This window comes from Nocardia sp. NPDC005745 (genome assembly GCF_040630775.1).
Taxonomy (GTDB): Bacteria; Actinomycetota; Actinomycetes; order Mycobacteriales; family Mycobacteriaceae; genus Nocardia.
In genome coordinates, this window is sequence record NZ_JBEXYF010000017.1 from 106,176 (window position 1) to 191,212 (window position 85,037).

General features: G+C 67.9%; 66 protein-coding genes and 2 pseudogenes. 24 read left to right on the plus strand and 44 right to left on the minus strand.

What is annotated here, in order from left to right; translation table 11 throughout:
* From ABZ420_RS19660 to dtd, 4 genes and pseudogenes are all read right to left on the minus strand, one after another.
* Positions 1–16,046: pseudogene (locus ABZ420_RS19660) on the minus strand (hypothetical protein); the annotation flags it as partial.
* A 37-nt stretch (positions 16,047–16,083) separates the two neighbouring features.
* Positions 16,084–16,584 (minus strand): YbaB/EbfC family nucleoid-associated protein, encoded by a 501-nt coding sequence (locus tag ABZ420_RS19665; RefSeq protein WP_357124479.1) that lies wholly within the window; start codon positions 16,582–16,584, stop codon positions 16,084–16,086.
* A 19-nt stretch (positions 16,585–16,603) separates the two neighbouring features.
* Positions 16,604–16,927 (minus strand): hypothetical protein, encoded by a 324-nt coding sequence (locus ABZ420_RS19670; protein WP_357124482.1) that lies wholly within the window; start codon positions 16,925–16,927, stop codon positions 16,604–16,606.
* 186 nt (positions 16,928–17,113) lie between these two features.
* Entirely contained in the window at positions 17,114–17,557 is a 444-nt protein-coding gene (gene dtd / locus ABZ420_RS19675; RefSeq protein WP_357124484.1) for a D-aminoacyl-tRNA deacylase, read from the minus strand.
* A 166-nt stretch (positions 17,558–17,723) separates the two neighbouring features.
* Here dtd and ABZ420_RS19680 point away from each other — a divergent pair, with 166 nt between their 5' ends.
* The 4 genes from ABZ420_RS19680 to ABZ420_RS19695 all read left to right on the plus strand — a co-directional run bounded on the left by ABZ420_RS19680 (position 17,724) and on the right by ABZ420_RS19695 (position 21,322).
* The gene (locus ABZ420_RS19680) at positions 17,724–19,247 is read left to right on the plus strand and encodes a hypothetical protein (protein WP_357124487.1); all 1,524 of its coding nucleotides are present in this window, start codon (positions 17,724–17,726) and stop codon (positions 19,245–19,247) included.
* 356 nt (positions 19,248–19,603) lie between these two features.
* Entirely contained in the window at positions 19,604–20,062 is a 459-nt protein-coding gene (locus ABZ420_RS19685; RefSeq protein WP_357124490.1) for a DNA-directed RNA polymerase subunit beta, read from the plus strand.
* A complete protein-coding gene (locus ABZ420_RS19690) occupies positions 20,059–20,487 on the plus strand; it encodes a DUF4254 domain-containing protein (protein ID WP_040864902.1) in 429 nt (142 codons plus the stop codon). Before ABZ420_RS19685 ends, ABZ420_RS19690 begins: the two co-directional genes overlap by 4 nt.
* 61 nt (positions 20,488–20,548) lie before the next feature.
* Positions 20,549–21,322 (plus strand): class I SAM-dependent methyltransferase, encoded by a 774-nt coding sequence (locus ABZ420_RS19695; protein WP_357124493.1) that lies wholly within the window; start codon positions 20,549–20,551, stop codon positions 21,320–21,322.
* Positions 21,323–21,763: 441 nt separating this feature from the next.
* Here ABZ420_RS19695 and map read toward each other — a convergent pair whose 3' ends face one another.
* The 9 genes from map to rpsH form a co-directional block, all read right to left on the minus strand.
* On the minus strand, positions 21,764–22,561 hold the full coding sequence (gene map / locus ABZ420_RS19700) for a type I methionyl aminopeptidase (protein WP_357044460.1): 798 nt from the start codon (positions 22,559–22,561) through the stop codon (positions 21,764–21,766).
* A 29-nt stretch (positions 22,562–22,590) separates the two neighbouring features.
* Complete coding sequence (locus tag ABZ420_RS19705; RefSeq protein ID WP_357124496.1) at positions 22,591–23,136, minus strand: adenylate kinase; 546 nt, start codon at positions 23,134–23,136, stop codon at positions 22,591–22,593.
* On the minus strand, positions 23,133–24,455 hold the full coding sequence (gene secY, locus ABZ420_RS19710) for a preprotein translocase subunit SecY (protein WP_357124499.1): 1,323 nt from the start codon (positions 24,453–24,455) through the stop codon (positions 23,133–23,135). The genes ABZ420_RS19705 and secY overlap by 4 nt, the downstream gene beginning before the upstream one ends.
* Positions 24,456–24,627: 172 nt before the next feature.
* On the minus strand, positions 24,628–25,071 hold the full coding sequence (gene rplO, locus ABZ420_RS19715; RefSeq protein WP_051168540.1) for a 50S ribosomal protein L15: 444 nt from the start codon (positions 25,069–25,071) through the stop codon (positions 24,628–24,630).
* Position 25,072: 1 nt separating this feature from the next.
* Entirely contained in the window at positions 25,073–25,252 is a 180-nt protein-coding gene (gene rpmD, locus ABZ420_RS19720; protein WP_040864898.1) for a 50S ribosomal protein L30, read from the minus strand.
* A complete protein-coding gene (gene rpsE, locus ABZ420_RS19725) occupies positions 25,252–25,911 on the minus strand; it encodes a 30S ribosomal protein S5 (RefSeq protein ID WP_039795557.1) in 660 nt (219 codons plus the stop codon). The genes rpmD and rpsE overlap by 1 nt, the downstream gene beginning before the upstream one ends.
* 31 nt (positions 25,912–25,942) lie before the next feature.
* Positions 25,943–26,350 carry a 50S ribosomal protein L18 gene (rplR, locus tag ABZ420_RS19730; RefSeq protein WP_051174870.1) on the minus strand — a complete coding sequence of 136 codons (408 nt, stop codon included), beginning with the start codon at positions 26,348–26,350 and terminating at the stop codon, positions 25,943–25,945.
* Between the two features lie 2 nt (positions 26,351–26,352).
* The gene (gene rplF, locus ABZ420_RS19735; protein ID WP_357124502.1) at positions 26,353–26,892 is read right to left on the minus strand and encodes a 50S ribosomal protein L6; all 540 of its coding nucleotides are present in this window, start codon (positions 26,890–26,892) and stop codon (positions 26,353–26,355) included.
* 13 nt (positions 26,893–26,905) lie between these two features.
* Positions 26,906–27,304 (minus strand): 30S ribosomal protein S8, encoded by a 399-nt coding sequence (gene rpsH, locus ABZ420_RS19740; protein WP_039795549.1) that lies wholly within the window; start codon positions 27,302–27,304, stop codon positions 26,906–26,908.
* Positions 27,305–27,587: 283 nt separating this feature from the next.
* On the opposite strand from rpsH, the gene ABZ420_RS19745 reads away from it, so the two are divergent.
* Positions 27,588–28,241, plus strand: a complete 654-nt coding sequence (locus ABZ420_RS19745; RefSeq protein WP_357124505.1) for a Uma2 family endonuclease — start codon at positions 27,588–27,590, stop codon at positions 28,239–28,241.
* A 187-nt stretch (positions 28,242–28,428) separates the two neighbouring features.
* On the opposite strand, the gene ABZ420_RS19750 is transcribed toward ABZ420_RS19745, so the two are convergent.
* Positions 28,429–28,962, minus strand: coding sequence for a hypothetical protein (locus ABZ420_RS19750; RefSeq protein WP_357124508.1), 534 nt, complete (start codon positions 28,960–28,962; stop codon positions 28,429–28,431).
* Between the two features lie 20 nt (positions 28,963–28,982).
* On the opposite strand from ABZ420_RS19750, the gene ABZ420_RS19755 reads away from it, so the two are divergent.
* Both ABZ420_RS19755 and ABZ420_RS19760 read left to right on the plus strand, forming a co-directional pair.
* Entirely contained in the window at positions 28,983–29,882 is a 900-nt protein-coding gene (locus ABZ420_RS19755) for a helix-turn-helix transcriptional regulator (RefSeq protein WP_357124511.1), read from the plus strand.
* A complete protein-coding gene (locus ABZ420_RS19760) occupies positions 29,872–30,078 on the plus strand; it encodes a DUF397 domain-containing protein (RefSeq protein ID WP_357124514.1) in 207 nt (68 codons plus the stop codon). The genes ABZ420_RS19755 and ABZ420_RS19760 overlap by 11 nt, the downstream gene beginning before the upstream one ends.
* Before the next feature lie 327 nt (positions 30,079–30,405).
* On the opposite strand, the gene ABZ420_RS19765 is transcribed toward ABZ420_RS19760, so the two are convergent.
* From ABZ420_RS19765 to ABZ420_RS19810, 10 genes and pseudogenes are all read right to left on the minus strand, one after another.
* Positions 30,406–30,660, minus strand: coding sequence for a hypothetical protein (locus tag ABZ420_RS19765; protein ID WP_357124517.1), 255 nt, complete (start codon positions 30,658–30,660; stop codon positions 30,406–30,408).
* 13 nt (positions 30,661–30,673) lie between these two features.
* Positions 30,674–30,901 carry a hypothetical protein gene (locus ABZ420_RS19770; protein ID WP_357124520.1) on the minus strand — a complete coding sequence of 76 codons (228 nt, stop codon included), beginning with the start codon at positions 30,899–30,901 and terminating at the stop codon, positions 30,674–30,676.
* A gap of 1 nt (position 30,902) precedes the next feature.
* Positions 30,903–31,310, minus strand: a complete 408-nt coding sequence (locus ABZ420_RS19775) for a HEAT repeat domain-containing protein (protein ID WP_357124523.1) — start codon at positions 31,308–31,310, stop codon at positions 30,903–30,905.
* Positions 31,311–31,320: 10 nt separating this feature from the next.
* Positions 31,321–31,623: a hypothetical protein gene (locus ABZ420_RS19780; protein WP_357124526.1), complete on the minus strand. Its 303-nt coding sequence runs from the start codon at positions 31,621–31,623 to the stop codon at positions 31,321–31,323.
* 187 nt (positions 31,624–31,810) lie between these two features.
* A complete protein-coding gene (locus ABZ420_RS19785) occupies positions 31,811–32,218 on the minus strand; it encodes a HEAT repeat domain-containing protein (RefSeq protein WP_357124529.1) in 408 nt (135 codons plus the stop codon).
* 120 nt (positions 32,219–32,338) lie between these two features.
* Entirely contained in the window at positions 32,339–32,731 is a 393-nt protein-coding gene (locus ABZ420_RS19790) for a hypothetical protein (RefSeq protein WP_357124532.1), read from the minus strand.
* The gene (locus ABZ420_RS19795) at positions 32,732–33,337 is read right to left on the minus strand and encodes a hypothetical protein (RefSeq protein ID WP_357124535.1); all 606 of its coding nucleotides are present in this window, start codon (positions 33,335–33,337) and stop codon (positions 32,732–32,734) included.
* A gap of 54 nt (positions 33,338–33,391) precedes the next feature.
* Positions 33,392–34,819 (minus strand): hypothetical protein, encoded by a 1,428-nt coding sequence (locus ABZ420_RS19800; protein WP_357124538.1) that lies wholly within the window; start codon positions 34,817–34,819, stop codon positions 33,392–33,394.
* Between the two features lie 3 nt (positions 34,820–34,822).
* Positions 34,823–35,143: a hypothetical protein gene (locus tag ABZ420_RS19805; RefSeq protein ID WP_357124541.1), complete on the minus strand. Its 321-nt coding sequence runs from the start codon at positions 35,141–35,143 to the stop codon at positions 34,823–34,825.
* Positions 35,144–35,230: 87 nt separating this feature from the next.
* Positions 35,231–35,387: pseudogene (locus ABZ420_RS19810) on the minus strand (hypothetical protein); the annotation flags it as partial.
* A 379-nt stretch (positions 35,388–35,766) separates the two neighbouring features.
* On the opposite strand from ABZ420_RS19810, the gene ABZ420_RS19815 reads away from it, so the two are divergent.
* On the plus strand, positions 35,767–36,435 hold the full coding sequence (locus ABZ420_RS19815) for a hypothetical protein (RefSeq protein WP_357124544.1): 669 nt from the start codon (positions 35,767–35,769) through the stop codon (positions 36,433–36,435).
* A gap of 150 nt (positions 36,436–36,585) precedes the next feature.
* On the opposite strand, the gene ABZ420_RS19820 is transcribed toward ABZ420_RS19815, so the two are convergent.
* The 3 genes from ABZ420_RS19820 to ABZ420_RS19830 all read right to left on the minus strand — a co-directional run bounded on the left by ABZ420_RS19820 (position 36,586) and on the right by ABZ420_RS19830 (position 39,413).
* Entirely contained in the window at positions 36,586–38,139 is a 1,554-nt protein-coding gene (locus ABZ420_RS19820) for an acyl-CoA carboxylase subunit beta (RefSeq protein WP_357124547.1), read from the minus strand.
* A 380-nt stretch (positions 38,140–38,519) separates the two neighbouring features.
* Positions 38,520–39,101, minus strand: coding sequence for a Uma2 family endonuclease (locus tag ABZ420_RS19825; protein ID WP_357124549.1), 582 nt, complete (start codon positions 39,099–39,101; stop codon positions 38,520–38,522).
* Positions 39,102–39,227: 126 nt separating this feature from the next.
* Positions 39,228–39,413 (minus strand): type Z 30S ribosomal protein S14, encoded by a 186-nt coding sequence (locus ABZ420_RS19830; protein WP_014981705.1) that lies wholly within the window; start codon positions 39,411–39,413, stop codon positions 39,228–39,230.
* A 319-nt stretch (positions 39,414–39,732) separates the two neighbouring features.
* Between ABZ420_RS19830 and ABZ420_RS19835 the strand changes: the two genes are divergently transcribed.
* Both ABZ420_RS19835 and ABZ420_RS19840 read left to right on the plus strand, forming a co-directional pair.
* Entirely contained in the window at positions 39,733–40,941 is a 1,209-nt protein-coding gene (locus tag ABZ420_RS19835) for a cytochrome P450 (protein WP_357124552.1), read from the plus strand.
* Positions 40,942–41,037: 96 nt separating this feature from the next.
* Positions 41,038–42,279 (plus strand): helix-turn-helix transcriptional regulator, encoded by a 1,242-nt coding sequence (locus ABZ420_RS19840; RefSeq protein ID WP_357124555.1) that lies wholly within the window; start codon positions 41,038–41,040, stop codon positions 42,277–42,279.
* A gap of 181 nt (positions 42,280–42,460) precedes the next feature.
* On the opposite strand, the gene ABZ420_RS19845 is transcribed toward ABZ420_RS19840, so the two are convergent.
* The 4 genes from ABZ420_RS19845 to rplN are packed head-to-tail and all read right to left on the minus strand — an operon-like array spanning position 42,461 to position 43,902.
* Positions 42,461–42,646, minus strand: coding sequence for a type Z 30S ribosomal protein S14 (locus ABZ420_RS19845; RefSeq protein ID WP_014981705.1), 186 nt, complete (start codon positions 42,644–42,646; stop codon positions 42,461–42,463).
* A gap of 3 nt (positions 42,647–42,649) precedes the next feature.
* Positions 42,650–43,213 carry a 50S ribosomal protein L5 gene (gene rplE, locus ABZ420_RS19850; protein WP_357124558.1) on the minus strand — a complete coding sequence of 188 codons (564 nt, stop codon included), beginning with the start codon at positions 43,211–43,213 and terminating at the stop codon, positions 42,650–42,652.
* 1 nt (position 43,214) lies between these two features.
* A complete protein-coding gene (gene rplX, locus ABZ420_RS19855; RefSeq protein WP_040864865.1) occupies positions 43,215–43,532 on the minus strand; it encodes a 50S ribosomal protein L24 in 318 nt (105 codons plus the stop codon).
* A 1-nt stretch (position 43,533) separates the two neighbouring features.
* Positions 43,534–43,902, minus strand: a complete 369-nt coding sequence (gene rplN / locus ABZ420_RS19860; protein WP_039795505.1) for a 50S ribosomal protein L14 — start codon at positions 43,900–43,902, stop codon at positions 43,534–43,536.
* Between the two features lie 337 nt (positions 43,903–44,239).
* On the opposite strand from rplN, the gene ABZ420_RS19865 reads away from it, so the two are divergent.
* Positions 44,240–46,288: a M13 family metallopeptidase gene (locus ABZ420_RS19865; protein ID WP_357124561.1), complete on the plus strand. Its 2,049-nt coding sequence runs from the start codon at positions 44,240–44,242 to the stop codon at positions 46,286–46,288.
* Between the two features lie 3 nt (positions 46,289–46,291).
* Here ABZ420_RS19865 and ABZ420_RS19870 read toward each other — a convergent pair whose 3' ends face one another.
* Positions 46,292–46,954 carry a TetR/AcrR family transcriptional regulator gene (locus ABZ420_RS19870; RefSeq protein ID WP_357124564.1) on the minus strand — a complete coding sequence of 221 codons (663 nt, stop codon included), beginning with the start codon at positions 46,952–46,954 and terminating at the stop codon, positions 46,292–46,294.
* Between the two features lie 69 nt (positions 46,955–47,023).
* On the opposite strand from ABZ420_RS19870, the gene ABZ420_RS19875 reads away from it, so the two are divergent.
* From ABZ420_RS19875 to ABZ420_RS19885, 3 genes are all read left to right on the plus strand, one after another.
* Positions 47,024–48,466: an MFS transporter gene (locus tag ABZ420_RS19875; RefSeq protein WP_357124567.1), complete on the plus strand. Its 1,443-nt coding sequence runs from the start codon at positions 47,024–47,026 to the stop codon at positions 48,464–48,466.
* 125 nt (positions 48,467–48,591) lie between these two features.
* Positions 48,592–48,981, plus strand: coding sequence for a cupin domain-containing protein (locus tag ABZ420_RS19880; RefSeq protein ID WP_357124570.1), 390 nt, complete (start codon positions 48,592–48,594; stop codon positions 48,979–48,981).
* Between the two features lie 111 nt (positions 48,982–49,092).
* Positions 49,093–49,533 (plus strand): nuclear transport factor 2 family protein, encoded by a 441-nt coding sequence (locus ABZ420_RS19885; RefSeq protein WP_083863229.1) that lies wholly within the window; start codon positions 49,093–49,095, stop codon positions 49,531–49,533.
* Here the strand turns inward: ABZ420_RS19885 and ABZ420_RS19890 are convergent.
* Both ABZ420_RS19890 and ABZ420_RS19895 read right to left on the minus strand, forming a co-directional pair.
* Entirely contained in the window at positions 49,482–50,600 is a 1,119-nt protein-coding gene (locus ABZ420_RS19890; RefSeq protein WP_357124573.1) for a DUF6545 domain-containing protein, read from the minus strand. The two genes, ABZ420_RS19885 and ABZ420_RS19890, sit on opposite strands and share 52 nt — an antisense overlap.
* A gap of 71 nt (positions 50,601–50,671) precedes the next feature.
* Positions 50,672–52,462, minus strand: coding sequence for an MFS transporter (locus ABZ420_RS19895; RefSeq protein ID WP_357124576.1), 1,791 nt, complete (start codon positions 52,460–52,462; stop codon positions 50,672–50,674).
* 127 nt (positions 52,463–52,589) lie between these two features.
* On the opposite strand from ABZ420_RS19895, the gene ABZ420_RS19900 reads away from it, so the two are divergent.
* A complete protein-coding gene (locus ABZ420_RS19900) occupies positions 52,590–53,570 on the plus strand; it encodes an ABC transporter substrate-binding protein (RefSeq protein WP_357124579.1) in 981 nt (326 codons plus the stop codon).
* A 47-nt stretch (positions 53,571–53,617) separates the two neighbouring features.
* Positions 53,618–54,256: a hypothetical protein gene (locus ABZ420_RS19905; protein ID WP_357124582.1), complete on the plus strand. Its 639-nt coding sequence runs from the start codon at positions 53,618–53,620 to the stop codon at positions 54,254–54,256.
* A 29-nt stretch (positions 54,257–54,285) separates the two neighbouring features.
* On the opposite strand, the gene ABZ420_RS19910 is transcribed toward ABZ420_RS19905, so the two are convergent.
* From ABZ420_RS19910 to ABZ420_RS19940, 7 genes are all read right to left on the minus strand, one after another.
* Complete coding sequence (locus ABZ420_RS19910) at positions 54,286–57,774, minus strand: amino acid adenylation domain-containing protein (RefSeq protein ID WP_357124641.1); 3,489 nt, start codon at positions 57,772–57,774, stop codon at positions 54,286–54,288.
* 112 nt (positions 57,775–57,886) lie between these two features.
* Positions 57,887–58,960 (minus strand): MAB_1171c family putative transporter, encoded by a 1,074-nt coding sequence (locus tag ABZ420_RS19915; protein WP_357124585.1) that lies wholly within the window; start codon positions 58,958–58,960, stop codon positions 57,887–57,889.
* An 84-nt stretch (positions 58,961–59,044) separates the two neighbouring features.
* On the minus strand, positions 59,045–64,081 hold the full coding sequence (locus ABZ420_RS19920) for an amino acid adenylation domain-containing protein (protein ID WP_357124587.1): 5,037 nt from the start codon (positions 64,079–64,081) through the stop codon (positions 59,045–59,047).
* Between the two features lie 53 nt (positions 64,082–64,134).
* On the minus strand, positions 64,135–68,682 hold the full coding sequence (locus tag ABZ420_RS19925) for an amino acid adenylation domain-containing protein (RefSeq protein WP_357124590.1): 4,548 nt from the start codon (positions 68,680–68,682) through the stop codon (positions 64,135–64,137).
* Between the two features lie 35 nt (positions 68,683–68,717).
* Positions 68,718–71,762, minus strand: a complete 3,045-nt coding sequence (gene nbtC / locus ABZ420_RS19930; protein WP_357124593.1) for a nocobactin polyketide synthase NbtC — start codon at positions 71,760–71,762, stop codon at positions 68,718–68,720.
* Complete coding sequence (locus ABZ420_RS19935) at positions 71,755–73,083, minus strand: polyketide synthase (protein WP_357124596.1); 1,329 nt, start codon at positions 73,081–73,083, stop codon at positions 71,755–71,757. The genes nbtC and ABZ420_RS19935 overlap by 8 nt, the downstream gene beginning before the upstream one ends.
* Positions 73,084–73,090: 7 nt before the next feature.
* Entirely contained in the window at positions 73,091–73,864 is a 774-nt protein-coding gene (locus ABZ420_RS19940; RefSeq protein WP_357124599.1) for an alpha/beta fold hydrolase, read from the minus strand.
* A 184-nt stretch (positions 73,865–74,048) separates the two neighbouring features.
* On the opposite strand from ABZ420_RS19940, the gene ABZ420_RS19945 reads away from it, so the two are divergent.
* On the plus strand, positions 74,049–74,711 hold the full coding sequence (locus tag ABZ420_RS19945) for a GNAT family N-acetyltransferase (RefSeq protein ID WP_357124602.1): 663 nt from the start codon (positions 74,049–74,051) through the stop codon (positions 74,709–74,711).
* A 32-nt stretch (positions 74,712–74,743) separates the two neighbouring features.
* Here ABZ420_RS19945 and ABZ420_RS19950 read toward each other — a convergent pair whose 3' ends face one another.
* Entirely contained in the window at positions 74,744–76,030 is a 1,287-nt protein-coding gene (locus ABZ420_RS19950; protein WP_357124605.1) for a SidA/IucD/PvdA family monooxygenase, read from the minus strand.
* Positions 76,031–76,202: 172 nt separating this feature from the next.
* Between ABZ420_RS19950 and ABZ420_RS19955 the strand changes: the two genes are divergently transcribed.
* Together ABZ420_RS19955 and ABZ420_RS19960 are read left to right on the plus strand one after the other, a co-directional pair.
* Positions 76,203–76,673, plus strand: coding sequence for a hypothetical protein (locus ABZ420_RS19955; protein WP_357124608.1), 471 nt, complete (start codon positions 76,203–76,205; stop codon positions 76,671–76,673).
* A 105-nt stretch (positions 76,674–76,778) separates the two neighbouring features.
* On the plus strand, positions 76,779–77,486 hold the full coding sequence (locus ABZ420_RS19960) for a siderophore-interacting protein (RefSeq protein ID WP_357124611.1): 708 nt from the start codon (positions 76,779–76,781) through the stop codon (positions 77,484–77,486).
* A gap of 67 nt (positions 77,487–77,553) precedes the next feature.
* Here ABZ420_RS19960 and ABZ420_RS19965 read toward each other — a convergent pair whose 3' ends face one another.
* Together ABZ420_RS19965 and ABZ420_RS19970 are read right to left on the minus strand one after the other, a co-directional pair.
* Entirely contained in the window at positions 77,554–79,290 is a 1,737-nt protein-coding gene (locus tag ABZ420_RS19965) for an ABC transporter ATP-binding protein (protein WP_357124614.1), read from the minus strand.
* The gene (locus ABZ420_RS19970; protein WP_357124616.1) at positions 79,287–81,140 is read right to left on the minus strand and encodes an ABC transporter ATP-binding protein; all 1,854 of its coding nucleotides are present in this window, start codon (positions 81,138–81,140) and stop codon (positions 79,287–79,289) included. The genes ABZ420_RS19965 and ABZ420_RS19970 overlap by 4 nt, the downstream gene beginning before the upstream one ends.
* 437 nt (positions 81,141–81,577) lie before the next feature.
* Here ABZ420_RS19970 and ABZ420_RS19975 point away from each other — a divergent pair, with 437 nt between their 5' ends.
* The 5 genes from ABZ420_RS19975 (at position 81,578) to ABZ420_RS19995 (ending at position 84,855) form a co-directional block, all read left to right on the plus strand.
* On the plus strand, positions 81,578–81,772 hold the full coding sequence (locus ABZ420_RS19975; RefSeq protein ID WP_357124619.1) for a hypothetical protein: 195 nt from the start codon (positions 81,578–81,580) through the stop codon (positions 81,770–81,772).
* 131 nt (positions 81,773–81,903) lie between these two features.
* On the plus strand, positions 81,904–82,356 hold the full coding sequence (locus ABZ420_RS19980; protein ID WP_357124622.1) for a TIGR03667 family PPOX class F420-dependent oxidoreductase: 453 nt from the start codon (positions 81,904–81,906) through the stop codon (positions 82,354–82,356).
* Positions 82,357–82,361: 5 nt separating this feature from the next.
* A complete protein-coding gene (locus tag ABZ420_RS19985; protein WP_357124624.1) occupies positions 82,362–82,943 on the plus strand; it encodes a putative glycolipid-binding domain-containing protein in 582 nt (193 codons plus the stop codon).
* A gap of 61 nt (positions 82,944–83,004) precedes the next feature.
* Positions 83,005–83,934, plus strand: a complete 930-nt coding sequence (locus ABZ420_RS19990; RefSeq protein WP_357124627.1) for an RluA family pseudouridine synthase — start codon at positions 83,005–83,007, stop codon at positions 83,932–83,934.
* 177 nt (positions 83,935–84,111) lie between these two features.
* Positions 84,112–84,855 (plus strand): CPBP family intramembrane glutamic endopeptidase, encoded by a 744-nt coding sequence (locus ABZ420_RS19995; protein ID WP_357124630.1) that lies wholly within the window; start codon positions 84,112–84,114, stop codon positions 84,853–84,855.
* Positions 84,856–85,037 lie beyond the last annotated feature (182 nt).

Consider the following 85,037-nt stretch of genomic DNA (forward strand, 5'->3'; position numbering starts at 1 on the left):
GGCGTAGGTGGCACCGTCGGCGGACCTGGCGGTACCGGTGGCGGACCTGGCGGTACCGGTGGATGCGGCGGTGTCGGTGGGACCGGCGGCACCGGTGGGACCGGAGGTTCGGGAGGCGTGGGCGAAGCCGGAGGCGTCGGCTGCTGCGGCGCAACAGGAGGCTGTGGCGGCGACGGGGGGTGGGGTGGGTTCGGCGGCTTCGGGGGTTCCGGCCGCGGCATCGGGACGGGCCATGGTTCCACCTCGTTCAGGAACGGGCCCGGCATCTCGAACTCGTAGTCCTTCGGCGGATGCGGAATGTGCGAGCGCAGCGCCCAGTTCGGCGGCATCCGCCGGGAACGTGCCCGATCCGGAGCCGACGGCCCTTCGGGCGGCTCCGAATCACCGTCGCGGTTCGAGCGTGCACCGCCCGACGACTCCTCGTCACCGTCGCGCTGCGCGCGTGCACCGCTGTTCGACGAATCCTCATCACGGCCCCGCGCCGGACGAGAAGCGTCCCCATTCGTCTCCCCGCCACCGCGAGTCGCCCGCGAACCGGACTCCTGCGGAGAACGATGCGCGGAACGTTCCCGATCAGCGTCCCGCACAGCGGCTTCGGCCCGGCCGAGCTCGTCCTCGGCATCGAACACACGCCGAGCCGCCCGCTCGAGACCCGCAACCCGCTCGTGCCACGGCCCTTGCTCATCCACGCGCATCGTCCGCGAACGCAGACCCTCGAGCGCGTCATCCAACGTATCCCTCGTCAGGTCCTCGTCATCGACCGGCAGACCACGCCGAGCCTCCGCGAGATCGGCCCGCGCATCCACCAGCGCTCGCGCCGCCACGTCCCGCTGCGCGGACAGACGCGCCACCTCGGCATGTGTCGGAACCTCAGCCGGACCATCTTCCGTGGGCGGAAGAGCTTCGCCGTCGCGATCGATCAGTGATGTCCTGGTCACGTGATCGGCCTGTTCGAGAGCGTCGCCCGACCGCACGACCTCATCCTCGGCGTCGAACACACGCCGGGCCGCACGCTCCAGCTCCGCGACCCGCCGCTGCCACGGACCCTGCTCATCCACCCGCATCGTGCGACCACGCAGACCGTCGAGCGCTTCATTCAACGCGTCCCGCGTCAGGTCCTCATCGTCGACCGGCAGACCACGGCGAGCCTGCGCAAGATCGGCCTGCGCGTCCGCCAACTCGCGCACCGCCGCATCCCGTTGGGCGGATAGGTGTTCCAGGTCGGCACGGGCGGCTCGCTGGACGAGGTCACCGAGGGCGGCGATGTCGTCGGCGCGCTGGACCACCTCGGCGCGCAGTTCGGCCTGCACCTCCGCGAGCTGGGCGGGAGTCAGCCGCTCGTTCTGGTCGAGTTTGCCGTCGCGGTAGACCTCGTAGACCTCGGCCCACCGCTCGGGACCCGCGTCGGTCAGGTCGACGCCGACCAGGCGCGCGAAGTCCCGGCTCGCGCCGCGGTCGGGGCCGGGCGGAAGGTCGGTGCTGCCGTCCAGCATGCCGAGGCGGCCGGGAGCCTCGGTGAGATGGGCGACGTCGCCGATGACGTCGAGCAGATGGCGGACGGCCTTGTCGTGCACCGGGAACTCGACATCCGACACGCGGGGATCGATCGCCTGATCGCCGTGGGCGCGCGGGTCGAACACATCCACGGCGGCGAGCGCGTCGGCGTAGTCGGTGATCGCGTCGACCAGGTGCGGGTGCAGATTCGGCCGCTGCGACAGATTGGCGATCACCTCGCCCAGCTGCGCGATGCCGGTGATCCGTATGGTTCCTGGCAAGGCGTCGAGGCGGCGGACCAGCCGATCGTTCGCGGCATCGATCGCGCCTCGGTCCATGCCGCGCAACAGCTTCGCGTACTTGACCAGCGCCTCGGCCCGCTGCTGACGCAAGGCGTTACGGATATCCGGGTCCGCGACTGTCTCGGCGAGGCGCTGCGGTGTCATCTCCCCGGCATCCAGGCCGAGCCGATGCGCCAGCAGATTCCGCGCGTCGCCGACCTGGTGGTAGGTGTCGATATCCCAGGCGGTGCGCGCGTAGTCGATGATCGCCTCGATCTGGCCGGCGCGAATCGCGTTCTCGTCGTGCAGCACCGCGAGCCGTTCGGCGAGCAGGCCGGGCGAAGCCAGCTCCGCTGCGGTGATGCCGAGGCGCTCGGCCAGTTCGTCGATGCCGGCGCGGATCTCTGCCCGCGACAACGGTTCCGGCGCCTCATCGATGGTGGGGCGCGCGTCGGGTTCCACCGGAGCGTCCGGCACGACGCGCCAACCGTCGCCGTCGTTCACCACGGTCACGTCCAGCCTGCGTCCCTCGACCTCGCCCGCGAAGTGACGCACCCGCGTCGCCCCGCCGTCGGCGATCACGATCCGTTCCTGCCCGGCCTGCACATCGGTGACCAGGTAGTGGACCTCGACGATGCCCTCGTTGACGGCTTCGGCGAGCCGTGGGTGCGCCGCGAGCGCGTCGGCGATCACCCGATCGTGGTCGAGTCTGCCGTCCATCACCACCAACCGCATCGGCCCACCGGGCTCGCCGGGCACCAAGCCGAGCCCGGTGCCGTCCTCGAGCAGCGCGCCGCCCCGCGCGAGCACCCACTCCCGCCCGGCCATATCACCGATCACGCCGGTGAGTTCGTCCGCCGCGGCGTCGGCCCGCAGGAACTCCTCGGCGTCGGCGAGGAAATCGGTCAGGCCGCGAGCGTGCTCGCGGATGCGGTCCATCTCCTCGGCGAGCGCGTTCGCCAGCTGATTCGCGTCGAGCGCGTGCAGATCGGTGCCCAGCAGCTGCGCCCACACGGAGCGCTCGTCGTTGATCTGGTCGCGGCGCAGCGCGTTCTCGAAGAACGTGCGCAGACCCTGGTCCTGGCCCGGCTGGTCGGTGTCGTAGAGGTCGCCCCACTCGCGGCTCGGCTCGCCGCCGTTGTTGACGCCCTCCCAGTCCAGCAGGGTGGGATCGCCGCCGAAGGCGCGCACGACCTCACCCAGGAACCGGTTCATCGGGTTGGCGTCGAAGAAGCCGACCTCGTCGCTGTAGGGGATCCGCCCGTCTTCGGCGTTGTAGCGGCGGGACGCCTCGGCGAGACCGGTGAGCGCGCCGATCCGGCGGATCTGCTGATACCGCAGCAGATCGATGGCTCGGCGGACGTTCTCGGCGGTCGGCGCACCGAGGTCGACGCCGAGGGAGTCGGCCGCGGCGGCGAGGGCGTCGGCCAGTTCCTGCCGCAGGACCGACGCCTCGGACAGCTCGCGCAGCCAGTCCGCGAGCTCACCGGCCCCGGCGGGCAGCTCCTCGCCGGACCGCTCGGACGGGTCCGGCATGGTGTCGGGCGCCTCGCCGTCGGTCGGCTCCGGCCTGGAATCCGGCGCGGCGATCGCGCGGGCGTCCTCGGCCTGCCGCTTCAGCTCGTCGAGTTCCACCCCCAGTTCCCGGCGCACCAGCTCCGGATCGGCCTCCTCCAGCCAGTACCGGTACTCCTCGCCGTCGCGGGTGATCGGTGTGCCGTACTCGCCTGCCCGGTTGTCGACACGGGAGGTCAGGCGCTTCAGCAGCGGAACGAGTTCACGCTTGCGCCACATGGTGACGGCTTCCTTCAGGATGCGGACCGGGCTGAACTTGGTCTGCATCACCTCGTATTCGTCACCCGGCGCGGGTGTCGGATCGTAGTGCTTGGTCAGCGGCAGCCCCGCTTCGTGCGCGAGCAGCGACTGGCCCGCGCTGTCGACACCGGAGCCGGACGGGTACTTGGGGCTCTGACCGCGGAAGCCGGTGTTCAGCGCCTCCCACAGGCGGCGAAGGCGTGACTTCGGTCGCGCCGGTTCCCGTGGTGCGGGCACGGTCGTGTCGGCAGGCGCCGGGGCGTCGAGACGTTCGGGTACCTCGACCCGCCACCCGTCGTTCTCGTCCGCCACCAGCCGCGCGGGCACCCGCTCGCCGTCGACTTCGAGGGTGTAGCGGCGGGTCGGGCCCGGTTCGGGACCGGTCTGCCCACGCGCCGCTTGGACGGCGTCGGCGAGGTCCGCGATGGCTTCCGCCTCGTGGCGCACCGCGGCCCGGGCGTCTGCCACCGTCGCCTCCGGATCGCGATCCAGATCCGCGGGATCGATGCGGAGCCGCCGCGCCCAGGTGTCGCGGGTCGCGGTCGCCTGCGCGCGCAGGTCGGGGTCGCGAACGGCGCGGGCCCGCTCGGTCGCCGCGGCCATCGCCTCGACCACACCGGCGCGCAACAGATTTCGGTACCGCAGATCGGCGATGGTCGCGCCGAGATTCTCCGGCGACAGATCGGTCTCGTCGAGTCCGAAGCGGCGCGCAAGCCGGTCGCGGGTCTGCTCGATCGGTTCGGCGCGCGGCGCTCGGGATTCGGGGCCGGTAGGTGCCTCGCCGTCGCGGATCGACCCCTCGGGCACACGCTCCGCCAGCTGTGCATCGCGTTCGGAGCCCGCGTCTTTCGATGGCTCCTCGGCTGCCTGCGCGAGTGCGTCATCCAGGCGGGCCACTTCCGCTTCGGCGTCGAATACGCGCCGGGCGGCGCGCTCGAGCCCGGTAAGCCGGTCCTGCCATGGCTGCTGCTCTTCGACCCACATCGTGCGCGAGCGCAGTCTCTCCAGCGCATCATCCAAGGCACCCTGTGTCAGGTCCTCGTCGTTCACCGGCAGACCACGCCGAGCCTCCGCGAGATCGGCCTGTGCGTCCGCCAACTCCCGGGCAGCCGTATCCCTCTGCGCGGTCGAGTGTTTCAGGTCGGTAGGAGCGGGTGGAAGGGAAACCGGGCTCGTGGGTGCGGCAGGCAGTTGGTGTTGTCGTGGTTCCTCGACCGGCAGGCCCGCGCGGCGCAGGTCGGCCCGCACCTCGCGCAGTCCGTCGTCGTGTGCCTCGGACAGCCAGAACTGTTCGTCGCCGTAGCGTTCGTCGCTGGTGAGCGGCTCGAAATCGTCCGGGAAGCGCATACGGGGGCCGTCGGCATCGTCGAGGAAGCCACGAGCTCCGGCGAGTTCGGCGAGTTCGGCCAGGGCCGCGAGCGGATCGCGCAGTCCGCTGAAGGTTTCGCCGAGGCCCAGGGCCTCGGCCAGCCGGCGGACGTGCTCGGCCTCGGCATCGGTGAGCGGGTCGGCATCGCGTTGGCTGGGCCAATCACGCTGTTCCCGGAAGAACTCGACCACATCGCGTACCGGGTTGCCCGTGCGGCGGGGGCCTTCCGCCCCACCGCCGGCAGGCGACTCCGCGTCGGCGGGCGGAGTCGGCGGCCCGGACGGCGGGGTGCCTTCGGCAGCTCGGGCGGGCTGCGCGAGGCCGTCTCCGAACGCAGGCTCTCGCGTGACATTCGATGGCAGTTCGACAGCTTCCCCGGCCTGTTCGAGCGCGTTGTCCACCCGGGAGAACTCGTCCTCGGCGGCGAATACACGCCGGGCAGCGTGCTCGAGCCCGGTGATCCGCTCCTGCCACGGCCCCTGCTCATCCACCCGCATCGTCCGGCTACGCAGGCCGTCGAGCGCGTCATCCAACGCATCCCGCGTCAGATCCTCGTCGTTCACCGGCAACCCACGCCGGGCCTCCGCCAGAACTACCTGCGCGTCCGCCAACTCACGTGCGGCCGCATCCCGTTGTGGGGATGGACTTGTCGGCTCGGCCTCGGTCTTGTCGTGCATCGGCCCCCTGCCCTCCCGAGCAACGCCAGGGTCCGTGCCGCGCACTGTTTCCGCGACGGGTTCCCCGGCTGCGTGCGAGGGTGCGGGGTGCGTGTCCGGATCGATCGGGGTAGTGGATCCGTCGAGTTCGTGTTCGAGTTCGGCGAGGCGGTCAATGGCGCGGCGGTGGATCTCGTCCAACTCGGCCAGCAGGCGCGTGTGCAACTCGTCCAGCGCCCGGCTCTCGGGAGAGAGGTGTGCCGTGTCGTCCTGTCCGGCGGCCAGCCGGTCGAGCCGGGTGACGGCGGCGTCGAAATGCCGATCGAGGTCCGCGGCGATCCCGTCGAGCTGGGCGAACGTGTCGCGGAGCAGTTCGTCGAACTGTTGGCCGGTGCGGCGGGCCGCGTCGTCGAATTCCGCTCGAATACGCTCGAGCGCCGCCTCGGCCGAATTCTCCGGCTCAGTGTGCGGGCCGAGCGCGGGTGGCGGCGCTTCGCCCGCGAGTGCGCCCTGGCCCGTACCCGGTCGTGCGGACAGGTCGTCGAACCGTCCGGCGATCTCGGCTTCGATCGCGGCCAGGCGGTCCAGGGCGCGCTGCTCCATCCGGTCCAGATCCGCACCGACCCGGCGCAGTAGGTCATCGAGTTGCTGGTCGATTCGGCGGTGCATCTCGTCGAGTTCGGCGAGCGCGCGGTGCGCGTCGTCCCGCGCGGCGGAGGACGGTCCGGGTTCGACCTGCTGATGGGACTGCGCAGCCGACGGCTCGGCTTCTCCCTGCTCGGTCTGCTCGTCCTCCCCTCGCGCGGAGGAGTGCGGGTCGTCCGGCGCACCCCGCACACCATCACCGGGCGCGCCGGTGTGTGCAGCGCTGGGCATCGCACCAGACTCGTCCTCGGAACCGGCGACTCGCGAATCCTCAGCCACAACCGGCTCTCCGACACCAGGTTCGCCAAGACGCGCAGCTCCCGACTCGCTCGCGGGAACGTCGACTCGCGACTCCGGCGCGCCGTCACCCGGCTCGTCGGGCTCGCCCTGACGCGCGACGGCGGGTGGATTCTGCGGCGGTTTCTGCCCACCGCCGTCTGCGCTCGGCTGCGGCGCCGGAGACTCGACCTCCCCCTGCGGACGCGGCTGCTCCCCGGTGGGTGGGCGGCGGTCGCCGGTCGGGCCGTGAGGTCGTGGCGGCGTCGCACCGGCAGCGCCCGAAGCGGGGGGCAGGTAGCCGGGGTTCGGCGGAAGCGGAGCCGGAGCATAGGGGATGCCCGCGCGCCATTCGGTCAGCGGCGGCCGGTCGGCGTCCCAGTGGAAGCCGAGGCCGATCGCGTGGGCGTTGGCCTGCTGCCAGCTCGCCCCGGGATCGGCGTCGAGGAATCGTGCCTCGGCCAGCATGTCGCGCAGCAGCACGAAGTCCTGCGGCAGCGGCGCCCCGTCGATCAGGCGGTTCCATGCCTCGGCGACATCGGCGAGGCGATCCATCCGCGTGTGCACGTACCGGCCGTGCGGGTCGCTGTGGTCGCGTACCCGATGCTCGTCGACCATCAGGTGGTTCTTGATCCGCGCCAGATCCTCCCGGGTGAGCGCGGGCACATCGTCGCGCATGTGCTCGCCGAGCGCGTCAGCGACCTGATCGGGATCCGCACCGCCCGCGAGCAGTTCGCGGAGGTCTTCGACCGTGTCGCGGATCGCCTCGGGGTCGTCGGCGGCGAACCGGTCCGCGAGTTCGCCCGCGACGCGGTCGATCTCGTCGTGGATGCGGCTCAGCTGGGCGTCGACGTCACCGAGCGGGTCGATGCCCGGCTGCCGCCGGACCAGCTCTCGCGTGACGAGGTCCACCACCTCGCGGGCGCGCGCTTGCTGCTCGGTGCGCCGATGCCGTTCGAGGCCTTCGGCGATCCGGTCGAGGTCGGTGTCGTCGGCGAGGAACCGCTGGTATTCCGCGTTCGCCCAGTCCTGGACCCGCTGCCAGGTCGCGATGTCGCGGTCCCATTCGCGTTGCAAGCCCTCCGGGATATCGACCCGGTCACCCGGCGGCACATGGTCGGCCGTATCCCACGGCCGGTGCATCGGCTGGATATTGCGCTGCGGCGGGGCGAACCATTCGTAGTTGCGGAACACGGTGCCGAACGGCGGCACATGCCGCAGCCACGGCCGCGCCCGCACCCACTCGCCGATCTCCGGATGACGCTGGATCCACGCCTTCACGGCCGGATGCTTCGGCACCTGAGCCGCCATCAGCAGCAAACGGACCACGTTGTAGGAATCCCCGCCCCAGTGCTGGGTGAAGATATCGTCCGGGTCGACGCCCGAGGTGTCGTACCGCGAAGGCGCCTGCGGCATGTGCACCGGGAGGCTGCTTTCCGGGATCATGCCCGGCGGAACGTCGTCGGCCGGCAGCATGATGTCGTTGACGACGTCCTCCATCGCCCACCCGCTGACACCGTCCGGCAGTTCCTTCGGCGAGTACTTCTTGGGCAGCTCGCCGCGGTCGCGCCCGAATTCCCAGTCCGGGCGGGTCGGGTCGACGCGGTGCCAGACGCCGTCCGCGTCGCGCCACGAGGTCATGTCCAGCCGGCGGCCGCCGATCCACCCGGTGCTCAACCGTTCGATCTCGGGCGGGTCCATGTCCCGCACCCGAACGTTGTCCTCGCGGTCGGCGAGCACCGTCCGGTAGTCGACCGCGGTTTCCGGGCGCACGATCGCCTGTGCCGCATCGGAACTGCGGCGCAGGGCATCGGCCAGAGCCGCGTCGTGGTCGGCGCGCGGCGCGGCCGGGTCGGGCCGGGGACCGAACACGATGATGCGCGGTCGCTCACCGTCGATGATGCCGACTCGATCGGTCAGCATCCGGCCGCCGATGCCCTCGACGAGGTCGCGGTAGACGCCCGCCACCCTCGCCATCTCGTCCTGGATGCGGCCGATCGTGTGGTGCGCCTCGTTCACTTCCCGCGCGACGGTGTCGAGTGCGTCGATGTCGCGGTGGACAGCGGCGGCCTCCTCGGCGGTGTGCGTTCCATCGGCGAGCCCGTCGCGGACCGCGGCGCGCAGGTCGGCCACGGTCCGCTCCAGCCGGTCCGGCTCGCAAGCCGCTTGCTCGACCCGCCCGTCGGAGTCCAGCAGACCGAGGCGGGCGGCGAGTTCGTCGCGCTCGTGCCGCAGCGGCTTGACCTCTCGCAGCGCGTCGGCCCGATGCTGGGCCAGTTCTTCCAGCGCGTCGATCACGTCTCGCGGGCGGGATCGTTCCGCTCCGACGCCGGCCCTGCGCAGCTCGTCGATTTGCCGGTCCACGTGCTGGATTCGCTCGTCGAGCTGGTCGACCTCCTCGGCGGCCGCCGCGAGCTTCTCGATCACCCGCCTGCGATGCTCGAGTTCCAGCGGCTCCGGCGCGACCCGGTCGGTGTGCGGCGCGTCGTCGAGGCCGCCGACGTCGTCGATCGTCCGGACGTTCGCCGCCTCGTACAACCGCAGGACGGTGGCTTCCAACTGATCCCCGCGCAACGCCGACTCGCCCAAGGGGACGTTGTCGCCCCAGAAGTCGCAGCGCGCGACCCGGTCGTCGCGCTTGGCCCGCCAGAACTCGCGTTCGCGGGTCAGCTTCTGACGCTGCTGGACGAGCCGGTCGTATTCGCCCAGCGGGGTGGTGGAGAGTTCGAGGTCCGCCAGTTCCGTCTCGAGACGCGCGGCCTCCGCGTCGGCGTCGGCGAAGTCCCGCGCGACCTGTTCCAACTCGCCGATCCTCGCAAGCCGTTCCGGCATCTCGGTGACCGGCATGGTCCGCCCGCGCAACTCCGCCAGCGTGCGGTCGAGGCCATCCGGTCCGGGTCGCAGGGCCGCCCAGTCGTCGGCGTCATCGATCGGGAACCGCCCCGCGAGATCGTCACGTCGCTGGCGCAGTTCGTCCCGCCGCTCCCGCGCCTGATCCAGTTCCGTTGCGAATCGGTCATATTCGGCGCGGGACTCGGGCGACATCCGGTCGCGTGGGTCTTCGGATCGCGTGCCATCGTCGGTCCCGCGCGGCGGGACGCTCGGATCGGGAAGCGACGCTATCTCGTCGTCTCCGGAGTCCAGGCGGTCGGTCTCCGGCGGGTTATCGGCGGACAGAGTCACCGGCTCGTGCGGCTCGGATTCGCCGAGGCGCCGGGAGTCCCCGGCGAGGAACCTGGTCGCGCGAGCGTCGGGCAGTGTGCCCTGGATGAGCACCTGGGAGAACTGGTCCGGCAGGTCGAAGATCGGTTTGAACTTCCAGGACGCGCCCTCCGGCGGCAGGCCCGTGCGCCATTCCAGGATCACTCCGTCGCCGTTGGCGAATTGCTCGGCCGCACTGCGCGTGCGCGACCAAGAGGTCGTGTCGCTCTCCGCGGCGCGCCGCTGACCGATGTGCTCTTCGGCGGACAGGTCCACGGTGCCCCGTGGCACCGCCCGGCCCGAAATCGCGTCGGTGAACGCAGGATTGACCGATCCGTCGGGCAACAGACGGGGAATGCCGCGGTACAGCGGGGTTCCGTCTTCCGGCAGATTGCCCTCGAACAGGACGTCCCCGTCGTGGCCGAGGGGGTCGTCGTGGTCGTCGGCGGTCCGCGGTGGTTGCGCCGCTTCGTCGTTCACCGCATCGTCGCGTCGCGACGCCGCGGCCTCCCGATCGCCCGGCTCCGGCCCAGCGCGCGACTCGTCGGGTGACGACGCGGCGCGCGGCGGACCGTTGGAGGACTTGTCCGCCCACGCACCCGCGTCCGGGCGATCGTCCGGAAGGTCCACGTGGTCCGGCTCGAGCGAGACGGGCGCGTCACCGGTCTCCGGCGGCTCGGCGGCCGAGCGGGTCAGCAGATCGTGCAGTGCACGGGCGGGGGCGCTCACCGAGTCGGCGTCGGCGTCGCCGCGCAGCACCCGGTCCGCGAACGCCTCTGGCAGCGCCTCCTCCGGCCGCAGGGTCCCTTCACGGTCGAAGCTGTGGCCGCTGAGCTGGTGTAGCCAGTCCCCGAACGCGAGATCCGGGTCGCGGGTCTCGTCGTCCAAGTAGCGCTCGTACAGATATTCCTCGGCGCGATGGCGCGCGCTCTGCTGACCGGCGTAGTCGAGCGCGTGCCCGTATTCATGCGCCACGACGGCGCGCACCGGACGGCGCAGCACTTCCGGGGAGAACCGCCCGTTGTCGACACCGAGCCGCATCCGATCGCGGAACGTCAGCGCGCTGCCCGCGTGGTCGTAGCTGAGGACGATCGATTCGGTGAACATGCGGCCGGAGGAGTCCAGCCGCGGCTGCGCCATGCCGATCACCTCGGGCGGCAGGCCGCCGATACCGATGCTGCGCAGGTCCACGGCCGGGAATCGATCGAACAGATCGACCATGGTCCTGGCGTATTCGCGCACGACCTCGGGGTTGAGACCGGACAGGTCGAACCCGAAGACCTCGAAGCCGGGGTTGTCCATCGCCTGACGCAGGTGCTCTTGCAACCGCTCGCCGACCTCCTCCGGACTCAGGTGCGACCATTCGTCCTCGCCCGATACACCGAGCAACTCCGCGTCGCGGGCGTCCGCCGCGTCGCTGTCGCCGTCCTGCGCAACGGCTGATTCGTCGGTGTCGGGTGGCGCTTCGGTGGTGTGGCGCGGCGGGTCGGCGGCAGCACGCGCCGGGTCGGCGGCATCATTTACCGGGGCGTCCGCCGCACGAACTGGGGTACCGGCCGTCGGCGCGTGGCCCGGTATCCGCACCAGCACAGGCGATGCGATGCCGCCGATGACATCGACCCGCACCAGCTCGCCGTCTCGGGTGAGATCGAATCGGCGTGCGGTGATGTCGCCGTTCTTGGTGGCGTGCACGAGGTGGTATTCGACCCCCAGCGTCCCGTCCCGATGAGCTCGGAGCAGTTGCTCACGCGCCCGCAGCAGCGCCCGCCCCTTCGCGCTGTCCGGATCGACACCGCGCGCTGCCATCTCCTCGGGCGTCTCGGTCAGGATCCGCCGCAGATTCTTGTCGATCGCCGCCGTGCGGCGCAGGTACTCCGGTGACCCCTGTTGGGCTTCGGCGACTTTGGAGCCGTTGAGCGTCGCACCGACGCCCTTGGCCTCGATCACCACCAGCTTCGGCGGCTCACCGTTCACGCCGGGGACCAGCACCGCGATGTCGACGGTATCGGCGCCATCGATGGCGCCGTCGAACGGGGTCAGCAGCACCGCGCCCGGCCACTTTTCCCTATCCAGCCCGAATGCACGGCCACCCAGTTCGCCGAGCGTCTTCGACGCCTTGTTCAGCAACGGACCCAGCCGGTTGAACTCCGCCGCGTTGCGCTGCATCTCGACGAGACGATCCAGCTTGGCTTGCTTCTCGTCGTCGGAGAGGTCGGACTCTAGGATCTCGGCCTCGAGATGTGCCACCCGTTTGGCAAGTTTCTCCTCGGCCAGGTCGCTGATCTTCTCGATCCTGAACTCCGCCATATGACGCTTGACCATGTCATTGGCCGCGTCGCGTTGCGTCTGCAATGTCGCACGCTCGGTGACCGTCTTCGCGATCTCGCGGGCGATCACGTCATCGACCACCGTGTACCGCTGAGCGGGGCCGGGATCGGCCATGAACCGGTAGGGCCGCTTCGTCAGATGATCCGGGAGGTATTCCTTGGTCGGCTCGTCGTGCAGCCGGAAAGTGTCGTCGCGGTAGGTGCCGGGATCGTCGTCCTCGTGATGCCACGTGCCGTCCGGGTCGCGGTAGGAGTCGAGGCGATCACCGAATTTGTGCAGCAGTCCATCGGCGTCGCGGTACATACCCGCCGGAACGTCCTCATCGGCGCCGTTTTCCAACCGGTGCTCGGCGTCGTCGGATTCGCCGAGGAAGTCGGGGGTCTCGTCGAGCGTCCGGTCGCGCGATGGCTGTGCCGCGTCGTCGCCCTCCGGACCGTCGCGGTCCAGCGGTGCCACCTTCCGATCGCCCGGCTCCGGCGCCTCGTCGTCCGCGTGGCGCGGCGGGGTCGCGGGCTCGGATGGCCGATTCGCCTCGTCCTGTGCGTCCCGATCGCGGTCGCCCGGTGGAATCCGCGCCGGGTCCGGCGGGTTCGTATCATCGCCCGGCGGAATTCGCGCCGGGTCGAGAATGCTCGAATCATCGTGGCTGCGCGCTGGATTCGGTTCCGAAGCGGAGTCGGACGGTGATCGCGGCGGTATCGGCGCATCGTCAGCGGGCCGCCCACCGGCGACCCGCCACCAGGTATCGGCGTTCTTGCGGTACTCGCGGGCATGCCATTCCGCCTGCGCCGCCCTGATCCGCAGCGACCGTTTCGACACTCCCTCCGGTAGATCCGCGTCATCGATGCGGTCCACCAGGTCGCGCAGCTGCCGCGCCTGCTCGGCTGCCCGCCGGGAGTGCATATCGGCCATCTCGGCCCGCATCCGCGCCCGGAACTGCTTCGGCGTCTCGTCGTCGCGCCGACCGGCGATCTCACCGTCGGGCCGGTAGATCGGGCGATCGTCGGTCGGACGCACACGCGGGTCGGATCCGTTAGGCGGCACCACCTTTCCCTGACCGTCGAACAGGACGGCCGAGACCGCGCGGAGATCCATCGGCACGTCCGGCGGGAATCCCCTGCGGCTGTCGGCTCCCGGATCGGACACGTCGATGTGGAATTCGCCGGTGTCCGGGTGCATGCGCACGGTCAGGGTGTAGGCATGGGCGCCGACCCCGTGCTCGTCGACCGGGCCGGTGTATTCGTCCACCACGAGGGCGCGCGGAACCCTGCCTTCGGCGATATCGCGCGGGTCCATTCCCCTGGCCATCCGCAGCAGTTCGTCGGCGATGGCCTGGTGACGGGGGTGGTCCGGTCCACTGTCCGGGTAATCCCACAGACGGCCGCCCGCGGCATCCTGTATGTCGCGCAGCGACATACCTCGCGGGCCGACCGGCTCCTCCGGCGGCCGGATGGTATCGCTCCCGGTGGCCTGCCGGATCTCCTCGAGCGAGAGCCGAGCGCACTCCCCGCGGTTCCCCGGCTCCTGTTGTGCGGCATCGGGCTCCGGATCGTTCCGTGACGTTTCGTCCGAATCCCTGCGCGCCGGGTCATCGGTGTCGGCACCCGGACGGCGCGCAGGCCTGGACTCGCCGGAGTCCCTGCGGGCCGGACGATCGGTGTCCGGCCCCGGGTGACGCGCAGGCCTGGTCTCGCCCGTGTCGCCCGCGAGCGGCAGCACGACCGGTTCGGCGGTGTCGCGGCGGTCGCCGTCGGACTCCGGCTTGTCGCGGGAGCGCGACGTCTCGCCCTCTGGTCGGTCCGCACTCGCTTGGCGCGTCTCGCCCGCGGGGCGCGCGACAGAATCCTGGCGCGCGGCACCGTCCTGGCGCGTCTCGCCGACCTGGCGGGTCGCACCGGCCTCGCGCCTGGATTCGGCTCGCGGCGCCTCGGAGTCGGTCTTGCCCGCTCGCACCGCGGGCTCGTCGCGGACGGGACCGGACGCGCGATCCGCGACACCGGCTCGTCCCCGGTCGGCGGCGGATCTGCTGTCCGGCGTGGCGTTCTGAGGACGCGGATCCGCGGACCGTGCATCACTCGATCCCGTCGAAGCAGGCGACGCGTGCGTAGTGCCGGGCGCCACACCGGTGGACGGTGGCGCACCCGCGGTCGACCCAGCCGGCGGAGTGACCGCCGGGCCGGTCAGCGGAGCGCCCGCGACCGGGGTGCCGCTCGTCTGCGGAGTATCCGACACCGGCCGCGTCTCGGGATTCTGTATGCCGTCGAGGCTGCCGCGCTGCGTACCAGCAGCATCGACCGCCGCCCTGTCCTGTTGACCCGCTGCGATATTCGGCTCCTCGGACCGGTCGGCACCGGCCCCGCGGTCTTGCCGTCCTTCATCGGCGAGACCAGCACCGGTCTCGGACGTCGACCGCTCGCTCGACGTGGACCGTTCACCCGAGGCGGACTGCTCACCCGGCGACTGCTCACCAGACGCGGGCCGCTCCCCCGACGTGGACCGTTCACCCGAGGAAGACTGCTCACCTGATGCGGACCGCTCCCCCGACGCGGATTGTTCACCCGACGACGCCCGCTCACCGGACGTCCCCTGCTCACCGGCCGACCGCTCCGGAGTGCTGGACTCCCCGTTCCGCCCGGCCTCGCTCCCGTCCTGCCGCGCCCCGTCTGAAGCAGCACTCGAAACCTGGTCTCCCCTGGCAGTACCGCTGTCACCGGCACCGGAGCGCGCAGTGTCCGAGCTTCCTGAGCCGGTGCTTCCGTTCGCGGCGGCGGGCATCCCAGCGCGTGGGGCGCCGGCACCGTTCGATGCCCCGGAAGTGTTCGACGCACCCGCCGGGTTCTGCGTCCCCGCGCCGGGCGCCAGGCCGCTGCCGTCGCCCGCACCGGGCGTCGCAGCCCCATCAGGCCGGTACCCCACCCGCGGCCCGCTCGCGTCGGCGAAGAGATTGTCCAGGCGCGTCCCCAGGTCGGGACGGCTCATCGTGGTCGGCATCAGGTTGTTCCACATGCGCGCCGACCCGACCTTGGCCACGCTGGTCATCGCGCCGTTGGAGGCGCCCGCGGTGAACATCCGCCAATCGACCGGCGTGTTCCCCAGGTTCTGCAGCGCCCGATCCCATCCGTCCGTCCACGCGTCGAAGCCGAACTGCGTCGCGGTCGCGCCCACGAAACCCGCTCCCGCGCCGACCAATCCCGCCGTCGTCCCGGTGATCGCGCCGTGCAGGAACGGATTGAAATCCGGGCCGAACCGCCGGGTCAGCGCATGGCCGAGTTTCTCGCCCAGCGGTCCCGCCGCGGCGCCACCCGCCGCCGAGCTGACGGCGGTCACGACGACCTGCTCGACGTTGATGTTCTTGCGGTGGCCCTGCTCCACCTGGTAGGCCTGCACCCCCAGTTCCTGCATGGTGCCGAGGATCGTGTCGATCGCGACGTGCCTGAGTATGAAACTCACGAACCGGTTCGCGACGATCCGACCGACCCGCTGGATCACCGCCTGCACCAACCGCTGGCCGATGATGCGGACCGCGATCCGGGTCGCCGCGATCGCCGCCGCGTCCACCGCGGGCTTGAACGGGCCGGAGAAGAACGACGCCGCCAGTTCGGCCGCCAGCAGCGCCAGCGACGACCAGTACATCAGCTTGCCGTACTCGATCTCCGTGCCGACGTCGTAGGCGGAGTCGCCGATCTCCTTGAAGTAATCGGCCAGCTTCGACAGCGTCTGGTCGTCCTGCGGGTTTCCACCGCCGAAGGTCAGGAAGCTGTCGAAGGCTTTGACCATCTCCGTGTAGCCGTCACCCGAGGGATAGGCGGTCATCGACGCGCTCTTGGCCGCCTCGATATCGGGGATGACCGAACGCAATTCGCTCGCGGCGGTGCGCCAGTCCCCGCCCAAGGCCCACATCTGGTCCTCGTTGCCCTCGGGCCACTCCATGCCGACGATCGGCTCGAGGTATTTCAGTACGGCGGGCAGCTCGATGGCCATCGGTGGCTACCTCGTTCCCCCGGCCCGAATACCGAGCTCACCAGCTGGAATCGGTGACCGATCCACCACGATCGCGTTCTACGGTCTCGGTATCGGTGAACCGCATGCCGCTGTCATCGGAGAACTCCCTGCGCTCTTTCGCGTTCGGCGGCGCCGTCGGGGCGGGGACGGGTTCCGGCGCACGCACCTCGGGCATGCCCTCGACCAGGTCGGACAGCTTCGGCATCCGCGCCCGATGGTTGTCCAGCGGCGCCATCAGATCCCGGGTCTTGCGGGCCACGTCGGCGCTGGCCTGCTGCGCGGCGTCGGTGATCGCCTTGGCGATCTCGGCATAGCCGAGGTCTTCGATGTTCGGCCCGAACTGGGTCTCGATGACCGTGTTGTCGGCGTTCACGACCACCGTCACCCGCTTGCCGCGCACCGTCGCGCGGCCGGTCAGCTCGGCGCGCTCCTGCTGCAACCGCGCGATGATCCGCATCTGCTCCTGGACGCCGTCGAGGATGTCGGCCAGATCCGCCTTGGCTTGCTCGTTCGTCATCGGTCGGTGAACCCCGGGCTCAGCGGATGCCGTCGCGGTTGCCGTGCTCCATGTCGCGCAGCAGGTCGGCGGTCTTCGTCTGTCCTTCGCTGAAGTTGTCGAACGTGCCCGCCACATTGCGCGCACCCTTGATCAGGTTGTCCCTGGTGGTGGTGTAACCGCCCTGACCATCGGGGCCGTTGGCGAAGTTGCGGCCTATCGTGTCGTCGCCCCAGCAGTTTCCGCGCGAAGCGATCGACGTGCTCAACTTGTCGATGATGCCGGTGATCCGGTCCTCGACATGCCCCGTTTTCCGGGCCGCCTTGCGGAACAGATGCTCATCGAATTCGACATTGTCCGCCATCGCGTCCGCTCCTCCACCCTCGAGTCCTTCCCACCGACGGTAACACCGGATGACTAATCACCAGTGACGCCAACGTGAACGGGATGTTCCTCGGCGTTTGCGGGCAGGCACCACCGCAGGTAGGGCGTGGCCGGATCACGAAATATCGCGGGGGACGCCAACTTTCGGGGGCAATACGACTCCGGTTCACAACTCCAGCATGACGGTGACCGGGCCGTCGTTCACCAAGTCGATGTGCATGTGCGCACCGAATCGCCCCGTAGCGACTGTTGCGCCGAGTTCGCGCAGCGCGTGCGCGAAGACGTCGACAAGAGGTTCGGCGATCGCGCCGGGGGCGGCCGCCGACCAGGACGGGCGCCTGCCCTTCTTCGTGTCCGCGTACAGCGTGAACTGGCTGACCACCAGGATCGGGGCGCGCAGATCCGCGGCCGAGCGCTCGCCGTCGAGGATCCGTAACCGCCACACCTTGTCGGCCAGGGCCCGCGCGGTCGCCTCGGTGTCGGAGTGCGTCACGCCGACCAGGGCGACCAGGCCGTGCGGGACACCGTCGGCCGCCGGGTCGATCCGGCCGACGACCTGCTCGTCGACGGTCACCCGCGCCGAACTCACGCGCTGCAATAGGGCTCGCACAACCCTCGATCATGCCCGCCGCTGCCACAGTAACCGCCGCACGGGTGGCGGTCCGCCGAACGACCCCGCCTGCCTGGCCGGATACAGGTGCGCGCGGGCGGCAAGCGTGACAAACTCGGTGCGCAGAAGGTTATGTTGCGCGGTTGCCGCGCGTTGGCGGAGGATCATGCTGGAAACGAGGAGCGCGATGGATCTGGACGCGATGGAGCGCCAGATCGCCGCGGATCGGTATGCGGCACTCGACCGTACGGTCGAATCCGAATTGCGCTTGGCCACTTCCCTCGGCGAACTCGCCAAGGGACTGATCGCCACCAAGACCAATGGTTCGATGCGCGATCGCACGCGGGAGGCGCTGGCGCCCGCCGAGGAAGCGGTGGCGATCCGCTTGCGCCTGCTGTCCAGGGGCCAAGTGCTGACCGCCCGCCTGGCGGGTGAGTTGAACGACGCCCTGCGCTCCTTCGAGCAGGCGGCACGGCACAGCGGCCGCAGGGAACTGGCCACCACGACGATCCGTCGTGCCTGTGACGTCTACCGTCAAGTGGCGCGAGAGCATCCCGAGGTCGCGGGCCCGTGCGCCGACGGTCTGTCCAAATGCGGCGTCTGGCTGGGCAGGCTGGACCAGGATGCCGCCGTGGGCGCGACGGAGGCGGCGGCCCGCATCCGCGCCGCCTTGGCTGCGGCGAACCCGGAACTGTCCGGCAAGTACCTGGCCAGTTTGAGCACGCTGCTGCGGACGCTCATGGTCGGCCGGTCGCGCAAGCAGGCCATCGCCATGTACCGGGAGCGGTACGCCGCGTTCACCTCGACCACCATGTCGATCCGGCTGCGCGCGTGCGGTATCCAGGACCTCGATCTCACCCCGAAATCGCACCGGGCGCTGGTGGAACTGGGCTGCCGCACACTGGAACAGGCGGGACGGCTCACCCAGCAGCAGGTCATGTTCAAATCCTCCGGCGACCTGTCGACCGTCGAGGAGATCAACTGGAAGCTGGCCCTGGTCGGCCTGCGCCCGCTCGCGCCCGGTACCGAACAGGATCAGCCGGCCACGCCCGTGCAGATCGGCTCCACCTTCGGCGCGCTGAGCGTGTACTTGCCTGCCCGGGACGCCATAGCCCAGGTGCGCGCCGCGATCATCGCGGCCTATGCCGTCGACGACGCCTACCCCCTCGACCGGGAGAGTTACCTCGGTACGCACGAGTCGAAGTGGAAGATCCGCGAGCCCGAGCTGAACACCTCCCCCACCCTCGGTGACGACATCGTGCTGATCGACCAGCCCTACGGCGGCTGGATCACGGTCATGAGCCTGAACTGGGAACTCACGCCGGTGGCGAAAAACCCGCTGGCGCTGCGCCTGTCCCAGGACTGGCCGGTCGCGGCGATCACGGTCACCGAGAACGTGGCCTACGAGCTGTGCTGGTACGAGCACGGCGCGGCCACCCAGTACGCCGCGCTCGGCCGTCCGGCCGGGCAGGCGCCCCTCGAGAAACCGCTCGCGCCACTGAACTTCGAGACGCTGGCTCTGTACAACCCCGACCGGGCGACCGAGAGCAAGCTGCGCGCGGCCTTCGGCAACACCAAGGTGTTCGCCAACCTCACCTATCTGCCGGACTGCGGCCTGCGCCAGATCAGTGTCGACACGCCGCTGTCCGAGCACGGCGACCGCGTGCTGTTCTTCCGTACGACACCCTGAGGCTCCGGATACGCCTGTCGCGGCGCGGATTTGCGGCAAGGTAGCACATGCGTCCGCAGCGGCGGTGAACAAAATACCCGGCGCTCCGACCCCCGCATCACCACAGGTCATTTGACCAGGTAATGCGTACGCCGAAGTGAACGGGGAGCTGTGCCGCACCCCCGGCCGGTCACCGCACCCGCCGGTAACCAGCACGCAAACGAATTTTTGGAGAACTAATTGAACGGAATGTTTGATCCGCTCCATGGAGTGCTCTACTGAAACAACGCTCGCACGGTGTACCGGATCGCAGCACCGATGCCGCAGTACTGTCCGAGCGGCTTGGAAAAAGTCACCCGAAGCTACCCGAGGGCCCCATGGACCAACTGGCGTTGGCGGACACCCCGACCGCCCGATGCGCCTTCTATCGACACACCTGCGACCTGCCCGCCGGAGTTCATCCGGAGATCGGCCGAATCGTCTTACGCGCCGGATTCGTCGGCGCGATCACGATGCCCGCCGCATTGGGGCAGCGAGTGCGCGACGATCTCACCCATCGACGAATCGCTCTGGGTCCGATCATCTCGCACGTCCGGTCCAAACGGTGGACCTTTCTGACCCGCCCCGATCTACCCGACGACGTCCGGCTGTTCGCCGAGCTGTTCCGCCTGAACGTCTCGATCGTGCCCAGCGGCGGTGAGATCGCCCTGCCCTCCCCCGCCGCTGCCGACTCCGACTACCGGCACTGGATCGTGGCTCCGCAGAACGGTTTCCGGCCTTCCGGCTCGTCCATCGTCGAAACCGTCCGTTTCTGCACGAGAACGGCTGCACGATGACGACCGGGGCACTGCCCGCCAAACATCAAGTGCTGCAAGCCTGCCGAGGCGAACTGCCGGAGAGCAATCCGCTGCTGCGCAGTGCGCACGAACTCACCACGTTGCACGAACGCAGGCTCGGCGCGGCACAAGACTCGCTCGACGAGATAGACGCGTTGCGCGCGAGCTTGATTCGTGACATAGATCGCTGGATCACGGTGCAGCTGCCGCCCGCCCACGGCGCGGCACACGTGCACACCGAGACCGTCGGCGCCGTGATCGACCGGCTGGCCCAGTTCACCGCGAACGCCTATGCGGCGCTGGCCAGTGCCTCGGAATGGGATCTGTGGGACGCCTGGCAGCGCCTGGCCGAGCTGGCCGTCGGATACGACGACCTGGCCGCCGAGGTCTGCGCCGGCGTGCGCAGACTCCCCGGCGCATCGTAGGTTCCGCCGCGGCTCCCCATCCGTAAGCTGGGACGGATGGGGAGTCCGGACGACCACGCCGATGAGGCGCGCCCTGCACAACAGGAGGGCGGGTTCCTTCGGCGCCCGTGCCGCGGCCTACGCGCAGCACCGGCCCGACTATCCGGCCGCGGCCATCCGCTGGGCTCTGGCTCACGTCGCCGATCGGAGACCACCGGTCGTCCTCGATCTCGGCGCGGGCACCGGCAAACTGACCCGCGGTCTTCTCGCCGTAGGTGCGTCGGTGATCGCGGTGAAACCCGACACGCACATGCTCGCCGAACTGATCCGCCGGTTCCCGGACGTCACCGCGCACACCGGTACAGCCGAAGCCATCCCGCTCCCGAATTATTCGGTGGACGCCATCATCGCCGGCCAGGCGTTCCACTGGTTCGACTTGGACCGCGCCTACCCGGAGTTCCTCCGGGTGCTGCGGCCGGGCGGCGTTCTCGCGGCCCTGTGGAATACCGCCGACGACTCGGTGAAGTGGGTCGCCGGGCTGCAAGAGGTCGACCGGTCGAGCGTGTCTGCGGCCCAGCCACCGAGCGGACAAATCGTTCTGCCCACGCACCCGCTGTTCGATGAGCACGAGTTCGAACGATCGACGTTCCCGCATCGGCATCGGCGCACAGCCGAGTCCCTGACGTCGACGATCGGCACGCAATCGCACACATTGGTGATCCCGCCCGAGGAACGGGCCGAATTGCTCGACCGGATCATGGACTACCTGCGGAGACAGCCGGAGACAGCAGAGGGCGAATTCGACCTGCCCATCGTCACTTCGGTACTGCGACCCACCCTGCGCGCCGCGGACTGAACGGCTACTTACGCAGACGAAACGCCCAGGCCACAACGCTTCCGTCTCCCATGCGGACGCGACGAACGGGCCCGACCGCATCGAACTGCGGCGCGCGCCAAGCCAATTCGAGTAGCGGCCTACTCACGTCCGCGCCACCCGCACGGCCATACGCTGACGGCATCGTTCAAAACAGTATCGAACCAAGGAGAAAGTAACCGTTCCACCTCGCACGGGCACCGCCCAGGGCCCACCGCTTCGGCTCAACGCGCAGGACGCGGGTGCAAGGAACGACGTCACCGATCCAGCGAAAGCTGGGTATCGCCCGGTGGGCGTGTCGGCGCAAGGTGCCGGCACGCGGCGACGCGGCGAGATCGACCAGGAAGCCTGGCGTCGGTGCGGCTCGTTTCCTCGCCGCGCAGTGTTACCGAACCGGGCCGCCCGACGGCCGCCCACCGTGCGCTACTCCGGACGCAGCGTCAGGATCCGGGGTCCGTCCTCCGTGACGGCGACAGTGTGCTCCCAATGTGCCGCACGACTACCGTCCACGGTGACCACGGTCCAGTCGTCGTCGAGCACCTTCGTCTGGGTGGTGCCGAGCGTGAGCATCGGCTCGATCGCGAGCACCGACCCCACGACGAGCTTCGGGCCCTTACCCGGCTCGCCTTCGTTGGCGAGGAACGGGTCGAGGTGCATCTCGCGGCCGATGGCGTGCCCACCGTAGCCGTCGACGATGCCGTAGGCGCGCCCGTGCTCCTTCTCGGCCGCCCGGGTGCCCAGCTCGATCGCGTGCGAAACGTCGGTCAGCCGGTTACCGGGCAGCATCGCCGCGATTCCCGCTTCCATCGACGACTTGGTCGCCTCGCTGAGCAGGCGGTCGGCCTCGATGATCGTGCCCACACCGAAGGTCCAGGCCGAATCACCGTGCCAGCCGTCGAGAATCGCCCCGCAGTCGATGGAGACCAGGTCGCCTTCGGTGAGGATCTCCTCCGCCGTCGGGATCCCGTGCACCACGCGATCGTTGACCGATGCGCAGATCGACGCGGGGAAGCCGTGGTAGCCCTTGAACGACGGCACCGCGCCCGCGTCCCGGATCACCTGCTCGGCGACCTCGTCCAGTTCCAGGGTGGAGACCCCGGGCTTGGCGGCCGCGCGCACGGCGACCAGGGCGCGGCCGACGATCGCGCCGGCCGCCGCCATGGCATCCAGTTCGCCTGCCGTCCGGAACGGCACGACCTTCTTCTTGCGGTTGAAGACCATCCCGCCTCAGCGCTCCATCGTGAGCCGACTCAGTGGCCCAGCGCGCGAAGTGCCCGCGCGTTGACGTCATCGACCTCGCCGACACCGTCCACCGAGACGACCAGGCCGTCGTAGTGCTCCAGCAGCGGTTCGGTCTCTTCGCGGTACACCCGCAGGCGGTTGCGGATCACACCTTCGTTGTCATCGGTGCGGCCACGGGCGAGCATCCGCTCGACCACGGTGTCCTCCGGCACGACGAAGCGCAGCACCGCGTCGAGCTGGGTGTTCATGTTCTCGAGGATCTTCTCCAGCGCATCGGCCTGATCCACCGTGCGCGGGTATCCGTCGAGTACGAACCCGTTGGCGGCATCGGGCTCGTTGACCCGCGCCTCCACCATGCGGTTGGTCACATCGCTGGGCACCAGGTCGCCCGCGTCCATGTACTTCTGCGCCTCGCGGCCCAACGGCGTCTGCTGGCTGATATTCGCGCGGAACAGGTCCCCGGTGGAGATGTGCGGAACGCCCAGCTTCTCCGACAGCAGGACAGCCTGGGTGCCTTTACCGGCGCCCGGCGGACCGAGCAGTACAACTCTCACTTGAGGAACCCTTCGTAATTTCGATTCATCAGCTGGCTCTCGATCTGCTTCACGGTGTCCAAACCGACGCTCACCATGATCAGCACCGCGGTACCGCCGAACGGAAGGTTCTGGGTACCACCGGAAGCGCCGATGTCGAGGAACAGGTTCGGCAGCACAGCGACCAGACCGAGATAGATCGAGCCGGGGAGGGTGATACGGCTCAGGACGAAGTTGAGATAGTCGGCGGTCGGCTTGCCGGGCCGGTAGCCCGGAATGAAGCCACCGAACTTCTTCATCTCGTCGGCGCGCTCCTCCGGGTTGAAGGTGATCGCGACGTAGAAGTAGGTGAAGAACACGATCAGACTGAAGTAGATCGCGATGTACACCGGGTTGCCCGGGTTCACCAGGTATTTCTGGATGATCTCCTGCCACCAGCTCGGGTTCTGGTTGTTCTGCGCCCCCGTCAGCTGCGCCACCAGGTTCGGCAGATACAGCAGCGACGAGGCGAAGATGACCGGGATGACGCCCGCCTGATTCACCTTCAGCGGCAGGTAGGTCGAGGAGCCGCCGTACATCTTGCGGCCGACCACACGCTTCGCGTACTGCACCGGAATCCGGCGCTGGCCCTGCTCGACGAAGATCACCGCTGAGACGATCGCCAGCGCGGCGACGCACACCAGGCCGAATACCAGACCGCCCCGGCTGTCCAGGATCGCCTTGCCCTCGCTCGGGATGCGGGCGGCGATACCGGCGAAGATCAGCAGGGACATACCGTTGCCGATGCCGCGCTCGGTGATCTGCTCGCCGAACCACATCACCAGCGAAGCGCCCGCGGTCATCACGAGCACGATGATGATCATGCCGAAGATGCTGGTGTCGGCCAGGATGTCCTTCTGGCAGCCCTGCAGCAGCTGACCGCGGGCCGCCAGTGCGACCAGACCGGTGGCCTGCAGGATCGCCAAGGCGACCGCCAGATATCGGGTGTACTGCGTCATCTTCGTCTGGCCTGCTTGGCCTTCCTTACGCAGTTCCTCGAACCGCGGGATGACGACGGTGAGCAGCTGGATGATGATGCTCGCGGTGATGTAGGGCATGATGCCGATCGCGAAGACCGACAGCTGCAGCAGCGCACCACCGGAGAACAGGTTGATCAGCTGGTAGATGCCGCCCGATTCACCACCGGAGACCAGGTCGATACACTCCTGGACAGCCTTGTAGTCGACGCCGGGGGACGGCAGCGAGGCACCCAGCCGGTACAACGCGATCAACCCCAGCGTGAAGAGAATCTTCCGCCGTAAGTCCGGAGTCCGGAAGGCCGATACGAAGGCGGAAAGCACTGATCCTCCTGGCGAACGACATGGTCATGACATGGATGTTCAGCGATGTCCCTGCTCGACACAGAAGGGACGCCGAAAACCACGACGAGGCTTGGCAGACAACAATTGAACTCTAACAGTGGCACCGGACGAGCCGTTCACTCGTCCGGTGCCGCTGTCATGCAGAGTACCGTCAGCCCAGCTCGGTGACGGTGCCACCGGCGGCGGTGATCTTCTCTTTCGCCGAGCCGGTGACCTTGTCCACGGTCACCTGGACCGCGACGCCGATCTCACCATCGCCGAGGACCTTGACCAGCTGGTTCTTGCGAACCGCGCCGGCCGCCACGAGCTCGGCCTTGCCGACCTCGCCGCCCTCGGGGAACAGCTTCGCGATGGCGCCGACGTTCACGACCTGGTATTCCGTGCGGAACGGGTTCGTGAAGCCCTTCAGCTTGGGCAACCGCATGTGCAGCGGCATCTGCCCGCCCTCGAAGGCGGCCGGGACATTCTTGCGCGCCTTGGTGCCCTTGGTACCACGGCCCGCGGTCTTGCCCTTGGAGCCCTCACCGCGACCCACACGGATCTTCTCGGTCTTGGCGCCGGGAGCCGGACGCAGGTGGTGCAATTTGATGGTCATGTCAGACCTCCTCAACGGTCACGAGGTGGCGCACGACGTTGATCAGCCCGCGGTTCTGGGCATTGTCCTCGCGGACCACGGTCTTGCGGATACCGCGCAGACCGAGGGTCCGAAGGCTGTCCCGCTGATTCTGCTTGGCGCCGATCGAACTCTTGATCTGGGTCACCTTGAGATCTGCCATTACTTGACACCTCCGGCAGCCTGAGCGCGCGCACGCAGCATGCCGGCAGGGGCGACGTCCTCGAGCGGCAGGCCACGGCGAGCCGCGACCTCTTCGGGACGCTGCAGCTGCTTGAGGGCAGTGACAGTCGCGTGCACGACGTTGATGGCGTTGTCGCTACCGAGCGACTTCGCCAGAATGTCGTGGATACCGGCGCATTCCAGCACGGCACGAGCCGCGCCACCGGCGATCACACCGGTACCCGGCGAGGCCGGACGCAGCATGACCACACCGGCGGCCGCCTCACCCTGAACCGGGTGCGTGATGGTGGAGCCGATCATCGGGACGCGGAAGAAGTTCTTGCGAGCCTCTTCGACACCCTTCTGGATGGCCGCGGGAACTTCCTTGGCCTTGCCGTAGCCGACGCCGACCAGACCGTTGCCGTCACCGACGATCACCAGGGCGGTGAAGCTGAAGCGCCGACCACCCTTCACGACCTTGGAGACGCGGTTGATCGCGACGACCCGCTCGAGTTGGTTCTTCTCGGCGGCGTTGTCGCGACGGTCGCCGCCGCCGCGACGGTCGCCACCACCGCGACGGTCGCCGCGGCCGCCCTCGGGGGCGCTGCCATTCTGTCCGGCGGGTCCGCTTCCGCCGTCACGCCTCTGACGTCCCGGCATCAGACGTTCCTTCCGTTCTTGTTGACGATCATCAGAATTTCAACCCACCTTCGCGAGCGGCATCGGCCAGTGCGGCGATCCGGCCGTGGTAGTCGTGGCCACCACGGTCGAACACGACGGCCTCGACACCGGCGGCCTTGGCCCGCTCGGCCAGCAGGGCGCCGACCTTCTTGCTCTTGGCCGACTTGTCGCCGTCCAGCGCCCGCACGTCGGCTTCGATGGTCGAGGCGGCGGCGATGGTCTTGCCCGCCGAGTCGTCCACCAGCTGCGCGTGCAGGTGCCGCGAGGAGCGGTTGACCACCAGGCGCGGACGCTCGGTGGTTCCTTCCACCTTCTTGCGCAGACGGAAGTGACGGCGCGTCTTCGACAGACGGCGCTGGGTCGACACGTCCTTGCCCAGGGGGATGCGCTTGGCCTTCTGGTTTTCGGTTTGCGCCATGATCACTTACCCGTCTTTCCGACCTTGCGGCGAACGACCTCGCCGGCGTAGCGGATGCCCTTGCCCTTGTACGGGTCGGGCTTGCGCAGGCCGTGGATGACCGCCGAAATCTGGCCGACCTTCTGCTTGTCGATTCCGGACACGGAGAACTTGGTGGGCGATTCCACCGCGAACGTGATGCCCTCGGGCGCCTCGATCGGCACCGGGTGGCTGTAGCCGAGGGCGAACTCGAGGTTCTGGCCCTTCAGCGCGACGCGGTAACCGACGCCGAAGATTTCCATCTTCTTCTCGTAGCCCTGGGTCACGCCGACAACCATGTTCGACACGAGGGTGCGGGTCAGGCCGTGCAGTGCGCGGCTGCGGCGCTCGTCGTCCGGGCGGGCGATCTCGAGCTGGCCGTCCTCGCCCTTGGCGACGGTGATCGGCTCGGCGACGGTGAGCGACAGGGTGCCCTTGGGCCCCTTCACCGAGATGTCCTGGCCGTCGATGGTCACATCCACACCGGCCGGAAGGGCGATGGGCTTCTTACCAATACGCGACATAGTCCCTGCTCCCTTACCAGACGTAAGCGAGGACTTCGCCGCCCACGCCCTGCTTGGCCGCCTGCTTGTCGGTCAGCAGGCCGGAGGACGTGGAGATGATCGCCACGCCGAGGCCGCCGAGCACCTTGGGCAGATTGGTGGATTTCGCGTACACGCGCAGACCGGGCTTGGAGACACGGCGCACGCCTGCGAGGCTGCGCTCGCGGCTCGGGCCGTACTTGAGGTCGACGATGAGCGTCTTGCCCACCTGTGCGTCCTCGGTCCGGTAGTCGGCGATGTAGCCCTCGCGCTTGAGGATCTCGGCGATGTTCGCCTTGAGCTTCGAGTGCGGAGCCTTCACCTGATCGTGGTACGCCGAGTTGGCGTTGCGCAGACGTGTCAGGAAGTCTGCGATCGGATCAGTCATGGTCATGGTTCGACCTAGACACCTTTCTCGCCGCGGTTCCCATACAGCGCTCACATGCACATCGGCATGCCCAGCGGTGGGCCTACGACAATTCGGATGGTCCGGCCGACACTTGCCGACCGGAGGAGGTTCGATCGCCCGGGCGCACGCATGCGGGCATGGAGGTGCCCAGGCAACCGCTCTAGTGTAGGCAAGGGGTTCACCGGGGCAAAATCCGGGTCTGTGAGCACGGCGTTTCATCCGGTTTGTGACCAGCGGAAATGAGCTGCCGCCGGTCTAGCATGAGGCTATGTCCAGCTCAGGCCTCGAACGACCCGACCTCCCGGAGTTCATGACCTGGGAGGAGTTCGAGCAGCTACCCGAGGAGATCGCAGCACAGATCGAACTGCGGAACGGGCGCGTCGTCCGGCGACAGCGGGGACCCGCCGAACAGCAAGCGCTCACCTTCGCGCTGACCGGCGCGCTCAAGCGCTGCGCACGCGATGGCATGGCCGAGCAGCCACAAAGCTGGTGGCGCGTGGATTTCGAAACCAACGTCTTCTTCGGCACGACCGGCAAGTCGGACTTCGCCACCCCCGACGTCCTCGTCTACCGCCGCCTCGACGCCCCCTACCAGGACATCCGCGCTCGAGACGTGCTACTCGTGAGCCGAGTTCATTCTCCGGCGACCATCGAGATCGATCCTTTCGACGAGCAGAGGCGCTACGCCGATGCGGGCATCCCCTGGTATTGGGAGGTGACGCTCGCGCGTAGGAAGAGCGCGGTGGCGATGGTTCGCGCCTACGCCCTGGAAACCACCCCCGGCAAGCTTCCACCCGGCGTACACCCGCTATATCCGACGAACTACCTCCTGATCGGCAAGTGGTCACCGAGCGATTCCGACGCGATCACCATCGACTCCCCGTTCCCGATCCACATCCCGTGGTCGGAGTTGGAGTTCTGACCTTTCTGGGGTAAGCCGATATGCCGCCCCGTCCTCCGCGGGTGGCATATGGCTGCGGCGAAACGCGACGAGTACACCTCTCGGCTGACGCGCCTCGCGAAGGACCCACATTTCTCCACACCGTGTCCCCAGTCTTCACGGAAGACCGTGCCGAGCTGATCGGTGACAGAACCGACTGGCGGCTGGGTCAAGCCAACGGGTGGTATTCCGGAGTGCTATTCGACGGCACTGGGCGGGTCGGATCCGATGTCCGCGTGTCTCCGACCGGGCTGGCAAGACGCCGTTCCAGTGCGGTGAACGCGGTGATCGCCTCGGGGGACTCGAATGCCCTGTTGCGGCGGCCAACGGTGAGCTGGCGCAGGATGCCGGCCTTGGTCAAGCGTTCGACGGCGGCGTTCGTGGCGGGAAAACTGCGGCCGATCAGCGCCGCCGCTGTCGCGACGGTGAGAATCGGGGCTCCGACGAGCTTGCCGAGCAGGAGGTCCAGCGCGGAGTTCGCCCGCACCGGCGCCACCCGATCTCGCCACGATTCCTGCAGCTCGGCAGCCCGAAGCTCGAAGGCGGTAGCGTCCTCTGCTGCGCGAGCGCAAGCGGCGGCGAAGCGCGCCACCCAGGTGTTCAAGTCGTCGGTGGCACGCCCCGAGTCGGGCGGCCCAACGTGCCGGAAGCGAGTCAAACCGTCGATATAGCTGTCGCTCCAGGTAGCGAGTGTTGGATTCATTCACCTGGGGGGGAAAGCCGATGACCGAAGTCGAGTCGCCGACGCTGCTGCGCCGCCAGCTCGGCAGATTTCTGCGCGAAGCGCGTGAAGGCTGCGGCCTGACGATCGCCATAGCCGCGAAGGAAGTTCAACTCAGCTTCAACGGGCTACAACGCTTGGAAACCGGACGGGCGGTGAAGCCGCGCCGCCAGGACGTGCGGGAGCTGTGCACGCTCTACGAGGTGAACGCCGAGCAGACCGAACAGGCGGTGGGGCTGGCGTCGCGCGCGGCGACGGCGCGTGACGAGGACGGCGTCACTCCGCTCGGCGGTTTGTTCTCGGATGCGTTCAACATGTACGTCGGCATGGAGCGGTCGGCCCAGCGGCTCACGTCCTACGCGGTGCAGGTGCCTGGATTGCTCCAAACGGCCGACTATGCCCGTGCTCTGATCGGCGCTTTCCTGCACGACGGTCTCAACGAGGAGATCGAGCAACGAGTACGGCTTCGCCTCAACAGGCAGGTCGCCGTCACTCGCAAGACACGCCCGGTCGAACTTCACGTGCTTCTCGATGAATCAGCGCTCTACCGGGTCGTCGGCGGCCCGAAAGTGATGGCCGCGCAACATCGATACCTGGCCGATGTCAGCACACGGCCGAACGTCACTCTGCGCATCCACCCGTACTCAGCCGGATATACGCGCGGCATCTTGCACGGCTCATTCGTACTCCTGAACTTCGGTACCGACAGCAGGGGAAGACCGATCGAACCGCCGGTCGTCTATCTCGACGGCGGGATGAGCAGTGATCTCTACTTGGAAAGGCCCGAATTGGTGCAGCGTTACACTGAAATGGCCGATGCCATCCGAGAGACGGCCCTGGATGAAAGAACCACGCGAGACCTGCTCCGCCGGGTAGCAAGGAGTTTTGACGGTGACCGCTGACCTATCCGGAGCAACCTGGTTCAAGAGCAGCTTCAGCGAGTCCAACGGCCAGTGCGTAGAGGTCGCCCACCTGAACGACGGCACGGTAGGCATGCGCGACTCCAAGAACCCGACCGGCCCGGCCCTGACGTTCACCCCCACCGCCTGGGACACCTTCCTGTCCGCAGCCAAAGACGGCGATTTCCACCACAGCTGAGAACCCATCGAGCCCGGCCGCACCCGCCGCCGGGCTCAACACTTCACCGCCACGCCGCCCACCCGGCCGATCCCCCGCGAGTGGCACACGGCTGCGGCGAAACGCGAGTAGACCCCTCGATGGTGTGCCACTCGCGGCGAATGAGGAGTGGCACAACCCACTTCTCACGCATGCAAGTAGGGATCGTCCGCCCAAGGATCACCATAGTTCTCGTACGGATCGCCCAGCTCCCGCAACCGCCGTCTGCCACTTTCGGTTATCCTCGCCCTGAAGATCTCGCTGGAGCCGATCTCGTCATCAGGAATTCTCAGGTATCCAGGCACCCCATCATATCCGTCCGAAATCTGCCTGATTGCTTCCTCGATACCAACATTCCAGGGTTCCCACCCCTTGCCACCCCCAGGAAAAGAAAGCCCCGAACTCGATGTGTCCTTCGTTCGCTAATTCTCGGATGACATCGAGGACGTAAGTGCGCGAGTATTCTTCCGCAGCAATTTTCTCGATCGTCCCGTCGAACTCGCCGATCGGAGCCCAGTCATCCGAGACGTTGTATAAAAGGAAGTTCTCCAACTTCTCGATCACGGCAGATGAACCATCACTGACCCGCCTGTGCGCCGCAGATCCCATAGCAACCAACGCAGATGCAGTATTGCTCCTCACCTTCGGGGGCATGATACATCGAATGCTCCGGCGTCAGCACCGCTTCGAGGGAAAACACTTCGGCGGGCCGCACGATGACATCGAGGACGTAGCTGTCGTCGAGGTACAGACCAGGAATGTGCAAACTACCCGGAACCGCACCAAGATGCAGTGCCGATCGCATCCTATCCACTCTTCGGAACCAAGTATCCGAAAAGCTGCTCGAGTTGATTGATTCCCGCGCTTACATCAGACGAAGGCGGCTGGCTCGAGATCTCGCGAGAATCCTGCAAGATCGGTATGAGATCGTTGATTTGCAACTCTTGTAGACGGTAGACGATATAGTCGGAATCGGGATCGTCGACACGTCTTCCCAACTCTCCCAGGATGGCCACAAGTCCGGCTCGGCCACCGAAACGAGCCAGAACCTCGGCCGCCTCCAGTTCTACCGCCATATCATCGTCACCGAGAAGTTCAGCGAGTCGTTCGATCACTTGCTCCGACGGAAGCAATTTCCCGAGTTCGGTGGCCGCACCCTCACGCACCTTCCAGTCCGCCGAGTACGAATCCCCCAGCACACGCCCTAAGTCCACGCTGCTCCTATCACGGAATCTCGTCCGGTGCCGCAGGCCGGACCGGATACACTAATTTCCGCAGGTTACTCAGACCTGATTTCGCGTCGAGCGACAATCTGGACTGATCGATAGCCAGAGCATTGCGAAGGACCGGAAACTCCCCGAAGTTTTCGAGCTCGCTCAGCATATAAGCGATGTAGTCGATGTCAGGATCGTTTCGTCGCCGACCCAATTCGGCCAAAACCGCCAGCAAGCCGTCTTCCCCTCCGGTGCGGACGAGTTGCTCGGCCGCGTCGACTCGAATGGTCACGATCTCGTCATCGAGCATCACCTCTTGCAGCCGTTGTCGCGCACTGCTGAAGCGAATGTTTCGCCCGAGATCAGGTATCGCTTCGATCCTTATAGCATTATCACTACTCCGGGAGCGCGCAATACCGACGACAGATCAGTATCGGATTCACTGGTGTCCACTATGAAATCCCCTCGAGTAGCGCACCTCGGGCGGCCCCCACATCCTCTCATCTCCCCATGACATCATGCAGATCTTTCAGACCGCGTCGCGCATCGGGCGATATGTCTGATTCAGCAATGGAGGCTGCGGTCTGCAAAACCGGAAACTCACCCAAGTTGTCCAGATCGCTCAGTCGGTATGCGATGTAATCGACATCACCGTCGTCTCGCCGACCAAGTTCTTCCAGAACCGACAGCAGGCCCTCCTGCCCGCCATACCGCACCAGAGCCTCGGCGGCTTCGATCTGCATCGTGACCACGTCATCGTCCAGCATCTCCACAAGACGCTTGCGCGCCTGAGCATCGAAGATCAGGGCACTCAACTCGGAGATGGCGCCAAGCCTCACCAGTCCCTCGTCGCTGCGGGAATGCTCCAGAGCTGCCCGCAGACCGACTTGCCCATCCGCCGTGTTCACTATGGGATCTCCTCAGGTGGAGCGGGTCTGACACTGCCATTGAGTCGATGCGGAGTGCCCCCACCGGTCGACTACGTCCAGTGGATCTGACGTATCCGTCACGCCTGTAACACGCGTTACTCACCGCGTCAATGAAACATCACTGATCCGTATTGGATACACCTCTACGGTCAGTTCGCCCTTCAGATCAATTCCACTCGTCGCGATTCTGATGATTCCGCTGCGGTCAACCGAAATTCGATACACCTGCTCTCGAAAAATATCCACGAGGAGCGTGGAGTCTTTAATCCAGCGGACCCGCGCAGACCGGCCGATAACATCGTACGAAAGCTCCAGTCTGTTCCGATCATCGGAATCAATATTCACAGCGAAAGAAGCAGTGACTCCAGGAATCGCGACACGCTCGGCCCCGAACGTCTCCAAGAAGTCGGACTCCCCCGGTTCGATGAACTCTATACGGACGCGCTTACGGGACTCCGTACCGATCGATGGAGGTTGCCAGTTCGAGAGCATTCACCACACCGGTAGCGACAGCAAGACGGAAAGGACAAGACCCAACCAAGAGATCGCCACGCCTGTCCCGAACTGCCGAGCCCTGCCCTTCGCCAAAAACAAGAAGAGAACTATCAACACCTCGGCAACGAAAACGAATGCGTACAAAAACAGCAGATAGTACGCCGTAGCGACCAAGGGAACCGCGTTCACCAGCATGGCCACCGAACATCCGGCGAAAGCTGCCCGGCTGAACGCGGAGGCCGTCGCCCCCTCGTTCTCGTCGGCAACAGCAACCGCGATCCATATGACCACCAGTGGTAGCGCCAAGGGAAAGAACCGCAGCCCCGGTATACAAAGCAGCAGCGCGGCCGCGGTGATCATGCCGAGCGCGACACCTCTCCGTTTCGCAGAACTCGACCATGCCAGCCCCAACCCGACGAGCACACCTACAGCCGATATCGCCAAATAGCAGCCGACGGGTGGCTCGTTGCGATCCGGGTAGGCCACGGCCATCGCGGCCGCGAGCGCGATCAACTGGGGAACGAACCACAGCGAAGTGGCCCACGTTGCAGCAGCCCAGTACCCGGACCCCGTCCGCAGCGCGCGGAGGCCGACCATGCTCACCCTCCCTCCGAAATCTTCACCAGCAGCCATGAGCTCTGGATCGGCCGACGAAGCTCACCGACCCAACGGATGATCGTCTTCGGTGATCGTTCGAACCGACGGAGCCTTATCCGGTGTGCCCGCCGAGGTTCCTGGTAGATCAGTCGTCACCGGGAACCCGGGGGGCTGATCGCCCGGGTATTCCTGGTATGTCCTGAACTGGTCGAAAATATTCGGATCGGTACCGGGAAGCTCGTGATGAAACGGCAGATTCACACCGGGCCCCCACGAACGGCCGGACGCAGCCGGGTCCACGGCGAGAGTCCGAGTGCTGCCATCCGGGCGGTCCTGGTAAGCCTCGAGAGACGGGTAGTCCGAACGAGCACCCTGTATCTGTACGCCGTCCTGGCCGGGAATGAAGACCAAGTCGCCGTTGACCGATATCGGATGCTCGGACATCGGCCCTGGCGGATTCCTGGCTATGTCGGGCGCAAACGGATTTGCGGCGTCATAGCGGATACGCACTGTGCCGTCATCCGTCTGCCATACGGTTGCCTCGGGAGCGCCGACCTTGGACACTCCAGGGCTACCGTCGGGATTCTGATCGACCGATGGATTCTGCCGGATGACGACGATGCCGTTCTCGTAGTCCACATACGTAGCGACGCGCGTGTGTTCGGGATCGAAGTTCGGGTCAGCCGTTCGATTGTCACCCATGTCCCGGTTCGTCGGCGGAAAGCTGGTGACATCGCGCTGCTCGATGTACTGACTGGTTCGCACGACACCTTGGTCTTGGACAGGATTGATGCGTACCACTCGAATCTCAGGCCCCACTCCCTGATACTTCGGGTCGTAGCTGTTCGGATTCAGCGCCTCCGCAGTGGTCCAGTCGGTAGGGCTGGTCGGTGGCCGACCGAACACCTGCTGGAACGCCGCAGCAGAGGTCTGCATGCGTTCTGGGTCCGCCCTCGGGTCTTGCGAGCGGTCGGCCTGGATCGCGGCGTTGGCTGCTGCGAGCACGGACTCAGGCGCCATGGCCGCGAGTTCTTCGTTCGCATCGGAGATCTTCGCGCCCCACTGCGCGTCGAATGCTTCGAGTGTCGCGACCAATCCGGCTAGCCTCGAAAGCTGCACCCCGGCTTCCGAGTTCCAATCCTCTACACCACTGACGCTCCAGTCGTCACCCACCGTCACCGGCAGCGCGACGTAATGCTGAAAGATCATGCGGATCTCAGAAATCGGGTGGGCCATATCGCGAGCTGCCCCAGCGCACGCGGTACCGAGATCATCGTAAGCAATTGCAATCGAACGCATCTGGCTCTGCTCGCGATCAGCACGCCCCTCCGCTGCACCTCTCGCTTCGCCTTTCCAACCGAGACCGTAGATGGTGCCGTGCATCGTGTTGGATGCTGTGATGATCGCTTCTGCGATGCGAGTCGCGTTGTCGGCAACCGATTGAAGACCGGAGACATCCCAGTTCAGCACGTCGATTGGGGTTGGCATGGCTCACCGCCCCCGGGAGGGGTCACCCGAGTTGATATCGGACACCGCCGCCAAGCGATTGGCCGCATCGGCATCCGTGTTCTGGAACTTTTCGGCAGACAACGCCAGCAGGGCGGAGAACTGGTTGAACCGGGCCCGCAGTACATCTTTCGCCGTCTTGCTCCTGCCATCGCTACCGCTGAGGGCCGTCCCGACGGCGGAGCCTTTCAACCTTCCGGCGACAGGCTCAGCGCCCAGGTGCGGTGCACGATCGATTTCGCCCGGCAACAGCGCCATGGATCCCGCTGCCGCGCGCAGCGTGTCCGGGTCTACCTCGAATGCCATTCCGCCCCCTTGATGTATCTGCAGTCGGTGAGTGGCGCTTCTCCCGCAAGTGCAGCTGCCACCAAGGCCGACTGAGCTCCGTACAGCTTAACCGGTTGTCACCCGCATCCCAGGCTTACATCCCATGTGATCAAGCCACGCCTCCCGGTGGAGTCAGCAGAGGGCGGACGACCGCGTGGGGGCGGCTGCACCGCTGGCAGCGGGTGTAGGCGCGGACCGCAAACTCGGGCTTGGCGTTTGGTCTTGTCGACCAGTGCTTCTCAGCCGTGTGTTCAGTTCTCCTCGAACGGGAAGGGGGTGCTCGAGCAGGGCACGGTTTGTTCGTTGTTGGTCGCGGTGGTCACCACGGTGATGTCCATACCCCGCAGCCGGTCGATAGCGCCGAAACGAGAGCTTTGCGGCAGTCGCCCGATGCGGCGGCGGGTCGGCGACGTCGTTCGCTCTCAATTTGCCGAACGTCTTGTCGGATCGAAATATCTTGTTGCTCAATCGGTTCCACTCTGTGGACAATGTCACATAGTTTGCCTCGACGGGCGCGCAGTCGATACCAATAGTTCGTTCGATACACGTGACGCGACATTCGATTCGTCCACGTCGGGGGTGGTCGGGGGTCGGGAGGGAAAATGAATTCAATGTTCCATCACACTGCAATGCGGGTCGGCCGTAAGGCGCTCATCGGTGCGCTGCCGCTGGTCGTGGCCACTACGTTCGCCGGTGCCGGAGCCGCATCGGCCACCAACTACGCCGATCAGCAGGCGCAGTTGGCCAAGGCGATCTCGACGTCGGGTACGTCCGCGGACATCGGCTACCACACCACGGTCACGCCGGACCTGAAGACCGTTTCCGCCACACTGGATGCCGGCACGTTCCAGCTCGGTGAGACCTCGATCAAGGTCGTGAACCAGGCGGGCGCGGCGGTCACCGAGCTTCCGCGCACGCTGGCCACGCCGTCCGGTACCGCCATCGCCCTGGATGCCAAGGTGTCCGAGGACGGCCGCACGCTGTCGGTGACGACACCTGAGGTTTCGGCAGCGACCGGCGCGGAGCTGAAGGACATCGCGACCAACCCGGGGGCGCAGTACCCGGATCCGGTCATGAACGGTGCGGCCGCGGGTGCGGGCGTCGGTGCGGTCGCCGCCCTCATCACCTGCATTCCGACCCTGGCGATCTTCGTCGTCGGTTACGCGCTGTGCGCCGTGGTCGGCGTGGTGACCACCGCCATCCTGGGCGCCGTGATCGGCGCGGTCGTGGGTACGGTCGCGCCCGATGTCATTCCGCAGGTGCTGCCCTGACAATCAGCGATTGATTCGCTGATCTGAAGTCGCGAAAGGCGCTGCGGCGGAATCCATCCGTCGCAGCGCCTTTCTTCGGATCGTCTACGATTCGCTACTCGGCGCGGGTTCGGTGGTCACATCGTCGTCGCGCAGGAGTCGACGGGAAGATCACATCGGGTACACCGGGTGCTTGCGCGGGTTGAACTCCGGCTTGACCGGCGGCTTGTCCCGCAACAGGCGTAGCGCGCTTCGGATCTCCAGACGGGTCCGCGCCGGTTCGATGACCGCGTCGATGTAGCCGCGTTCGGCGGCGATCCACGGGGTGGCGATCGTCTCGTTGTACTGGTTGATCATGAACTCGCGCGCCGCTGCCCGATGCTCCTCCGGCACCGCCGCCAATTGCCGCTTGCCGATGAGGTCGACCGCGCTGTCGGCGCCGATCACAGCGATCCGGGCCGTCGGCCAGGCGAAACTGATGTCGGCACCTACCTGTCGGGCCGCCATCATGCCGTAGGCGCCACCGTAAGACTTGCGCACGACCAGGTTGATGATCGGGACCGTCGCCTCGATGATCGCACGCGGGACCCGCCCGCCGCGGATGATCACACCGTTGGCTTCCTGCTCGAGGCCTGGCAGCACGCCCGGGGTGTCCGCGACGAACACCAGGGGGATATTGAACGCGTCGCAGAGCCGGATGAAATAGGTCGACTTGTCCGAGCAGGCGGCATCGATGGAACCACCCAGCACCAACGGCTGGTTGGCGATCACACCGACCGGATAGCCGTCGACCCTGGCGAACCCGGTGATCAAATTCGGGGCGAACGCGGCGCGGATTTCGTGGAATTCGCCGTCGTCGAAAATCCGCAGCAGGATCTCGTGCATGTCGTAACCGGCGCGATCGGAATCCGGGATGATCGTGTCGAGCTCCCGATCGGTAGCAGTGATCTCCGGCTCCAGGCCTGGGTTCACGATCGGCGGCTGCTCGAGACAGCTCGTCGGCATGTAGCTCAGGTAATTGCGCGCCCACTCGTAGGCTTCCTGCTCGGTGTCGGCCACGTGATGCAGGGTGCCGCGTTTGGCCTGTACTTCGGCGCCACCGAGTTCCTCGGCGGTGACGTCCTCACCGTTGACGGCTTTGATCACCTCCGGCCCGGTGACGAACATGTAGGAATCCCTGGTGCCGATGAGCACGTCGGTGTTGATCGGCCCGTACACCGAACCCGCTGCGCACTTGCCGAGAATGATCGACACCTGTGGCACATACCCGGACAGTTTCTCCAACACCCGGGAAATATCACCGAACGAAGCGATCGAACCCACCGCGTCCTGGATACGCGCACCGCCGGAATCATTGATCGTCACCACCGGGCATGCGTTGTCGAACGCGAGTTGCAGCGCCCGCATGAACTTGCGGGCGGACGTGATACCGACCGACCCGCCGTACACGGTCTGATCGTGGGCGATCACCACCACCGGACGGCCCCCGATCAGACCGCGACCGGTAACAAGCCCGTCACCGTAGAGAGCATCCGGTCGGTCGGGCTGACGAGCCAACGCACCGGTCTCGATGAACGTCCCGCGGTCGAGCAGCATGGCCACACGCTGGCGAACGCTCGGAACACCCTTCTTCTCCCGCTTGGCCGCACCGGCCTCACCCGCCGGTTCCGCAGCGATCGTCAGGATCTTGACCAGTTCATCAAGCTTCGCCTCGGTACCTGTCACGCTCGCCGCCACCTTCCGAACCAACTGTTGTGCCCCCGCGACGTTAAGCGCTATCGACACAAAACGTGTCATCGAACTGGATATCCGGGACAAATCACAGCCGAGGTCGGCCACACATCAGATCCCTCGACAGTCAGAGGAACGAAGGACTGGCAAGACGCCGTCCCAGAGCGGTGTGAACGCGGTGATCGCGTCGAACGACTCGAAGGCACGGTTGCGGCGGCCGACAGTGAGCTGGTGCAGAATTCCGGCTTCGGTCAAACATTCGACGGCGGCGTGCGTCCATCAGTTCAGCAGATCCGGTGCACACCAACGCGAGAAGGTCGTTGCGAACTCCGCAATCACAGTGCGATGACCTTGCGCGTTGGCCGAGCCGGCGACTACCGAGCCAGGTCGGCGAAGCTGATGTCGCCGAGCACCACGTGCTCCAGGCGGACGAATCCGTCGCGGTGCAGCCGGTGCAGGCGATACTCGGCGGCGTGAGCGTCGAGGCGGAATTCACGCACCTCTTCGATCTCGAATTTGGTGTCGAGAACGACGACCAGGTAGAGCGGAATGCCTGCGCGTGCGTACTGAACCTTCTTGTCCAGCATATCTTCGGCGGCGGTGGACGGTGAGGACACCTCCACGACGATCAACGCGTCACCGGCTTCCGGCTTCGCTCCGCGCTCGGGCAAGCAGCGATACACCGTCACATCCGGTCGCCGGAACGTGAACTTCGGTATCCGCCAGAGGACGACATCGATATCCGTCTCGACGCGGATACACGGTTCGGTGCTCGGCAAATCCTCCATCGAGCCTGCCAAACGGCGTGCCACACGATTGTGTTCAGGAACCGGAGACTCGCAGACGATCACGTGTCCGTGTACAACCTCGATCTCACGCGCGACACCCTCCGGCAGTTGGCGGTACTGCTCCTCGGTCATCTCGTGCGGCAAGTGGTCCGGTGACTGGATCGTCATGGCTCGAAGCCTACCTAGTCGATCGTGGCGAAATCATGATCAAACATGCAAACGAGGGCACGGACTCGACTGGAGTCCGTGCCCTCGCTCAGATGCTCAGTTGACGACGCTCAGCGGAGCGTCAGCTCACCAGGAGCTCTTGTGCACGCCCGGCAGCTCGCCGCGGTGCGCCATTTCGCGCAGGCACACGCGGCACAGGCCGAACTTGCGGTAGACCGCGTGGGGGCGGCCGCACCGCTGGCAGCGGGTGTAGGCGCGGACCGCAAACTTCGGCTTGGCGTTGGCCTTGTTGACCAGTGCTTTCTTTGCCATGTGCTCAGTTCTCCTTGAACGGGCATTCTCGGAGCCCGAGGGGTGTCATGAATCGGCAATGGATACCCACGGACCGCGGCCCATGCCTCGTGCATGTGTACTGCCACGGCCCCAGCTCACTCGCGGAATCCCGTATCGGCCGGTGGAATCCCGGCAGGGTCTTGGCACATCTCGCTCCCACGTTTGTTCTTCTGCGTCGCACTTTCGTTATGAGGCAGCGATTCCCAGTTCCGGTCGTTCGGCGTGTCGCTGCGGCCGACACTGGGCGGGCACACGTCAGCCGTGTCCGTGTGTGACCGAACGCACCATGGGAGACATCATGACCGAGCCCGTCGCTCAGCTGCCTACCGCTGGCGAGTTGGTTTTCGATACCTTCGACAGGATCCGTCGGCGTGGACCGATCGTTCCGATCGAACTGCCCGGCAATGTCGTGGCCTGGTTCGCCGTCAGCCACAAAGCGGTGAGCGAAATCCTCGCCGGAGACGGCACCGTCTTGAGCAAGAACCCGCGCAACTGTCCGGCGCTGCAGGACGGCACGATTCCAGCCGACTGGCCCTTGCGCGCGCTCACCGATATCGATCACATGATCAACATGGACGGTGAGGATCATCGACGGCTGCGGAGAACGATCAGCCAGGCGTTCACCCCTCGCAGAGTGGCCGCGCTCGAGCCCCGAATCCAGCAGATCGCCACCGAACTCCTCGACGATATTCCCGACCACAAGGCCGAAATCAATCTCGTCTCCAGCTATACCACCCCCCTGCCGGTGCGGGTGATCGGCGAACTGTTCGGTGTACCGGCGTCCGAACAACAACAATTCCGGATCTGGGCGTCCACGGTCATGTCGCATCTGAGCACCGGCGACGAGATTCAGGCCGCGATGGCGGATATGCTCGGCTACCTCGCCGAACTCCTCGGCCGCAAACGGCGCACACCCGGCGACGACCTCACCTCCGCGCTGCTGGAGGCCAACGAAGCGAACGGTTTGACCGACGACGAACTGGTCAACATGTTGTGGTTGGTGCTCATGGCCGGACATGAAACCACCGTGCACCTGCTCGGCAACACGGTCGTCACGCTGTGCACCCATCCCGAGCAGCTCGCCAAAGCCCAGGCCGAAGACCGGTGGAAGGACGTCGTCGAGGAGATGCTGCGCTTCCGCTCTTCGGTGGCCGCTATTCTTCCCACTCGGTATGCGCTGCAAGACATCACCATCGCCGGCGTAGACATTCCGGCGGGAGCCATGGTGGGGTGGTACGGCGGCGTCGGGCGGGACCCGGAGCGCTATCCGGACGCCGGTACTTTCGACATCGACCGCGATCACCGGGACCAGCTGGCGTTCGGCCGGGGACCGCATGTCTGCCTCGGCGCTCATCTGGCCCGGCTGGAAAGCCACATCGCGTTGTCTACGCTGTTCAACCGATTCCCGCGATTGCGCCTGGCTGGTGACATCACCCAGGTCTACGGCCCGAACTTCATCACCTGCGGGCCCCTCGCACTTCCCGTACTGCTGGAATCCAGCGCGTAGTGGAGAGTGAAGACGGGATATGCAGGACAGCTACAGGTCCTCCAAGGTGATGTTGAATCGTAAAGTCCCGAATAACACATCTGCCAAGGCGTCATCATGATGTACACCGAGCTTGTTACGAAAGACATCGACGAGTGGGAAGCACTCAGCGACAGCTTTCTGCCGTCCGAGTCCCGGTATCGTGATCCGCGCAACTGGTGGATCCGTGCCACCGTTCAGGACACTGTTGCTCACACTCTCCTGCGCTTCGACCAACGCAGCGAGCGTCTGGCCTGGCGGACCCCGGCACACACCCGTCAGGGTGGTAACGACTACTGGTTGGTCGTGCCGCAGCGGGCTGTGGGAGGAGTCAATACCTTCGAAATGAATGACACGGTAACGCGTGTCACTCCCGGTAGCGCAATGCTATTGAGCCCAGATCAGCCGTTTCGGTACTACATGCCACGCATGGTGACGAACGCGGTTCGTATACCGCGTGCTGATATCGACAATCGCCTGTCTTCCGCCAGACCGCCGCAAACGACGCTCGGCATGGAATCGGGCCTGGGACGGATCGTGCAGAGCATGATCGGCGAAACGCATGCCGAGCGATCCAACCTCACGGACGGGCAATTCAACGCCGTCTGCGATCGAATCACTGAGCTGATCTGCTTGATGCTGCTCGGCGATATGGGCCCGCAACGAAGCCATCTGGCTGAAACGGCTGCAGCCGTTCGTCAGTACGTGCGGGAGCACGTCGGTGTCGGGGACTTGCGTCTGCCCGCGGTGGCATCGGCTCTCGGCTGGTCGCCCCGGCAATTGCGGCTCGCCCTCCAGCAGAGCGGTACCACCTACCGGGAAGTGCGGCAGGACGAGGCGCTGCGCGCCGCGCGCGACCTGCTCTCCCAACAGGGAAAGAGCACGACTGTCAGCGAGGTGGCCGCACGTTGCGGTTTCACACAAACCTGGTTCTCCCAAGCGTTCAAGGCACGCTACGGCGAAACACCCCGAGATTTCCAGAGGCGCCGATCGAGGGAACTGACCGATCGACTGGTGTCGGGCCTTGACGGATCTCATCCAGCTGCATTCGAAACCCACCACGCAGCCGGGGTTTCCACGGCGACCGGGCGCCGTTATGCCACTATGCCGCCGCCCGTGTGCTCTCCGACATGGTCGGACCGGGTGGGCACCGCACTGGAGGGCGCCCTCACCGAAGGTACGCCCTCGCTGGCGGACGCCGCCCGACTCCTCGATGTCGGGCCACGGACGCTCCAACGCCGGTTGGCCGACGAAGGAACAACGTGGAGCCGCGAACTGAACCAGGCACGCCGACGGTACCTCGACCACACCACCACATAAATCTCGCCGGGCAACTCGCGACAGCGCGAACCTCCTCGGCTGTGCGGGACGGCGGGCGCGCCGCGAGCACGGCAGCGATGAGATAGCAGAGAAACTCCTGGAGACAGCAAAGGCACGGACTCGACTGGAGTCCGTGCCCTCGCTCAGATGTTCAGTTGACGACGCTCAGCGGAGCGTCAGCTCACCAGGAGCTCTTGTGCACGCCCGGCAGCTCGCCGCGGTGCGCCATTTCGCGCAGGCACACGCGGCACAGGCCGAACTTGCGGTAGACCGCGTGGGGGCGGCCGCACCGCTGGCAGCGGGTGTAGGCGCGGACCGCAAACTTCGGCTTGGCGTTGGCCTTGTTGACCAGTGCTTTCTTAGCCATGGCTCAGTTCTCCTTGAACGGGAAGCCGAGGTGCTTGAGCAGGGCACGGCCTTCTTCGTTGTTGGTCGCGGTGGTCACCACGGTGATGTCCATACCACGCGGACGGTCGATCCGGTCCACGTCGATCTCGTGGAACATCGACTGCTCGCTCAGGCCGAACGTGTAGTTGCCGTTGCCGTCGAACTGCTTCGGCGACAGGCCGCGGAAGTCGCGGATACGGGGCAGCGCGATGGAGACCAGGCGGTCCAGGAACTCCCACATCCGGTCGCCGCGCAGGGTGACCTTGGCGCCGATCGGCATGCCCTCACGCAGCTTGAACTGCGCGATGGACTTGGTCGCCTTGCGGATCTGCGGCTTCTGACCGGTGATCAGGGCCAGGTCCTCGACGGCGCCGTTGATCAGCTTCGCGTCGCGGGCGGCGTCGCCGACACCCATGTTGACGACGACCTTCACCACGCCCGGGATCTGCATCACGTTGGGGTAGCCGAATTCTTTGTTCAGCGCGTCCTTGATTTCTTCGCGGTAGCGCTGCTTCAGCCGGGGCTGCACTTTTTCCGTCGTGGTCATATCAGATGTCCTTCCCGTTCTTACGGGAGATCCGGACCCGCTTGCCGCTCTCCTCGTCGGTCCGGTAGCCGATACGAGCCGGCTTGCCGTCGGAGTCGACGACCATCACGTTCGAGACGTGGATGGGGGCTTCCTGGGTCACGATGCCGCCCGAGGAGGCGCCGCGCTGGTTGGCGGAGTTCGCGACGTGCTTCTTGATCCGGTTCACGCCCTCGACGAGGACCCGGTTCTCCTTCGGGTAGGCCTGGATGACCTTGCCCTTGGCGCCCTTGTCCTTGCCCGAGATGACGAGCACGGTGTCACCCTTGTGCACCTTCATGTCAGAGCACCTCCGGAGCCAGCGACACGATCTTCATGAACTTCTTGTCACGCAGCTCGCGGCCGACCGGGCCGAAGATACGAGTGCCGCGCGGGTCGTTGTCCGCCTTGATGAGCACGGCCGCGTTCTCGTCGAACTTGATGTAGGAACCATCGGGACGACGGCGCTCCTTGGTGGTGCGCACGACGACGGCCTTGACGACGTCACCCCGCTTCACGTTGCCGCCGGGGATGGCGTCTTTCACGGTAGCGACGATGATGTCGCCGATACCGGCATAGCGACGCGACGAACCACCGAGAACGCGGATGCAAAGGATTTCCTTCGCGCCCGTGTTGTCGGCGACGCGCAGTCGCGACTCCTGCTGAATCACTTCAGCGTCCTCCTTGACCTGGACGTATGTGCACGCCGGATTGCCGACCCGACGGGCATGGTCGGTTGCCCTCCGGACGCGCGCCTGCCAGCGGTTTCCTCGGTTCGAGCAAGAAACGCGGAACCAACCACTGGGGGTTCACTGCCGGATTGCGGGCATAGCTCCCGCAGGCAACCGGTCTAGTGTATGGGAACCCGCAGGTCGTTCCCAAATCGGGGCCACGCGGGGGTGCCCGTTTCCCCAATCCCGGCCGGTCCGGCGTCGCGCCGGTAGCCTCGTGTCCTGCAAGGCTGCCTTCGTACATCTGCGGCACCGCCGCGTCGGGGAGAGGATTCTCGTGACATCTACCGGTCGGCGAGCAAAGCTGGATCGTCGTGCCTTCCTGGTCGCCCTCGGGGCCGTGCCGGCCGCCGCGGCGCTGGTCGCGTGCTCGGACGACACCGAACCCGCGAGCAGGACGCTCACGGGCGTCGATCTCAGTGGCGTGGACGAGACGATCCGGCCGCAGGACGACCTGTACCGGCACGTCAACGGGAAGTGGCTGCGGGACTACCAGCTGCCGCCGGACAAGGTCAGCTACGGCTCGGGCAGTGAGGCGGGTGAGCGCACCGAGCAGCAGTTGCGGGAGATCATCGACGGCATCCGGGACCCGAAACCCGGTTCGGAAGAGCAGCAGATCAGGGACCTCTACGACGCCAGGGTGGACTGGGACGAGATCGAACGGCTCGGCATGACGCCCCTGGCGCCGCTGTTCGCCGAGATCGATGGCGCCGCCACCAAGCCGGACCTGGCGAAGGTGATGGCCCGGCTGCCGATCGACGGGTTGATCGGGCTCGGCATCGGCGTCGACCGGAAGAACTCGAACGCCTACATCCCTTCGGTCGGGCAGGCCGGACTCGGCCTCGGCGAGCAGTACTACCGGAAGCCGGAATACACCGAGGTGCTCACGCAGTACCGGTCCTTCCTCGAGCGCATCGCCGCGGGCGCGGGGTTCGCCGATCCGGCCGGTCTCGCGCAGCGGGTGTTCGACCTGGAGAAGCGGATCGCGCCCGCGCATTGGGACAACGTGCGCAACCGCGACACCGACGCGACGTACAACGTGTACAGCTGGGCCGATATGACCGCACTCGCTCCGGGCTTCGACTGGGACCCGTGGCTGGCCGGGAACACCGACCGCCCGCGCGAGCTGTTCGCGACGATGGTGGTCAACCAGCCCTCCTACATCACGGCGGCGGGCCAGTTGTGGACCGAAGTGGATATCGCGACCTGGCGGGACTACCTCAAGCTCTACGTGCTGCGTGAGTTCGCGCCCTACCTGCCCAAAGCCGTCAACGACGCGAACTTCGAATTCAAGGGCAAAGTGCTCAACGGGCAGGACGAGCGGCCCGAACGCTGGAAGTACGGGGTTTCGATCGTCGACGACAAGCTCGGCGAGCAGCTCGGGAAATTGTATGTGGCCAAGCACTTCCCGCCGGAGGCCAAGGAGCGGGCCAAGGAAATGCTCGCCGACGTCCTCGCGGCTTACCGGGAGAACTTCACCAACTCGACCTGGATGTCGCCCGCGACCAGGGCGGCGTCACTGGCGAAACTGGACAAGATCGATCCCAAGATCGGCTACCCGGACAAGTGGGTCGACTACTCCAAGCTCCAGATCACCAAAGGCAAGCTGATCGAGTCGTTGCTCGCCATCAACGCTTTCGAGGTCAAGCGCGCGTTCGCGCGACTCGGCACGCCGGTCGACAAAGACGAATGGGGGATGTCGCCGCAGACGGTGAATGCCTACTACTCGTCGAACTCCAATCAGATCGTCTTCCCGGCGGCCTACCTCCAGCCGCCGTTCTTCGACAAGGACGCGCTGCCCGCGGTCAATTTCGGCGCGGTCGGGTCGACCATCGGGCACGAGATCGGCCACGGTTTCGACGACCAGGGCTCCAAGTACGACGGGGACGGCAATCGCCGCGACTGGTGGACGCCCGAGGACCGCGCCGCGTTCGACGCCAAGGCCAAGCAACTGGTCGACCAGTACAACGCGCTCGTTCCGGAGGGACTGGAACCGAACCAGCACGTCAACGGCGAGCTCACCGTCGGCGAGAACCTCGCCGATCTGCGCGGACTTCAGATCACCTTGGCCGCTTTCCGCATCGCCGAGAAGCGCCGGGGTATCGATAATCCCGACTACCGCACCATGTTCCTGTCCTGGGCCCGCAGCTGGCGGGAGAAGCAGACGAAAGAACTCACCGTCCGCTACCTCAGCATCGACACCCACTCCCCCAACGAATTCCGCTGCAATCAGGTGGTCCGCAATCTCGACGAGTTCTACAAGACATTCGAGGTGAAGGAAGGCGACAAGCTGTTCCTGCCCGCGGATCAGCGGGTGACGTTCTGAGTCTCACGGCGTCCGGAGCAGGCCCTCGATGAGGGCCTCCAGTCCGAGTTCGTAGGTGTCCTCGGCGGCGAGGGATACGTAGTCGGAGCCGAGCGCGGCTAGGCGGGGGTAGGCGTCGGCGTCGAGGTCGGCGAAGACCTGCGCACGGAAGGTGGGGCGGTCCTCCGTGGCCCGGCGGGCGGATCGGGCGCGCACGATGAGGTTGCCCGCCGTGTAATGCCAGATGGCGCGGTACGCCTGCACGGCGCGCTCCAGGGGTAGCCCCCCGGCGACGAACCCGTCCACGATCGATTCGGTGACCCACAGCGCGGAGACGCCCAAAAGGTCGTCGGCGGCGAGGATTTCGACGACCCAAGGGCGCGTGGCGAGCACGTCGCGCATAGCCCGCGCCGCGACGCGGACGCGCTGTCGTGGCTCCTCGGGCAGATCGGGCCACACCACCTGGTCCGCATAGTCGTTGAGCAGCAGCCGGAGCAGGTCTTCCTTGTCGCGCACATGGTGGTAGAGCGCCATCGGCGTGCAACCGAGTTCGGTGGCAAGGCGGCGCATGGTCAGCTTCTCCACGCCGTCGGCCTCGATCACCGCGTTGGCCGCCGCGACGATGTCCGCGCGGGAGATACGCGCGGGTCGGCCGGTGCGGTGGGGCTGCGGCGACGAACTCGGCATGGGTCCATCTTCACCCATCCCCCGAAAAGGGTGTGGACACGGGGCGAGCCGTGCGGTTAGTTTTTATACATGTATAAAAACTCTGGAGAGCGGCCGAGCATGGCGCTGACGGCGGTGGCCGTCGCGCAGTTCATGGTCGCGTTGGACCTCGCGGTGGTGAACGTCGCGCTGCCCGCCATCCGGGCAGATCTGGGCTTCGCGCCGGTCGATCTGGCCTGGGTGGTGCACATCTACGCGCTGACCTTCGGCGGGTTCCTGCTGCTGGGCGGGAAGGCGGCCGACCTGTTCGGGCGGCGAAAGTTGTTCACCGGCGGGCTCGTCGCGTTCGGGGTCGCCTCGCTGGCCGGTGGTCTCGCGCAGGAGCCGTGGCAGCTCGTCGCCGCGCGAGCGGTGCAGGGCCTCGCGGCGGCGGCCGTGGCACCCGCCGCTCTGGCCACGCTCACCACGACATTCCCGGAAGGTCCCGCACGGGTGCGAGCGCTCGGCGTGTGGAGCGCGGTGAACGCGGCGGGCGGCGCGATAGGTGTGCTGGTCGGCGGATTGCTGACCGAGTACGCGAACTGGCGCTGGGTCATGCTGATCAACGTCCCGATCGTGGTGATCGCGCTCGGCGCGGCGGTGGCCGGTGTCGCCGCGGATCGGGTAGGCGAGCGAGGACAGATCGACGTGCCGGGCGCCGTCCTCGGCACCGCCGGAATCGGTCTGCTGGTGGTGGGCGTGGTGCGGACCGAACACCACGGCTGGCTCTCCACCACCACGGCGATCACACTCGGCGCAGGGGCGGTGCTGCTCGCGGCCTTCCTCGCCGTCGAGGCGCGTACATCGACTCCATTGGTTCGGCTCGGCTTGTTCGGCAGCCGCTGGGTGAGCGGCGCGAATGTTTTCGTATTCCTCGCCGGGGCCGGGCAATTCAGTGCGTTCTATCTGCTGTCGCTGTATCAACAGCAGGTGCTGGGCATGAGCGCGGGCGCGGCGGGCGCGGCGTTCGTACCGTTCTCGCTCAGTGTCATCGTCGGCACGATGGTGGCCACTCGTCTCGGCGGCACGCGATCACCGAAAGCGGCGCTCGTCCTCGGCGGAGTGCTGACCACGGTGGGTATCGGCTGGTTCGCCTTCATCAGCCCCGACGGCAGCTTCCTCGCCGACGTCCTCGGCCCCTCGCTGCTGGGCGGATTCGGCCTCGGACTGTGCCTGGCCCCGGTGGCCGCCGCGGCGACCATGGGCGTCGCGCCCCATGAAGCTGGAATGGCCTCCGGCGTCTTCAACAGCGCGCGCCAGCTCGGCGGCTGCGTCGGCGTCGCCGCGCTCGCCACCGTCGCGGCGGCGAGAACCGGCAACAGCACCGCGCCCGCGGCTCTGAACGATGGGTACGCCCTGGCGCTCTGCTGCGCGGCGGGACTGTTCGCGGTGGCGAGCATCGTCGCCGCGACCGTGCTGCCGACGACGCGCCGCACGATCCGCACGACGCCGCAGGACGTGCAGGCGGCAGAACTCTCCGCCGCGCGCACGTGAAGACGCCTCGTCAGGCTTCCACGGGGGGCGCTCGTCGAGCGGCTCTCGCAACCAGTGTGCGCGGAGATCCTCGAAACCGAAGAGCCGAAAAGTATCCCCACCCATCACATCCAAGGGAACACAACATGAATCAGAACTCGATCGACTTGTTCCGCCGCGCGATCAATTTCGGCCCCGACGGTTCGGTAGTAGCCGGTGAACGCCGGATGGCCACCGGCGACGGCGACTGGCAGCTCGCGACCTTCCACGTCGAATCCGACGCCGACGTGCACGCCGACCACTGGGAAGTCCATCCCGGCAGCGACGAAGCGGTGTGCTGCCTGACCGGCGCGCTACGCCTCTATCTACGACCGGAGCACGCGTGCGACGACGAGACGATGGTCCGCCTCACGCCGGGCACCGCCTTCGTGGTCCCTCGGAACCGTTGGCATCGCATCGAACTCGACGAGCCCTCCGACATCATGTCCATCGGCCTGCGCCACGACACCCGCCAAGAGCCGGTCGCCGCACACTGATTCCCCCAGCGGTTCCCGTGCCCGCGACGCGTGTGCGGGAACCGCCTCGGCGGGCATGCGAGGTCCGAATACCGCCGGTCCCGCCCGCCCCCGGCGGTCAGACTGGCCCGTATGACGCGATCGACGACCGACTCGATGACCGTGCTGACCGGAATGTACGCGGCCGAAGCGGAATACCTGGCGGCCGGTGGGCCGGGCAACGCTTCGTTCGACCTGCTCGCGCCGTTCTTCCATCCAGCGGTGGTCCTCCATCAAGCCGAGAACCTGCCGTACGGCGGGATCTGGCGCGGTCACGACGGCATGGAGCGGTTCTTCCGCGCGATGAGCGCCACCTGGGAAGCTTTCGATCTGCTCGAACAGCGTTTCCTCACGGCCGCCGAGACCGTCGTGGTGCATACGGAAGTCCACGCTCGCGCTCGCGCGACGGGCCGCGAACTCACTTTCCCGATCTTGCAGACGATCACCTTCGCCGACGGCCGTATCGCCGAGGTGCGGCCCTTCTATTGGGATACCGCGGCCGTCGCCGGGATCTGCGCGTCGACCGGCCGGTGACTCACGGCCGCGACAGCCTCCGGCCATGCCCGAGCCAATTCGAGCAGAAACCGGAATTCCGCCGCACGATCGCGAGCCTCCGCCTGCGCCGCGCCCACGGCGGGGAGGCCCGGCGCCGGGGCGCTACCGCCGCGCTTGGCTCGCACGGCCAGCGCGACCTGGAGCGCATAGCGACGCGCGTCGCTGTCGATCCCGGCGGGCCAGCCGGGCGCATAGGGTCTCAAGTGCAGCAGCGCGTCCCAGATCTCGACGGTCATCCGATAGAGCCGGGAGGTGGCCTCCCTCGGCGCGGAAAGATCCTCGGCCAGCACGACTTCCGGCACCACGGCGGTGAGATCCCGCCACAGCGGCCGCAGCCTGCGGCAGGCGCGCCCGGCGCGATCCAGGCCCGCCCGCGCCAGCAGCGCCGTGACCAGGGGGATCATCGTCACCAGGGTGATGGCGGAGAACATGAGGATCGCCGCGACAGCCCACCCCTTTCCCGGCTCGCTCGGCGGTGTACCGGCGAGCGCGCGACCGACCATGATCGTCATCGAGATCAACCAATAGATCGCGAACGCGAGCAACATCGCGAAAGTGATCTTCGCCCTGATCGAAACGCCTCTGGAGCGCAACTCGCGAACGCAGGCACGAGCGAAAAGCAACGCACAGGCGACCCCGGGTAGCGCCGACAGCGTCCATACGACTTCGACGTAGTCGATCCGCCACGCCCACCGCAGGATCGGTGTGACGACGATCAGCGAAACGGCGACAGCGGCCGCCGCCGTATCGTATCGCCGCTGACGCCGGTGGACTGCCGCCACGTCGGCGCCGTCGACGAGCCTGGCCAGCCCGTAGAAGCTGGCGACCGCCATGAGACCACCGCAGAGGTAGAGGCGCGGCCCGATGTCGGGACGATCCAACGCGACGGCCACCTCGTACAGCAGCAGACCTACGAGGTTCCAGCTGAAGGTGCGGTTGATCAGCCGATCGGTGGCCGTCTCGTCGACGAGCAGCCACCGCCCCGCGGTCATGAGCGCGACGAAGACGACAACCGACAGCACCACCGGAGTCGGGACAGCGTTCATCTCGATCGACGGTAAGTCCTCGCGCGGCGCGAGGCCAGCCCGGGCGCGAAACCCGTTGCGCCGATCACCGATCAGCGGACGGGTACCGCGGCGCTCAGATCTTCCGCCTCCGTTCCGGCCGCGGCGAGTTCGGCCGCCTCGTCGTAGACGTATTTCGCACCGATGAACCAGGAAGCCACGGCGGCCAGGAACATCATCACGGCAGCCGAGACGAACACCACCACCAATCCGGAATGGAACGGGCCGGTGAGCAGATCGGGGAAGAACTCCTGACCGGTGAGGGTTTGCGCGTCGACGCCCGGCTTGCCGAGTTCCCCGGTGGGACCGAGCAACTCCTGGATCGGGTTGTAGCCGAGGAACGCGGCGAACATGCTGGCCACCGGCGGCATCGCGGCAAGTTCGGCGGCGGCCCCCGCCGAGACGCCCTGCGCGCGCAGCCCGGAGTCCAGCGCGGACGGCAGGTTCGCCGCCAGCCCGACGACCATCAGGGAGAAGAAGATTCCCATCGACAGCGCGTTGCCGCCGTTGAACAGGGTGCCGCGCATGCCGGAGGCCGCGCCGCGCTGGGCGGCGGGGACGCTGGACATGATGGCGGCGGTGTTCGGCGAGAAGAACAAGCCGCTGCCGATGCCGTTGAGCAGGGTGATCAGCGCGAACAGCCGGTAGTCGAAATCCACCGGGATGATCAGCAGCAGCAGGAACGTCACGCCGGTCAGCAATGCGCCTCCGGTGGTGAACAGCCGTGGCCCGTAGCGATCGGACAGCCAGCCCGAAATCGGTCCGGCGGCGAGGAATCCGATGGTCAACGGCAACAGGTAGATGCCGGCCCACAGCGGGGTGGACTCGAAGTCGTACCCGTGCAGCGGGAGCCAGATGCCCTGCAACCAGATGATCAGCATGAACTGCATGCCGCCGCGTCCGATCGAGACCATCAGATTGGCGAAGTTGCCGAGCCCGAAGGCCCGGTGCCGGAACAGCCCCAGGTGGAACATCGGGTCGGCGACGCGAATCTCCACCACGCAGAACACCGCGAGCAACACGATGCCGCCCAGCACCGCGGAAAGCACCCACGGGCTGGTCCAGCCGGTGGCGTGGCCGCCGTAGGGCTGGATGCCGTAGGTGATGCCGGTCAGCAGCGCGGTGAGACCGAGGCCGAAGGTGATGGTGCCCGCCCAGTCCAGCTTGCCGGCGGTCCGGATGCCGACCTCGTGCAGCGAGCGGTAGGACCAGACCGCCCCGAGGACGGCGATCGGGACGCTGACCCAGAACACCGCGCGCCAATCCCATTCCGAGAGCACGCCGCCGATGAGCAGGCCGAAGAACGAACCGGCCACCGCCGCGACCATGTTGATACCCAGCGCGGTGCCACGCTGACCGGCCGGGAAGGCATCGGTGAGGATCGCCGAGGAGTTGGCGGTGAGCATCGCGCCGCCGACACCCTGGACGACGCGCCAGACGATGATCCACATCGCACCGGCGCCCCCGTGCCACGGATCGAAGGACAGCGCGACCGCCGACAGCGCGAAGATGGTGAAGCCGAGGTTGTAGACCCGCACCCGGCCGAAGATGTCGCCGAGCCGCCCGAACATCACCACCAGCACGGCAGTGGCGAGCAGGTAACCCATCAGCATCCACAGCAGGTATCCGACGTTGCCCGCCTCGAGCGGGTTGAGCCCGACACCGCGGAAGATCGCGGGCAGCGAGATCAGCACGATCGATGAGTTGACGGCCGTGAGCAGGACACCGAGCGTGGTGTTGGTCAGAACGATCCACTTGTAGCGCGGATGATCCCGGTCGTAGCGCAACCGGCGCCGGATGGTCCGGACATCGCCCGGATCGACTTCGATGGATGGATTCGTCACGGCAGCCCCTCACCAGATAGTTACCACCGCTAACTATATAGTTAGCGGATGTAACCATCAACCGGATACCCGCCGCAGGGCAAGATAGGTTAGCCTTGGCTGATTTGCTTTGAAGGAAGGTGCGACGATGAAGTTCGTTCGGACGCGCGGCCGTTGGCCGCGGGCGGCGCTGACTCTGATGGCGGGAGTTCTCGCCCTCACCGTCGCCGCGTGCGGATCCTCCGAGGACGAGTCGGCGTCCGGTGGCGAGAAGGTGACCATCACCCACGCCCGTGGCGAGACCACCGTCGAAGGCACCCCGAAGAAGATCGTCGCCCTCGGCAACCAGTGGCTGGACACCACGCTCGCGCTCGGCGTCGTCCCGGTCGGATACCTCGACAATGTCGCGGTGGCCTCCAAGAGCACGCCGCCGTGGGAGCCCAAGAGTCTCGAGTCGGCGAAGGCGCTCACCAGCACCGGGAATATCGCCGAACAGGTCGCGACCCTGGAGCCGGACCTGATTCTGGTCGACCCGTTCATCGCCGATCAGAAGACCTACGACGAACTGTCCCGTGTCGCACCGACGCTGCCCGCTCTGAGCAAAGCGTCCGTGGCGCCCTGGCAGGACCAGGTCACCGCCCTCGGCAAGGTGCTGCACAAGACGGACGAGGCGAGCAAGGTGATCGCGAAGGTGGACGACAAGATCGCCGCCATCGCCGCAGCGAACCCCGGCCTGAAGGGCAAGACGTTCGCCAGTACCTGGCTGGCCGGTCCGGCACAGCTGATGGTGTTGACCGACCCCGGCGACGGGTCGTCGAAGGTGTTCACCCAACTGGGTCTCGGCATTCCGAAGAACCTCACCGAGCTGCCCGCCAACCAGGGCAGGCTGGCCCTGTCCCCGGAACGGGTCGACGAGCTGACCGCCGATCTGTTGCTGGCCGGCTACGCGCCGGGGTTGGACGAGAAGTATCGGCAGCTACCGGGATACGCCGACTTGCCAGCGGTAAAGAAGGGCTCGGTCGTCTTCCTCACCACCCAGGAGATCAGCGCCGTGAACACCCCCACCGCGCTCTCGGTGCCCTACATCCTGGCCAAGCTGGAACCCGCCTTCGCCGCCGCGGCGAAATAGGCGACGCGCCGGTCAGCTCGATCCCACAAGCAGCGGAGGTTCGGCCCTTGCCCGCCGCCACATATGCACAGCAGACCAGATTCGCGTTCCGGCACGGCGTCACCTGCCTGACCGATACGGCGGGCTCGGTGCTGACCGATCCGCCGCACCAGGAGAAGCTGACCGGCCTGACCGCCGGTCAGCTCCAAGCGCTGGAAACACTGAACCGCGGACCGGCCACCCTGGCGGAGATGGCCACGGGCGGTGACGGTGTCGCCGGACTGATGGGCAGGCTCGCCGACGACGGCTGGCTGTGGATCACGGTGCGGGACGGCGGACGCGACCTCTACACCATCCGCCCGTTCACGCGGTCCGCGCCGCGACCGAGCACACCGCTCCCCTGGTCGGCGACGCTGTCGAAATTCGCCGTGCTGCATCGCGACTCGGAAGGCTTCGTGCTCGAGCACCCGCGGGCGTGGTGCGATCTGCGCATCCACGACCCGCGCTTGCTGGCGTTGCTCGACGGGCTCGGCGCGGCCGACGCCGACGTGCCGATCGCCGTCAAAACACAGTTCGCCGACGACCTGCACTGGTGCGGATTCCTGGTCGCGGACGCCTACACGGAGGACGACGAGTTCCCACAAGCGGAAGGCGCCTGCCCGTTCTGTGGTTCCATCGCCGCGGCACGCTCGGCGAGCAGGCCGTAAGCCGGGAGCATTCCGCAGCCGGGCCCTCGTTACGTCTGGGCGCGGATCTCCTCGTCCGTCATCGATGCCACCTCGAGGTAGAGCCGGGCGACCGCGGGCAGCCTGCCGTCCTGGCCTTCGCGTTCCTGTAGCCGCTCGGCGAACCGCGCGACGGTACGGGTGGCGAAGAGGTCGGCGACCAGGGCGTGGTCGGCTTGCAACCATTCGCGTACCCGGGCGATGACTGTGGTGGCGAGCACGGAATCGCCGCCGCGGCCGAAGAAGTCGTCGTGCACGCCGATCGCCTCGATCCCCAGGACGGTCGCGACGATATCGGCCAACGCGGCCTCCACGTCGTCGCGCGGGGCGGTGGCCTGATCCTCCTCCGCCTCCGGTTCGAGGAGGCGGACCACGGCGCGGCGGTCCAATTTGCCGTTCGCGGTCAACGGCATCCGCGCCAGGAATTCGACGCGAGCGGGGACCATGTAGCCGGGCAGCAGATCCGAGACCGCCGCGGTGATGTCGCCGATCTCGGCCACGTCACCCGCGACGGCGGCGACCAGCTTGGGCGCGCCAGCACCGACGACCGCCGCGACGGCGTGCCGCACGCCGGGCACCGTGCGCAGCGCGCTCTCCACCTCGCCCAGCTCCACCCGGTACCCGCGGATCTGGACCTGATGGTCGGCGCGACCGAGGAATTCGATCGTGCCGTCGGGCCAGTACCTGGCCAGATCACCGGTCCGGTACCAGCGGATACCGTCGTGCTCGACGAAACGCTCCGCGGTCCGCTCCGGGTCGTTGCGGTAGCCCGCGGCGACGCAGACACCGCCGACCCACAGTTCGCCGGGCACCCAGTCGGGGCAGTCCCGGCCCGCGGGACCGACGACGCGGCACCTGACATTGCGCAAGGGAACGCCGAACGGCACGGTGGCCCAGTGCGCCGGCGGTTCGCCCTTCACCTCGCAGATGGTGGTGTGGATGGAGGTCTCGGTCGCGCCGCCGAGACCGGCGAAACGGCAACCCGGCACCTGGACCGAGAGCCTGCGGGCCAGATCCGCGCCGACCCAGTCCCCGCCGAGGATGACCGCGCGCAGCGAATCGCCCAGCTGGTCACCGCCGATCTCCAGGATCATGTCCAGCATGCTCGGCACACAGTTGAGGATCGATACCCGGTGCGTGCGTAGCAGCTCCACCCACGTGGCCGGACCGGCGCGTTGCTCCGGATCGACGGTCACGACCGATCCGCCCGTCGCGAACAGGCCGAAGATGTCGTAGACGGAGAGGTCGAACTCCAGGGCGGACAGTCCGAGCGCGCGACCTGTGCTGCCGACTTGGAACCATTCGTTCAACGCGTCGATGGTGTTCATCGCGCCGCGATGCGGGATTTCGACGCCCTTCGGGACGCCGGTCGATCCGGATGTGAAGAGCACGTAGGCGATCTCGCCGGTATCCGGGTAGACGGGCGCGGCCAGCGGCCGCGGGTAGTCGCGGGCCGCATCGATGGACAGACACGCGATCGGCGCCCCCAGGTCCGCGCCCTCGATCGTCAGCGCCGCAGCGATACCGCCGGTGCGCAGGATCTCCGCGCGTCGCCCGACCGGTTGATCGGATCCGATCGGGACGTAGGTCGCCCCCGCGGCGAGCACACCGAGCACAGCAAGGACCTGGTCCGGCCCCTTCGGCAGCTGAACCGCGACCGCGTCGCCGGGCCGCACGCCCTCGGCGCGCAAGGCGCCCGCCACGGCCAGCGCCCGGGCGGCCAATTCCCCGTAGTTCCACACCCCTTGCTCGTCGCCGAGCCCCCACAGCACCGCGGGTGCACCGGGATTCGCCGCCGCGTGCTCGAAGAAGCCCTGATGCAGGCAACGCGCACTGACCGGGCCGTCGGTGGCGTTGACCGCGGCGCGGACCTCGGCTTGGGCGACCGGCAGCCGCACGGCGGCCTCCGCGTTCCACCCCGCCGCGCCTTCCCCGAGCCGCCCGATGGCCGCGCAGTACCAGGCGAACATGGCGTCGATCAGGCCGTCGGGAAAGGCCGACGCGCGCACGTCCCAGTTCAGCAGCAGCCCGCCGCGGACCTCGGTGACCTGCGCGTCGAGCAGCACCTGCGGTCCCTGCGAAATGATCCACACCGGCTCGCCGAAGGTTTCGGTGACCTTGTCGGCGAACAGTTCGCCCAGATTCAGAGCACTGGTGTAGACGACCGGGGCCAGCACCGGCTCGCCGCGCTGCCTACCCAGATCGCGCAACACTTCGAGCCCGGAATAGGCGGTGTGCGCGCCGCTTTCGTGCATCCCCCGCTGTAGCGCGCGGGCGCGGTCGGTGACCGACATGCTCTCGGTGACGTCGACCTCGAGCATGATCGAGGAGGTGAAATCGCCGATCACGCGGTCGATGTCGGGGTGCACCGGATCCCGGTGGAACAGCGGCACATTCAGCAGGAAGCGACTCTGCGCCGACCAACCGCCGATGGTCTCGGCGAAGACCGCCGCCAATGCCATCGCCGGCGTGATGCCACGCTCGTGCGCGGCGGCGAGCAACCGCTGCTTGGCTTCCGGCGGCAGCCAGTGGTCGTATCGCACGGTGCGGTTCGGGTCGGTGCGCTCGCTGACCGGAACGGTGGGAAGCTCCGGTGCGCCCGGCAATTCCGGCAGCCGCTCCTGCCACCACTGCCGGTCGCGGTCGCGAGCGGCGACGTCCTCTTGGTGCTCGGTGCGGTGGCGACGGTAGGTATAGCCGGGGGCAGGCACGGCCGCCCCGTGGTACAGCTCGGCCAGATCGGAGATCAGCACGCGATAGCTCATGGCGTCGCCCGCGAGCATGTCGACATCCAGGTGCAGCCTGCTGTGGTCCGGGTCGCGCAGGGTGAGCGTGACGTCGATGGCCTGGCCGTCTTCGATGGTGAGGCGCTGATGGGTCTTGCGCTCGCGCAACTCGGTCAAGGCGGCCTCGGTCTCCTCGGGGGACCGATCGCGCAGGTCGACGACGCCGAACACCGGTTTGCCCGGGGCGGTCATGGTCTGCTGGGTGCCATCCGGCAGAAATCTGGTGCGCAGCATCGGATGTGCGGCGACGAGCTCGGCCACCGCGCGCTCGAGTCGCGCGGGATCGATGCGGCCGCCGTCGAATTCGACGTACAGGTGCGCGGCGACTCCGCCGAGTTCTTGCTCGTCGGAGCGGCCGATCCAGTACGCGTGCTGCATGGTGGCCAGCGGGAACGGAGCCGACTCGTCGTCGGTGGCCGCGATCGGTGCCACCGTCTCGATCGGCACCGTCTCGATCGGCACCGGCTCTGCCGATCGCCCGGCGGCGTCGTTCGCGCCCAGCAGACCGTGCCACGAAGCCACCGTGGGACTGGCGGCCAGCTGAGCGAAGTTGATGTCGGCGCCACGCTTGCGCCAGCCGCCCGCGAGTTTCATCGTGCGGATCGAGTCGAGCCCGAGTTGGATGAGGTCGTCGTGATCGGCGATGTCCGCGGCGGTGAGCCCCAGCTGACCGGCCACCGCGGCCCGGATCTCCTCCAGGCCGATGTCCACCATTCCTTCTGCCCGACGCTGTGTCGACTCCATCGCGCTGCCACTCCTTGTCTGCCGCCGGATCGGCGGACCGAGACTGCTGCGGCATAGCTTAGCCGAGCCTAAATAGGTTTGCCTAACCTACATCGGCGCGCGCTTTCGGCCATTCCCGAGCCAATTCGAGCAACTGACGCAGACCATGGGCACGATCGCGGCTACCGGATGGCAGCGCGGCGAACGGGGCCGCCTGCGCGACCGGTCGGAGCCCGGCGGCTCTGGACCGGACGGCATGGGCGATCCGACGGGCATGATCACCCGCACCGGGACCGGAGGCGGCCTCGCGTTCCGGCGCCGGGGACGGCATGTAGGGCTTCAAATGCAGGAGGGCGTCCTGGATCTCCACCGTCATCCGATAGAGCCGTGACGCCGCGCCGCTGTCCTCTTGGCTCAAGACGACTTCCGGAACGGCGGCGGTCAGGTCACACCACAGGGGATGCAGGCGGCGACAACGCCGGCCTGCCCGATCCAGCCCCGCTCGCACCAACACGGCGGTGAACAGTGGTATCGCCGTGAGTGTCGCGACGACCAGCAGGCAGAAGAACGACGAGACCGCCAAGACATTCCCGGGATGACTCGGCGGCACACCACCCATCGCGCGGACGACAGTGAGGAGTGCCGCCACCGCCCAATACACCGCGAGGAAAAGCAGAATCGAATAAGTCAGCTTCTCCTTCAGCGAACGTGCGGCGGTCCGCAACTCCCGGACACTTGCCTGCGCCACCAGATACCCGCTGGCGGCCATGGGCAGCTCGGACAGCGTCCATACGATCTCGTCCAATCCGACGTGCAGCACGTCCCGGGCGGCAGGCGAAATCACCAGCGTCACCGCCGAAGCGACGGCGGCGACGGCGTTGTAGATCCGCTGCCGTCGCAACGTCACCTCGGGCCGCGCGCCCGCGACCAGTTGCGCGAGCACCAGCACGACGGCGGTGGTCACCAATCCGCAGCACAGGAACAGCCGCTGGCCGAGTACGGGGAATCCCGCCGCGCTGACGGTGACATAGAGCGCGAGGCCACCGACATTCCACGCCCACGCCCGGTTGATCATGCGATCGGTGATGGTGTCCGCGACGAGGAACCATCGCCCGGCCGCGATAGCGGCGACAACCAGGATGACCGGGAACAGGAACCACGCAGGCACGGAATCCATCGCCGTAGACCTTAATCGCCGCGGCGCGCCGCGGACCAATCGTGAGCCGGTCGCGGTCCGCCGACCACGACCGGCTCTCACGGATCATCGTTGCGCGGACCATGATTCGCGCAGCATGGCCAACGCGTCACCGGACAGCCCCGAGGCCGACATCGGCTCGTACCGATGTTCCTCGGGTGCCGGCGCCGCCTGCGCGGCCTGATCGGTGGCCGCGTCCACCGCCGCCGCCAGTTCGTGGAGGGTGAAGTACTCGAAGATCATCTGCGGGGTCAGCGCCAGGCCCGCCTCGCCCGCTCGCGCCGCCCACTGGATCGCGATAACGCTGTCGCCGCCGAGCGCGAAGAATCCGTCGGTGCGGCCCACGTCGGTGATCTCGAGCAATTCCTCCAGGAGTGCGGCCAGCGTGCGCTCGGTCTCGGTCTGCGGCGGGCCTGGTTCGGCCTCGCCGACCGCGACCTCCGTGGTCGAGTAGCGCACCACGGTGCGCGCGGTGTCCCAGCCCTCCGGCGCGAGGTTCGATTCCCGCACCGCGCTATCGGGTTTCGTGGCGAACGCGGACAAGATCCGCACCAGCGTGTCGACGAAGACCTCGCCGGAGGCCGGGTCGTAGAGCTCGGAGTTCACCACGACCCGCACCAGCAGTTCGCCGCCGGGTTGCACCAGGAAGTCCAGGTGGAAGTCCATGAACGCGGCGTCGTACTGCGGCGTGAGCGGAGTCAGCGTCGCCTCCCCGCGCGCGGCGAAATCGACCGTCGGCGCGGTGTGCCCGAACTGCATGATCACCTGGAACAGCGGGTTGCGGCCGAGTACCCGGGGCGGGTTGAGCGTCTCGACGATTCGCTCGAAGGGCACGTCCTGATGGCCGAGGGCGCTGAGCGCGGACTCGCGCACCCGCTCGAGCACGGTGCGCAGCGTCGGTTCGCCCGAAAGGTCGTTGCGCAACACCATCATGTCGGCGAACAGCCCGATCAGCCGGTCCACCGATCGCCCGGGCCGGTTGGCGACCGTCGCGCCGATCGGCACGTCGTCACCACCGCCGAGCGTGTGCACCAGCACCGCGGCCGCCGCCTGGCACAGCATGAATTCCGTCGCGCCGGACGTCTCGGCCAGCGATCGCAATGCCTGCCACGTCTCGGCGGGAACGATGCGGGTCGCGCTCACGCCGGCGTGGCCGAGCCGCGCGGGCCGCGGGCGATCGTGCGCGACCGCGATCTCCACCGGCAGCCCCGCCAGGGCGCCCCGCCAATAGTCGAGCTGTCTACGGCCGTATTCGCTCAGATCGTCGCGGCCGGGTGCGTGGTCGAAGGTGTCGCGCTGCCACACCGCGAAATCGGCGAATTGCAGCGTCAGTTCCGGCCAGGACGGAGCGGCGCCGCCGACCCGCGCCCGGTAGGCGACGGTGAGGTCCTCGATGAACACTCGGCACGATTCCCGGTCGGTGACCATGTGATGCGCCAGCACCGACAGCACATGGGTTCGCTCGTCCAGAACGAACAGGCGCAATCGGACCAGCGACTCCGCCGCCAGATCGAAGACGTGGCTCGCCTCGGCTTCCAGAGCTTCCTCCAGCCGGGCAGCCACCGTGTCCGGATCACCGTCGAGCACAGTGCGCGGCAGCTCGACCGGGCCGGCCGGGGCCACCCGCTGATACGGCGTCCCCTCATGTTCCGGGAAGCTCGTGCGCAGCGACTCGTGGCGGCCCATGACGTCGGCGAGGGCGTCGGAGAGCGCGTCGATGTCGAGTGCACCGTCGAAACGGATGGCGAACCGGAAGTTCTCCCAGCCGAACGGACCCTCCAGCTTGCGGCGCAGCCACAACGCACGCTGCGAGTACGACAGCGGAACCCGCTCGGGGCGTGCCTGTTTCGTCGGCATCGCGGCGTCGTCGCCAGCCGTGCGTCCGGTGGGGGTGACCTCGTCGAGATTCTCGCCGAACTGATCGTGATACCGGGCGACCAGATGCGCGGCCAGGCCCGCGACCGTCGGGGTGTCGAACGGCGCGCGCACGTCTATGTCGACCCCGAAGGTGTCGCGCACCAGCGCGACCAGCCGGGCCGCGAGCAGGGAGTGGCCGCCGAGTTCGAAGAACGAGTCGTCGGCGCCCACCCGCTCGGCGTCGAACAGCTCGCCGTACAGGGCGGCGAGCCGGATTTCGGTGGGCGACTCGGGCTCACGGTAGCTGTGGGTCTTCGCCAGCACGGGCTCCGGCAGCGCGCGGCGATCGAGCTTGCCGTGCGCGCTCAGCGGCACCTCGTCGATCACCGCGAACGCCGCCGGGACCATGTGCTCGGGCAGCGTCGCCGCGACCGTCGCGCGCACCTGCTGCAGATCGATCTCGGCTCCCGGCGCGGGTACCAGGTACGCGGCCAGGATGGGGCCGAGCCGCTCGTGGTCGGTGACGATCGCGACGCACTGCGCGACGCCGGGGTGGTCGGCGACCGCCGCCTCCACCTCCCCGAGCTCGATCCGGAACCCGCGCACCTTCACCTGTTCGTCGGCGCGCCCGACGAATTCGATCTCGCCGTCGGCGGTGCGCCGGGCGAGGTCACCGGTGCGGTACAGCCTGCCGCCGGGCAGGAAGGGATCGGCGACGAACCGCTCCGCGGTCAGGGCGGGCCGGTCCAGATAGCCACGGGCGAGCTGACGGCCGCCGAGGTAGATCTCCCCGAGCACGCCCGGCGGCACCAGCCGCAACGAGTCGTCGAGCAGGTAGACGTAGACGTTGCGGTTCGGGAATCCGATCGGCACGATCCTGGTGCCCTGCGGCCCGTCGACCGGCATGGAGGTCGAGCACACGACGGCTTCGGTGGGTCCGTAGTGGTTGCGCAGATCGGCGTCGAATTGCGCGGCGAAGCGGTCGGCGATCTCGCCGGGCAGCGCCTCACCGCCGACCGGCACGTGCCGCAACGCCCGCCAGTCGTTCGCCTCCGGCAGCATGAGGAAGGTCGCCAGCAGCGACGGCACCATGTGCAGCACGGTGATCCCGTGCCGGGCGATCAGCTCGGCGACATAGGGAATGTCGCGGTATGCGTTGGGTTTCGGGACCACGATGCTCGCGCCCGCGATCAGCGGCAGGAAGATGTCGGCCAGCGACGCGTCGAAGCTCACCGAGGTCGCCTGCAGGACCCGCTCCGGGACGCTCGCGTCCCAGTCGGCCGCGAAATTCACCAGGTGGTCGGCGATCGCGTCGTGCGGGACGGGCACGCCCTTGGGCTGCCCGGTGGAGCCCGAGGTGTAGATGACGTAGGCGATGTTCGACGGGCGCAGCGGTGCCGTGCGGTCGGCGTCGGTCGGTTCCGTGTCCGGCAGCGCCGCCGCCTCGGTCATCGCCGCGGCGATCGCGTCGGCGTCGAACGACAGCGTCGGCCGGGCGTCGGACAGCAGATATTCGATGCGATCCAGAGGATAGGCCGGATCGATCGGCAGGTACGCGGCGCCCGACTCGAGCACCGCGAGGCTCGCGACGATGAACTCGATGGAGTTCGCCATGCGTAGCGCGACGAGCTGCTCGGGTCCGGCACCGCGCCGAATCAGCCAGTGCGCCAGCCGGTTCGCCCGCCGTTTCAACTCGGCGTAGGTGAGTTCGGCGTCGTCGGATACCACCGCCACGCGATCCGGGGTCGCCGCCACCTGCCGCCGCACCAGGTCGACCAAGGTGGTCGCCGGTGCGTCGACGAGCGGACCGTGCGACGCCGCGATGATCTCGGCGCGGTCGGCGGCGCCGAGGATGTCGATCGCGCGGACCGGTTGCCCCGGATCGCCCACCGCGCCGGCGAGCAATACCAGGTAGTGCCGCAGCAATTGATCCACCACCGACCGGTCCAGCTCGTCGACGAGATAGGTGGCTTCCACGCGCGCGCCCGCGTCGTCGAGGACGACCATCAGGCCGAGGGGCTCCTGCGCGACCGCGCTTCCCCACGGCAGCTCGGTGGATCCGACATCGGCGAGATCGAAGCCGTTCGCCCCGCCGCGCACACTGAAGCTCAGCTGCACCAACTGGGCCAGGCCGTCGCTGCCCGCGATGCGGTCCGAGCTCACCTCGCGGACGACCCGTTCGACGCCGACGCCTTGGTGCGCGAACGCGTCGCGGGCGGCGTCCCTCGTCGCGTCGACCAGCCCGGCGAACGTCTGCGCCGGATCGATGCGGGCCCGCAACAGCAGCGTGTTGCCGAAATAGCCGATCAGTGCCTCGGCGTCGCGGCCTCGGCGGTCGGTCACCGGCACCGCGACGAGGAAGTCCGTCGCCGCCGTGTACCGATTGACCAGCGCCTGGAAGGCGGACAGCAGCACCATGAACGGGGTCGCCGAACGTTCGCGCGCGACCTCGGTGACCCGGTCGAGCAGTTCGGGCGGCAACGGCAGCACGCACTTGTCGGCATTGCGCGTGGCCGCGGTCGCGGCGAGCGCCCCGGGCAACTCGAGTCGTTCCGGCAGCGGAGTCAGCCGGGCGCGCCAGTACGCCAGGTCGGCGTCGTCGTCGGCGGACCGCTCGGCGAGCGACACGTCGACGTACTGCGACCGGATCTCCGCCGGCGCGTCACCGCGGTAGGCGGCGTTGAGCTCGGCGAAGAAGACCGACCAGGAATCGTCGTCCCAGCCGATGTGGTGGATCGTGAGCACCAGCACGTGTTCGGCCGGACCGGTGCGCGCCAGCGTCACCCGTAGCGGAGACTCCGAGGTGAGGTCGAACGGACGCGTGAATTCCCGCCTCGCCAGGACTTCGAGCCGCCTGCCTCGCCCTTCCTCGGACAGGTCGCTGAGATCGTGCTGCTGCCAGGCGATTCCCAGATCGGTGTGCGCGATCTGATACGGGTCGCCGTCCGCGCCCGCGTGGTAGGTGGTGCGCAGGATCTCGTGCCGCGCGACGACGGTGTCGAAAGCGGCGCGCAGTCGCGCGCTGTCCAGTGGACCGTCGAGACGGTAGCCGACACAGACGTTGAGCGTCGTGTCCTCCGGCGCGACCGTCTGCAGGAACCACATCCGCTGCTGCGCGGACGAGAGCGGAGCCGGTTCGCCGGGGCGCCTGCCGCGCTCGGGTGTCGCCTGGGCGGGCGCGAGTTGCTGTTCACGCAGTCGCTGCTGGAGCAGCCGCTTGCGCCGCTCGAGGATCTCGTCTGACATGGGGGTCCTTCAGGCTGGGAATTCTAATGGGCTGAGTGGCTCGGAGATCGCGGTCAGTCGGCGCCGACGGTCACCACGGAGACGGCGCGCTCGAGCGCCGCGACGGCGTCGTGCCACAGCTCGGCGAGCCGGGCCACCTCGGCGGCGGTGAACACCGCCTCGCTCCAGCGGAGCATGGTGACCAGCTGCGGCCCGTCGGCGGTGGTCCGCACCGCCGAGACGACATCGAGCGCGTAGCGAAGCGGGAAGTCGGGCTCCGCGACGAGCGGAAGACACTCGTGCAGCGCCAGATCCGGGATCGGCGCCCATGGCCGCCCCGCGCCGGCCATGTCGAACCGGCCCAGGTAGTCGAAGAGCACCTGCGGCTGCGGCGCGCCGGCCAGCTCGGGCGCTCGGTCGAGGTAGCGCAGCACGCCGAAGTCCACACCGCCGTTGGGCAGTTCGGCCAGGTGCTCAGCGATGTGCTCGAGCAGTGCGGCGGCACGAACCGGATCCGCGAGAGCCGTCGCCACATCCACGCTCTCGGCGCCCGCGCCGAGCCGGGCGGGCACGATGCTGGTGAACCAGCCCACCGAGTGCGCGCTGTCGACGTCGGCGCCGAGCACCTCGTCCTCCCGGCCGTGGCCTTCCAGCGCGACATACGCGCCCGCGGCGGGGTCCTGACCGCGTTCCGCGCGCCAGCTCGCCAGCGTCATCGTCAATGCGGCCAGCAGGAATTCGCGCACCCCGGCCGCGCCACCGCCGAGGCTGTCCAAGATCGCCGCGCTCGTCTCGGCCGAGGTCGGCACCGGGTGGACCCGGTAGGAAGCCCAGGTGTCGGACGTCGGGTCGGGCAACCGGGCGCCGAGCACCGGATCCGGTGCGGCGACCTGGCGCGTCCAGTAGTCGCGCTGAGCCGAAACCGCCTCGGAGCCAACCCGTTCGCGCAATAACCGGGCCCACTGCCGGTAGCCGGTGTGCTCGACGGCCGGGGTCGGCGTGCGTCCCGCGGCGACCTCCGCCCAGGCCGCTTCCAGGTCGGCGGAGATGATGTACCAGGAGACCGGGTCGACGGCCAGGTGGTGGATGGTGAGCAGCAGCACGTCAGGGGCGCCGGATCTGACGAACCACACGGCGCGCACCAGATCGCCGGTGAACGGATCGATCTCGTCGGCGACCGCATGGCCGCGAGCCGCCAGCGTCGCGTGGAAGTCCGCGCCTTCGTCGGCCCGGGACAGGATGTCCTGCGCGCGTACGCTGCCCGGAGCGCGGGTATGGAGTTCGTAGCCCTCCGAGGTGGTGACGAAACGGGCCCGCAGCATGTCGTGGCCGTCCAGCAACGCCTGCAACACGGCGGTCAGCCCGTCCTGATCGATGCCGTCGGGCAGCTCGAGCAGGTTGCTCAGGGCGAGCCTGCGGTAGCCCCCGTACTCGTGCATCCAGGACACGATCGGCGTCGGACCGACCGGGCCGTAGCCCTCGGAGGTCGACGCCCGTTCGCGGCCTGCTTCCGCGTCGATCCGCGCGGCGAGCTCCCGGATCGTCGAGGCGCTCAGGACCGTCTTCGGGCTGATCGAAAGGCCGTCGCGCCGTAGTCGATTCACCAGGGAGATCGCCACGATGCTGTCCAGGCCGATGCCGACCAGGTCGTCATCGATACCGGGGACGGGACCGCCGGACAGCTCGGCCACCGCGGCGCACAGCCTGCGTTCGGTGCCGGTGCGCGCGGGGGCCGCCCCCGCTCCCGCACCGGCGGCCCGATCCTCGGCGAGCACCGCGAGCCGCTGAGCGTCGAGCTTTCCGTTGCTGGTCACCGGCAGCTGCTCGACGACCAGAATCCGGTTCGGCACCATGTAACCGGGCAGCCGCTCGGTCAGCGCGGCGCGCAACTCCACCGCGTCGAGACCGTCACCCACGGCGAACGCGGCCAGGCCGGGACCACCCGCTCGGCGCACCACGACCACCGCGGCGGCCCGCACACCCGGCAGCGCGAGCAAGGCCGTCTCGATATCGCCGATCTCGATCCGGTAGCCGCGGATCTTCACCTGGTCGTCCACCCGGCCGACGTAGGCCAGATCGCCGGAGGGCAAGCGGCGCACCAGATCACCGGTGCGATACATCCGTTCGCCCACGCGGTGCGGATCGGCGACGAACCGGCCCGCGGTGATTCCCGGCATGCCGACATAACCGCGCGCGACCTGGGCGCCGGCGAGATACAGCTCGCCCACGACGCCCACCGGCGCCTGTCGCAGCCGCGAATCCAGGACATAACCGGTCATCCCGGTGACCGGCGCCCCGATGGCCGGTTCGGCGTCGCCGTCGACCACGGCGGCCACCACCGCCTCCACCGTCGTCTCGGTGGGGCCGTAGCAGTTGTGCACGGCGGTATCGGGCAGCGCGCACAACTGCTTCCACAGCGGCACGCCGATGGCCTCGCCGCCGAGCGCGAGCACGGACAGCGGCGTGGCGCCCGCGTCGACCAGCCCGGCCGCGGCGAGCTGGGTGAACATCGAGGGGGTCGTATCGATCATGTCCAGTCCATGCCGGATGATGCCGTCGACCAGACGTCGCGCGTCGCGCATCTCCTCGGCGTCGAACAGGTGGATGGCGTGTCCGTCGAGCAGTCCGATCAGCGGCTGCCAGGAGGCGTCGAAACTGAGCGACCAGGCGTGCGCGATCCGCAGCGGCCGCCCGAGCCGCGCCACGGCGGGCCGGTAGACCCGGTCGCGGTGGTCGGCGAAATACGCGGCCAGCGCGGAGTGGGTGCCCACGACGCCTTTGGGTTCCCCGGTGGAACCGGAGGTGAAGATCAGGTAGGCGGACTGGTCCGGGCGGCGGCCGGGCGCGGGCGCGAACGCGAACGCGGGCAGATTCTCGGAGAGCTGGTCCATCAACAGTATCTGCGGGCTGTCCCCGATCTCGTGGAGCGCGGGCAGGCCCCAGGCGTCGGCCAGGATCAGTCGCGGACGGGATCGGCGCACGATCGATTCGATGCGGGTGGCGGGCAGCGTGATGTCGACGGGCACATAGGCCGCGCCGGTGGCGAGCACGGCGAGGATCGCCACGATCGACCGAGCCGACCGCGGCAAGGCCAGGGCGACGACATCTTCCGGACCGGCGCCGTAGGCGGCGATGACACCCGCCAAACCCAATGCGGCATCGAATAACTCGCGGTAGGTGTACCGATCGTGCTCGGTGCTGAGCGCGAGCGCGTCCGGCGTGGCGGCCACCTGGCGCGCGAACAGCTCCCATATGGTCGCGCCACGCACGTCTTCGGCGACGGCGGCCGGTGGCCGCGCGCTCTCGCCCGGTAGCAGCACGTCCAGAGCGTTGGGCCCGCGCTCGCCGATCTCGGGTAACTGCCGCAGCACCGAGATCAACCGCGCCGCGACGTCGGGACCGGACAGGGTGCGCAACGCCGCCCGCACCGCCTCGACCGTCACCACCAACTGCCCCTCGTACAGGAACGAGGTCACCGCGAGCGGGTAGTGCGTCAGGCTCTCCGACGTGATCGGCCGGAACCGAACGCCGCCGGCCGCCTCGATGGGGCGCAGCACATCGGACATGGGCGCGTTCTCGTACACGAACAGCGTGTCGAACAGCGTGCCGGAACCCACCGACCGCTGAATCGCGGACAGGCTGACGTAGGCGAGATCACGCATCGGAGCAGCCTCGCGTTGCAGCCGCGCGCAGTCGCGCACCACAGTGCCCGCGCCGATAGCCACGCGGACGGGGACGGTGTTGATGAACAACCCGATCATGGTCTCGACACCGGACAGCTCGTCCGGCCGTCCCGAGACGGTGGTGCCGAAGACCACGTCGCTCCGGTCGGTCAGCCTGCCGAGCACGACCGACCACGCGTACTGCACGACGGTGTTCATCGTCAGCGCGTTCGCCCGCGCCCATGCCGTCAACCGGCTGGTGTCGGCCGCGTCCAGCGTCAGCGTGTCGATCGTGGGCACGATGGTGTTGACCGTGGAATCGCCGCGGTCGGCGATGATCAGCGGATCGAGATCACCGAGGTATTCCCGCCAGGCGCGCAGCGCGGTTTCGTTGTCGCGGGCGGACAGCCAGCCGATGTAGTCCCGGTAGGGCCGGGGTGCGGGCAGCGCGTCCGCCGCGCCGCCCGCCTGGTACAGGGCGAACAGCTCCCGGAAGAACACGCCGAGCGACCAGCCGTCCAGCAGGATGTGGTGCGCGGTCAGGACCAGACGCCGGGTGTCATCCGGCAACCGCAGCAGCAGCACGCGCAGCAGCGGGCCGCGGGCCAGGTCGAACGGCGCCCGTGTTTCGGCGGCGATGACGGCGTCGAGGTCGTCGGCCGGGTCGATCGCGCGTTCGGCCCACGGCAGCTCCGCGGCGACAGGCACGATCTGCACCGGCCGGGGAAGATCGCGATCCCAGAACGACGCGCGCAGGTTCGCGTGCCGCCGCAGAATCGTCTCGACGCTGCGGCGCAACAGCGCCACATCGACGGGTCCGGCGATCTCGTAGACGAATTGCAGTGCGTACAGATCGCCTTCGCCGGCCAGCCTGGCCAGTGAGAACAAGCCCTCCTGCAACGGGCTCAGCGCGAGCACGTCCTCGATCTCCGGCATGGGCGCCTGCGTGTTCTCGGACATGAAGCGGCCTCCTGAGCCTGTGTTCTCGGCCACCATCAGCCTCGGTTCTCGGACATGAGCAGCACGACGTCGTCCAGGGACGCGCCGCCCAGGATCGCCGCGACCGGCAGTTCGCGGTGCAGCGTCGTCTTCAACCGGGCGCGCAGATCGACCGCCTGCAACGAGTCGACCCCGAGCGCGACCAGCGGGACCGAGCCGTCGATGTGGTCGGGACCGTCGAGGAGCATCACTTGCCCGAGTTCGCGCCGGATGACCTCCGCGAGATCGTCTGTCACGTCCGCTTCCGGCTCAGCCGCGGACGGCGGCTGCGTGGACGGCGTGGCCACGGGCGCCGAAGGCTCGGGAGCCGGGAGGGCGGGTGCGAAAACCGTTGTCAGGCCGACGAGTTCGGCCGTCTCACGCAACCGCTCCCAGTCCGCGGACAGCACAATCCCGTTGCCGGTGCGATCGGCGAAACCCGCCGCGATCGCGGGCGCGGCGGGCATCGGCCGCAAACCCGCGCCGAGGATTCGCGCCTCCACGGCGGCGTGTTCCGCACCGGGCAACCCCCATAGTCCCCATTGCACCGACACGCAATCGCCGCCCTGCGCCCGCAGCCGAACGGCGAGGCTGTCCAGCATGCGATTCGTGGCCGCGTACAACGCCTGTTCGCGGCCACCGAGCGTGGCCACGAACGAGGAGCACAACAGGACGGTGCAGTCGGCGGCCGATGGCACCGTGCGCAGCACCCCGGCGAGTCCGAGCACCTTCGCCGCGGCTGCCTCGGCGACGGCGGCCGATTCGAACCGGGACCACGCGTACTGGACCGCGGCGTGCACGACCACGCTCACCGGACGATCGGCGAAACGCCGCGCCAGGTCGGCCACCGCGGCCGCTTCGGTGATATCGCAGGCCACCACGTCGATCTCGGTCCGGCCGAGTTCGCGTATCGCCCGCAGCCGCTCGGTGAGCGCGCTCGTCTCGCCGGTGCGGTTCACCAGGGTGATCCGGCACGCGCCGTCGCGGACGAACTGCGCGCAGAACTCGAGGCCGACGTGTCCGGTCCCACCGAGAATCAAGACCTCGCGCAGATCCGGAGGCGTCGAGGCACCGCCCGGCTCGGCGCGGACGAGACGCTTCGCGTGCAACTTCCCGTTCCGCAGCGCGAGTTCGGGCTCGCCTTGCACATGGATGGCTTCGAAGATCTTGTCGGCCACCGTGGCCGGATTCAGCGTCGCGGCGTCCGGCGGCAGGTCGAGGTGCCGGAACGCGATGCCGAGATGGTCCAGGCCCACGCTGCGATACGCGGCGCTCGCCGCCGAGTGGGCGAGCGACGGGTCGTCTTCCGGCGTCGCGGCCTCCGCACCGATTGTCACCAGCCAGCATTCGGTGACGCCCGGAGCGATCGTGGTCAACTGTTCGGTAATGCGAGCGAACTCGGCGAGTTCCGTGACAGCGCCTTCTTCGTCCGCGGCCACAGTCGGCGCGAGCAGCAGCATCATGGTATCGGCGGGGGTCTCGGTGCCGGAGATGGCGGCGCCGTGGCGCGGGGCCCGCGCGTGCATCGCCGCCGCGAGTTCGTCGGCGCGAGGGTCGTGATCGGCGAGCAGCACGGTCCGCGGTGCGGCCAGCGCGAACCGGGACAACTTGGTCCACTCCTCGCGCAACCGCACGGGCGGCACGGCGACCGGGACCGGCGCTTCGGCCCCCGATTGGTACGGCGCCCACAGCCTCTTCCGATTCATCACCGTGGCGGGGAAGTCACGCAACGGCAGCGTCGGGCGCTGCTGCGATCCGGTGCGCAGTGCCTGCCAGTCGTAGTGCAGGTCGTGCACCGCGACCTCGGCCAGATTCCGGGTGAACTCACCGAGCCCGTTCGCGGTGCGCAGTGACGTCCCGGCGATGCGGAACTCACGGGCGACCCGCCCCGGCTCCGGCGCGACGTGGGCCAGATTCTCCCGCAGCGCCGGCTGCAACGTCGGATGCTCGGCGATCTCGACGAAGGTGTCCACGTTCTCGGCCGCCGCCACGATCGCGCGATCGAAGCGGACCCGGTTGCGCAGGTTCCAGTACCAGTAGTCGTGATGCGTCGATTCGGCGGTGATCGCCGCCCCCAGCGTGCCTCCGTAGCAGGCGATCTCGCCGATCTCGAAGGTCTTGCTGCTCAGTTTCTCCAGCCCGGACTGAAATTCACCGCGCAACCGCGTCATCGCGGAGGTGTGCGACGGGAAGGACATCTGAATCTGCCTCGCGAACAGCCCTTTGGCGGTCGCGGTCGCCACGAGTTCCGCGATGGCGGCCTCGTGGCCCGAGACGCCGATCAGACGAGGCGAGTTGACGATGGAGACCTCCGCCCACCCCGAATTCCGGGCCAGCAGCTCCTCACATTCCTCCCGGTCTGCGCCGAGCACTGCCACCGCGTACCCGTCCGACAGGTCCCGCTCCAGCAGTTCGGCCCGGTGCGTGACGATCGACACCGCATCGCGCAACGTCAGCGCCCCGGCGACCACGCAGGCGGCGAGTTCACCCTGGCTGTGCCCGATGGTCGCGGCGGGACGCACGCCCGCCGCCCGCCACATGGCGGCCAAGCCGATCAGGTGGAACATCCTGGCGGGCTGCACTTCCCAGAGCGTTTCGCCGTACTCCTCGTCGGCCGCGAGCAGATAGCGCACCGGCCGCGCATGGCCGTATCGCTCCTCGTGCACCGCCGCGCACTCGTCCACGGCGGCCCGGTACGCAGGCGAGAAGTCGTAGTACGGCTTGCCCATGCCGGGGCGCTGGCTGCCTTGGCCGGGGAAGACGAATCCGACGCGGCGTGCCGCGACGGCGCCGTCGGAGGTCACCACCGCCGGATGCGCGGCGTTCGCCGCGACCGACCGCAACGCGTCGAGCAACTCCTCGCGCGTCGTGACCATGGCCAACGCGCGAAACCTGCGGGCGATCCTGGTGCGGAACAGATGGCTCGCCAGTCGATCGGGGTCCACCCGCGGGTGGGTTTCGGAGTAGGCCAGGATCGCGGCGGCCTCGGCACGCAGCCCGGCGGCGCTGTCCGAGGAGAGCAGGACCGGGGTGGTGCCGTCCGGTAGCCGATACTCAGGCATCACTGTCCTCCTCCAGAACGGGCATCCCGACGATCGCGTGCGCGTTGGTCCCCGCCACCCCGAATGCCGACACCGCTCCGTAGCGGACGCCATCGATCGGCTCCCACGGTGCGTATTTCGTCGCCAGCCGCAGGCTCGTGGTCTCCCAGTCGACCGCGTCGGTCGGGTTCTCCGCCCACAGACTCGGCACGACGTGACCGTTCGCGCCGCACAGCAGCATCTTGATCAGGCCGAGCAGGCCCGCCGCCGCCTGCGTGTGACCGATGTTCGACTTGACCGATCCCAGCAGTGCGCCCCGCGCACGCTCGGGCGCGCCGTACATCCGCATGAGCGCGGTCAGTTCGATGGGGTCGCCCACCGACGTGCCGGTGCCGTGCCCCTCGACGAGACCGATCTGTTCCGGTGCGACGCGGGCCGCGGTGAGCGCCGCGCGGATCAGCCGTTCCTGCGCGTCGGCGCTGGGCACGGCCAGCGGGGCGCCCTTGCCGTTGTGATTGACCCGGGAGCCGAGCAGTCGCGCGTAGATCCGATGACCGAGCCGCCGTGCCCGCGATTCCGTCTCCAGCACAACCGCTCCCGCGCCCTCGCCCCACAGAGTCCCCGTGGTGCCCGCGGAGTACGCGCGGCAGTGGCCGTCGGTCGACAGCGCGTTGTTCTTCGCGAACTCCACGAACATGCCGGGTGAACCCATCACGCACACGCCACCCGCCAGGGCCCAGTCGCATTCGCCCGCCCGGATCGCCGCCGCCGCCTGATGCAGGGCGGTCAAACCGGCCGCGCAGGAGGTGTCCACACTGATCGAAGGCCCGATCAGCCCCAGACTGTGCGAGATCCGGCCGGCCACCGCGCCGAGCGTGGTGCCGGTCATCCGATAGCCGCTGTGCTCGCTGACGCTCGCCATCCGCGGCCCGTACTCCAACGGCGTGACGCCCATCCAGCACCCCGCCTCGGCGCCGTCGACGGCGCCGGGATTCAATCCGGCGTCCTCGACCGCCCGCCACGCGACGCGCAGTCCCACGCGTTGCTGCGGATCCATCGCGACGGCTTCCCGCGGCGTGATCCCGAAGAACGCCGCGTCGAATTCCGTTGCTTCGGAAAGAAACCCGCCCGCATCGCGAACGTCGGTCCAGCCGTCGTTGCGGCCGAGGGTGAGCAGCTGTTCGATCGGCCATTCCCGGTCGCGCGGCAGCGGCCCGATGAGTTCTTTCGAGTCGGTGAGCGCCGACCAGAATTCCTGTGGACTGTTTATTCCGCCGGGGGCCTCGACCCCGATTCCGACGATGACGATATGGTCTTCATCCCCCGAAGCCGATCCTGACATGCTGAACCTAACTGGAAAGAGCGGACTGTCCGGCGTCGGCGGCTGCGGCGGAAAGCAATTCCGCGATGCCGTCGATGTGGTCGTACAAATAGAAGTGCCCGCCGTCGAAGAGCGTGACCGAGCCGCCCCGAGCGCTGTGCGCGAGCCATGGGCGCAGTTCGGCGACGGTGACGAAGTCGTCGTCGGCGCCGCCGATGACCTCGATTCGCGCACCGACCCGGACCTCCGGTTCGCACACGTAGGCATCGAAGGCGCGATAGTCGGCCCGCAGCGCGGGCAGTGTCATCCGCATGATGTCGCGATCGGCCAAAACATCCGCGCCGGTGCCGTTCAGGGCCGCGAGCCGGTCGAGCAGCGCCTCCTCCTCGGTCGGCAGCGGTTCGCTGTCGGCGACCAAGGCGGGCGCCACCGCGCTGGACGCGCCGAGCAGCGCCACCGGCACCCCGGCGGCCTCGGCCTGACGGACGAACTCGAAGGCCACCATCGCGCCGACGCTGTGCCCGAATACCGTGATCGGAATACCGCGGTGATACGGGGATTCGAGGAATTCCGCGAGCGCACCGGCCGCGAGTTCGGAAAGACTGGCGGGCATCGGTTCGGCGGCCCGATCCTGACGTCCCGGATATTGCACGAGGACGACGTCGAAATCCGCACTGAGCCTCTTGGACATGGTGCGGTAGGTCGAGGCTCCACTGCCTGCGTGCGGGAACAGCACCAGGGGCGGCAGCGTTTCCACGGCGGGCTTGTGGAACTTCCGAATCCACCCGGGTTTTCTCGACATCCAACAGCTCCTACACATAACGCGGTATCAGCGAAAAGACACCGCGGACAAATGGATTCGGCCGCGGCGCGCTGCCCCGCGCCGTCCTCCGGGAACGACAGGGCCTCGCCGACCACGAGAGGTTAGCATAGGGTAACCTTACATTCATCCAGCAGGGCCACTACCGAACGGAGCTCGACGACCGATGAACCCCACTGAAACGCCCTATGTCATCGCGCGCGAGCTGACCGACATCTCCGACGAACTGCGGGCCGTGCCCGCTCCGCCACTGCCCGCCCTGCCCGCTCCGTTCGACATCCGGACGGTCGACGCGGACGGCGCCGACGCCGAGCTGCTCACCGAGTGGATGAACCGGCCGCATCTGATCGAGTCGTGGGAGCAGCCGTGGCCCGTCGAACTGCGCAGGCAGAATCTGCGCGCGCAGCTGGCCGGAACCTATTCCCGCCCATGCATCGTCGGCTACGACTTCGCCGCCGCGGGCAGGCCGGAACTGGGCCGTCGCGACATCGCCTACCTGGAGTTGTATCGCCCGGCCAAGGACGAGATCGCCAGGATCTACCACGCCGACCCCTATGACGTGGCCTTCCACCTGGCCACCGCCGACCCGGAGGCGATCGGGCGAGGCATCATGTTCGCCTTCGTCAGCGGCCTGCTGGCCGGGATCTTCGCGGAATCGAACTGCCGTCGCATCCTGGTCGAACCCGATCACCGCAATGTCGCGGTGCGGCGCATGACCGAGCGGTTCGGCGTTCCCGATCTCGGCGAGTTCGACATCCGTCCGGACCGCCGCATCAAGCTCTACTATCTGCCGCGCACCCCGGCGGACATCCCGACCGTGCGGCAGTGAGGCGCGGTGCGCGGCGTCGATAGCGTGGGCACTCATCCGAGCGCTCGCGCGGCGGCGCCCGTGAGGTGCGCACCGGACCGCCTGGTGACCGGTTGCAACACCCGATCGGAAAGTTCGCCCAGGCAACTGAGATTCGGGAACCCGGGCCCCTGCGCGACCGCCGCCAGGTTGGGCAGGTAGAGCTTGGTCTCCATCCCCGACACGGCGAGGTCGTAGCCGATCGATACCTCGATCCGCTCCTGGGTGGGTCTGCCGCCGACCGCCAGCTCCAGCAGGTCCGCCGCGTCCTGATCGAACAGGTTCAGGAACCACAGCGGCTGGCCGCCGGTGGCATCGATGACCAGGTCGAAAGTATGCGATTGATCCGGACGCCGCTCGTTGCGCAGCGTCAGCGCCACCCCGTCCCCCTGCTCGGCGACGCGAACCGCACGGCCCTGCAGGTGATGCACCCGGCTGTCGCCGAGCAGGCTCTCCTGCACCCGCACCGAGAAGACGCCGCGGTCGGTCCTGCGGATGACGTCGCGCCGTTCCTGGACGGTCAATGCCGCCCACTTGACCGGATCGCTGAACAGCGAGTTCTCGAAATAGCTTTCGCCACGGGTGTAGATCGTCGCCATCGGCGAGATCACCGAGATCGACAGCATGCCGTGACGCACCAGCTCGTCCAACGCCGATCCCGCCGTCTCGCCGCCACCGATCACCGCGACCCGGGAGGCGACGGGCAGGCTGCGCCGCCCGGCCAGATCCCAGAATTGCGCGATGCTCAACACTCGCGGATGGTCGGCGAGTGCCTTGGTGCTGACGCCGGGACCGGTGATCATCAGCCCGGTCGCGTCCAGCCGGATCGTGCCGTCGCCGGGATCCGTCGCGGTGACGAGCCAGCCGTCGGCGGCGGCGCCGATGGAACGCACCGTGCCGGAGACGAGTTCGAGATCGATCCGGCGCGCCACCCACTGGAGATACTTCGCCCAGACGTGATGGGCCGGATTCGGACGACCTCGATCGATCCATTCCGCGTAGGTGCCCTGTTCGATCAGGAACGACGTCCAGCTGTAAGCCATCATGGCCGCGTTGATCTCCTGGTTGCGCCCGCGCGCCCAGGTCGAGTGATACGGGAAGCCCACGTCCTTCTCCGGGCTCGTGCCCAGCCGGTGCCTGCCGTCGGTCCAGCCGCCGCTCGGCAGCCAGTTCCCGCCCACCGCGTGCGCCTCGACGACGACGACCCGCGGCGCCGGCAAGCCGAGTTCGCGCATCACGTGCGCTTTCGCGGCCACCGCAAGGGCTTTCGGGCCAGCTCCGATCACCAGAAGCGTTTCCACCGGTTCTCCACTCTCTCCGACGTCCCGCGGCTTCCCGCTGGGTGCACGGGTTCACTCCCGCGCCGACAACCAGAACCCGTCCGGATTATGTTTGCATAGGCTTACCTTATATTGCACACTCGTACCCGACCAGAGCGGTGACACTCACACCCGCGAACGATTGGATGAACAAATGACCAGGACTTCGAACAAGGCCCTTACCCGGCTCGCCGCAACGACGCTCGCGCTCGCGGCCGCGCTCGCCGGCACAGTGGCTACCGTCGCGCCCGCGGTGGCGGCGCCCATGGTCGCGCCCCTGCACGCTCAGGCCCCAGGCGCGGGTGAGCTCACCGCCAAACTGCGCGTGGCGATCAACACCGGCGCCTCGCGCAGCGCGCGGGCGGCGGAGCTGGAATCGGGCGACGCGGGCGTCGCGACGATGGACAAGATCGCGGGCCTGCTCGCGGCCGCTCCGCCGAGCCTGCGCTACAGCGTGGTCAACCCGTCCACCTCCGGCGACCGGGTCGATGCGCAATTGCTCGTCACCACCGAGGGTTACCCGGACTTCACCTACGACGTCTCGTGGAAGCAGATCGACGGCTACTGGAAGCTGACCCGCCAGGCGGAGTGCAGCCTCGCCTCGGCGCTCGCGCTGTCCTGCTGATCCCGAACCCTCGCACCCCCGGGCAGTGCCCGGGGGTGCGACCCTCGGCGGCGCTACGGAAAGCACCACGCGACATTCAACTTTCGTTAGGCTAACCTTAGTGTCATGGGCAAAGGCTTCAACGGTCTGTTAGTCAAGGCGTGGGGTGGGAACGACTACCGGCTCACCGTCACGTCGACCGAACACGTCACCGACAAGTACGTGCGACTCGGCTTCACCGCAGGCGGGCTACTCGCCGATCACCCGGTTCACCCCACCCAGTGGGTTCGGTGCTGGTTCCCCGACGGCGAGAGCGGCAAGCTGCAACAGCGCGGCTACACCCTGGTCGACCAGGACCCGGACGGTGACCGCTGCGCGATCGAGTTCGCGCTGCACGATGGGCTCGCCGCCCGCTGGGCGCAGAACGCCTCGGTCGGTGACGAACTCGACGTGTCGGTGCTCGGCTCGAATTTCCAACTGCCGGAATCCACCCCCGGCGAATACCTCATCTTCGGCGACACCGCCTCGCTGCCCGCGATCAACTCGCTGCTGGACGCCATCGGCGACACCCCGGCGCGGGTCTGGCTGGAGTGGCAGCACGAATCCGACATCACCATCCCGCTGCGCAACAAACCGCACCACCAGGTGACGTGGTTGCAGCGCATCGATGACGGCCGATTGCTGCGCGAAGCGGCCCAGGAACTCACCTGCCCGGCCGACGCGTTCGCCTGGGTCGCCTGCGACGGTCACACCACCCGCTCGATCGTGAAGAGCTTCAAGACGACGCACAATCTGCCCAAGACAGCGATCAAATTCCAGGCCTACTGGAAGTAGGGTCTTTCTTCACCACGCCGCACCGCTCCCCCCCGCGGTGCGGCGTTTTCGTCGACCCGAAAAATTGCTAGGTCGCAACAGGTTCCAGATGCCAGCCCGCCGCGCGAGAGCGCTCGTTCCAGAACGCGGCGTAGCGGCCGTCGAGGGCGAGCAGTTCCGCGTGCGTACCGCGCTCCACGATCCGTCCACCGTCCACGAACAGGATCTGGTCGGCGTGGGCGATGGTGGCCAAGCGGTGCGCTACGACGATCACCGTCTTGTCCTTGGTGATCTCGTGCATCCCGCGTACCACGACCGCTTCGCTGTGCGGATCCAGCGCACTGGTCACCTCGTCCAGCAGCACGATCGGCGCGTCCTTCAGCAGCGCCCTGGCGATCGAGACGCGCTGGCGCTCACCGCCGGACAGCGCCGCGCCGCCCTCGCCGACCCGGGTGTCGAAACCGTCGGGAAGACGCTCGACGATCTCGTCGACCCTTGCCGCGGCCGCCGCGCGACGCACCTCGGCGTCATCGGCCTCCGGCCTGCCGATCCGGATGTTGTCGGCCACCGACCGATCGAACAGGTAAACGTTCTGGAAGACCAGCGACAACTGATCGAGCAGCGTCGCCGACGGCTGATCACGAACGTCGTGCTCGCCCACCACCACCCGGCCCGAATCCACGTCGTAGAAGCGGGCGGCCAAGCGCAGCAAGGTCGTCTTGCCCGCGCCGCTCGGCCCGACGATGGCCGTGGTGGTGCCCGCGGGCACGCTGAAGGTCACTCCCGACACCACCGGTTCACCGGGACGGTAGCCGAAACTCACGTCGTCGAAGACGACCGACGGCGTTCCCGGCGTGACCGGTGCCTCCGCCTCCGGCAGCACCGGTTCGTCGAGCAGTTCGGTGACGCGGTCGGCGGCCGAACCGGCCGAACGCAGCGCGCCGCCCAGCTGCGCGGCTTGATTGAGCGGCTCGATGAACCGCGAACTCACCGCGATGAGCGCGATCGCGACGGCAGCGGAGATGGCGCCGTCGGTCACCCGCGCCACCGCGACGTACACCAGTACCAGGAAAACCGCCTGCACGAAGAGGGCGAACAGAATCAGCCCCGGCACGCTGGCGAACACCATGCGCGACCCCGCCGAGCGCTGCCCTGCCAGGGCGGCGTCGAGCGCCCGGTTTCCCGAGCCCACCGCGCCGAACGCGCGCAGCACCGGCTGGGCCTGAGCGAATTCGATGACGCGCGAATCGGCTTCGGCCGCCGCCGCGTGCATGCGCTGGTCCGCGCTGGTGTAGGCGCGGTTGGCCAAGCCGTTCACCAGGTAGAGCACCGGCGCGGCGAGCAGCATGGCCAGCGCGATGCGCCAGTCGACCATCAGCATGCCGACCGCGACCGCGAGCGGGACGATGACACCGGTGAGGATCCTGGCCAGCAGATAGGCGACCAGGCCCTGCAACTCGCGCACGTTGTCGACCATCAGCCGCCCCAGCGGTCCGGCATCATGGGTCTCGAACCAGCCCAGGGGCAACGCGTTCAGATGGTCGCCGAGCCGAGTCTGCAATCCGCGCTGCATACCGATGCCGACACGCAACCCGATCGCCGCCTGCAGGTAACCGAACACCACCACGCCCGCGACGGCGGCGAGCATGCCGAGCGCCCATAGCCAGGCGCGCCCGAGGTCGTCGTCGAAAAGCGCCGTCAGCACCGGGACCAGCAGCAGATACGCCACGGCCTGACTGAGGGCCTGCGCCACGATGACGGCGAACAGTTTCGGGGTCAGGTGGGCGAATTCATCCGGAACCAACCCCAGCACCTTGCGAATCATCGGACACCCTCCGCACTGTCGACGAGGGCGATCCGGCCCAGCGCCGCTTCATTGATCTCCCACAACCGCTGATAGGCGCCGCCCGCGGTGACGAGACTCGCGTGATCACCCTGCTCGACCAGTCGTCCCCGTTCGAGCACCAGGATTCGATCCACCCCGGTGATGGTGTGCAACCGGTGCGCGATGACCAGCACCGTGCGGCCCGCGACCAGCACCGCCAGCGCGTCCTGCACCGCCGCTTCGGATTCCGGGTCCGCGAAGGCGGTCGCTTCGTCGAGTACGAGGACGGGGGTGTCCGCGAGCAGGGCCCGGGCGATGGAAAGCCGCTGAGCCTCGCCGCCGGACAGGGTCGCGTCGACGCCGAGCTCGGAGTCGTAGCCACGCGGCAGCGCCACGACGCGATCGTGGATCTGCGCGGCACGGGCGGCCCGCTCCAACGCCGCGTCGTCCGCGTCGGGCCGGGCCAGGCGCAGGTTCTCCCGGATGCTGCCGCGAATCAACCGCACGTCCTGGAAGACGAATCCGACCGTGCGGTAGAGCTCTTCGCTCGGGAAGTCGCGGACGTCGCGGCCACCGATGGTGATTCGGCCCGATCCCACCTCGTAGAAGCGCGGAAGCAGTTTGGCCAGCGTCGACTTGCCCGATCCGCTCGGGCCGACCAGCGCGGTGATGGTGCCGGGAGCGAGTTCCAGGTCGATGTCGCGCAGCACGTCGTGGCCGGAGCGATAGCCGAAGCCGACCCCTTCGAACCGGACCAGGCCTGCGGGCGCGGATGCCGGTTCGGCGGCCTCCGGAGCCCCGGTGCTCAGTTCGGGGGTTTGCTGAAGATCGTGCAGGCGCTGCGCGGCCACCGCGGCCGCCCGCAGCGCCTGCGCGCCGTAGCCGAGACTGAGCAACGAGCTGCCCAGCCCCAGGCCGACCAACAGGAACGGCAGCACATCCAGGGGCTCGACCCAGTCCAGGCCGACTGTCGCCAATCCGCCGAAGACAACGACCAGCATCACGAACACCGGGGTGACGACGATGTCGGAGGCCGCCTGCACCTTCAGGATCGGCATCTTCAGCCGGTGGACGCTGCGCGCCTGGTGCTCGACCGCGTCCTGGAACGCGCTGTGCGCCTTGCCCGCCTGGCCGAACGCGCGCACGACCTGGATGCCGTCGACGAATTCGATGGTCGCCTGCTTGGTGGCCTGTTCGGAACGCGTGTAGACCACGAAACGGTCCCGTCCGTCCCGGTCCATCATCCGGCTGTAGAGCACGGCGTACGCCAGGACCGGCAGCAGCAGTATTAAGGCGAGCCGCCATTCGACGGTGAACAGATACCCGAGGGTGATCAGCGGAACGGTGAGCGCGCCGACGAACTCCAGGCGCGCGTGCGCCACCAGGTAGTGCAGGGCCTCCACGTCGTCCTGCAGATACTTCTTCACCTCACCGGACGTGCGCTCGCCGAACCAGCCCAGCGGCACCCGGGTCAGCTTGGCCGCCAGTGCCCGGCGCACGGTGAGCTGATATCCGGCGTCGACCAGATGCGTCCAGGTCAGCGCGGCGGCTTGGAGCAGGGCGCGGGCCACCAGGACCAGCACCGCGATCGTCAGCAGGCGCCACACCCGATCGGTGTCCACCTGGTCTCGGAGCAGTTCGCGGCAGGCCTCCACGATCAGCACGAAGGGCACGACCGCGCACGCCGACGCGACGGCAATGATGACGCTCGCGACGGTCAACGGGCCGCGCACGGGCGCGAGAATCTCCTTGCGGGCCCGCGCCTCTTGCCGCTTGCGTTCTTTCAGCACCGTCTTCGGCGGCCGGTTTCCCGTCTGCGCCGCGGGCAGCGGCGCGACCTCTACCGTCATCTGGACCCTCGTCTCTCACCCTTGCGGCATCCGTCACTGGAATCGCCCCATCCTCACACAGGAACGCCCAGTAAGAAAGGTTAGCCTAAGTTACCTTGCCTCGTCCGGCCCGTCTTCATCGCTTCGCGCTCGATGCGTCGGCCCCTGGCAGATCCGGCCCCGCGCCCCGCGTGCTCGTCCGGCTCGCCGTCTCGTGGGGCAAACCCCGCGCCTCGTGTCGCGCAAGGGCATTGCGCCGGACACTCGGCGGCATACCGGCTGTTGTCCTTGCCGACTTATTTCGTCAATGTGTGAAAACTGTTCCGGACTCGCGGTTTTCGAACTCCCGACGCGTCGGGGAAGCCTCCGTGAACGGCGGCGCATCCTGGTCCGACAGCTCGTGCGCATCGCTGAATTCAACCGAAAGCGAACCCATCCGACGCGCAGGAGCATCGAATATGTATGGCACGGCGAATTTTGCGGTTCTTTCCGATTGCGCGAGAGATCCCGGCGAACTGACCGCGGGCCAAGCGCACACGGCCATGCAGGTGCACCTGGATTGCAACGTCGAATTGTGCCGGGTCCGGCGGCGCGCACGCAGGACGCTGGTCGAGGCTCGGCTGATGGTGCTCGACCAGCGGGCCACGCCGTAGTGGCGTTCGCGATGGACGCGCGGCGCTCGTGCCTCGGCTCGCCGGTGCGCACGGCGATGAACTCGCACGCACCGGAGTGGCTTGTGTGCGTGGAGCGGAATCGTCCCGGCGGCCGAGGTGTTGACCCTGCCATGACCGCAACGGCATCCGATCGATCCGCCACCCCCGTCGTGGATACCGAGACCGAATTCGGCGCGAAAGTCGCCGGACGACTCGACCGCGAGTCCGTTCTCTGGCTGACCACCGTCGGCCCCACCGGCACACCGCAGCCGAACCCCGTCTGGTTCCAGTGGCGCGACGGCGAGTTCCTGATCTTCAGCAAGCCCGGCCAGCCGAAGGTGCGCAACATCCAGCGCAACCCCCGGGTCTCGCTGAACCTCAACAGCACCGAGCACGGCGGCGACGTCGTCGTGCTCACCGGCACGGCGCGCGTGGTCGACCAACGCCCCGGCGCGGACGAGATCGACGCGTTCACGAAGAAGTACGCCGACGGCCTGCGCTCGATCGACCTGACCGACGAGCAGTTCTACGCCGAGTACTCGGTCGTGCTGCGCGTCACCCCGGACCGGCTGCGCGGATTCTGATCCCCATGATGTTCGAGCCGCCGCCGCCCACCGCCGCGTGGCGGCACCGCACCGCCCGCGAGGGATTCGAGGTGGCGTATTTCCGGGTCACCGAACTGGGCGTGCTGATCGACGGCTGCACGACGGCCGTCGAGGACGGCGCGGCATGGGTGGTGGACTACCGGATCGCGCTGGACACCGAATGGCGGACGTGCCGGGCGCAGGTGGGCGTGCGCAAACCGGGCGGCTGGAACACGCTGGTGCTGGAGTCCGACGGTGCGGGGTCCTGGCTGCTGGACGGCATGCCCGCGCCACTGCTCGACGGCTGCCTCGACGTGGACTTGGAATCCTCCGCGCTGACCAACGCCCTCCCGGTGCACCGGTCGGCGTGGGAGATCGGCGACGGCGCGGACGCCCCCGCGGCCTACGTGTACGCCTCCGGCGCCGCGGTGGCCCGGTTGGAACAGCGCTACGTCCGCATCGCCGACGGCGCGCACGGACCGCGGTTCCACTACGACGCCCCTGAGTTCGACTTCACCTGCACCCTGGGCTACGACAAGTCCGGCTTGGTGCTGGATTACCCGGGTATAGCGGTCCGCGCCCACTGAGCGCCCGGCGCGGCACGGCCTCGGTTATCCCTGATCCGGCCTGCGGTTAGGGTCGATACCGATGAGAAGGCGGCAACAACCGCCGTTGCCCAAGCGGCACGGCTTGGACCCGGCCCGGCTGCGACTACCGGAGCAGGGTCACTGGGCGACCATCCGGGACCACCTGGTGGAGCGCCTGCCCCGGGTGCCCGCGACGCGGATCGACGAACTGCTGCACGCGGGCGGCATAGTCGACCTCGACGGCCCGATCTCGCCCGAGGCAGCGTACGTGCCCGGCGGCGCGGTCTGGTTCCACCGCGATCTGCCCGAGGAGACGGTGGTCCCGTTCGACATCCCCGTCGTGCATCGCGACGACGACCTGCTCGTGGTGGACAAACCACACTTCCTCGCCACGATTCCGCGTGGTCAGCACATCTTGCAGACCGCGCTGGTGCGGCTGCGCCGGGAGCTGGACCTCCCCGACCTGATCCCGGCGCATCGGCTCGACCGCGTCACGGCGGGCCTGCTGCTGTTCGTGATCAACCCCGCCCGCCGCGGCGCGTACCAGACCATGTTCCACAAGCGCACCGTGCGCAAAGAGTACGAGGCGATCGCGCCGTTCGACCCCGCCCTCGAACTGCCCCGCGTGGTACGCAGCAGGATCATCAAGGAGAAGCACGTGCTCGCCGCGCAGGAGGTGCCGGGCGAACCCAACGCGGAGACCGAGATCGAACTGCTCGAGCACCGCGACGGTCTCGGCCGCTACCGGCTGCGCCCGCACACCGGCCGGACCCACCAGCTGCGCCTGCACATGAACAGCCTCGGCATTCCCATCCTCGGCGACGACTTCTACCCGGTGCTCACCGACAAGCCCGTCGACGACTTCACCAGGCCGCTCCAGCTGCTCGCCGCCTCGCTCGAGTTCACCGATCCGATCACTCGTGAGCCGCGCCGCTTCGAGACCACGCGCACCTTGCAGGCCTGGACTGATCCACAGGGGTGGGCGGGCTGACGACGCCCGGGATCACGCCGCACCCCTCGTTGGGCATCGTCGCCGACCGGGTGACGCTGGTGGCCCACGGAAACGGCGAGGACTCCGGCGGACCGCCCCGGTGGCGAGAAGTGATCGATCCAGCGATGACCCCGCGATGCGTAGCGAAGCAGGCATCGATTTGTAGACTTGGCCGAGATGTCTGAGCCGGCTCTAGCAGCACCGCCCCGCCCACGCCACGAAGTGCACGCCTACGTGGACGTCGCCGTCGTAGTGATCGTCCTGGCGGGCACCAATCTGATCGCGCACTTCACCACCGCGTGGGCGAGCATCCTGACGGTGCCGGTCGCGGCGCTCGCACTGCTCGCGCTGGTGCGCAGGCGCGGTCTCGGCTGGTCGGAACTGGGCCTTTCGCCCCGGCACTGGCGGCGCGGTTCGCGCTACGCGCTCGCCGCGGCGGCGCTGGTCCTCGCGGTCGTGGCGATCGGGGCGGCGCTACCGCTGACCCGACCCTTCTTCCTGGCCGATCGCTACGCGACCGTCTCCGGCGCGCTGGTCGCCTCGATGATCGTCATCCCGCTGCAAACCGTGATACCGGAGGAGCTGGCCTTTCGCGGCGTGCTGCACGGCACACTGCTTCGCGCCTACGGTGCGCGGGGCGTCTTCGCGGCGGGCTCGCTCTTGTTCGGTCTCTGGCATATCGCGTCCTCCTTCGGTCTCACCTCGGGCAACCGCGGTCTGAGCGGAGTCGTCGGCGGCGGCGTCGCGGGACAGGTCATCGGGATCCTGCTCGCCGTCCTCGCGACAGCCGCGGCGGGCGTGGTGTTCACCTGGCTGCGCCAGCGCAGTGGAAGCCTGCTCGCTCCGATCGCCCTGCACTGGTCGGTCAACGGCGCGGGAGCCTTGGCGGCCGCCATCGTGTGGCACACCACGCTGAGCTGAGCTGAATCGTTTTCCAGCGCCGTGTTGGTTTTCCAGCGCCTGCGGCGCTGGGTGTTCGCGGCCCCTTTGTGGCTCGCGCGTTTGCGCGGCCGCCGCTGGCGACTTCGTCGCGGACGCGGCGGCCGCGCAAACGCGAGCCGGGCCGCGAACGGCGGATGCTCGGTCTCGCTTCGCTCGGAACC

Excerpts from the sequence above, each read along its gene's own strand:
- ABZ420_RS19665 (WP_357124479.1), bottom strand. The coding sequence starts at position 16,584 with ATGACGAACGAGCAAGCCAAGGCGGATCTGGCCGACATCCTCGACGGC.
- ABZ420_RS19670 (WP_357124482.1), bottom strand. The coding sequence starts at position 16,927 with ATGGCGGACAATGTCGAATTCGATGAGCATCTGTTCCGCAAGGCGGCC.
- ABZ420_RS19680 (WP_357124487.1), top strand. The coding sequence starts at position 17,724 with ATGCTGGAAACGAGGAGCGCGATGGATCTGGACGCGATGGAGCGCCAG.
- ABZ420_RS19685 (WP_357124490.1), top strand. The coding sequence starts at position 19,604 with ATGGACCAACTGGCGTTGGCGGACACCCCGACCGCCCGATGCGCCTTC.
- ABZ420_RS19690 (WP_040864902.1), top strand. The coding sequence starts at position 20,059 with ATGACGACCGGGGCACTGCCCGCCAAACATCAAGTGCTGCAAGCCTGC.
- ABZ420_RS19695 (WP_357124493.1), top strand. The coding sequence starts at position 20,549 with ATGAGGCGCGCCCTGCACAACAGGAGGGCGGGTTCCTTCGGCGCCCGT.
- map (WP_357044460.1), bottom strand. The coding sequence starts at position 22,561 with ATGGTCTTCAACCGCAAGAAGAAGGTCGTGCCGTTCCGGACGGCAGGC.
- rplO (WP_051168540.1), bottom strand. The coding sequence starts at position 25,071 with ATGACCATCAAATTGCACCACCTGCGTCCGGCTCCCGGCGCCAAGACC.
- rpmD (WP_040864898.1), bottom strand. The coding sequence starts at position 25,252 with ATGGCAGATCTCAAGGTGACCCAGATCAAGAGTTCGATCGGCGCCAAG.
- rpsE (WP_039795557.1), bottom strand. The coding sequence starts at position 25,911 with ATGCCGGGACGTCAGAGGCGTGACGGCGGAAGCGGACCCGCCGGACAG.
- rplR (WP_051174870.1), bottom strand. The coding sequence starts at position 26,350 with ATGGCGCAAACCGAAAACCAGAAGGCCAAGCGCATCCCCCTGGGCAAG.
- rplF (WP_357124502.1), bottom strand. The coding sequence starts at position 26,892 with ATGTCGCGTATTGGTAAGAAGCCCATCGCCCTTCCGGCCGGTGTGGAT.
- rpsH (WP_039795549.1), bottom strand. The coding sequence starts at position 27,304 with ATGACCATGACTGATCCGATCGCAGACTTCCTGACACGTCTGCGCAAC.
- ABZ420_RS19745 (WP_357124505.1), top strand. The coding sequence starts at position 27,588 with ATGTCCAGCTCAGGCCTCGAACGACCCGACCTCCCGGAGTTCATGACC.
- ABZ420_RS19750 (WP_357124508.1), bottom strand. The coding sequence starts at position 28,962 with ATGAATCCAACACTCGCTACCTGGAGCGACAGCTATATCGACGGTTTG.
- ABZ420_RS19755 (WP_357124511.1), top strand. The coding sequence starts at position 28,983 with ATGACCGAAGTCGAGTCGCCGACGCTGCTGCGCCGCCAGCTCGGCAGA.
- ABZ420_RS19770 (WP_357124520.1), bottom strand. The coding sequence starts at position 30,901 with ATGCGATCGGCACTGCATCTTGGTGCGGTTCCGGGTAGTTTGCACATT.
- ABZ420_RS19790 (WP_357124532.1), bottom strand. The coding sequence starts at position 32,731 with ATGCTCTCGAACTGGCAACCTCCATCGATCGGTACGGAGTCCCGTAAG.
- ABZ420_RS19800 (WP_357124538.1), bottom strand. The coding sequence starts at position 34,819 with ATGCCAACCCCAATCGACGTGCTGAACTGGGATGTCTCCGGTCTTCAA.
- ABZ420_RS19805 (WP_357124541.1), bottom strand. The coding sequence starts at position 35,143 with ATGGCATTCGAGGTAGACCCGGACACGCTGCGCGCGGCAGCGGGATCC.
- ABZ420_RS19815 (WP_357124544.1), top strand. The coding sequence starts at position 35,767 with ATGAATTCAATGTTCCATCACACTGCAATGCGGGTCGGCCGTAAGGCG.
- ABZ420_RS19825 (WP_357124549.1), bottom strand. The coding sequence starts at position 39,101 with ATGACGATCCAGTCACCGGACCACTTGCCGCACGAGATGACCGAGGAG.
- ABZ420_RS19830 (WP_014981705.1), bottom strand. The coding sequence starts at position 39,413 with ATGGCAAAGAAAGCACTGGTCAACAAGGCCAACGCCAAGCCGAAGTTT.
- ABZ420_RS19835 (WP_357124552.1), top strand. The coding sequence starts at position 39,733 with ATGACCGAGCCCGTCGCTCAGCTGCCTACCGCTGGCGAGTTGGTTTTC.
- ABZ420_RS19840 (WP_357124555.1), top strand. The coding sequence starts at position 41,038 with ATGATGTACACCGAGCTTGTTACGAAAGACATCGACGAGTGGGAAGCA.
- ABZ420_RS19845 (WP_014981705.1), bottom strand. The coding sequence starts at position 42,646 with ATGGCTAAGAAAGCACTGGTCAACAAGGCCAACGCCAAGCCGAAGTTT.
- rplE (WP_357124558.1), bottom strand. The coding sequence starts at position 43,213 with ATGACCACGACGGAAAAAGTGCAGCCCCGGCTGAAGCAGCGCTACCGC.
- rplX (WP_040864865.1), bottom strand. The coding sequence starts at position 43,532 with ATGAAGGTGCACAAGGGTGACACCGTGCTCGTCATCTCGGGCAAGGAC.
- ABZ420_RS19870 (WP_357124564.1), bottom strand. The coding sequence starts at position 46,954 with ATGCCGAGTTCGTCGCCGCAGCCCCACCGCACCGGCCGACCCGCGCGT.
- ABZ420_RS19875 (WP_357124567.1), top strand. The coding sequence starts at position 47,024 with ATGTATAAAAACTCTGGAGAGCGGCCGAGCATGGCGCTGACGGCGGTG.
- ABZ420_RS19880 (WP_357124570.1), top strand. The coding sequence starts at position 48,592 with ATGAATCAGAACTCGATCGACTTGTTCCGCCGCGCGATCAATTTCGGC.
- ABZ420_RS19885 (WP_083863229.1), top strand. The coding sequence starts at position 49,093 with ATGACGCGATCGACGACCGACTCGATGACCGTGCTGACCGGAATGTAC.
- ABZ420_RS19890 (WP_357124573.1), bottom strand. The coding sequence starts at position 50,600 with ATGAACGCTGTCCCGACTCCGGTGGTGCTGTCGGTTGTCGTCTTCGTC.
- ABZ420_RS19900 (WP_357124579.1), top strand. The coding sequence starts at position 52,590 with ATGAAGTTCGTTCGGACGCGCGGCCGTTGGCCGCGGGCGGCGCTGACT.
- ABZ420_RS19910 (WP_357124641.1), bottom strand. The coding sequence starts at position 57,774 with ATGGTGGACATCGGCCTGGAGGAGATCCGGGCCGCGGTGGCCGGTCAG.
- ABZ420_RS19915 (WP_357124585.1), bottom strand. The coding sequence starts at position 58,960 with ATGGATTCCGTGCCTGCGTGGTTCCTGTTCCCGGTCATCCTGGTTGTC.
- ABZ420_RS19920 (WP_357124587.1), bottom strand. The coding sequence starts at position 64,081 with ATGTCAGACGAGATCCTCGAGCGGCGCAAGCGGCTGCTCCAGCAGCGA.
- ABZ420_RS19925 (WP_357124590.1), bottom strand. The coding sequence starts at position 68,682 with ATGTCCGAGAACACGCAGGCGCCCATGCCGGAGATCGAGGACGTGCTC.
- nbtC (WP_357124593.1), bottom strand. The coding sequence starts at position 71,762 with ATGCCTGAGTATCGGCTACCGGACGGCACCACCCCGGTCCTGCTCTCC.
- ABZ420_RS19935 (WP_357124596.1), bottom strand. The coding sequence starts at position 73,083 with ATGTCAGGATCGGCTTCGGGGGATGAAGACCATATCGTCATCGTCGGA.
- ABZ420_RS19940 (WP_357124599.1), bottom strand. The coding sequence starts at position 73,864 with ATGTCGAGAAAACCCGGGTGGATTCGGAAGTTCCACAAGCCCGCCGTG.
- ABZ420_RS19945 (WP_357124602.1), top strand. The coding sequence starts at position 74,049 with ATGAACCCCACTGAAACGCCCTATGTCATCGCGCGCGAGCTGACCGAC.
- ABZ420_RS19955 (WP_357124608.1), top strand. The coding sequence starts at position 76,203 with ATGACCAGGACTTCGAACAAGGCCCTTACCCGGCTCGCCGCAACGACG.
- ABZ420_RS19960 (WP_357124611.1), top strand. The coding sequence starts at position 76,779 with ATGGGCAAAGGCTTCAACGGTCTGTTAGTCAAGGCGTGGGGTGGGAAC.
- ABZ420_RS19965 (WP_357124614.1), bottom strand. The coding sequence starts at position 79,290 with ATGATTCGCAAGGTGCTGGGGTTGGTTCCGGATGAATTCGCCCACCTG.
- ABZ420_RS19970 (WP_357124616.1), bottom strand. The coding sequence starts at position 81,140 with ATGACGGTAGAGGTCGCGCCGCTGCCCGCGGCGCAGACGGGAAACCGG.
- ABZ420_RS19975 (WP_357124619.1), top strand. The coding sequence starts at position 81,578 with ATGTATGGCACGGCGAATTTTGCGGTTCTTTCCGATTGCGCGAGAGAT.
- ABZ420_RS19980 (WP_357124622.1), top strand. The coding sequence starts at position 81,904 with ATGACCGCAACGGCATCCGATCGATCCGCCACCCCCGTCGTGGATACC.
- ABZ420_RS19985 (WP_357124624.1), top strand. The coding sequence starts at position 82,362 with ATGATGTTCGAGCCGCCGCCGCCCACCGCCGCGTGGCGGCACCGCACC.
- ABZ420_RS19990 (WP_357124627.1), top strand. The coding sequence starts at position 83,005 with ATGAGAAGGCGGCAACAACCGCCGTTGCCCAAGCGGCACGGCTTGGAC.
- ABZ420_RS19995 (WP_357124630.1), top strand. The coding sequence starts at position 84,112 with ATGTCTGAGCCGGCTCTAGCAGCACCGCCCCGCCCACGCCACGAAGTG.